Annotated in this window: 115 protein-coding genes, 1 pseudogene and 1 riboswitch (1 of these 117 running past the window's edge); of the genes and pseudogenes, 19 read left to right on the top strand and 97 right to left on the bottom strand. The window is 37.8% G+C overall.

Translation table 11 applies throughout. From position 1 onward, the window contains the following. From CEF19_RS17925 to CEF19_RS17905, 5 genes are all read right to left on the bottom strand, one after another. Window positions 1-869, bottom strand: the 5' portion of a protein-coding gene (locus tag CEF19_RS17925) for a sugar phosphate isomerase/epimerase family protein (protein WP_100407327.1). Its footprint begins 70 nt before the window's first position; the window shows 869 of its 939 coding nt (coding positions 1-869); it begins with the start codon at window positions 867-869; its stop codon lies off the left edge, out of view. A gap of 73 nt (window positions 870-942) precedes the next feature. Next, window positions 943-2,574, bottom strand: coding sequence for an extracellular solute-binding protein (locus tag CEF19_RS17920; RefSeq protein WP_100407326.1), 1,632 nt, complete (start codon window positions 2,572-2,574; stop codon window positions 943-945). Between the two features lie 99 nt (window positions 2,575-2,673). Next, entirely contained in the window at window positions 2,674-3,546 is an 873-nt protein-coding gene (locus tag CEF19_RS17915; RefSeq protein ID WP_100407325.1) for a carbohydrate ABC transporter permease, read from the bottom strand. Between the two features lie 25 nt (window positions 3,547-3,571). Beyond that, window positions 3,572-4,540 carry an ABC transporter permease gene (locus tag CEF19_RS17910; RefSeq protein WP_100407324.1) on the bottom strand — a complete coding sequence of 323 codons (969 nt, stop codon included), beginning with the start codon at window positions 4,538-4,540 and terminating at the stop codon, window positions 3,572-3,574. Between the two features lie 115 nt (window positions 4,541-4,655). Further along, window positions 4,656-6,392: a hypothetical protein gene (locus CEF19_RS17905; protein ID WP_100407323.1), complete on the bottom strand. Its 1,737-nt coding sequence runs from the start codon at window positions 6,390-6,392 to the stop codon at window positions 4,656-4,658. A 282-nt stretch (window positions 6,393-6,674) separates the two neighbouring features. Between CEF19_RS17905 and CEF19_RS17900 the strand changes: the two genes are divergently transcribed. Further along, the gene (locus CEF19_RS17900) at window positions 6,675-7,337 is read left to right on the top strand and encodes a YesL family protein (RefSeq protein ID WP_227522022.1); all 663 of its coding nucleotides are present in this window, start codon (window positions 6,675-6,677) and stop codon (window positions 7,335-7,337) included. A 482-nt stretch (window positions 7,338-7,819) separates the two neighbouring features. On the opposite strand, the gene CEF19_RS17895 is transcribed toward CEF19_RS17900, so the two are convergent. The 7 genes and pseudogenes from CEF19_RS17895 to CEF19_RS17865 form a co-directional block, all read right to left on the bottom strand. After that, window positions 7,820-8,875: a DUF3900 domain-containing protein gene (locus CEF19_RS17895; protein ID WP_100407322.1), complete on the bottom strand. Its 1,056-nt coding sequence runs from the start codon at window positions 8,873-8,875 to the stop codon at window positions 7,820-7,822. An 80-nt stretch (window positions 8,876-8,955) separates the two neighbouring features. Next, window positions 8,956-9,747 (bottom strand): SDR family oxidoreductase, encoded by a 792-nt coding sequence (locus tag CEF19_RS17890; RefSeq protein WP_100407321.1) that lies wholly within the window; start codon window positions 9,745-9,747, stop codon window positions 8,956-8,958. A gap of 89 nt (window positions 9,748-9,836) precedes the next feature. Continuing rightward, window positions 9,837-10,142 (bottom strand): Dabb family protein, encoded by a 306-nt coding sequence (locus CEF19_RS17885; RefSeq protein ID WP_157800997.1) that lies wholly within the window; start codon window positions 10,140-10,142, stop codon window positions 9,837-9,839. After that, the gene (locus CEF19_RS17880; RefSeq protein ID WP_100407319.1) at window positions 10,135-10,530 is read right to left on the bottom strand and encodes a VOC family protein; all 396 of its coding nucleotides are present in this window, start codon (window positions 10,528-10,530) and stop codon (window positions 10,135-10,137) included. The genes CEF19_RS17885 and CEF19_RS17880 overlap by 8 nt, the downstream gene beginning before the upstream one ends. A 323-nt stretch (window positions 10,531-10,853) precedes the next feature. Then, a pseudogene (locus CEF19_RS17875) lies at window positions 10,854-11,689 on the bottom strand (aldo/keto reductase). Between the two features lie 25 nt (window positions 11,690-11,714). After that, a complete protein-coding gene (locus CEF19_RS17870; RefSeq protein ID WP_100407318.1) occupies window positions 11,715-12,686 on the bottom strand; it encodes an aldo/keto reductase in 972 nt (323 codons plus the stop codon). 148 nt (window positions 12,687-12,834) lie between these two features. Then, on the bottom strand, window positions 12,835-13,731 hold the full coding sequence (locus CEF19_RS17865) for an AraC family transcriptional regulator (RefSeq protein ID WP_100407317.1): 897 nt from the start codon (window positions 13,729-13,731) through the stop codon (window positions 12,835-12,837). A gap of 143 nt (window positions 13,732-13,874) precedes the next feature. Here CEF19_RS17865 and CEF19_RS17860 point away from each other — a divergent pair, with 143 nt between their 5' ends. The 3 genes from CEF19_RS17860 to CEF19_RS17850 all read left to right on the top strand — a co-directional run bounded on the left by CEF19_RS17860 (window position 13,875) and on the right by CEF19_RS17850 (window position 16,846). After that, window positions 13,875-15,818, top strand: a complete 1,944-nt coding sequence (locus tag CEF19_RS17860) for a glycoside hydrolase family 127 protein (RefSeq protein ID WP_100407316.1) — start codon at window positions 13,875-13,877, stop codon at window positions 15,816-15,818. A gap of 127 nt (window positions 15,819-15,945) precedes the next feature. Then, window positions 15,946-16,590 carry a YesL family protein gene (locus tag CEF19_RS17855; RefSeq protein ID WP_100407315.1) on the top strand — a complete coding sequence of 215 codons (645 nt, stop codon included), beginning with the start codon at window positions 15,946-15,948 and terminating at the stop codon, window positions 16,588-16,590. A gap of 25 nt (window positions 16,591-16,615) precedes the next feature. Continuing rightward, window positions 16,616-16,846, top strand: coding sequence for a group-specific protein (locus CEF19_RS17850; protein WP_100407314.1), 231 nt, complete (start codon window positions 16,616-16,618; stop codon window positions 16,844-16,846). Window positions 16,847-16,885: 39 nt separating this feature from the next. Here the strand turns inward: CEF19_RS17850 and CEF19_RS17845 are convergent, their stop codons facing one another. The 17 genes from CEF19_RS17845 to CEF19_RS17765 form a co-directional block, all read right to left on the bottom strand. Further along, window positions 16,886-17,956 (bottom strand): branched-chain amino acid aminotransferase, encoded by a 1,071-nt coding sequence (locus tag CEF19_RS17845; RefSeq protein WP_100407313.1) that lies wholly within the window; start codon window positions 17,954-17,956, stop codon window positions 16,886-16,888. 123 nt (window positions 17,957-18,079) lie between these two features. Beyond that, the gene (locus CEF19_RS17840; RefSeq protein WP_100407312.1) at window positions 18,080-18,730 is read right to left on the bottom strand and encodes a rhamnogalacturonan acetylesterase; all 651 of its coding nucleotides are present in this window, start codon (window positions 18,728-18,730) and stop codon (window positions 18,080-18,082) included. Between the two features lie 165 nt (window positions 18,731-18,895). Next, window positions 18,896-19,138 carry a hypothetical protein gene (locus tag CEF19_RS17835; protein ID WP_100407311.1) on the bottom strand — a complete coding sequence of 81 codons (243 nt, stop codon included), beginning with the start codon at window positions 19,136-19,138 and terminating at the stop codon, window positions 18,896-18,898. An 87-nt stretch (window positions 19,139-19,225) separates the two neighbouring features. Continuing rightward, the gene (ppnP, locus tag CEF19_RS17830; RefSeq protein WP_100408365.1) at window positions 19,226-19,540 is read right to left on the bottom strand and encodes a pyrimidine/purine nucleoside phosphorylase; all 315 of its coding nucleotides are present in this window, start codon (window positions 19,538-19,540) and stop codon (window positions 19,226-19,228) included. Window positions 19,541-19,607: 67 nt separating this feature from the next. Further along, window positions 19,608-20,408 (bottom strand): ABC transporter ATP-binding protein, encoded by an 801-nt coding sequence (locus tag CEF19_RS17825; RefSeq protein WP_100407310.1) that lies wholly within the window; start codon window positions 20,406-20,408, stop codon window positions 19,608-19,610. 6 nt (window positions 20,409-20,414) lie between these two features. Then, on the bottom strand, window positions 20,415-20,975 hold the full coding sequence (locus CEF19_RS17820; protein ID WP_100407309.1) for an MFS transporter: 561 nt from the start codon (window positions 20,973-20,975) through the stop codon (window positions 20,415-20,417). Beyond that, window positions 20,976-22,409, bottom strand: a complete 1,434-nt coding sequence (locus CEF19_RS17815; protein ID WP_100407308.1) for an FAD-binding oxidoreductase — start codon at window positions 22,407-22,409, stop codon at window positions 20,976-20,978. It abuts the gene before it with no gap. Between the two features lie 210 nt (window positions 22,410-22,619). Further along, complete coding sequence (locus CEF19_RS17810; RefSeq protein ID WP_100407307.1) at window positions 22,620-23,318, bottom strand: hypothetical protein; 699 nt, start codon at window positions 23,316-23,318, stop codon at window positions 22,620-22,622. Between the two features lie 132 nt (window positions 23,319-23,450). Continuing rightward, window positions 23,451-24,611 carry a multiple monosaccharide ABC transporter permease gene (mmsB, locus tag CEF19_RS17805; protein WP_100407306.1) on the bottom strand — a complete coding sequence of 387 codons (1,161 nt, stop codon included), beginning with the start codon at window positions 24,609-24,611 and terminating at the stop codon, window positions 23,451-23,453. A 15-nt stretch (window positions 24,612-24,626) separates the two neighbouring features. Next, window positions 24,627-26,144, bottom strand: a complete 1,518-nt coding sequence (gene mmsA, locus CEF19_RS17800; RefSeq protein WP_100407305.1) for a multiple monosaccharide ABC transporter ATP-binding protein — start codon at window positions 26,142-26,144, stop codon at window positions 24,627-24,629. An 83-nt stretch (window positions 26,145-26,227) separates the two neighbouring features. Then, window positions 26,228-27,328, bottom strand: a complete 1,101-nt coding sequence (gene chvE / locus CEF19_RS17795) for a multiple monosaccharide ABC transporter substrate-binding protein (RefSeq protein ID WP_100407304.1) — start codon at window positions 27,326-27,328, stop codon at window positions 26,228-26,230. Window positions 27,329-27,637: 309 nt separating this feature from the next. Then, the gene (locus CEF19_RS17790; protein WP_100407303.1) at window positions 27,638-29,212 is read right to left on the bottom strand and encodes a response regulator; all 1,575 of its coding nucleotides are present in this window, start codon (window positions 29,210-29,212) and stop codon (window positions 27,638-27,640) included. Then, entirely contained in the window at window positions 29,205-30,650 is a 1,446-nt protein-coding gene (locus CEF19_RS17785) for a sensor histidine kinase (RefSeq protein WP_100407302.1), read from the bottom strand. The genes CEF19_RS17790 and CEF19_RS17785 overlap by 8 nt, the downstream gene beginning before the upstream one ends. A gap of 64 nt (window positions 30,651-30,714) precedes the next feature. After that, window positions 30,715-31,683, bottom strand: coding sequence for a sugar-binding protein (locus CEF19_RS17780; protein WP_157800996.1), 969 nt, complete (start codon window positions 31,681-31,683; stop codon window positions 30,715-30,717). A gap of 142 nt (window positions 31,684-31,825) precedes the next feature. Continuing rightward, the gene (locus tag CEF19_RS17775; protein ID WP_100407300.1) at window positions 31,826-32,446 is read right to left on the bottom strand and encodes a cyclase family protein; all 621 of its coding nucleotides are present in this window, start codon (window positions 32,444-32,446) and stop codon (window positions 31,826-31,828) included. Further along, entirely contained in the window at window positions 32,447-33,313 is an 867-nt protein-coding gene (locus tag CEF19_RS17770) for a gamma-glutamylcyclotransferase family protein (protein ID WP_198510313.1), read from the bottom strand. A 135-nt stretch (window positions 33,314-33,448) separates the two neighbouring features. Beyond that, complete coding sequence (locus CEF19_RS17765; protein ID WP_100407298.1) at window positions 33,449-35,224, bottom strand: SLC13 family permease; 1,776 nt, start codon at window positions 35,222-35,224, stop codon at window positions 33,449-33,451. 450 nt (window positions 35,225-35,674) lie between these two features. Here CEF19_RS17765 and pepF point away from each other — a divergent pair, with 450 nt between their 5' ends. Beyond that, complete coding sequence (gene pepF / locus CEF19_RS17760; protein WP_100407297.1) at window positions 35,675-37,462, top strand: oligoendopeptidase F; 1,788 nt, start codon at window positions 35,675-35,677, stop codon at window positions 37,460-37,462. Between the two features lie 94 nt (window positions 37,463-37,556). Here the strand turns inward: pepF and CEF19_RS17755 are convergent, their stop codons facing one another. The 7 genes from CEF19_RS17755 to CEF19_RS23270 all read right to left on the bottom strand — a co-directional run bounded on the left by CEF19_RS17755 (window position 37,557) and on the right by CEF19_RS23270 (window position 41,866). Further along, entirely contained in the window at window positions 37,557-38,021 is a 465-nt protein-coding gene (locus CEF19_RS17755; RefSeq protein WP_100407296.1) for a thioredoxin family protein, read from the bottom strand. Further along, window positions 38,021-38,449 (bottom strand): disulfide oxidoreductase, encoded by a 429-nt coding sequence (locus tag CEF19_RS17750; RefSeq protein WP_100407295.1) that lies wholly within the window; start codon window positions 38,447-38,449, stop codon window positions 38,021-38,023. The genes CEF19_RS17755 and CEF19_RS17750 overlap by 1 nt, the downstream gene beginning before the upstream one ends. A 233-nt stretch (window positions 38,450-38,682) precedes the next feature. Next, on the bottom strand, window positions 38,683-39,495 hold the full coding sequence (locus tag CEF19_RS17745; RefSeq protein WP_100407294.1) for a uroporphyrinogen-III synthase: 813 nt from the start codon (window positions 39,493-39,495) through the stop codon (window positions 38,683-38,685). An 89-nt stretch (window positions 39,496-39,584) separates the two neighbouring features. Continuing rightward, window positions 39,585-40,157: a TetR/AcrR family transcriptional regulator gene (locus CEF19_RS17740; RefSeq protein ID WP_100407293.1), complete on the bottom strand. Its 573-nt coding sequence runs from the start codon at window positions 40,155-40,157 to the stop codon at window positions 39,585-39,587. Continuing rightward, window positions 40,157-40,870, bottom strand: coding sequence for an MBL fold metallo-hydrolase (locus CEF19_RS17735; RefSeq protein ID WP_100407292.1), 714 nt, complete (start codon window positions 40,868-40,870; stop codon window positions 40,157-40,159). Before CEF19_RS17735 ends, CEF19_RS17740 begins: the two co-directional genes overlap by 1 nt. A gap of 131 nt (window positions 40,871-41,001) precedes the next feature. Next, window positions 41,002-41,667 (bottom strand): glycoside hydrolase domain-containing protein, encoded by a 666-nt coding sequence (locus tag CEF19_RS17730; RefSeq protein ID WP_157800995.1) that lies wholly within the window; start codon window positions 41,665-41,667, stop codon window positions 41,002-41,004. Next, the gene (locus tag CEF19_RS23270; RefSeq protein WP_157800994.1) at window positions 41,624-41,866 is read right to left on the bottom strand and encodes a hypothetical protein; all 243 of its coding nucleotides are present in this window, start codon (window positions 41,864-41,866) and stop codon (window positions 41,624-41,626) included. The genes CEF19_RS17730 and CEF19_RS23270 overlap by 44 nt, the downstream gene beginning before the upstream one ends. Window positions 41,867-41,995: 129 nt before the next feature. On the opposite strand from CEF19_RS23270, the gene CEF19_RS17725 reads away from it, so the two are divergent. After that, window positions 41,996-42,559, top strand: coding sequence for a lipoprotein (locus CEF19_RS17725; protein WP_100407290.1), 564 nt, complete (start codon window positions 41,996-41,998; stop codon window positions 42,557-42,559). Between the two features lie 79 nt (window positions 42,560-42,638). On the opposite strand, the gene CEF19_RS17720 is transcribed toward CEF19_RS17725, so the two are convergent. Beyond that, complete coding sequence (locus CEF19_RS17720) at window positions 42,639-43,337, bottom strand: YhcN/YlaJ family sporulation lipoprotein (RefSeq protein WP_100407289.1); 699 nt, start codon at window positions 43,335-43,337, stop codon at window positions 42,639-42,641. 306 nt (window positions 43,338-43,643) lie between these two features. Here CEF19_RS17720 and CEF19_RS17715 point away from each other — a divergent pair, with 306 nt between their 5' ends. Both CEF19_RS17715 and dapA read left to right on the top strand, forming a co-directional pair. After that, entirely contained in the window at window positions 43,644-43,805 is a 162-nt protein-coding gene (locus tag CEF19_RS17715; protein WP_100407288.1) for an aspartyl-phosphate phosphatase Spo0E family protein, read from the top strand. Between the two features lie 75 nt (window positions 43,806-43,880). Then, window positions 43,881-44,062, top strand: a riboswitch (Lysine riboswitch). 126 nt (window positions 44,063-44,188) lie between these two features. Beyond that, complete coding sequence (dapA, locus tag CEF19_RS17710; protein ID WP_100407287.1) at window positions 44,189-45,076, top strand: 4-hydroxy-tetrahydrodipicolinate synthase; 888 nt, start codon at window positions 44,189-44,191, stop codon at window positions 45,074-45,076. Between the two features lie 17 nt (window positions 45,077-45,093). Here the strand turns inward: dapA and CEF19_RS17705 are convergent, their stop codons facing one another. From CEF19_RS17705 to CEF19_RS17680, 6 genes are all read right to left on the bottom strand, one after another. Then, window positions 45,094-46,017: a DMT family transporter gene (locus CEF19_RS17705; protein WP_227522021.1), complete on the bottom strand. Its 924-nt coding sequence runs from the start codon at window positions 46,015-46,017 to the stop codon at window positions 45,094-45,096. Between the two features lie 164 nt (window positions 46,018-46,181). After that, window positions 46,182-47,378 (bottom strand): M24 family metallopeptidase, encoded by a 1,197-nt coding sequence (locus tag CEF19_RS17700; RefSeq protein ID WP_100407286.1) that lies wholly within the window; start codon window positions 47,376-47,378, stop codon window positions 46,182-46,184. Between the two features lie 33 nt (window positions 47,379-47,411). Beyond that, window positions 47,412-48,854, bottom strand: a complete 1,443-nt coding sequence (locus CEF19_RS17695; RefSeq protein WP_100407285.1) for an aldehyde dehydrogenase family protein — start codon at window positions 48,852-48,854, stop codon at window positions 47,412-47,414. 21 nt (window positions 48,855-48,875) lie between these two features. After that, window positions 48,876-49,919, bottom strand: coding sequence for a homoserine dehydrogenase (locus CEF19_RS17690; RefSeq protein WP_100407284.1), 1,044 nt, complete (start codon window positions 49,917-49,919; stop codon window positions 48,876-48,878). Window positions 49,920-49,923: 4 nt separating this feature from the next. Beyond that, complete coding sequence (locus CEF19_RS17685; RefSeq protein WP_100407283.1) at window positions 49,924-51,093, bottom strand: M20 metallopeptidase family protein; 1,170 nt, start codon at window positions 51,091-51,093, stop codon at window positions 49,924-49,926. Window positions 51,094-51,105: 12 nt separating this feature from the next. Then, window positions 51,106-52,290, bottom strand: coding sequence for a cystathionine gamma-synthase family protein (locus CEF19_RS17680; protein WP_100407282.1), 1,185 nt, complete (start codon window positions 52,288-52,290; stop codon window positions 51,106-51,108). Window positions 52,291-52,492: 202 nt separating this feature from the next. Between CEF19_RS17680 and CEF19_RS17675 the strand changes: the two genes are divergently transcribed. Further along, complete coding sequence (locus CEF19_RS17675) at window positions 52,493-54,169, top strand: PucR family transcriptional regulator (RefSeq protein ID WP_157800993.1); 1,677 nt, start codon at window positions 52,493-52,495, stop codon at window positions 54,167-54,169. A 259-nt stretch (window positions 54,170-54,428) separates the two neighbouring features. Here CEF19_RS17675 and kapB read toward each other — a convergent pair whose 3' ends face one another. The 7 genes from kapB to gltB all read right to left on the bottom strand — a co-directional run bounded on the left by kapB (window position 54,429) and on the right by gltB (window position 62,824). After that, window positions 54,429-54,803 carry a sporulation phosphorelay system protein KapB gene (kapB, locus tag CEF19_RS17670; RefSeq protein WP_100407280.1) on the bottom strand — a complete coding sequence of 125 codons (375 nt, stop codon included), beginning with the start codon at window positions 54,801-54,803 and terminating at the stop codon, window positions 54,429-54,431. A gap of 13 nt (window positions 54,804-54,816) precedes the next feature. After that, a complete protein-coding gene (locus CEF19_RS17665; RefSeq protein ID WP_100407279.1) occupies window positions 54,817-54,999 on the bottom strand; it encodes a hypothetical protein in 183 nt (60 codons plus the stop codon). Window positions 55,000-55,008: 9 nt separating this feature from the next. Next, a complete protein-coding gene (locus CEF19_RS17660) occupies window positions 55,009-55,260 on the bottom strand; it encodes a hypothetical protein (protein WP_100407278.1) in 252 nt (83 codons plus the stop codon). A gap of 101 nt (window positions 55,261-55,361) precedes the next feature. Continuing rightward, a complete protein-coding gene (locus CEF19_RS17655; protein WP_100407277.1) occupies window positions 55,362-55,739 on the bottom strand; it encodes a hypothetical protein in 378 nt (125 codons plus the stop codon). A 195-nt stretch (window positions 55,740-55,934) separates the two neighbouring features. After that, window positions 55,935-56,570 carry a YpjP family protein gene (locus CEF19_RS17650; protein WP_100407276.1) on the bottom strand — a complete coding sequence of 212 codons (636 nt, stop codon included), beginning with the start codon at window positions 56,568-56,570 and terminating at the stop codon, window positions 55,935-55,937. A gap of 99 nt (window positions 56,571-56,669) precedes the next feature. Continuing rightward, a complete protein-coding gene (locus tag CEF19_RS17645) occupies window positions 56,670-58,157 on the bottom strand; it encodes a glutamate synthase subunit beta (RefSeq protein WP_100407275.1) in 1,488 nt (495 codons plus the stop codon). Window positions 58,158-58,228: 71 nt separating this feature from the next. After that, entirely contained in the window at window positions 58,229-62,824 is a 4,596-nt protein-coding gene (gene gltB, locus CEF19_RS17640; RefSeq protein ID WP_100408363.1) for a glutamate synthase large subunit, read from the bottom strand. A gap of 775 nt (window positions 62,825-63,599) precedes the next feature. On the opposite strand from gltB, the gene CEF19_RS17635 reads away from it, so the two are divergent. The 3 genes from CEF19_RS17635 (at window position 63,600) to CEF19_RS17625 (ending at window position 66,640) form a co-directional block, all read left to right on the top strand. Further along, window positions 63,600-64,610 carry a toxic anion resistance protein gene (locus CEF19_RS17635; protein ID WP_100407274.1) on the top strand — a complete coding sequence of 337 codons (1,011 nt, stop codon included), beginning with the start codon at window positions 63,600-63,602 and terminating at the stop codon, window positions 64,608-64,610. Between the two features lie 26 nt (window positions 64,611-64,636). Then, window positions 64,637-65,533, top strand: coding sequence for a hypothetical protein (locus tag CEF19_RS17630; protein ID WP_100407273.1), 897 nt, complete (start codon window positions 64,637-64,639; stop codon window positions 65,531-65,533). A gap of 123 nt (window positions 65,534-65,656) precedes the next feature. Next, window positions 65,657-66,640, top strand: a complete 984-nt coding sequence (locus CEF19_RS17625; RefSeq protein ID WP_157800992.1) for a DUF2777 family protein — start codon at window positions 65,657-65,659, stop codon at window positions 66,638-66,640. Window positions 66,641-66,656: 16 nt separating this feature from the next. On the opposite strand, the gene CEF19_RS17620 is transcribed toward CEF19_RS17625, so the two are convergent. From CEF19_RS17620 to CEF19_RS17605, 4 genes are read right to left on the bottom strand one after another with little or no spacing between them, the layout of a single operon-like run. Next, entirely contained in the window at window positions 66,657-68,120 is a 1,464-nt protein-coding gene (locus CEF19_RS17620; protein ID WP_100407271.1) for a PH domain-containing protein, read from the bottom strand. Beyond that, window positions 68,113-68,589: a PH domain-containing protein gene (locus CEF19_RS17615; protein ID WP_100407270.1), complete on the bottom strand. Its 477-nt coding sequence runs from the start codon at window positions 68,587-68,589 to the stop codon at window positions 68,113-68,115. Before CEF19_RS17615 ends, CEF19_RS17620 begins: the two co-directional genes overlap by 8 nt. Before the next feature lie 27 nt (window positions 68,590-68,616). Further along, a complete protein-coding gene (locus CEF19_RS17610; protein ID WP_100407269.1) occupies window positions 68,617-68,829 on the bottom strand; it encodes a hypothetical protein in 213 nt (70 codons plus the stop codon). Between the two features lie 12 nt (window positions 68,830-68,841). After that, window positions 68,842-69,975 carry a conserved virulence factor C family protein gene (locus tag CEF19_RS17605; RefSeq protein ID WP_100407268.1) on the bottom strand — a complete coding sequence of 378 codons (1,134 nt, stop codon included), beginning with the start codon at window positions 69,973-69,975 and terminating at the stop codon, window positions 68,842-68,844. A 162-nt stretch (window positions 69,976-70,137) separates the two neighbouring features. On the opposite strand from CEF19_RS17605, the gene CEF19_RS17600 reads away from it, so the two are divergent. Then, window positions 70,138-70,860: a metallophosphoesterase family protein gene (locus CEF19_RS17600; RefSeq protein ID WP_100407267.1), complete on the top strand. Its 723-nt coding sequence runs from the start codon at window positions 70,138-70,140 to the stop codon at window positions 70,858-70,860. On the opposite strand, the gene CEF19_RS17595 is transcribed toward CEF19_RS17600, so the two are convergent. From CEF19_RS17595 to ilvA, 8 genes are all read right to left on the bottom strand, one after another. Further along, entirely contained in the window at window positions 70,857-71,270 is a 414-nt protein-coding gene (locus CEF19_RS17595) for a TlpA disulfide reductase family protein (RefSeq protein WP_100407266.1), read from the bottom strand. The two genes, CEF19_RS17600 and CEF19_RS17595, sit on opposite strands and share 4 nt — an antisense overlap. 53 nt (window positions 71,271-71,323) lie before the next feature. Then, window positions 71,324-71,761 carry a BrxA/BrxB family bacilliredoxin gene (locus CEF19_RS17590; RefSeq protein WP_100407265.1) on the bottom strand — a complete coding sequence of 146 codons (438 nt, stop codon included), beginning with the start codon at window positions 71,759-71,761 and terminating at the stop codon, window positions 71,324-71,326. A gap of 16 nt (window positions 71,762-71,777) precedes the next feature. Next, the gene (locus tag CEF19_RS17585; RefSeq protein ID WP_100407264.1) at window positions 71,778-72,122 is read right to left on the bottom strand and encodes a thioredoxin family protein; all 345 of its coding nucleotides are present in this window, start codon (window positions 72,120-72,122) and stop codon (window positions 71,778-71,780) included. A 129-nt stretch (window positions 72,123-72,251) separates the two neighbouring features. After that, window positions 72,252-72,512, bottom strand: coding sequence for a DUF2524 family protein (locus CEF19_RS17580; protein WP_157800991.1), 261 nt, complete (start codon window positions 72,510-72,512; stop codon window positions 72,252-72,254). 60 nt (window positions 72,513-72,572) lie between these two features. Continuing rightward, on the bottom strand, window positions 72,573-73,484 hold the full coding sequence (rnz, locus tag CEF19_RS17575) for a ribonuclease Z (protein WP_100407262.1): 912 nt from the start codon (window positions 73,482-73,484) through the stop codon (window positions 72,573-72,575). Between the two features lie 15 nt (window positions 73,485-73,499). Further along, window positions 73,500-74,024, bottom strand: a complete 525-nt coding sequence (locus CEF19_RS17570) for a type 1 glutamine amidotransferase domain-containing protein (protein ID WP_100407261.1) — start codon at window positions 74,022-74,024, stop codon at window positions 73,500-73,502. A 143-nt stretch (window positions 74,025-74,167) separates the two neighbouring features. Continuing rightward, the gene (locus CEF19_RS17565) at window positions 74,168-75,070 is read right to left on the bottom strand and encodes a chemotaxis protein (RefSeq protein WP_100407260.1); all 903 of its coding nucleotides are present in this window, start codon (window positions 75,068-75,070) and stop codon (window positions 74,168-74,170) included. 106 nt (window positions 75,071-75,176) lie between these two features. Next, entirely contained in the window at window positions 75,177-76,424 is a 1,248-nt protein-coding gene (gene ilvA / locus CEF19_RS17560; protein WP_198510312.1) for a threonine ammonia-lyase IlvA, read from the bottom strand. 314 nt (window positions 76,425-76,738) lie between these two features. On the opposite strand from ilvA, the gene CEF19_RS17555 reads away from it, so the two are divergent. After that, window positions 76,739-76,942, top strand: a complete 204-nt coding sequence (locus tag CEF19_RS17555; RefSeq protein WP_100407259.1) for a hypothetical protein — start codon at window positions 76,739-76,741, stop codon at window positions 76,940-76,942. A 57-nt stretch (window positions 76,943-76,999) separates the two neighbouring features. Here CEF19_RS17555 and CEF19_RS17550 read toward each other — a convergent pair whose 3' ends face one another. The 3 genes from CEF19_RS17550 to racA all read right to left on the bottom strand — a co-directional run bounded on the left by CEF19_RS17550 (window position 77,000) and on the right by racA (window position 79,084). Continuing rightward, window positions 77,000-77,830: a sulfurtransferase gene (locus tag CEF19_RS17550; RefSeq protein ID WP_100407258.1), complete on the bottom strand. Its 831-nt coding sequence runs from the start codon at window positions 77,828-77,830 to the stop codon at window positions 77,000-77,002. A gap of 25 nt (window positions 77,831-77,855) precedes the next feature. After that, on the bottom strand, window positions 77,856-78,230 hold the full coding sequence (locus CEF19_RS17545) for a YppE family protein (protein WP_100407257.1): 375 nt from the start codon (window positions 78,228-78,230) through the stop codon (window positions 77,856-77,858). Between the two features lie 326 nt (window positions 78,231-78,556). Continuing rightward, on the bottom strand, window positions 78,557-79,084 hold the full coding sequence (gene racA, locus CEF19_RS17540) for a chromosome-anchoring protein RacA (RefSeq protein WP_100407256.1): 528 nt from the start codon (window positions 79,082-79,084) through the stop codon (window positions 78,557-78,559). Between the two features lie 194 nt (window positions 79,085-79,278). On the opposite strand from racA, the gene CEF19_RS23995 reads away from it, so the two are divergent. Then, window positions 79,279-79,407 (top strand): hypothetical protein, encoded by a 129-nt coding sequence (locus tag CEF19_RS23995; protein WP_264755136.1) that lies wholly within the window; start codon window positions 79,279-79,281, stop codon window positions 79,405-79,407. A gap of 17 nt (window positions 79,408-79,424) precedes the next feature. On the opposite strand, the gene CEF19_RS17535 is transcribed toward CEF19_RS23995, so the two are convergent. Then, a complete protein-coding gene (locus tag CEF19_RS17535; protein WP_100407255.1) occupies window positions 79,425-80,399 on the bottom strand; it encodes a DUF2515 family protein in 975 nt (324 codons plus the stop codon). Window positions 80,400-80,566: 167 nt separating this feature from the next. Between CEF19_RS17535 and recU the strand changes: the two genes are divergently transcribed. Then, window positions 80,567-81,178: a Holliday junction resolvase RecU gene (gene recU / locus CEF19_RS17530; RefSeq protein WP_100407254.1), complete on the top strand. Its 612-nt coding sequence runs from the start codon at window positions 80,567-80,569 to the stop codon at window positions 81,176-81,178. 19 nt (window positions 81,179-81,197) lie between these two features. After that, window positions 81,198-83,852 carry a transglycosylase domain-containing protein gene (locus tag CEF19_RS17525; protein ID WP_100407253.1) on the top strand — a complete coding sequence of 885 codons (2,655 nt, stop codon included), beginning with the start codon at window positions 81,198-81,200 and terminating at the stop codon, window positions 83,850-83,852. 88 nt (window positions 83,853-83,940) lie between these two features. Here CEF19_RS17525 and CEF19_RS17520 read toward each other — a convergent pair whose 3' ends face one another. The 7 genes from CEF19_RS17520 to CEF19_RS17490 all read right to left on the bottom strand — a co-directional run bounded on the left by CEF19_RS17520 (window position 83,941) and on the right by CEF19_RS17490 (window position 91,606). Continuing rightward, window positions 83,941-87,519 carry a dynamin family protein gene (locus CEF19_RS17520; protein ID WP_100407252.1) on the bottom strand — a complete coding sequence of 1,193 codons (3,579 nt, stop codon included), beginning with the start codon at window positions 87,517-87,519 and terminating at the stop codon, window positions 83,941-83,943. 108 nt (window positions 87,520-87,627) lie between these two features. Then, entirely contained in the window at window positions 87,628-88,125 is a 498-nt protein-coding gene (locus tag CEF19_RS17515; RefSeq protein ID WP_100407251.1) for a YpoC family protein, read from the bottom strand. A gap of 5 nt (window positions 88,126-88,130) precedes the next feature. Further along, window positions 88,131-88,778, bottom strand: a complete 648-nt coding sequence (gene nth, locus CEF19_RS17510; RefSeq protein ID WP_100407250.1) for an endonuclease III — start codon at window positions 88,776-88,778, stop codon at window positions 88,131-88,133. A 13-nt stretch (window positions 88,779-88,791) separates the two neighbouring features. After that, entirely contained in the window at window positions 88,792-89,499 is a 708-nt protein-coding gene (locus CEF19_RS17505; protein WP_100407249.1) for a DnaD domain-containing protein, read from the bottom strand. A gap of 128 nt (window positions 89,500-89,627) precedes the next feature. Continuing rightward, on the bottom strand, window positions 89,628-90,812 hold the full coding sequence (locus tag CEF19_RS17500; protein WP_100407248.1) for a pyridoxal phosphate-dependent aminotransferase: 1,185 nt from the start codon (window positions 90,810-90,812) through the stop codon (window positions 89,628-89,630). Window positions 90,813-90,934: 122 nt separating this feature from the next. Next, entirely contained in the window at window positions 90,935-91,423 is a 489-nt protein-coding gene (locus CEF19_RS17495) for a cell wall elongation regulator TseB-like domain-containing protein (RefSeq protein WP_100407247.1), read from the bottom strand. 12 nt (window positions 91,424-91,435) lie between these two features. Further along, window positions 91,436-91,606 carry a YpmA family protein gene (locus tag CEF19_RS17490; RefSeq protein ID WP_100407246.1) on the bottom strand — a complete coding sequence of 57 codons (171 nt, stop codon included), beginning with the start codon at window positions 91,604-91,606 and terminating at the stop codon, window positions 91,436-91,438. A gap of 93 nt (window positions 91,607-91,699) precedes the next feature. Between CEF19_RS17490 and CEF19_RS23265 the strand changes: the two genes are divergently transcribed. Then, window positions 91,700-91,855 carry a hypothetical protein gene (locus CEF19_RS23265; protein WP_157800990.1) on the top strand — a complete coding sequence of 52 codons (156 nt, stop codon included), beginning with the start codon at window positions 91,700-91,702 and terminating at the stop codon, window positions 91,853-91,855. 73 nt (window positions 91,856-91,928) lie between these two features. Here the strand turns inward: CEF19_RS23265 and CEF19_RS17485 are convergent, their stop codons facing one another. From CEF19_RS17485 to CEF19_RS17420, 14 genes are all read right to left on the bottom strand, one after another. Beyond that, window positions 91,929-93,245: an amidohydrolase gene (locus CEF19_RS17485; RefSeq protein WP_100407245.1), complete on the bottom strand. Its 1,317-nt coding sequence runs from the start codon at window positions 93,243-93,245 to the stop codon at window positions 91,929-91,931. 26 nt (window positions 93,246-93,271) lie between these two features. Next, complete coding sequence (locus CEF19_RS17480; RefSeq protein ID WP_100407244.1) at window positions 93,272-94,111, bottom strand: ComEC/Rec2 family competence protein; 840 nt, start codon at window positions 94,109-94,111, stop codon at window positions 93,272-93,274. Window positions 94,112-94,188: 77 nt separating this feature from the next. Further along, the gene (gene dinG / locus CEF19_RS17475; RefSeq protein WP_100407243.1) at window positions 94,189-97,008 is read right to left on the bottom strand and encodes an ATP-dependent DNA helicase DinG; all 2,820 of its coding nucleotides are present in this window, start codon (window positions 97,006-97,008) and stop codon (window positions 94,189-94,191) included. A gap of 14 nt (window positions 97,009-97,022) precedes the next feature. Continuing rightward, a complete protein-coding gene (locus tag CEF19_RS17470; RefSeq protein WP_100407242.1) occupies window positions 97,023-98,009 on the bottom strand; it encodes a tetratricopeptide repeat protein in 987 nt (328 codons plus the stop codon). A 51-nt stretch (window positions 98,010-98,060) separates the two neighbouring features. Next, window positions 98,061-98,444 (bottom strand): aspartate 1-decarboxylase, encoded by a 384-nt coding sequence (panD, locus tag CEF19_RS17465; protein WP_100407241.1) that lies wholly within the window; start codon window positions 98,442-98,444, stop codon window positions 98,061-98,063. Between the two features lie 3 nt (window positions 98,445-98,447). After that, on the bottom strand, window positions 98,448-99,308 hold the full coding sequence (panC, locus tag CEF19_RS17460; RefSeq protein ID WP_100407240.1) for a pantoate--beta-alanine ligase: 861 nt from the start codon (window positions 99,306-99,308) through the stop codon (window positions 98,448-98,450). Next, window positions 99,305-100,144 (bottom strand): 3-methyl-2-oxobutanoate hydroxymethyltransferase, encoded by an 840-nt coding sequence (panB, locus tag CEF19_RS17455; protein ID WP_100407239.1) that lies wholly within the window; start codon window positions 100,142-100,144, stop codon window positions 99,305-99,307. The genes panC and panB overlap by 4 nt, the downstream gene beginning before the upstream one ends. Before the next feature lie 249 nt (window positions 100,145-100,393). Continuing rightward, on the bottom strand, window positions 100,394-101,371 hold the full coding sequence (locus CEF19_RS17450) for a biotin--[acetyl-CoA-carboxylase] ligase (RefSeq protein ID WP_100407238.1): 978 nt from the start codon (window positions 101,369-101,371) through the stop codon (window positions 100,394-100,396). Further along, entirely contained in the window at window positions 101,368-102,510 is a 1,143-nt protein-coding gene (locus CEF19_RS17445; RefSeq protein WP_100407237.1) for a CCA tRNA nucleotidyltransferase, read from the bottom strand. Before CEF19_RS17445 ends, CEF19_RS17450 begins: the two co-directional genes overlap by 4 nt. After that, window positions 102,507-103,667: an N-acetyl-alpha-D-glucosaminyl L-malate synthase BshA gene (gene bshA / locus CEF19_RS17440; protein WP_100407236.1), complete on the bottom strand. Its 1,161-nt coding sequence runs from the start codon at window positions 103,665-103,667 to the stop codon at window positions 102,507-102,509. The genes CEF19_RS17445 and bshA overlap by 4 nt, the downstream gene beginning before the upstream one ends. Window positions 103,668-103,679: 12 nt before the next feature. Next, window positions 103,680-104,381, bottom strand: a complete 702-nt coding sequence (gene bshB1, locus CEF19_RS17435; protein WP_100408361.1) for a bacillithiol biosynthesis deacetylase BshB1 — start codon at window positions 104,379-104,381, stop codon at window positions 103,680-103,682. Next, a complete protein-coding gene (locus tag CEF19_RS17430; protein ID WP_100407235.1) occupies window positions 104,368-104,775 on the bottom strand; it encodes a methylglyoxal synthase in 408 nt (135 codons plus the stop codon). The genes bshB1 and CEF19_RS17430 overlap by 14 nt, the downstream gene beginning before the upstream one ends. Before the next feature lie 12 nt (window positions 104,776-104,787). Continuing rightward, entirely contained in the window at window positions 104,788-105,588 is an 801-nt protein-coding gene (gene dapB, locus CEF19_RS17425) for a 4-hydroxy-tetrahydrodipicolinate reductase (protein WP_100407234.1), read from the bottom strand. Then, complete coding sequence (locus tag CEF19_RS17420; RefSeq protein WP_100407233.1) at window positions 105,581-105,925, bottom strand: nucleotide pyrophosphohydrolase; 345 nt, start codon at window positions 105,923-105,925, stop codon at window positions 105,581-105,583. The genes dapB and CEF19_RS17420 overlap by 8 nt, the downstream gene beginning before the upstream one ends. A 138-nt stretch (window positions 105,926-106,063) precedes the next feature. Here CEF19_RS17420 and CEF19_RS17415 point away from each other — a divergent pair, with 138 nt between their 5' ends. Further along, window positions 106,064-106,933 (top strand): YitT family protein, encoded by an 870-nt coding sequence (locus tag CEF19_RS17415; protein WP_100407232.1) that lies wholly within the window; start codon window positions 106,064-106,066, stop codon window positions 106,931-106,933. Between the two features lie 69 nt (window positions 106,934-107,002). Here CEF19_RS17415 and CEF19_RS17410 read toward each other — a convergent pair whose 3' ends face one another. The 10 genes from CEF19_RS17410 to CEF19_RS17365 form a co-directional block, all read right to left on the bottom strand. Then, window positions 107,003-107,680 carry a zinc metallopeptidase gene (locus CEF19_RS17410; protein ID WP_100407231.1) on the bottom strand — a complete coding sequence of 226 codons (678 nt, stop codon included), beginning with the start codon at window positions 107,678-107,680 and terminating at the stop codon, window positions 107,003-107,005. A 133-nt stretch (window positions 107,681-107,813) separates the two neighbouring features. Continuing rightward, window positions 107,814-108,605: a sporulation protein YpjB gene (gene ypjB, locus CEF19_RS17405; protein WP_100407230.1), complete on the bottom strand. Its 792-nt coding sequence runs from the start codon at window positions 108,603-108,605 to the stop codon at window positions 107,814-107,816. Between the two features lie 70 nt (window positions 108,606-108,675). Then, the gene (locus CEF19_RS17400; protein ID WP_100408360.1) at window positions 108,676-109,239 is read right to left on the bottom strand and encodes a DUF1405 domain-containing protein; all 564 of its coding nucleotides are present in this window, start codon (window positions 109,237-109,239) and stop codon (window positions 108,676-108,678) included. 241 nt (window positions 109,240-109,480) lie between these two features. Continuing rightward, window positions 109,481-110,263, bottom strand: coding sequence for a menaquinol-cytochrome c reductase cytochrome b/c subunit (locus tag CEF19_RS17395; RefSeq protein ID WP_100407229.1), 783 nt, complete (start codon window positions 110,261-110,263; stop codon window positions 109,481-109,483). A 46-nt stretch (window positions 110,264-110,309) separates the two neighbouring features. Beyond that, the gene (qcrB, locus tag CEF19_RS17390) at window positions 110,310-110,981 is read right to left on the bottom strand and encodes a menaquinol-cytochrome c reductase cytochrome b subunit (protein ID WP_100407228.1); all 672 of its coding nucleotides are present in this window, start codon (window positions 110,979-110,981) and stop codon (window positions 110,310-110,312) included. Between the two features lie 15 nt (window positions 110,982-110,996). Further along, window positions 110,997-111,497 (bottom strand): Rieske (2Fe-2S) protein, encoded by a 501-nt coding sequence (locus CEF19_RS17385; protein WP_100407227.1) that lies wholly within the window; start codon window positions 111,495-111,497, stop codon window positions 110,997-110,999. 144 nt (window positions 111,498-111,641) lie between these two features. Further along, on the bottom strand, window positions 111,642-112,103 hold the full coding sequence (locus CEF19_RS17380) for a YpiF family protein (RefSeq protein ID WP_100407226.1): 462 nt from the start codon (window positions 112,101-112,103) through the stop codon (window positions 111,642-111,644). An 89-nt stretch (window positions 112,104-112,192) separates the two neighbouring features. Further along, window positions 112,193-112,744 carry a ReoY family proteolytic degradation factor gene (locus tag CEF19_RS17375; protein WP_100407225.1) on the bottom strand — a complete coding sequence of 184 codons (552 nt, stop codon included), beginning with the start codon at window positions 112,742-112,744 and terminating at the stop codon, window positions 112,193-112,195. A gap of 100 nt (window positions 112,745-112,844) precedes the next feature. Next, complete coding sequence (locus CEF19_RS17370; RefSeq protein ID WP_100407224.1) at window positions 112,845-114,107, bottom strand: tetratricopeptide repeat protein; 1,263 nt, start codon at window positions 114,105-114,107, stop codon at window positions 112,845-112,847. A gap of 85 nt (window positions 114,108-114,192) precedes the next feature. Then, a complete protein-coding gene (locus CEF19_RS17365) occupies window positions 114,193-115,134 on the bottom strand; it encodes a hypothetical protein (protein ID WP_100407223.1) in 942 nt (313 codons plus the stop codon). Window positions 115,135-115,343 lie beyond the last annotated feature (209 nt).

Genomic DNA, 115,343 nt, shown 5'->3' with positions numbered 1-115,343 from the left:
GATTTTAACTCGTAAACTTTTATAGGCGCTGCTTGAATAATGTTAATAAAAGAATCGAAGGTCTGACTTTGGCTATGGATGTACGGGCACCAATGATCCGAGAGTTCAATGGTTTCATGGATATGTACTCCTAAAATTTTGTCTTTGACTAGCTTTAAGTCTTGTAAATTATCGTATAACCCCATTCGATCCATCATCATCGCGTGACCAATATCATACCAAAGATAAACAGGAGCGCCTTTTAGCTTGCTAATCATTTGATTCGCTTCCAAAAGAGTAGGAATTTGATAGCATCTTGAGCGTGTTTCTAACCCAATCCCCACGTTATACTGCTTACGAGCGATATATTCACAAACTTCTTCCAAACTTTCTTGTATCCTCTTTACGTAAAATTTGCTTTCATGCTCTCTTTTTTTGATCATCTCAGACCACAATTGTTGATATTCTACCGAGTTCCTTCCTTTCGATTGATAGATTTCTTTTAGGGTCTTGTCAATATTATAAGAAAACGGTACTTCTCCTGGGTGAACGACGACGCCTTTTGCTCCTAACTGCACAGCATGGTCTATTGTCTCCTTAAGTAATCTGACGGCCTTTTTTCTTTTTACTTCGTTTTCAAACCCTAACATAACAGAATCTGGGTCAAACTCTTTGTCATCATAAAATGGGAAGACATGATGAACACTTGAAATTTGAATCTCTTCGCTTTCAACCATAGGCAAAATCGATGCTAGCATTTCCTTTGTCACATGGTAGTTTAATTCAACTTGAGAAAAGCCAAGCTGTTTGATTTCCATAATCATTTCCCTGCCACTTGTGTGCCTTTTAATGTTCCAACATGTGGAAAAGGAAAACTCCTCTTTATTCATCAAGGTTATCTCCTCCTTTTGAGTAAAGAGAGCCTGAGATTAAGAAAATCTCAAGCTCTCTATTTGTATTTACTTAATTAATGGTGCTATACCATTCGTTTGCCTCATCTGTTACTTGCTCTCCACCTAAACTGTTCCATTTCTCGACGAATTCATCAAAATAATCCACTGGCTTATCACCGGTAATTATGGAAATATAGGCTTCATTTCTAATTTTCGTTAATTCAGCTCTATATTTAGACTCAGAAGGAAGAGCTGTGACTAATTGGTTCCGAACGGCTCCAACATCATAATCATGTTCGGCTGCCCATTCATTTCCTAATTCGCTTACGTCCCAAAGTGCAAAATCAATGGCAAATTTACTTGCACCAGAATCCTTAACATCCTCATATTCAGGTGTAGGAACTCGTTGACCTGGACCTTTCTCTGTCCACATTTCCCCTTCAATACCCCATAAAGCCTCGACATAATTTTCTTTCGTTGTCCCTGAGGTTTCATCTAGAATTTGTAGTATTTTTCCAAATTTATCTGGTTCTTGCTCTAATGGTGCTCCAAAAGCAATAATTTTACCAGCAATCATATTTGGAGCATATAATGCTTGTTCACCATTTGGCCCGACTGGCGGTGGTCCATGAACGAGAGATTTGGCTGCTTCAGGATTCACCTTTAACAGTTCAGCGTAATTTGAGCCACCTTTATCTTCAGGATGATCCGTTAATGGACCAGTCCAATGGTAGTATTGCCCATGCCCTGTAAATCCAATTTTCCCATTAATGAAAGCATGGGAATCTGCCCAATACCCACCCATGTTTTCTCCAGTAATAAATTCAGGATCAAGTACACCATCTTTATACCACTTGTTTAGAAGTGCTAAAGCTTCTTTGATTTCAGGCTGGACAGAACCATTCACAAGTTTGCCATCCCTTTCTTGCCAGAACCAATCTTGCCAATCATGTGCCCCGTAACCAGTAACATAACCAAAAGCACCAAATATGGCTGGAATTCCACTAAGGGATAATCCATACGTATCTTTTTTTCCATTTCCATCAGGATCTTCGTGAGCAATTTTGTACAATGCTTCTTCAAACTCTTCTAACGTTTCAGGAGTTTTTGTGATTCCTACATTTTCCAACCAATCACCACGCCATACGATCGTTGTCCGATACTTATAAACATCTCTCATTTCCGGAAGACCGTAAATCTTGTCGCCCACTTTCGCGTAATTTAACCAGTTTGGCTCAAGTTCTGTCGCTTTTTCATAAACATTAGGCATATATTCTTTAATTACCTCTTCATCAAAACCTAGTAATACTCCTTGGTCTACTAGTAGTGGTAAATTATTAATGGTAACCCCGTCAGCCATGTAATCAGGTATTTCACCGGCTGCAAATTTCAAATTTAATACTTCATGAATGTTTTGGTGGTCTAAATTCCACATATCAAATTTTACATTGAATTTATCTTGATAATGTTGAACGACTCTGCCTTCAGGACTAATTGGATCTGTGATGTACGGTGCCCAAGCCAGTTCATATTCCTTTCCTTCAATCGGTGCAAACCGCTCAATCGAATTCTCATCAACAGCAGGAGCATCACCGTTTGAATCAGTGTCACCTACAACCTCATCAGTTTTATTACATGCAACCATTAATAAAGATAAAATTACGAGTAAAGCAACGATGTAAACGCTTAATCTTTTAGTCATTACTAATCCCCCTTATTATCATTATTGAACTTCAGATGAAAGACATTTACAAGCCTTTTTTAAAAAGAAGCATCCCCCCCTTCAATGAAAACGTGTCTCCTATCCTTTTACTGAACCTAACAGCATTCCTTTCATAAAGTACTTTTGTAAAAATGGATAGATTAAGATAATTGGTATCGTCGTGACCATAATCGTGGCAGCTTTAATGGTTTCAGTATTAAGCTTGTTTTGGTCCTCAGGTAGAACGTTCGACATCACTTGCATTTGTCCATCAAGAACGATTCTTCTCATGACCATTTGAAGCACTTCTTTATTTGTATCTGTCATATAAATTAAACTATCAAACCAAGAGTTCCAATGGAAAACAGCATTCCAGAGACCTAACGTAGCTATTATGGGCATAGACAAAGGGATGATGACTTTCCATAAAATATAAATGTCATTGGCTCCATCAATTTTGGCAGACTCCTCCAATTCAATCGGTAGCGACTGTATAAAGTTTCTTGCTATAATTAACTGAAAAGGGTTTACTAAAACAGGTAAGATTAAAGCCCAAGACGTGTTCATTAGTCCTAAATCACGGACGAGTAAATAAGACGGAATCATCCCCCCTGAGAAAAACATCGTAAAGACGATAAACTTTGTCCAAAAACTTCGGTGTGGAAAATACTTTTTTGCTAAGACGTAAGCCGCTGCAATTGTAACAGCCACATTTAAAAATGTTCCTAAAACGGTTCGTTTCAATGAATTCCAGAAACCTATTAACACCTGGTCATAACCTAGTACTTGTTCATAGTTTACGAATGAAATTTTTTCAGGAATGATTCGTATTTGACTAAACGATACATCAGCTGGACTTAATGACATCGTGAGTAAATATAGAAACGGGTATATCGTTGTCACACATAGTACAATCATAAAAATGACATTAAATGAATCAAAGATAAATCCTGAGACAGATCGTTCCTTCATGATGGAAACCTCCCTTTCTTATCGATTACCAAAGACTGTTTTCATTTCCACTAATTTTACGGGCAATTATATTGGCCATAATAACCATTACTAACGAAATGATGTTTTTAAATAATCCAACTGCTGTCGCGAAACTGTATTGTAAATTTACAAGACCTTGACGGTACATGTACGTACTTGCAACATCCCCAACGCTATATACTGCTGGGTTATATAAGTTGAACACTTGATCAAAGTCGTCCATTATTAATTTACCAATCGAGAGAATTGCCATAATTGTAATAACTGGATACATGGAAGGTAACGTAATCGTCATCACTCTTTGGAACCGATTTGCTCCATCTACTCTTGCTGATTCATATAACTCTGGGTTAATGCCGGCTAATGCTGCCAAGTAAATAATCGTTCCCCAGCCTAAATCCTTCCATATATCAGTGGAGACTAACAACGATCTAAACCAGCTTGGATCAGCTAAAAAATAAATCGGCTCAAAACCAATCGCTTTTATGATAATGTTAATAGGGCCAATGGACGGGGATAAAAATTGCGTGAAAATCCCAGCAAGAATAACCCATGATACAAAGTGAGGAAAATAGGACACCGTTTGTACCACTCTTTTAAAAAGGACATGCCTAAGTTCGTTAAGTAATAAAGCAAAAATAATGGGTGCAGGAAACCCAAAACCAAATTTATACAAACTAATCAGAATGGTATTACGAAATACCTCCCAGAAGCTATCTAACTGGAACATATATCGAAAATGCTCCAATCCAACCCAAGCACTTCCAACAATTCCGTCCATAAATTTGTAATCTTTAAATGCGATTTGCAAACCATACATCGGACCATACTGGAAGATAGCAAAATAGAGAATAGCAGGTAAGAATAAAATAGTTAAATATTTGTACCGCCAATATTTATAGTACTCAGTTTTTTTGAATTTTTCGGCAAAAGAGCTTCTTACGGTCTTGCCTTTTTCATACTCTAGCTTCATCTTTCTTACCTCCCTTTGATCTTATGAAACCGCTTACCAAGAACGATACAAAGATCAGGTTATAATCACAATAAAAATAATTCACTATTGACTAAATGTGTAAATTTTTATACTTCTAATTTAGTGTTAGTTTGAAAGTCGTATCGATAGGCGTCATAAGATTCACCGATACGTGTTTACAATCAGGAGAATGATGATCTTTGTTAAGGACCTCAATCCAATGTTCATACGCTCCATTTGAAATTGTTATTGAATCGTTACCTGCGCTATATTTAAAAGTACCTCTTGTCAGAAAGAATTGGTCAGGGTTACTTCCAGCTTTTAAATGTTCACCTGAAAATTGCCCTTCTTTACCAAAAATAAATGTAACCTGTGTAAATATTTCCTCATGTTTATCTGAAGTTAAATGAATATCCCATGAACGTTCGCCTGGGAAAATATCCACCGTTAACAGATGTTTTTGCAAATGGGTAATCGGTCGATGGTGGTGCGGTAATAAATACCAAGGGGTTATGTTCTCCTCGACTTTCTCTAATTGAGATAAATATTCAGATGGAACTGGACCATGGTAGCCCTTTTCTAAAATCTTTTTTAAACGGTAGCCTCCTTGGATTTCTTTAAATTCATCAAAGTCGACAACGCCAGGTGAAAATGCTGTTGTAATCTTTGTTCCTAACAGCCTTACACTTCCATGACGCAAGGATAAAATTGATGGTGTGTTTGTCATGATCGTCGCACTCGTATTTTCCTTTTTGTATCGAACAATTGGTGAACCAAAGGCAAGGTGTGGCGAGCTGTGTAATATGTTCATATGGGACTGAGTGTTTTCTAGCTTTTGTAAATAAGTGTCCCGTGGGTGTGTTTCATTGATAATTTTCACATATTCATTCGGAATTTTTTTTCTCTCGATCGTCTCTTCCCTTATTAACGGAAATAGTAGATGACCAATCATCGCATTGTTATCAACGCTGCTAGGCTCAACTAGCTTTTCTAAAGCAAGGTCTGCCATATAAGCAAAGGTTCGGTTTTTATCGCAATGAGCCATTAACCGGTATATTAAATAGTAATTTGACAAGTTTGCCGTTGTCCCAAAATCCTGTCTCCCCGAATAATCTGTTACGACTTCCCCTGATGGATGAACAAGATATTGCATTAAATCAAGGTTTTTCCGTATAGGTTCCAGTAATTCAGGACGTTCTAAGTTTCTTGCGGCATGATAAAGCATTAGGTTACTTACCGCGTTATAAATTCCATTACTTCGCTCCGTCCACTCTCCGTCCGCTGTGTAGTCCAGTCCCTCAGCCAACCATTGCTCTGCCCTTATAAGCAATTCTTCATTAGAGAAGATTCGATATAAAAACGATAAAGCAGCAGTTATGACCCAGCGATGATTTGGTGTATGGCCCCCTCCCGTAAGTAAGGCGGGAATTGAGCGTTTGAGAAACAACCTTATATTTTCTCTAATATCTTTTAGTTGCTCCCATTCGTGCATATTTAAGACTTGGTAGACTTGAGACAACCCTACTACAACGAAGCCAGTGTCCGGAGGCGAATGGTAATTCGTTGCTCCTAATGAAATGGTTCCATCTGAATGCTGGTTATTCAGCATATAATCCGTGGCTCCACTTAACCTTTTTACTAACTCTTTATTATGGAAGTAGTTGGAGTCCGGGTTAACAATTGAGGCGACCCAGGCAGCGATAACTCTTGGGGTATTACCATGACTTGGTCTTGCAACCCCCATAATTGGGTCAATAATGCCTCCATAATATTTGCTTTTATTATCTTGCGACTGGTGTTCGAACATCTTAGCTGAAAAGGAATCGTTGATTTCAACCACTTTTTCGTACATAGTTACCTCCCTTGTACTGTTCCTTGAACATTTATGACTAAATGAATGAAGGAGTTTCCATAACCATAATACGGTTCTTGGAATCTAACAATAAAACAAATTCACAATCCTATAAAAATTCCTGTATAAGCGCTATCAATCTTTATCATCACTTTTAAAAAAGGGATTTTGACTATCAAAAATTACACTTTACGTTCGTGTACACTTTTTTTTATTGAACGCTTTGTTTGCCTAACTTATAATTACATAAATAATACCGTTATTATGGAAGGAGGAGTTTAAGTGGGAAACGGAGGTATTTATTTAAGTAAGCTTTATCGACTTTGCGAATGGATTACTAGGTTAGCTTATGTAAACCTCTTATGGATTACATTTTCACTATTTGGGGCGATTTTGTTTGGTTTTAGTCCTGCAACTGTTGCAATGTTTACGTTAATGAGGAAATGGGTGCAAGGGGAAACAGACATTCCTGTTTTCAAAACATTTTGGACAACGTATAAAACGGAGTTCTTAAAAAGTAATTTATTAGGAGGAGCACTGTTACTTATTGGTCTTGTCCTATTCATTGATTTACGATTTTTCCAATCCGGAACGACTACGTTTTCATTAGTATTTTCCTATATTGCCATTTTTCTATTCTTTCTTTTTCTTATCACTCTTCTCTTTGCCTATCCTGTATTTGTTCACTATAACTTATCAATTTTACAAATTATTAAAAATGCGTTCTTCCTTAGTATTTCTAATCCATTGTCGTTATTTCTGATGATTATAGGCATTACTACAATATATGTTGTGATGATGTACATTCCTGGACTCATTCCATTTTTCGGAGGGAGCCTACTCTCTTATGTATTAATGTGGTCTGCCCTTCAATCATTTCGCAAACTCGAAAAAGACTTAATGGATGATCGAAAATCAAACGTAGAATCGGATCCTATCTCTTAACAACAGGCCCACGTGGAAAAATTTGCGATATGAACATAAAGTCATGGCAAGAATATACCCTTATGGATCTCATTAATTTGATTATAATTAATGTCTTCAAGATTTACTACTTCACTACTCTATCATCTAAAAAGTCTTGAAAAGGAAATCTTAACAACATAAAAAGACTACTTCGTTAGAAAGGAAGTAGTCTATACTTTATATTTAATCTTAAAAGCCACCTTTTTAGATAGTATTTTCTAAAGACCTTTTGATATTCAGGTCAACTTGCAGGACTAGCTGTGCTCTATTCGATCTAAATAAAGTTCGTGTTCCAAAATTGTCAAAAAACCCCAACAGACAGCGAGAAACACCTGTAATAATTACAGGTGTTGGTCACAATAGTTTAAAGGAAACCTTATTTTACAGGCACTTGAGCTTTGTTTTGTGCCACACATTTGGTCACAAATCATCTATGTTGTCGCTTAAACTCCCCAACAACTTTACCTCCCAACCTTCCTCAACACTTCTTCCAAGCTCTCAGGCTTCAAAAACTCGACAGGAGAATGCCCTTTCTCGAAGTTCAAACTAAAGCCTTCCACAAGCAATACATACTTCCCATTCACCTTTGCAATGTGAATGTTTTCGCCGAAATCAGAAAGCAGTCCCTTTACTTGCACCTCATCTAATTTCAAGCTGAGACTAATCTCCGGGGCTTGCTCGACAAGATGTGCCGATGCTTCGACCACCTGCTCTGGTGTCCATTTCTCCTGCAGTTCACGTTTAGGCGTATTTGCCCAAGCTTCTATATACTCTTCTTCCTTCGCTCGCTCGGGACTCTCCTCTTGGTACGTCTCAGCGATGTGTTGTTGGGCAAACTGCACCACTTGGGTTCGCATGATTTCGGGCATCGATTGGTGGTATTCGACGAATTTTAGGAAGTCTTCGAAATAGCGAGCATGGGAGGATTGATGGAGTTTGAGCTCCCATTCTTCGACCATGCCTTCTTCCGGCATGTAGGGATATTGAATTGATTTCATATTACGGGTCGTAATTGCCATTTCAATATTGTGAATGAGTGTTTTTTCATCAGAAATCGAGGCTACCTTTTGTTCGAAATCGCATTTCAACACAAAAACAAACTTATCATCCATGTATTGTGTTAACTTCGCCCGAACAACGAGTAACACCCCTCCCCTAACAGCACTTGTATCAATATAAGCTCTTACTAATTCCTCACTACTTTTCCTAAACTCTTCCGTCACAGTCGCTTTACGGATTCGGTCGAAAAGATTATAGTTTGGATTTGACTTAAGTTCCTGACCGGGCTCAACCATAAATCTTCCGATTTTTGTTGGAACTTGCTCAGATTTAGGATTTCGTTCTACCTTACGTTTGGCTACTTTCATTAATTCGCCATCTAAAAATGACTTCAAAGCGCTATCTGTATACGTCTGTTCGTCTAACGTTTGAAAATGCGTAAATCGTTTATCCGTGTGTTCTCCTTGTCCTTCGACAGACACTACATAAAATGATAAAAACTCAATTGAAAAGTCCATGTATCTCACCTTTTATTATCTAGTTCTTTCTAACTTTCCTAGTATATCACTGATAGAGCAAAAGTGAACTTTCAATTGAATTAGTGTAATAATGATTCTGCTCCGTCGATGTAAATTTCGGTCCCTGTTATATGTGACGAAGCATCACTTGAGAGAAAACTTACTAAATCAGCAATTTGATGCTTTGTTCCAGGTCCATGTTCTAGAGGCTGTTCTCCCTCAGGAAAACGCACTGGAATTTCCACCTCTTTTACATTTGGAGAAAAATGAAGTGATTCTCCAATATTGGTTTCTATTGCCCCTGGACAGATGGCATTTACTCGAATGCTGTATCGTGCTAATTCCAAAGCTGCCATTTTCATAAATGCAATTTGCCCTGCTTTTGTTGTGCTATAAGCCGTAAAGCCAGCTTGAGAAAACATTCTATTTCCACTAACTGAGCTTGTAATAATAATACTCCCACCCTCTTTTTTCATATAAGGGATAACATATTTTACAGTTAAAAATGTACCTTTTAAGTTTATTGAAAGCGTTTTGTCCCAATCTTCGACTTTCAAGGATTCAATAGGAGACATCTCACCAGCAATTCCAGCATTAGCGAATAAAATATCTATCTGTCCCCAGTGCGATACCGTCTCGTTTATTGCGAGTTGAACTTGTTTTGCTATAGAAATATCACATCCTAGCACCAACGCTTCCCCACCACTCGTTTCAACCACTCTCTTTGTTTCTTGGATATTGTCTTTATTTACATCAAGTAGACTGATCTTAGCCCCTTCTCCGGCCAGTCGAATGGCAGTTGCTTGTCCCATTCCAGAACCAGCCCCTGTAACAACGGCAACTTTTCCTTCTAACGGTTTTGATTTATTCATAGTTATTCCTTTCATGAAGAATAATTTAGGCTTAGTTTAACTGGAATACCCGGTTTTACTCAAAAAAAAACTTCAGGTCTCCCTGAAGTTCATGAATGAATTGGATAATCAACAACGACTATGTTCTGGATATCCTCTTTAATCCGATTAACAAATTGTTGATGGATCGGATGAGTTTGGTAGTCACGAAGTGCATCTTCGTTCTCAAATGTTACCCTTAATCCGATTGAATAACCATGATGAAAATTAACTTCTTCAGTCACATTGACACCTGCGGATAAATTAACAATGCCTGGTATTGAATTCTCAAAAGCTAATAGGGTTTCTACTATTTCAAATTGGCTTTTTTCAGATACCACCTCTTTAAATTGAAAGCATACAATATGTTCAATCATCTTTTTTACCTGGCTCAAAGAACTCAATTCGTTCTTGATCAGGTCCATAGAAGAAAATATAATTTGAACCATTCGGAAGAGTACTGATGCTTTCATTAACAAACGTCACATTTAGTTCCTTTAGTCGTTCAATTTCAGTTTCTATGTCCTCTACCGTGAAAGCAATATGATGGACTCGCCCTTCCTCAGCAAACGATCCATCCTTTATTCCAACTAACTCAACCACCGTTTCTTGTGCGTTCGCAAATCCTAAAAAGCCAAGAGTAACCCCGTTCTCCAAATCTAGTCTATCGAAAACATCTAATCCAATAACGTCTTTGTAAAAAGCAATTGACGTTTCAATATCTGCCACCATAATGCCAACATGTTCAATTTTTTGCACAGCCATTCTTTCACATCCTTTTAAAAATTAAATTTTAATTTTACCATTCTTTCATTTTTACCACTTTATCCCAATTAGTACAACCGTTCCCTACCTTATTCAGAAGGAACAAAATGGAAGGCCGCTGAAAAAGTCCCTTTTAGCAGATTCGAGGAAGCAGCAATGGCTCCGATCGTCGCGCGCCCGCTATGAGAAACCCGCTCATAACGGACTTAAAAGAAGGCGACGTCTGTACTCATTGCTTAAAGGCCATTGAAAAAAGGTGAAAATCATACCTTTTTCAGTGGCCTTCAAAATGTTCAGGGCTTTTTCTGACCATTTTCATACTATTATGCACGATTAAATTCATCTGGATCTGGACCAATCCGTTTATCTTGATTCAAGGCATCAATTTGTTCGATGTCATTTTCTGTTAAGGTGAAGTCAAAGATATCTGCATTTTCAGCAATACGATGCGCTTTAACCGATTTAGGAATCGTGACAACCTCATTTTGATAATCCCAACGCAAAATAACTTGGGCTGTTGATTTATTGTACTTTTTAGCGATTTCAACTAGCGTCGGATCCTCGAGAAGCCCCCCTGCATTAATGGCGACCATGCTTCTAACTGAATTTGATTCTCTTTACAGAATGCATGAAGCTCTTTTTGTGTTAAACGTGGATGGTACTCAACTTGATTAACCATCGGCTTAATTTCACAATCGCTCATTAGGTCCTCAAGGTGATGGATTTTAAAATTACTTACCCCAATCGCCCGAATTTTTCCATCATTATAAAGCTTCTCAAATGCCTTCCATGTATTCTTATATTCATTTTTACTAGGGACTGGCCAATGAATCAAATATAAATCAAGATATTCTAAACCTAATTTCTTCATACTCTCTTCAAATGCAGCTAATGTAGTATCATAACCTTGCTCAGAATTCCACAGTTTTGTTGTTATGAAAAGATCCTCTCGTGGAATCCCCGATTCTGCAATTGCTTGACCTACTCCTTCTTCATTCCCATATATCGCAGCTGTATCAATGCTTCGATAGCCAAATTCTAGAGCAGCTTTAACTGAAGCCACAACTGCTTCGCCTTCTTCAACCTGGAATACCCCAAGTCCTACTCTCGGCATAGTCACTCCATTGTTTAGTGTTACACAGTTTGTTAAATCACCCATTATGTCTCACTCCTAATTTTTTTATTTAAGGTAAATAGAAATTACGTATCCAACGATGCTCTTTTAACTTTTCCACATATTCGGCTGAAAGTCCTTTACCATCACCAATTTGACAATTGCTTTTTACGTTTCGAATCGAACGCATTCCTGGAATGACAGTTGAAACAGCGGGGTGACTTAATACAAACCTTAAAGCCGTTTCTGGCATATCCTCCATACGAATGTTTAAGTCTGAGGTGATATTTTCGATTCGTTTAGCTAATTCAAGCTTACGATCACCTTTAAAATAATTATTTCTAAAATCTCCATCTGCAAAATTTGTTTCAGACGTGATTTGACCGGTTAGCCCTCCTTCATCTAAAGCAACACGAACAATTACACCCACATTATGCTTTTGACATAAAGGGAAAAGCTTGTCTGCAGGACGTTGTTCGAAAATATTATAAATCACTTGTACGCTATCCACGAGACCTGACTCAATTAATTTAAGTGCATTTTCCGGTTGATGGTCATTTACCGAAATACCAAAATACTTAATCTTCCCCTGTCTTTTCAATAAAGCTATAGCCTCTAGCCATTCCCCTTGATTGACCCATTCATCTGACCATACATGGAATTGCTGAAGGTCAATTGTATCCACTCCTAGGTTTTTTAGACTTAATTCAGTCGACGAAATAATATGTTCAGCAGGGTATGTATCTTCTACCTTAACACCCTCACGCGCTGGCCATTGAAGATTTTTAGGAGGAATTTTCGTTGCCACATGAATAGTCTCCGAACGTTCCTTTAAAACGCTTCCAATTAGTCGTTCACTATGTCCCTCCCCATAAGCTAGTGCCGTATCAATAAAATTCAATCCTAAATCAACCGCCGTATGTAAAGCTGTTAATGATTCCTTATCATTAGCTCCAATCCAGTTTGATTTTCCGATGCCCCAAGCACCATAACCAATTTCAGAAAGCTCTAGTTTCGTTTTCCCAAGTGAACGCTTGTTCATATTAAGCCTCCTTCATAATATAAAACCTTACATTTGTCATTATAATAGGTAATCATATACATGAAAAGTAGTGAACTTTTATAAAATAAATTACAAAAAAGTGACTTAGTTTCATTTTTATAGTAACTATAGTCAGTCGATTATGAGTTCAATCATTATTTAAATACGTACGAAAATAGGCCTTTCGATACTCTGATGGTGTCAGCTTTTCATACGATTTAAATAATCTCATAAAATATTTTTCATCTATGATTCCCACTGCATTTGAAATATCTTTCACTGATTGTTCAGTCCTTGTTAGAAGATCCTTGGCTTTAGAAATCTTAATTAAATGGATATATTCTTGCAGATTCATTCCAGTCCCTTGTTTAAACATTCTAGATAAATAATCTCGATTATACTTAAAATGTTCGGCGATTGTCATCACAGAAATATCGTTCATGGCAGCATTGATTCTCGTCCATTCTAAAATGGAAGAAATAACGTTTTCTTTTTTTGATTTATCATGATCAACATAGAGGTCTGATAGTGTTTGTTCTGATAATTCAATTAAGAGAGTTGTCATTAAATAGTCAACACCATTTTTATTCGTAAAGAACGAGTTGTCGACATCGAGCAATTGGTTCGCCAAAATTGATAACCTTTCCATTTTCTTTGGTTTTGAGCTTAGGGGAAGATACATCTTACTTTCCCGTCCTGCTGTATAGGGCGTCGTTTTCAATCGAAGGATCTCTTTGTTTAACGTATGGTTATTAATAAATTCTGTTTCTTCTTGGAGTTTAAAATGAAACCAGTAAAATGACGTTCCAGGCAGACATTCTTTATATCCACCATGGCGAACATCTGGTAAAACGAGTAGGACGTCTCCTCTATTCACCTCATACTCAATTCCTTCTTGATAAATATATAAAGTCTTACTCACTCCGATAATTAGTTCGAAACTGTCAATTTCTCGTTCTGCATGAGTCCATATTGAGGTTGAAATAAACTGACCACCATATAAATATCGAACGGGTGTTGTTGTTGTTGTTGTTATATATTTCACAAGCTCATCCTCCTCTTACATTTATTATAATTTATTAGTCAAGAAAATCCACCTAATGTATCTACCCAACTACCGACATACCCCTCGCTTAATGTTATGATTTACGGGTAGTTACAACTTGAATTTAAGGGAGGAATCTAATAGTGAAAGCGCATACACAGAAACGTAAGCCATCTGTTAAAATTAATGATTGGTTTTGGAATAAACGGATTGAAGTAATTAACGAGGAAGTGATTCCTTACCAATGGAAGGCATTAAATGATGAGCTTCCTAATACTGATCCAAGTCATGCAATTGAAAACTTTAAAATAGCTTCGGGTGAAACCAAGGGTGAATACTACGGGATGGTTTTTCAAGATAGTGATGTTGCTAAATGGCTTGAAGCTGTTGCTTATAGTCTTGAAAACAAGGCAAATCCCGAATTAGAAAAGCTTGCTGATTCCGTGATTGAGCTAATAGGACGCGCGCAGCAAAGTGATGGATATTTAAATACGTATTACACGATCAAAGAACCAGATAAGCGCTGGACGAACCTTCGTGATAATCATGAACTGTATTGCGCTGGACATTTAATCGAAGCTGCTGTTGCTTACTACGAGGCAACCGGAAAAAGACAATTTTTAGAGATCATGAGCCGGTATGCTGACTATATTGGGAGTGTATTCGGAACTGAAGAAGGTAAAATACCTGGTTATCCTGGTCATCAGGAAATAGAATTAGCTCTCGTACGGCTCTATCAAACTACGGGTAAAGAAAACTATTTAAAACTTAGTCAATACTTTATTGACCAACGTGGCACTGATCCTAATTATTTCCGAGTTGAAGCTGAGAAACGAGGCGACACTGAACCATTTTGGTGGAATGACGACCTTGGCTATCATCAAGCTCATCTTCCAGTTAGACAACAAACAAAAGCAGTTGGCCATGCTGTTCGCGCCGTATATATGTATACTGCAATGGCTGATTTAGCAGCAGAAACTGGAGATCCAGCACTCATTGATGCTTGTGAAACACTTTGGAACAACGTCACTCGCCAGCAAATGTATATTACAGCAGGTATTGGCCCGAGTGAATTTGGTGAAGCTTTTTCCTTTGATTATGACTTACCAAATGATACAGCTTATACAGAGACTTGTGCATCAATCGGTCTTGTCTTTTGGGCAAACCGCATGCAAAGACTCCAAAAGAAGGCTGAGTATGCAGATGTCATTGAACGTGCCTTGTATAATGGGACGATTAGTGGGATGGATTTAGATGGAAAGAAATTCTTCTATGTTAACCCCTTAGAGGTTACACCTGAAGTTGCTGAGCGCCGTCATGACTATCGTCACGTTAAACCAGTAAGACAAAAATGGTTCAAATGTGCATGCTGCCCTCCGAATATTGCTCGACTTGTTGCTTCATTAAATCATTATATTTATGCTCAAGAAAATAACGAACTTTATGTTCACTTATATATCGGAAGTAACGGCTCCTTTTCAATCGATGGTCAAGCTGTTTCCATTCAGCAAACAACGAACTATCCTTGGGATGGCACCGTTGATTTGACGGTCACACCTGATGAATCAAAAGAATTTACGATTGCCCTTCGCATCCCTGGTTGGGCTAGAGAAGCTTTTGTTTCTGTTAATGGGGAGAAAGTGAACATCGATATTCTTAATAAAGATGGATATGTATATATAAAACGCATTTGGCAGAAAAACGATACCATTCAACTCGTGTTGCCGATGGCGATTGAACGAATACAAACAAATCCAAAGGTAAGAGAGAATGCTGGAAAAATTGCTCTTGTGCGTGGTCCTATCGTCTATTGCTTAGAAGAAGTAGATAACGGAAAGGATCTTCAGTTGCTTTCTATCCCAACACATGCCTCTCTCTCAACAACATTCGAACCAAATCTGTTAGATGGAGTGACGGTCATTAACGGAGAAGCTGTACGAATGAATGAGGATAACTGGAAGGATGTACTGTATCGACCATGGACAGATTCCTCGTCCAAGGTCACCTTTAAAGCGATTCCTTATTTTGCATGGTGTAACCGTGAGCCTGGGGAGATGAGAGTTTGGTTGAATGAGACAAAGGAGTAGCTATAATATCAGCATCCAGGTGTCCAATTTGGGGCACCTTCTTCTGCTTAAAATGAGATGAATGATGGCAAACAATCCTATTTATTAGTATAATGTTAACATCGGAGTTTATTAGGAGGACAAAATTATGCAAATGGGTGGACTCATGGGAGGATTTTATAAAATCTCCGAATGGATCATGAGATTGGCGTATATCAACATTTTATGGATTTTATTTTCACTTCTTGGTCTTATTCTCTTTGGCGTATGGCCAGCAACCGCTGCAATGTTTGCGATTGTTAGAAAATGGATTATGGGGGAGCATGATATTCCCGTGTTTAAAACATTTTGGGGATACTATAAATCCGACTTTATTCGCATAAATCTACTAGGTTTATCACTTGCTATCATTGGCTATATTTTATACATTGATATTAAGTTTTTACAGGCCGCAGTAGATAGTTGGATAGGGGCACTTTATTTACCTGTATTAATTATGACTTTCTTCTATTATTTAATGCTGCTTTATGTTATCCCAGTTTATGTACATTATGATATTAAGCTATTTCAAGTTATTAAAAACTCCTTTTTAATTATGATTATGAATCCGTTAGCAAATGTCGCGTTGATTGTTAGTTGTTTAATGATTTACTTCTTAATGATTTCTTTCCCAGGTTTAATTATTTTTTTCGGGGCAAGCAGCCTAGCCTTCGTCATTATGTGGTCTACACAAATTGCTTTTAATAAAATTCAGAAAAAACGTGAAGCACAAAAAGAAGCGACGGAAGAGTAACAGCAAATTGAAGGGAGCTCGTTTTATGACAGAATGTAAATTAAATCATAGTGAAGATGATGTGGCAGCCAAATTAGTCGAACAATCGGATTATTTACCTTTGGATATACAGGAAGCTTTTCGAACATTCTTGAGTAATACACCTTCTCAACCAGAGTTGAATATAGCTTTTCATTTATTAAAAAAGTATGATTTGGCTACCATTGATGAGCGAAAAGAGCGACATCCAAAAATGTATGAATTACTTAATACGTAAAAAAAGCAAACGCTTCATGTTTCAGAAGCGTTTGCTTTTTTAGATATCAACGGTCCAATTCATATCATCGGGGATGAGACCCGTTTGAATGCCAGTTAACGTATCATACAATTTCTTTGATAAATCACCCGTTTTTTTCTCGTTAATAATCATCTGATGATGTTGCCAATTCATCTCACCAATCGGTGAAATTACAGCTGCAGTTCCTGTTCCAAATGCCTCTTCCAATTGTCCTGCTTGAGACGCTTTGTATAATTCCTCCATTGAAATCTTTCTTTCTATACAAGGAATACCCCATTTTCGTAATAACTCAATTATCGATTTTCTTGTAATACCTTCTAGGATACTACCATTAAGTTCAGGAGTAACAATTTCCCCATTAATTTTAAAGAAAACATTCATACTTCCGACTTCTTCGATATATTTCTTCTCTACCCCATCAAGCCATAGTACTTGAGCATACCCTTTACTTGTTGCACGTTCTTGAGCTTTATAGGCTGCTGAGTAATTTCCGGCCGTTTTAGCCGTCCCTGTTCCGCCTTTAACTGCTCTTGTATACTCATCTTCAACAAAAATTCCTACTGGATGAATACCTTCTGCGTAATAGGAACCAACAGGTGAAAGGATAATCATAAATGTGTATAGATTTGATGGGGCGACACTAAGATTTGGTTCTGTCGCTACTATAAAGGGACGTATGTATAAAGAGGTACCCTCTTTACGTGGGATCCATTCCTTTTCTAATTCAATTAGCTTTTTTAAATAAGAAAGTACTTGTTCTTCATCAATTGCGGGGATACTTAAGCGTTGACTAGACTGATTTAAACGGAGAAGATTTTGGGTTGGTCTAAATAATTTCACACGACCATCTTGCGTACGATATGCCTTCAACCCCTCAAAAACAGTTTGTCCATAATGGAAGATCATCGCCGCAGGATCTAAAGTAATCGGTTGATATGGTGTAATTCGTGGATCCATCCACCCTTTTCCTGCTACATAATTCATGGTAAACATATGATCTGTAAACTGTTTCCCAAACTGTAAGTTATCAGCACTCGGTTTCTCTTTTGGCTTTTGACTGGTTACAATCCTTAGTTTCGTTTCACTCATCTCTAGCTCTCCTTTTGTCTTTCTGCTTGCTTTAATTTTATTATAGAGGTTGTATAAAAACAACTTCTAGATTGATACGACAATCCAAACATAAATAAAACACTGGGGTTACTTGGTTATCTTCTATTTAACAAACGTAGAAAGACGATTGTCTAATTCTTTCATCCCTTTTGAAACTAGTTTAGCAACATGGTCTGCACCTTTTTTCGTGAAATGTGTTATATCTTCGCCCTTAACTGAAATCATAAATAACTCAAGGGCGTGGTCATAACCAATTGTAGAATAATAGTCAAGACTCATTGCCATCAAATCAATTAATTGAATGCTCTCTTCTAATGCCACTTCCTTCATAGCCATACAATAATCCTGAAAATCATTCACGAATTGACCATCTTTATAATGAAGTCTTCCTACTGGTGTTATAAGAATGGGAATCGCTTGTCTTTGCTTTGCCCCGTCAATATACATCTTTAAATACTCTTTATAGGTTGTAAATGGTTCTGTGTAACGTTCAGGTCTAGAGGGCGTTGCATCATTATGTCCCATCTGCAACAATAAATAGTCGTTTTCATTCAGTAATTGAAGTAGATTATTTAAACGGTCTTCTTTAACAAACGTTTTTGAGCTACGTCCCCCAATGGCATGGTTAAAGAACTTTATATCCTCACTAAAGTATTTTTCGATAAATTGCCCCCAACCAGCTTGAGGATCATCACTCTTGTATGTTTGCATCGTAGAATCACCTGCTAAAAAAACGTTTACATATTTACTCATCGCTCACTTCTCCTTATCATCATAATCGATACTATTACTAGTACTTACCACTAAACAACTAAACTCGCTAGTTCTTTTTAATAGTTAATTAAATTTCTTGTTTACGATCACTATCAGCAGGCACATCTATCTATATACAGTAAAAAAAGAGGGGTAGCCCTCCTCTCATTTTACCGTTTTATGAATAAATGAACGAACCTCTGTCTTATCTTTAATGAATTCTTCACTATAGACGGTTTTTGTTTGCGGATCAAATACAACAGCCTTAAATGTTTCGTCTTTGTCATTATAGCTAAGCTCTACTGCATCACCAAATTCTTCAGGCGGACGAAGCAAATCAAATATTTCAGAGTCTGCCGTGCCATCTTTTACATTGTTAATCTTTTGAATAATTTCTTCGTTTGTCATCTAATTCTCCTTTTCCAATTATTATACTACAATTCATATTCTCCTCAAAAAAAAAGACCTTATGCATTAGACATAAGGTCTCGGAACTTATTCAGTTAGATACGAACAACAATAGTCCACAACTGAATGAACTTTTAATTGAAATGATTCTTCAGCTGGGACATAAAAAGTTCCTTTACCATTTATTGTTTCCCAGTCTTTTCCTGCTAATTTATACTCAAGGTGACCTGCAAGAATTTCCATTTCTTCTTTTACATCAGTTGAAAATTCATAATCTCCAGGGAGCATGATTCCTAACGTCTTTTTTGTTCCATCTTCAAATAAAACCGCACGACTTGTTACTTTTCCATCAAAGTAGATATTTGCTTGTTTTAAAAGGGTTACGTTCTCAAATTGTGACATCATTCATTGTCCTCTCCTATGTAATCTTCATTAATTTATCACAGCTTTAGAAGATAAACAATAAGTTTTAACTATTCTCACTTCTTATCTGGAGCCACGGTCTATCCCCTTCCCACTTTACTGTTAATGGAACTTGAAAGGTTTGCTGAAGCAGAATGTCTGATAAAGTTTCTTTTTTACATCCAGCTTTTATCAAAAATCCATCACGTAATAACAGCGCATGAGAAATCGCAGGTACGACTTCTTCGATATGATGCGTGACGTAGATAAGAGTAGGGCCTTCTTTGGTTGAAGCTAGTTCTTGAATCGTCTCAAGTAATTGTTCACGTGCAAACACATCTAAGCCGTTACATGGTTCATCTAAGATAAGCAGTTTGGGTTCTGCCATTAAAGCACGAGCTATGATCACTCTTCTTTTTTCCCCTTGTGATAAATGAATATATCGTTGATGTACCAAGTGATTAATTTTTAATTGTTTCAGAAGACTATACGCTTTTTCTTCATCATCTATTGTTGTTTGTTCATAAAGACCTACTGAAGCATACTTCCCGCTCATGACAACGTCAAGTGCTCGATCATACGTTCTCGATAAAAATCGTTCATCTAATGAAGCGCTAACCCAACCAATTTTTTTGCGGATCTCATGAATATTAACTTGGCCAAATATTTCGCCTAGTACTTGAACCCTGCCTTTTGTTGGCCAAAGATAGCCCGTTACCATTTGTAATAATGAAGTTTTTCCAGAGCCATTTAATCCTAAGACCACCCAATGTTCTCCTTTGTTTACTTGCCATGTTACTTGATTAAGTATCGTATTTTCTTCAGGTTGCCAGACGATATTGTCTAATGATATAACCGATTTATTCATTTTTAATTAATCCTTTCGAATGTCCGTATTTCTCCACTTTAATAAAACCCAACCACTACCTACATAGAGGACAGAACTGCAATAAAAGATTAATTCAATTGTAAAGAAATCCGCTAGAAATCCTCCAATCATAATTGCAACCGCTGAAAAAATGGATGTCCAAAAGTGATAGTTCCCTATTTTCGGGCCTCTATCCCCGCCATCTGTTAAATTTGCGACCACTGTCTTTTCTCCGTGTTTTTGAAGGGCACCCAACAACCCTAAAATGAGTTGGATGAGATAAACATGTTCAATAAGAACAAGGTTCGGTATGAATAAAAGGACAAGGGCCATCCCCCAGGAATGGGCAATGAGAAAGCTTTGTCCTTCAAATTTCTTTGACCAACGACCTATAATCGGATGGAACAAAGCAGAACTAAGTGCAAACAATCCATATGCAAATCCAAACTGGGAGTAGCTTGAACCAACGTTATTTAAAAATAAGATGTAAAAAGGGAAGATTAAACTACTTGCAAAAAAAATTATGCTTTGAGTGACGGTTAACGATACAAAATGCTTCGCTTTCATCTATTTATACCTTTCATAAAAGAAATTAACAAACTGGTCGTTCGGATCATATCTATGTTTTTGCTTAAAAAACTCATTCGTTCGTGGATATGCTTCTAGCATTTGTTCTTTAGTAGGATAGAGCATATACGGTAAGTAATAGCTTCCTCCATAGGAAAGTGTTATATCCACCATTTTTCGTATGACACGTTCAGTCTCTTTTTGTTGCTCTTGGCTAAACCCTTGATTGATTAAAAGAACAAGTGCGAAGCTATCCTCCTTGGCATAAGACAGAACCGCTTCATCATTTTTCGATACGTAGCGAATCGTGATATTCACTAGATTTAATTCTTCCTTCTCTAAAAGCTTTCTTAAATCATCGATATATTCTGTAAAATGATTAATTGGTATAAAGTATTCTTGAAGAACATCCGTGTTTTTATCATTCTCGTACTCAAGGAATTTAGATTCAGAACGCATGACGTTGTTTCTCGTCATATATGTACCATCTTGTTTTTCAAAATACGTTTTCTGTGTATCCCAGAACCAATTTCTCCCCCATTCATAGTTTCTGGCTAACCCAAGAGAAAATTTCGTTACTGCCGTATATTGTTCTTTCTTAAGTTCGTTAATCTCTTCCAAACCTGTCTTATCCGTAAGATAATAATTAGTCACATACATGTCTTCTAAAAAATAATTCGATGCTGTCGATATTCGCGCAAGATGCATATGTACATCTGGATTTAAGAGAACTTGTTCTTTAAAGTAATCAGTATACTCACTATAATTTAGCGCTTTCGTGTCCATGCGATATACTTCATCCTCTGTTAAATCCAGTTCCACTTCAAGAATGACCCCAAATAACCCATAACCGCCAATGACCAGTGAAAAAAGTTCCTCGTTTTCCTCTCTACTTACCTCGATAATCATTCCGTTAGCAGTCAGCAACTTAAATGCTTTTACAGTATCAATGAGAGATCCAAAGCGTATATCTCTTCCATGAGCATTCGCACTTATTGATCCACCTACTGTAAAGATATTTTGTGATTGCATAATTTTTATAGCAAGTCCATATGGGTTAATATGTGTTTGAATATCGTTCCAAGTGGCTCCACTTTGTACCGTTATCGTTTGCTGTTTAGGATCAAACGAAAGAATTTTATTGTAGGTTGTCATATCCAATACGATAGCGTCATGATAGTACGTATGGCCGCCCATACTATGCCGAGTTCCGGCTATTGAAATCGGCAAGTTCTTCTCCTGCGCTTCTTGAATGACTTCAGTAAGACTTTCTTCATTAAAATGGATAAGTTTTTTTATTTTTACGGGCATAAGTCTACTAACATCCGTCATAACGCTAGCATCTCTAGATGATTCTTGGTCTTTAGTTACGAAAAAAGCAAATAAAGCTATATATATAACTAAAAAGATTATCAAGTATAGCCGATTCTTCATCCAATTCTTCCTTTCAAGTTAACTACTATATCCTTTACATTATACGAATTTCTCAATTCTTGCAAAATTGTTTTTTATTCACATATACTTAAACTAATAATTCGGATAGTGAAGATGTGCTTGAATGCTAGCAGATGCATGTGAATTTATATTATGAAAAGAAGGAGCCTCAACTTGAGACTCCTTTTTTTCATAATATAAAATTTTGATTTAAATTGTCCATTCATCGTGAATGAGTCCAACTAGATACCATTGACCGTTAGTTTCCTCCATGACAACGCGAAGACTTCTCCAATCCATTCCTTCATACTGTTCCTCGAAACCTGGAAAATGATATTCCACGATCATGGCTTCAGGATAAACCTGCTGGCTATTATCGAGAGTATTTCCTTGTCCTAAACGTTCATTAATTGCTATTTCTTCCGCGTCAATATAATCAACATCATAGACAAATTCGTCATAATACTCTTTAAAAGTTAGTTCAATTGGGTCTCCTGTACCATCAAACGCTCCCCAATTATACACCGAATTATCTTCCCATCTCTCGACAATTTCATTTTTCAAAAAGACTTGATCTGAATTTTCGTCAACATAGCCATATGGTGTAAAGCGAACACCTTTTTCTGGATGAACCTTCTCTGCTAAGCTCTGTATATCCTTGTCATGAAGAAACTTAACTATTTGGTCTGCAGCTTCCTCTATCGTTAACCTCTCATTGGCTTCTTCATCTTCATTTTCATTATCTTGTTCCGGCTTTTCTGGAAGCTTGGTTTCCTCTTCATTTGGATTATTTGGTTCTATAATGTTTGGTTCACTTACGTCTGGCTCAGGTTCGACGGGGGCAGATGAATTCGTACATCCTAATAAGAAGATTCCTGATACAACTAAAACAATTAACATATTTTTCATGAATTAGCCTCCTTCATCTTTTACTCAGTATAACAAATACTTTTTTTAGTAGCTACATAGACCTTGTCAAGTAATTTTCAAACTTTAACCCTTAAAAAAAACCGAGCAATATTTGCTCGGTCCAAACCACTATTAAGATTTCCTTTTGTTCATAATATCAAATGCTACAGCGGCAAGAAGAACTAAACCTTTAATCGCTTGTTGCCAGTCAATACCTAGACCCATAATCGACATCCCGTTATTCATTACACCCATAACGAGTCCCCCGACAACCGCACCACCAACAGAACCAACACCACCGTATGCAGACGCTCCACCGATAAATACGGCAGCAATTGCATCAAGCTCGAATAGTGTACCTGCACGAGGAGTAGCCGCGTTTAAACGAGCTGCGAAAATTAAACCGGAAAGAGCTGATAACATCCCCATGTTAACAAACACACCGAATGTTACTTTTTTCGTTTTCACACCGGATAAACTTGCTGCTTTTAAGTTTCCACCTACAGCATAAATGTGACGACCAACAATTGTCTTCTTCATTACAAAGACGTAAATCGCTATTAAAACGGCTAAAATAATTAGAATATACGGAATACCACGATAAGTTGCTAAAACATACGTAAACAAATTAACGATAAGAAGAATACCAACAATTTTCGTGTAAAATAAACCGGTTGGTAGTACATCAAAATTATACTTTAAAAGATTATTACGATTCTTAAAATCTAATACGACCAACACCAGAGAAACGATAATACCTATAATTATTGTTAAAATGTGTAAATTTTCGCCTCCAAATGGATCTGCAATAAATCCATTACTAATGCGTTGGAACTCTTGTGGAAATGGAGAAAGTGATTGACCTTTTAATATAACAAACGTCAAACCTCTAAATAATAGCATCCCTGCTAATGTTACAATAAAAGCTGGAATTCCAAAATACGCCACCCAATATCCTTGCCAAGCTCCAATTAATGCTCCAATTAGTAAACAAATGATGACAGCTAGCCATGCATTCATTTGCATATTTACCATAAGAATACCCGATACGGCACCGACAAAGGCTGCAATCGATCCGACAGACAAGTCAATATGTCCTGTGATAATTATAAGTACCATACCAATAGCCAAAACTAAAATATAACTATTTTGGAGGATTAAGTTCGTAATATTAATTGGTTTTAATAACACACCATCGGTAATAAATTGAAACAATAGAACGATTAATACTAATGCAATAATCATGCTATACTGTCTCATATTATTTTTTAGAAGATCTTTTAAAGCGTTCATCTTTCTACCTCCCACTTACTTTTTAGTCATAAACTTCATTAACGCTTCCTGTGTTGCAGCTTCCTTGCCAACTTCTCCTGTTATTTCACCTTCATTCATAACGTAAATTCGGTCACACATTCCGATAACCTCAGGTAATTCAGATGAAATGATTAAAACTCCCTTACCTTGCTCTGCAAGTTGATTAATAATTGTATAAATTTCAAACTTCGCTCCGACATCAATACCACGAGTTGGCTCATCTAAAATTAAGATATCAGGTTCTGTAAACATCCATTTACTTAAAACAACTTTTTGCTGATTTCCCCCACTTAGATTTCCAACCGTTTGTGACACACTTGGCGTTTTTATGTTCATTTTTTTACGGTAATCCTCAGCATGGACAAACTCTTCATTCTCGTTAACAACAGCGGTTTTTGTAATTCTATCAAGATTTGCAAGGGTAATGTTTTGCTTAATATCATCCATTAAAATTAGACCATATTCTTTTCTATCCTCACTTACATAGGCAATTCCTTCTTTAATTGCTTTATTAACATCAGAAAGGTTTAAGAGTTTTCCATCTTTAAATACTTCTCCTGTTATTTTCTTTCCGTAAGATTTCCCGAAAATACTCATCGCAAGTTCTGTTCTGCCTGCACCCATTAGACCTGCAATTCCAACAATTTCCCCTTTTCGGATATTTAGATTTACATTTTTTACAACTTGCCGATCACTTTGAAGTGGATGAAATACGTTCCAATTTTTTACTTCAAAAAATGTCTCGCCAATTTTCGGATCGCGCTCGGGGTAACGGTTCGTCAAACTACGTCCAACCATTCCTTTAATAATACGGTCTTCAGTTATTTCAGAAGCGGCTAATGTTTCTATCGATTGCCCATCACGAATAATCGTAACTGAATTGGCTATTTTTTTAATTTCGTTTAATTTATGAGAGATAATGATAGCAGACATCCCTTGGCTTCTTAATTCTATGAGGAGATTCAATAAATTCTCACTATCATTTTCATTAAGAGCTGCCGTTGGCTCATCTAAAATAAGTAATTTTACATTTTTAGACAATGCTTTTGCAATTTCTACTAATTGCTGTTTCCCAACCCCGATGTCTTTAATTAACGTATCTGGTGACTCACTTAATCCAACTTTATCTAATAATTGTTTCGTTTTAACTTTCGTTTGGTTCCAATCGATAACACCTTTTTTTGCTTGTTCATTTCCTAAAAAAATATTTTCCGCGATGGAAAGTTCTGGAATGAGTGCTAGTTCCTGATGAATAATAACGATCCCTAAATTTTCACTTTGTTTAATATCCTTAAATTCACAGATCTTTTCTTCAAATAAGATATCACCCTCATATGTTCCATAAGGATAAACACCACTTAATACCTTCATTAATGTTGATTTACCTGCACCATTTTCCCCGCAGAGCGCATGGATTTCTCCTTTAATTACTTTTAAACTAACGTTATCAAGTGCCTTAACTCCAGGGAATTCCTTGGTGATATTTTTCATTTCTAAAATAATTGATTGCATTTACCTCACCACGCCCTCATAGGTTAATAAAATAATTTAGTGGCAGGATTCTGCCACTAAATTATTTAACTTATTTGTTTTAATTATTGAACTTCTTCAGCAGTATAGTAGCCAGCTTCAATAATAACTTCTTCGTAGTTACTAGCATCTACACGAACTGGTTCAAGAAGGAATGAAGGAACTACTTTTACACCATTATCGTATGTTTCAGTATCGTTCACTTCTGGTTCTTCACCATTAAGTACTGCGTCAGCCATCTCAACTGCTTTCTTTGCTAATTCACGTGTATCTTTAAATACCGTCATTGTTTGTTCACCAGCAGCAATTGATTTAACAGAAGCCAATTCAGCATCTTGACCAGTTACAACTGGAAGTTCTGAGTAACCAATGTTTTTAAGTGCAGCAATAATACCAATACTGATTCCATCATATGGAGACAAAATTGCATCAACTTCATCATCTGTATAGTATGTGCTAAGTAGGTTATCCATTCTTGCTTGAGCAAGTGCCGGATCCCAACGTAATGTTGAAACTGTATCCATACCAGCTTGACCACTCTTAACTACTAGCTTACCTTCATCAATGAATGGTTGTAACACAGACATTGCACCATCATAGAAGAAATATGCATTGTTATCGTCCGGTGAGCCACCAAATAATTCAATATTGAATGGACCTTCAGCATTTTCTAAATCTAAGTATTCAGCAATATATGAACCTTGAAGTACTCCTACTTCGAAGTTATCAAATGTCGCATAGTAAGAAATATTTTCAGTACCTTTGATTAAACGGTCATACGAGATAACTTGAACATCTGCCGCGGCAGCGTTTTCAAGAACATTTGTTAACGCTTCTCCATCAATTGCAGCAACTACTAATACATCTACACCTTGAGTAATCATGTTCTCAATTTGGGACACTTGGTTTTCAACAACATCCTCAGCATATTGAAGAACTGTTTTGTAGCCTAATTCTTCAAATTCTTTAACCATGTTATTTCCATCATGTACCCATCTCTCAGAAGATTGTGTCGGCATCGCAATTCCGACAAAGCCAGCTTCTCCGCTTCCTGCATCTCCGCCTGTGTCTCCACCTGCGTCCTCGCCGCCTTCATTTCCGCCGCCACAAGCAGCCATTACGAATAAAATCATTAGTGAAAGTAAAATTCCTGCTATCTTTTTCACTTAACTTCCCCCTTTTTTATGTTGGTATCGCTTACAAGAATTAGTATAGGCTACTTTTCACCTATTTAGTCAGCCTACTTTCTATAAGAAATTACGTCTTTCTTCACTTCTTCGTTCTTTTTTTTGTAAACGATATCATTATTTTATCTTTATAGCACTTTTTTAATCGTTATAGCATTTAATCATTTAACTTTATTCATTTAATTAAGGAAGTTGAGCGAAAATAAAAGCTGAGCGAATAACGCTCAACTCAATAAACTATCAGAAAACTACTTTTATATCTCTAATAGGTAAAACAACCTATTAAAATCACAAGACGTCTTGGCGATATTCACTCGGAGAAACACCTGTTACCTTTTTGAATACTCGACTAAAATAGTTCGGGTCCTTATACCCTACTGCATAACAAATCTCTTTAACATTTCTTTCTTTTAAACGCATCAACTCTTTCGCTCGTTTAACGCGAAGCTCTGTTACATAATCAATGAAAGATTGGCCTGTGCGTACTTTAAATACTTTACTAAAGTAATGTGGACTAAGTTGAATTACTTCTGCCACGTCCTCAAGCGTAATTGGCTTTTCATAATGCTCTGCGATGTAGTTTTTTGCAATAACCATTACGTCCTTATTTTGTGAATAATACATTGAATGAATATAGGCAGTCAACCTCAGCATCTCTTCGTACGTAGCTTCTTGTAATTTTAATAAGGAGGTTGCTTGCAGATAATGTTGGCTCGATTGTAATGTATGCTCTGTTTCAATCGTTTGTCGACTTAGTACAATAAAAAACTCAGCTAACTTTGTTTTCATTTCATCTACTGACCCTTCACAGAAGGTAGTAATTGCCTCGAAATATAGAGTGTAGTTCCTTGAAACATCATCAATTAGCCCTGCTGTTATCGTCTCTAGCAATTGTTTTTCGAGTTTATAAGGATATGCGGCGTCACTCCCTTCACGTACTTGTTGACTATAAAAAATACATGAAAAAGGACGGGCAGATGTTGTTAAAGCATGCAAAGCTTCATGGTAAGATTGGACGAACTTTTCAATCTCATTGTAATTAGTTCCAATTCCAATAGAAATCGAAACGTTTGGAAAACGGCGACTAAACTTCTCGATCAATTCCTTCCCACATGACACCGCACGACTACGAATAGAAAATTTGTCAGCACGCTCGTCTTCTTTCAATTGAATTAGTACTGGGAGGCGATTTATACGACTCGGTCCCGTTAAACTCTTCCAAAAATAGTGATTCAAATGTGCTTGCAAAAAAGAACTATATTGATTTATTTCATGAGACTCAAATGAATGACCTTCCTTCTGAAATTCAAACACCATAACAAAGCTCTCTTTCTCGAGCCTACTTTCCCAATCATCATCAAATTCAGCCATTTCATTTTCATCCATGTCGCCCATTAAAAGTGACGTAATTACTTTAGACTGAACAATCGATAGGGCTCTTCGGTAATTGTCTTTTAATAATAATTCTTCATTTCGTTTACTTCGCTCAAGAGTAATTTCTTGAATAACCTGTTCAATTGAAGAAATTACCTCTTCTTTAGTACTAGGTTTCAAAAGATATTCTTTCACACCGATTTTCATAACCTGTCGAGCATATTCAAATGTATCGAATGCAGAAACCATTATAAACTGAGTTGCTTGATTCCTTTTTTTTATTTCCTGTGTTGCTTCTATTCCATTTATACCAGGCATTTTTATGTCCATAAAAACAATATCAGGTCTGAATTCCTCTGCTTTAATAATTGCAGTACGACCATTTTCAGCTTCTTCTATTTCAACGTTTGAAGGGAAATGTTCACTGATGATTTTTCGAAGCCAATGTCTTTCAATCATTTCATCATCGACTAGTAAGATCTTATACATTCGCTTCCTCCTCTTCTATCGTAATAGGTAATTTCAACTCAATCATTGTACCTTCTCCTTTTATTGAGTGGATTCTCAGAATATCGTCATGTTGATAGAACATCTGCAATCTTCTAATAACATTATTTAAGCCAATCCCAGTTGAATGCCCTGATGATTTGACTAGACGTTCTGTCGGGTTCGCCATTAAGATCCGACTAACGGCTTCATCCATGCCAATTCCATTATCTTTAATTCTTAAGTAAAATGTATTATCTTTCATAAATCCTTCAATTTCAATTTTACCTTCTTGTTCATATGGTTCAATCCCATGAATAAACGCATTTTCCACAAGTGGTTGAAGCGTTAAAATAGGTATTTTTTGTAATAAACAGTTTTCATCTACTTGAATTGTAAAATCAACCCGATTATCAAATCGTGCTTTCTGAATAAAAAAATATTCCTTTACAATATTAATTTCATCAGCAAGCGTAACGGGTTTATCAATTTGACTTAAATTATAACGTAGGAGTTTAGCAATCGAGGTAATCAGCATGTAAATCCGTTCTGATCCCTCAATATAAGCCGTTTTCGCAATAGTGTTCAGTGTATTAAATAAAAAGTGAGGGTTGATTTGACTTTGTAAACTTTTTAACTCCATCTCTTTAATTAGCTTTTCTTGCTCTGATTTGTCTTTAATTTGCCGAACGAGATAATGAAGGTCTTTCCTCATTTGGTTAAATGTTTTTGTTAAAAACCCAAGCTCGTCCTTCCTTCCAGAATGAATATCTAAACCTTCTAAATTTCCACTAGCAATTTCCCTTGCAGCTCCTGTTAAGCGGTGAATCGGTTTGGTAATATCATTACTAAATATAAAAGCAAATAATAGTCCCATTAGAAAGGTACCTGAGAACATCGCTATTCCCATGGACTCCATGTACGCGTTTCGTTTATTCATTGCATCATAAAACGACTGGAATTCTGTAAGTTCATTATTTAAAAGCATCAAGGTTTCTTCTTGGATAAAGCCATGAAGCTTGAGAGCTTCTCTTTGCTTTACAGAATATGTCTCGATGTCATCATTTAAAAACGTTGATATAGCGAGGTCGCTTTCCTCAATTAGGCTTTCTAGCATATTTTGATAATTATTAACCGATACCGAATTTGATTGGTTCAACAACTCCGTTTCCAAATTTTTTTGTAACGATAGTAGTTGATCCCTTCGCACATTATATTCTTTTAAGTCCTCAATCGCTTTTTTATTTAAATAGACGTTCATCGCCTCATAAGATTCATTTGTTTTTTGGGATACATCATTTAATAGAAAAAACCGGTTTAGAATATGGTCATATTGTTCGACCGTTTGTTTATGATTGTAAAATAAAAAAATAGACAAACTATTCAAAATAACGAATAAAGCAATGAAAAACAACATAAGTTTTGTTTTTATTTTATACATTCTACATCTTCCTAACCTGTTTCTTCATATTATATTGTTCCTGTTAACTCTCTCGCTATTTTTCCTATTCTATATCCTCTTTTTGAATAAATTCAGTATCTGTATAATATTCTGATTCTACGTCTTTACCGTTAATGATATCAAGTAATAGTACAACGGCCTGATGACCCATATCATAAGGCTGTTGCCGAAGTATTGAATGAATAATTCCTTTTTGTAAATAATTTATTGTTTCTTCAAGGTCATCAAAAGCATAGACCTTTATTGGGGTAGCTGGTTTGACTCGCTCAAGCGTATCAGAAATTCCTATGCCGTCCAATGCACTTGTCCCATACAGAACATTAATTTGGGGAAAATCACGTAATATCTGAAATGTTTTTTCTGCTCCTTGAATTTTACTTAGATTTGAGCTTTCAATTGCGAGAATCTCAACTCTAGGAATAGGCTCTACCGCATCGACGAAGCCCTTCACTCTTAATTTATGCTGATTAGCGATTGTACTTCCTGTAACAATTCCAACTTTAATAGGTCCTGTAGTCTCCAACAACAGAGCTTGTCCCACTTTGTATCCTGCTTCATAATTATTCGTTCCGACATATGACATTCGATTACTATTTTCTGAGTCTGTATCCACTGTTATTAAAGGAATTCCTTTACTTAAGGCTTTATCAATAACTGGTTTGAATTCCTTATCTGTTAAACCTTGCGTCATTATACCGTCGACTTTCGAAGCGATTGCTTTTTCAATTAATTTAATATGCTCATCAATATTTGTTTGCTTTGGTCCTGCATATTCTATGAGTACGTCATGAGGAGCTGCCGCATCCTGAGCTCCTTTAATCAAGTCTTTGAAATATGGGTTCTCTTTCTCTTCTACAATTAATACAAAGTGATAGGATGGTTCTTTAGAAGGAGGAACCGTATCAATCGTCACATCATATTGAAGCGCTTTCACGAAGAAGTGGTACATAAAGCTTATTGAAATACAGACTCCGATTACTAGTAGTATATGAATGATATAATTTTGCCTCAATGTACCACCTCCATGACCAACGGTTAACTTAATTATTTTAGCATATATTTTCATTACTGAATAATAGTTGATTCCTAATTAATTTTACCACGAGAAACTTAGACCTTCTCACTTTTATAAGCAAATGGAGCGTTTTGCCGGTTCAAGGCATAAATTGATCGATTAAAAAAGCACGAGCGGGGGCTGCCTCTGTTCCAATTAGCTTAAGTGGGGCGCAGACTAAAAGATATTCTTTTGCTTCCACTTCTTTTAGGTCTAACCCTTCAAGAATAATAATATCCTTTGTGAATAATGTTTTATGGGTCGGATGATTATTTTGACTTCTTTCAATTCCTAATGTATCAATACCTACGCCGCTTATTCCTTTTTCACTTAGATACTTTGCTCCATCCTCAGCTAAAAAAATGAAATTGTCATTGGTTGTCATCCCCAGTGAATTTTGAGTTTTTAATAGCAGAAAATCTCCTTTTTCGATTTCAGCTCCTCTCAAATCATCAGAAGATATTCGATCACGTGCTTTTGTGACATCGATTACCTTGCAAGGACGGACAAGTTTTTCTAATTCAATCGTTTCGACTGTTTTACCTTGCTTGAGCATATGCAGTGGTGCATCAATATGTGTACACGTATGAATATTCATTTTAAGATTGGTATCTGTAATATAGTCATTTGTTTTTGTTTGAATAACTGGCTGATTTGCTTCATTCCCCATATATGTTGGCATTCCCTCATAAATGGTGACACTAATATCAATAATTTTCATTTAATATTCCCCCTTTTCTAATATAGCAATATGTCTTTCTAATAGATCATAATAGTTATCGCTTAAGAATTCTTTACCGCCTCTAAGGATTTCTTTCTTAAAATCTTCAGAGGGAGCAGTCTCCTTTTGCTTATCTACGACGACGAAGGTTACCGCTTCAATCATTTGTTTACTCTTTAACTCAAGCCAGACAAACGTAGGGCGATACACATTTCTTGAAACTCCTTCTTCCTCGTAAAGATACATTAATGTTTGCCTGTCAATCAGATACACTTTCCCCTCAACATTACCGCCTTCTTCAACGATATCGGCTTTTCCTCCCTCGTTTGTCGGTAACGTAAATCGCAGTGTATAACCTTGAAGTGTCCCTCTCCCCATAATAAATTGGAAGAATGGGTGGACATTTGCTTCTTTAAAGCGAGTATGATCCATACTAGAACCATACGCAAAATAATAAATGGGACGTTCCGAGTTTGTTAAGATATATTCTTTCCAGTCACCGCTTTTAATACAATTGGATGGAGATATACACTGTTTTCCTTCTATATAAACAAACGCTTTCAAAGATCCTTGATTCGTATATACTGTCTGTTCCACTCGTTCATATAAGTTATCAGGACGATTAGGGTGATAATCTTCAAGCTCGTCAATTTGAGACAGTTCCTCCTTAGAAACTTGATAAATCTCACCATATACTCTACTAGACTCTTTTTTCCTTATTATAGGATATCCCGCGCCTGTATCATGCAGTTCGCCTTTTACCCAACATTGCTGTAACTTTTGATTCGCCTGCTTCAAGAACGAATGATTTATTTCTCCTCTTCTCAATGTTCCATATACAAACAGTGTAATGTTTTTTTGTGACATCGTCTTTCCTCCATTTTTTACTCTTCTGTAAATCATAAACATGTTTACTATGATTATCTAGTATATCTAAGAAAAATAAGAAGGTTTTTGTGAATAAAAAAAAGATGGCGTAGGTTTGAACCCTATCCCATCTTTTTAAAGCCAAACAAAATATGCAATGATGACAGTTACAATTAAATAGAGAATATTTAGAGGTATACCCACCTTCATATAGTCAGAAAAACGATAACCACCAGGCCCATAGACAATTAGGTTCGTTTGATACCCTATTGGTGTTGCAAAACTTGCAGAGGCAGCTAATGTAATTGCAACGAAAAATGCCATTGGATCAATCCCTAACTGAGATGATACCGCTAGTGAAATGGGGAACATCAGTACAACCGCTGCATTATTTGTAATAATCTCAGTGAAAATGGTTGTTATCAAATAGATAGCAATTAAAATCCCAACTACTCCTATACCACCAGTAACACTGACAAGCTTCTCTGCAATAAGAGCAGCAGCGCCACTTTGATCAAGAGCAACTCCAATTCCGATTGCACTGGCAATTAACAAGAGAACATTAAACTGAACATATTTTCTGACGCTCTCAAACGAAATTGTTTTGGTCAGAAATAAGACGAGTACAGCTAATGTCGCAGCTTTGAACATACTTAAAACTTCAAAAGTTGCAAGAAGAATCATCGCTACTAGCGTGACAATCGCTATAAAAGATTTCTTCGAATCGACAACCTCAGCATCTTTAACAGCATTTAACAAGTAAAAATCTTTTGCACTTGCCCATCGACTTTCAAAATCTTTCCCAGCAAGAATTAGTAAAGTATCTCCCGGCTCTAAAACAATGTCTCCAACTTTACTATTAATCCGTTGTTGGTTACGGTGAACGGCAATGACTCCACCACCGTACTTTACGCGAAATTCACTTTGCTTTATTGATTTATTAACTAAATTAGACTGATGAGAGACAACGGCTTCTAATAATACTTGTGTTCCATTTTTTAAATCATCTAACTGCACCCTCGAACCCGTTTCAACCTTTAAGCCCTTCATATTTTGAAGCTCAACAATTGTTGAAATTAAACCAGTAAATACTAACCGATCTCCTGCTTTAATTTTATGATAAGAGTTAACTGGTGCTATTCGCTCTCCATCTTTACGAATGATGCTAATTAAATACAATCCTGTTAAGCTTCTTAATCCAGCTACTTCAATTGTCTTTCCGATTACAGGTGAATTCTCTTCAACCACTAATTCGGATAAATACTCTTTTGTATTTTCCTGAAACATAGTATCAGATGATTTCCTGTCAGGAAGAAGCTTATAACCGATTGTACTCATATATAGAGTCCCTATTAGGGCGGCCGGAACACCAACGATAGCTAATTGAAACATTGAATACCCCGTCATCCCAGTATCAATCATTAGGCCATGGATTAATAAGTTTGTAGATGTTCCAATTAATGTAATTGTTCCACCAAAAATAGTAGCATACGATAAAGGGATTAAAAATTTTGAAGGAGCAATCCCTCTTTCCTTACACCAGTCCCGGACAATAGGCGTAAACATCACAACAATTGGTGTATTATTTAAAAACGCTGATAAACCAGAAATCGGTAACATCATTTTCATTAACGTGGTTCGTGGGTTTTTACCCGTTCCTAATGCTTTTCTAACGATTTGCGTTAGAAGACCACTTTGTTGAACAGAACCTGCAACAATGAATAGAAGCGCCACTGTAAGCATTCCCTCATTTGAGAAACCTTTGACTGCATCTGCGGGGGAGAGCACTCCTAATAGTAATAATGAAGCTAATGCACAAAAAACGATAAAATCAGGACGTGAAACTTCCTTCATTAAACAAATCAACATAACGACAACCACAGTTAGCACAATCATAATATCCAAAGACATGTTGCTATCCCCACTTCTTAATTCATAGTAATTTGATATGTTTTGTAGTAATTTAGATTAGTATAGATTATCCCAATCTTTTTGTCTACGAAAAGTTATAAACTTTTCTAATCTTAAAATAAGAAAACTTAATGATAGCATTAAGTAGATATTTAGATATAATTGCTTCAATTTTCGATATGATACTAATTATCGTGTTCAAAACTTCCATGTACTACATGCAACAAGGAATGAAAACTATTGCTCGAATGAGATCACGTCGGGGCAGCCCCTTACCGTAGATAGCATTGCCGCAAGCGGTCTGGATGCTCTGCTCGCTGATCGCTAAAACTAGCTTCAAAACATTTGCCGGCTTTGCTTATTGTTTCGTGTTTGTGTTTTTTTTTATTCAGATACTTGTGATACAATGGCACACAAGTAGAATATGGTAAACGTAAAGGAGTGGTTCCAATGACAAGCTATACTTCGCGAAAAGATGTACCTGATTATGAAAAATGGGATTTAACTGATATTTATTCCTCAGAAGATTTATGGAAAGCTGATTTTCTCAAAGTTGAAGACCTTGCAAAAGATTTGAAAACATTTGATGGTGCAATTACAGACGCACAATCATTACTTGACTTTTTAACTAAACAAGAAGAACTTGGGTTTATTTTCTCAAAAGTATTCGTATATGCACGTCTCCAAGTTGATTTAGACACGCGAGAATCGTCCTCACAAGAATTGGTTGATAAAGCAACACAGCTAAGTGTAAAGGTGAGTTCAAGTACCTCCTTCTTCACACCGTTTCTTTTAAGTCTTAAAGAAGAGACATTAAAGAGCTACATAGCGGAAATAAAAGAACTAGCTTATTTCGAAGATGACTTGTTCGAAACATACCGTTACAAAGCTCATATTCTCAGTAAGGAAAAAGAAGAGCTCTTATCTGAACTAGGCGAGACGTTATCTTCTCCAAGTAAAACGTTCGGTATGATGAACAATGCGGATATTCAATTTGGTGAGGTAACCAATGATAAAGGTGAGAAGGTTCAGCTTACAAGAGGCATGTATTCTAAGCTAATTGAAGATAAAAACCGAGGTAAAAGACAGGAGGCTTATAAGGCCTATTATAAGCCTTATGTTCAACTAAACCATTCTATCGCTTCGACCCTCTCTTCAGCGATTAAAACAAATGTTACACTTTCAACGATACGGGGTTACTCTTCCGCTTTGGAAAAGTCACTGTTCGGAGATCTTGTCCCAGGTGAAGTCTATGATAATTTGATTGAAACGACGAAGAAACATATCGCTCCCCTTCATCGCTACTCAGAAATCCGAAAAGATGTGCTTGGCTTAGATGATTTAAGACAGTATGATTTGAATGTACCACTCGTACAGGAAAGTAAAGAAGAAATTCCCTATGAAAAAGCATACGACATTATGTTAAATGCATTATCTCCTCTTGGGACCGACTATATCGACATACTTCGTACCTTTAAAGAAAAACGCTATATCGACGTGCGAGAAACACCTGGAAAGCGTTCTGGGGCTTATAATATGGGCTTATATGGGGTCCATCCTTTTGTGTTACTGAATCATCAAGATGATTTAGACAGTCTGTTCACCCTTGTACATGAGATGGGGCATGCGATGCATAGCTACTATTCAAACAAATATCAACCACAAATAACGGCCGGCTATACGATTTTTGTTGCTGAAGTTGCTTCAACTGTTAACGAAGTTCTCCTAATAAATTATTTATTAAATAATGAAACGGACGCTAAGAAGAAGAAGCATTTACTCAACCATTTCATTGATATGTTTCGAGGTACTTTTTTTACTCAAATCATGTTTGCTGAATTTGAAAAACGGACACATGAAATGGCTCAACAGCAACAACCACTTAATGCTTCTTCGTTTAATGAGCTTTATGGGGAGCTTTTTAGAAGCTATCAAGGAGATGTTGTTACCTTTGATGATGAAGTAAAATATGGATGGTCTCGAATCCCACACTTCTACAGACCTTTCTATGTTTATAAATATGCTACTGGCTTTGCTGCTGCAATCCAAATTGCTGATAAACTCCTTTCTGGGGAAAAAGAAGGCACAGAGGCGTATCTGACTTTTTTAAAGAGTGGAAGTTCAGACTATCCACTTGAATTACTAAAGAAGGCAGGTGTTGATTTAAGTAATCCTGACCCAATTGAGCATGCGTTGTCCTATTTTGGAGAATTACTTAGTGAATTTGAAAAACTTTAATATTCTGGCGTGATTTCATGAAAATAGTTATAAAGACAAGCGAAAGGGTGTTCCTGAAGGTCTATCGCCTTCGTTCCGGAACACCCTTTCGTTATTACTCATATTGTTGAAAAAACTCCTTAAACTCCTCGTCTGTTGCAGCGCCAACAATTCTGTCAACTTCTTTTCCATCCTTAAAGTGAATAACTGTCGGTGTGCTTGTCACTTGGTAATCATTCCATCCCTCTTCAAACTCCTTGAGGTTATACTGTTTAAGATCAATTCCTATTTCATCTACAATTGGGACTAGCCTTGGCGTAGTTTCCTTACAGAATGGACAAGTCGAGCTATAAAAGTAAACCGTAAGCTCTTCCCCACTTGCTAGTCTCTCACTTAACTCATCAGGTAGAATGACATTTTGATAGTTAGCATCATTCATTAATTCAGCAGTGGATGGATGAATGGACTTCTTCCCAAATGGATTACCTTCAGCCTTTTTGGTTTGTGAAATATTAGTTACAACAGCCAGACTAATAAATAGAATAATGACAATTGATCCGTAAAGAATTAATTTTTTCATCATGCTTCCTCCTTTTTTATCTTAAATACAAGTAGACTACAAATAAATATAAATAGAAAAGCTGTTCCTGCTAAAAACGGTATGGTGATGAAGCCTAACCAATTTATGTATTGTCCTGTGCATGGAACTCTACCACAAGCAGGAGCAGTCTCTGACAAAAACGAAAGATTTTGTAAAGCATAATGATAGGTTGATAGAAGAAAACCTACTAAAGAAAAAACCAACGAATATAGTGCTACTTTTGCATCTTTTTGGATAATTCCTATTAATATAACAATCACCAATGGATACATTAAGATTCGCTGATACCAGCATAACGTACACGGTTCGAACATTCTAATCTGAGAAAAATATAGAGACCCTAGTGTTGCTATAAGTGATGTTAGCCAGGCAAAAACGAGGAGATTCTCGATTTTTTTATTATTCATGCTCCTACCCTCTACTTTCAAAAATTTAAAAGTACAATTTATTATACATGAGAGGAAGATGTTACTGTATTGACAATTTCGTGAAACTCATTTAAAGTTTCAATGTTTTTCTCTTGGATATATACTCTGTAAATTTCCATTTCTTCAGTACGTGAAATTATTATATTCTTTTTCAGGACATAAAAAGTAAGCTTTTTATGTCCGCTTTTTTAAAATTATTAAGTCTAAACATGTTATTTAAATTTGCTATAAAATCTCGCTGCTTCGACAATCATGGCACCCATCCGTTCAATAACTGGTGCAATGACACGATCGACGCCCTCTTCCTTTAATGCCTCTGTCGTCACTTTCCCAACTGAAACTGCCAAAACCTCATCTTGAAATTTCCTTAATAGATTTTCAGTCATGTTGTTCGCTCTCGCAAATTCAAACAGTGAACGCACCTGTATTGCTGTCGTGAAACAAATCGTATCAACTTCTGTGTTTAGTATTTCATGACACAATGTTTTTACCGTTTCCTTATCAGGAGCGATGTGTTGGTAAGGTAGAATTTCTATCACTTCTGCTCCTTGTTCTTTAAGGAACATTGTTAACTTGGGCACCGTTACACCATGGAGTTGGACTACGACACGTTTCCCCGAAAAATCATAGTTTCTCAATGTATGAATTAATCCTTGTGTCGTACCGTCTATATCCACAGCTTTGGGTCTCACACCTAGTTTCTTTAAAGCACCATTCGTTTTATACCCTCTAGAAGCTACATTCGCATGTTGAATCAATTCAATAAAACGCTCTTTCATATTTAACTTTTCACTCAACTCTATTAAAGTTTCTAGTCCAACGCCGGTAGTGAAAATTATCCAGTCTGTTCCACTTTCAACTATCGTTTTGAACTCAGGTTCAATTTGTTTATCTGCTAGATAAACCGTACCTTGAAGTGGTCTGAGCACAGGAATTCCACCTTGCTTTTCGATAATTTTACTAATTTCCTCCGTTTTTCTTGCCCCTGCAATAACCACTCTTTTTCCAGTTAATCCTATTCCCATAAAACCACCCCTTTTTTAAAATGACTCTAAGCACATTCTATTTAAACTTTCATATAGTTATTTATTATAGTTGAATTTAAGAATAGAAGCTAATTCCCTTTATAAAAATTTAGACCGTTTATAAAGACACTGACTAAGTTTGTAAAACTTTTTTCCAAAGAATAAGGTAAACCAAACCCACCATTTTTCTCAAGGGAAGCAAATCCATGCAAGAGACTTCTAAAACCCCGAACAGCATGAATACATTCATCTTCATCTAGTTCAAAAGGTTGAAATAGCCTGATGGTTAGTTCAATAAGTGCAAGGCTTGCTTGTTCGATAGCCTTAACCCTTGTATCTGGAGCTAAGGTTAATTCATAAACTCCTGGATGATGATGCGCAAATAAGAGATAGGCGCTAGCTACAGAATGAATTGCTTCTTCCCCACACCGTTTTGTAGATGCTTTTTCCAATCTTTGATGTAATTCATTTAGTCCAAATAATGCAATCGTATTGCGCAGTTCAGCCAGACCTTCAATATGATTATAGAGTGAGGGGGATTTTACTCCGAGCTTTTTTGCAAGATTCGCAATGGTAACAGCTTCAACTCCGTCTGAATTCGCTATGTCAATAGCAGCTGTTACTATTAGTGATTTATCTAACCCTTTTCTTTTGGATGCCATTAGCTCTCACCTTTCAGACTTTTATATCCTTTTTTAATTGCTACTTCCAAAATTCCTTTTGGTTCTTTGACCATGCGCCCATGCCCACACGCAATAACTTTGGGATTTAATTGTTCAATCATTTTCGCACTACGAAGCGCATCCTGTTTATTCCACGTTGCAAGTGCAGGAAAAGGAAAGAAAGGCTGCATTGTGCCAGATACAGCAAACCCTCCCTTTGACTGAAATGCATCACCGACTATCACAATGCTATGCCTAATATCATGAAAAGACATTGAACCTGGTGTGTGTCCTGGCGTTGATATAGCTAAAAGAGAACCAATTTGGTCTCCATCCTTTATAAAGTAATCAGGGTTAGTTACGATATTCTTCGCTATACCTCCCCTAATTTTTTTCTTCTCATTTGCTTCTAATGAAATATCACCCTTTAATAGTTTTGCATCCCTCTTTGAAATATAAACCTTAGCTTCAGGTAAAGCTTTCTTTAACCCATCCAATGCGCCTACATGATCCGCATGACCATGTGTTAGTACAATTCGAGTAATGGACTTTTTCAGTGATCCGGCTGCTCGTAAAATTGCAGTTGTACAATAAGGAAGCGCCGCATCAACTAATGTTAATTCATTCTGCTCTTCAACTAAATAACAGTTTACAGGAAATACTTTGGGCATAAATGCTAACTGGTATATCGAATCTTCCTTTATTATCTTCATTGATGCACCCTCCTATTTGATTTAAACTAATACCATTAGTTTAAATTTAACTAATGGTATTAGTTTTGTCAAATAAATGTTTAATAGACTGCTTTGTGAAAATAGCAGTCTTTAAAAGTCATTTTATCAAGTTATTCTGGCCTCCAGACGTACTCTAAAAATGATTCTTCAAAGAGAATCGTATCTATATTACAAGTCTCCGCATCGATACCGTACTGCCACACAATTTGCTTATTTTCTTTTGGTCCATCTGGATTAAATTCAGGTGCATTGCCTTCTGTCGTTATCCCCTTTTGAGGCTGATTGGTCCACACAATCATTTGCTCTCCCAATTCCGGATTTTTAGTTACAGCACTATCATAGGCAGACCGAACGTCTCCTTCGATCGAAAAATAACCATATATTGCCGGTTTATATTGTGAAGGAGAAATAGTATCGTACCACCCTAAAATAAACTCAGCATCAATAGGATATTCAGGTTCAACATTTGCAAATAATGCTACGCCCTCAGGCACATTAATTTCTTTGGCATATTGGAGTGCGAGTTCAGCTTCTGCCACACCTTTATCATATGTTGTTCCTTCTGTAAAATGATTGTAAATAACTAAAAATGAAATCCCCTTCTCGTGCAATAACTGGACCTCATCGGGAGTTAATCCGAAAGATACACCTTCTTTATTTTCTAAATACCTTCCCCAAACAGCCGGATCTCCAAATTCCTTTTGAACACATGATAATAATTCACTAGTTGTTCTACTTGCCGAATCTACTCCCCCAAAGAATATCTTGATTAACATCCTCATTTCCGTTTGAAGTTTCTGTTCCTCCCTCATTCTCTTCAACTTCTTCTGGTGATACGTCGTACTCCTCCATTACGTCCTCTGTATCAATATTAAGGACATTTTCTATTAGTGATTGCCCATCTTGAAAAACAAACAGAAAAAAACTTGCCAGCGCAATAAGGTAAAAGAATCCTAAAATGATATACTGGCGCACATTTCCGCCTCCTATCAGTGTTGAATTCTCTTTATCTTATTGGTGAGGGTATTAAAGGGTGTGGGCAACCTTCACTAGTTTGTATAGCTTTTCCTTACTTTGCTCATACTAGCGTCAGAGGTGAGGAAATTGAAAAAAATAACGAATAATCTCTTAGCTTTTTCAGCAGTACTTATGCTATCAGCTTGTGGTGCGGATTCGGAAGCCGAAATTGTAATGGACGCACAAATAGAACAGCAATCGACCAAGCCTTATCATGGGGTCGCAAGTAACACCGACCAGAATGATGTGGATATTCATCTTCAATCTGCAGTGGTTGTTTATGCAGATAATGCTGGCTATTATCTGCGGCAGACGATTAATCATTTAGAAAGTATTGCACCTTTGTTTGAGGACGACACATTAGGTGAACATGAAGTAAAAGCAATACAACGAGTTATTATTTATATAAAAGAAAAGAGCGTTGATTTTATGGCACAAGAGAGACCAATGGAGTTTGATGGCTTTCACAATATCAACCTAAGCCTGTTAACAGAAATTGATGCTCTCGAAAGGGTACTTGATAATATGGAAACACCTATAAGCCCTCTCCAAATTCAAAATGCACGTGTCTATTATGAAAACTCTGTTATTTCTCATCAACAGCTTGAAATGGAATACCAATCTTTAGCAGAAGAACTAGGCTTTTATTAACTTTTTTATACAAAAAGGGGGTCTGTCATAAGATTTTGACCTTATGGCACACCCTCTTTTATGTTTTGAAACAGTCCTTTTATTTGCTATTGGTTTCAAATATATCAACTATTTCAGCGATGGTTCCTCCGAATGGATTGTGTCCGATATCTACATGGTGCTCTAAGGCCTTCATTCGATTAATTAACCGTCGATTTGTTGTAATACGTACACGATTAATATGAACGATATTATTCACTTCTTTTTTAACCGAACGATAAAGCTTCTTTCGGTCACCTTCATTCGATTCAACTCCAATAACATAAATCTCCCCATCAGAGACAACATGGACGTCATGCACATGCTCGAGTAATTTTAATTTTCTCTCTATCTCAGTTGCTATATCTTGAACCGGCTGATTAGTAAATCTATTGCTTTGATTGCTTTTTAAGTATGGTTCATCACTCTGTATTTGTTTATCCCTTAATATACCTGGCTTATGACTAGTAATCCGTGATCCTTGTCGGTTAATACCTTGATGATTTAAATTTAGATTCCTTTTCTCTACCGAGAAATTCCCTTCACCAAGTGAGGACTGCGTGGGATCTGTAAGTCCTTTCGGTGATGAATCAGGAACCATTAAATCTGTAAGTGGGCCTTCCCAAGCTCTTGCCTGTAATACACCATATCCACTAAAACCTTGAGTTCGGTCTGAATTAGCACCCATAGGTTGCTTTTGCTCAACAATACAACCAGCTAAACATAGAAGAAGAAACATACAACCTATTCCCTTTTTCATTTTCAGCCTCCTTTGTTTTTAGTGTGCGTCTGATAACCTGTTCTAAACAGTCTTTTTCAAGGTAATGTTTTCAAAAAAAATTCCACTTTCCTTCTTAAAATCCTATATATCACTTGAATTATTTGTCGTATTTATTCTATTTTTACCTATTGCTGACTAATTTAGTTGAATGTCTTTTCAATTGTTCGGTTTTGGCTATAATAACTATAGTAGATATGATGAATTCTTCAAGTACACCCCATAAACCGACACAAATAACTGTTCCTCTCTATCCTTTCTATATCCTTGAACTTTGGAGTGTAAAATATGTTACTTACAAAAATTGAAATAAAACGAATACAAATGCTACGTTTAGCCAAGAAATATGGTATGTCTTCACAAAAAACGGTTCAATGTAGTCAAGAACTAGATATGCTCTTAAATCTCGTCCAAATTAAACAAACACAATTAAATAAAAGAAACTCTTGATAAACCATTGCAATCAATCCAATCTTTTGTTAAGGTAGACACACATAAATGTATAATCTTTACTTCAAAACTTGAAGTGAGGGTAGAGGTGCAAATGCCATTAGTAAGTTCGTGGAGGAGTATGAGCTCTTTTGAAGCGTCCTAAAAGGGGGATTTGCCGAAACTAAAGACTAACTCATATACCTTTAGTTGGGACTGTGACTTAATAAGTGCAGGACTGTCATATAGCATTAGCTATATGGGGGGCTATCTTACGCATTGGGATGATTGTGTGTACACAACATTGCCAAGCAACAATGAGTCCCTTCATTGTTGTTTTTTTGTGGTTAACCCGAAAATAGCCCACTACAGATTAAAATTAGATGAATTGAGGGTGAAGAATTATGAATTTCGGACGAATTGTGACAGCAATGGTGACACCTTTCGATCAACATGGACAAGTCGACGTGGAGGCAACAAAGAAATTAGTTTATCATCTTATCGCAAATGGAACAGATGCTTTAGTCGTTGCAGGAACGACAGGAGAATCTCCTACGCTTACCACATCAGAGAAACTACTATTATTTAAAACAACTGTCGAAGCTGCAAACGGGAAAATTCCTGTTATTGCTGGAACGGGTTCAAATAATACTCAAGCCTCTATTGAGCTTACAAAGCAAGCAGAAGAGATTGGTGTAGACGGAATTATGCTCGTAACACCTTATTATAATAAACCTTCTCAAGAAGGAATGTATCAACATTTCAAGGTCATTGCAGACTCTACAAAGTTACCAGTAATGCTTTATAATATTCCTGGCCGTTCCTCTGTAAACCTTAGTGTTGAGACGACTTTGCGCTTAACAGAAATACCTAATATTGTTGCAATTAAAGAAGCAAGTGGTGACCTCGATGCAATGGCTTCCATTATTGAGAAGTCTCCAGAGAGCTTTTCACTTTACAGTGGAGATGACAGTTTGGCATTACCAGTTTTATCCATCGGTGGAATTGGCGTTGTTTCTGTGGCCTCTCACGTTGTTGGAAATGAAATGCAACAGATGGTACGTAATTACCTTGGAGGACAAATTCAAGCAGCAGCAATGCAACACCGTCAATTGTTACCGATTATGAAAGCCTTATTTACCGCTCCAAACCCAACACCTGTAAAAGCAGCTCTTGAAATGAAAGGGATTGAAGCTGGTTTGGTTAGACTACCTCTTGTGCCCTTAACATTGGAACAACAACAACAACTTCAATCAGTCATTCAACCTTCAGTTAATTATTTTGTAAGCTAAAAAGCATGTAGCCTTTGCTACATGCTTTTTCCTTGCAATGACACTGGCTTTATCCAGGTTCTTTCAACGAAGCCTGTGCCAAATAAAACACCAGCCACAATAAAAAAGAAACTAATTAATTGAAACCAGTAAACGCGTTCTCCTAAAAAAATGGCTGCACTTATCAATCCAAAAAATGGCACAAAATTATTGAAAATGGCTGCTTGACCAGCTCCAATCCTTTCAATTGCATAATTTAGAGCAAATTGACCTCCTGCAGTAGCTAGGATTGATGAAACAAAAAAAATGATATAAATCGATAACGGTGCTGACGTCATTTCAGACATTCCACTTGGCTCAAGAATGAGACTGATAAAAAGCAAAGATAATGAGCCAATGACTAACATCATCCCTGTTACTTGTTTTGAGGAAAGTGTCTTCGTTGCTTTTTTAATATAAATAAAGCTTAAAGCCTGGGCAAACATTGCAATAAATATATATATTTCACCTTTATGTATCGAAAAGGACCCAGAACCTCCCTGTATTAACAAAACTCCCAGAAATGCTAAAGCAACGCCAAATAAACGCCATTTTGTAAGCTTATCGCCCAACAAAAGTACTGCTAATATCGAAGTTGTTAGAGGAACTAAGGCTAAAATTAAGACCGTATTTGAGGCGTTAATAAGTGTTAAACCTTGGGCAAGGAAATAATGATGTATAACTACACCAAATAACGCTCCAAGTAGTAAATAAATCCATTCTGCCTTGACTAATGACGTAAATGACTTATTAAGTAGAACAATAACAACGATAGTTATTCCTGCTAACATAATTCGAAATGACGTCATTGTTGCTGGTGGTAGTGCCTCTACCAATACTTTCAACATCACGACGTTAACTCCCCATATGGCCATCGCCGAAACAGCAAGAACATAAACCCAAACATGCGATTGTTCTTTCAATTTAATTCCTTCTTTCTATTTTCTTCTCTCATTAGTTTATCATTGAAACGTTATTTCAGGGGCGGCTTCATTACAAAAAGCCGGGAAAAATGCCCGGCTACGATTACCTTTTTAACCCCAGAAACCCCATTTGATTTAGGGCTTCAACTTTTTCTATAGCTTTCTTAAGAGCTTAGTTCATCAATGACATCAAATCTCGGCTTTTCGAATAATGCTCTTGGAAAGTTTGTAAATGTTTCTATTCCTTTTTCTGTGACTTGAATAGATTCCGTTATCTCAACCCCATAGTCTTCATACCAAATTCCTGGCATTAAATGAAACGTCATGTTTGGTCTTAGTATTGTCTTATTCCCTTCTCGGAAGCTTACCGTATGCTCTCCCCAATCGGGCGGAAAACTAAGTCCAATAGAATAACCGAGTCGAGACTTTTTATGATGTCCATATTTTGCAATTGTTTGACTCCATTTTCTTTCTACATCTTCCGCTGCTATTCCTGGACGGATGATTGCTAACGTTTCTTCAATTCCTTCTTCCACAACTTTGGCTAACTCCTTGACTTTATATGGAGCCTTACCTATCGACATTGTTCGAGCCATCGGTGTATGATAACGTCTATAGGCTCCAGCAATTTCTAATGTTAAAAAATCTCCTTCTTTATACGGTGCGTCAGTCCAAGTTAAATGGGGACATGACGTATTACCATTTGCAGGCATCATTGGAACAATAGAGGTGTAATCACCACCATACTCTTTCGTACCTTTAATTTGCGCATGATATATTGCTGCCGCTACATCGTTTTCACGTATTCCCACGTTTGCTTCTTTAAAAGCGGCCTCCATTGCTTTTTCAACAATAATACCTGCTCGTTTCATATATTCGATTTCGTTGTCCGATTTAATAATTCGTACCCAATTAACAAGGCTTGACGCATCTTTAATAATTGCATTTGGAAGTCCTATTAAAAGATGCTGATAGCATTTAGCCGTAAAATAATGCGCATCCATTTCAACCCCAATTCGCCTTTGTGCTTGACCAATCTCAGTTAAAATGTTCGCAATAAAGTCCATTGGATGACGTTCACTCGATTGGACATAATAGTCAGGGTAGGAAATAATATGCTGCTCATCAAGCCATGTTGTTTTGGCCACTCCTGTTGCATCCATTTGTCTACCAATCCATATCGGTTGTGCATCTTCTAGAGTTACCACCATCATTTGGACAACGTAAAAACTCCACGCTGAGTAATTTGTTAGGTAATACATATTTGATGGATTTGAAATTAATAACACATCGACACCAAGTTCGACCATTCTTTTTTTTGTTTCATGTAATCGCGTCCGATATTCAGCTAACGGAAACATGTTCTCACCCTCTTTCTATTAGCATAAAATGTTCTAGCTATTATTGCTTAATTGAATCGCGACGACCTTTTGTTCTGTCATTTCCTCTATTGCAAAACGAACTCCTTCACGACCTAGACCGGAACGCTTCACTCCACCAAATGGCATAGCATCAATTCGAACATCACAATCATTTACAATGACTCCACCGACTTCAAGCTGCCCAATCGCTTCGAATGCACTATCAAGATTCGACGTGAAGATTCCCGCTTGTAAACCGTACTGAACATTATTGGCAGATTCAATCCCTTCTGAGAGAGTTTTTATTGGTTCAATCATTACAACTGGACCAAACACTTCCTCATTTGCAATCTTAGAAGTTTTAGGTACGCGAATAAGTACAGTTGGCTCAATGAATGTTCCAATCCTATTTCCGCCCGTTAAAATTTCTGCCCCTTCTAAAGTAGCTTCCTTAATCCACTGCTCAACTCGTTCTGCTTCCTTTGTCGAAATCATCGGGCCAATATCTGTTGTTTCTAATGATTTATTGCCAAGCTTAAGGTGACTAGATTGTTCAACAAACTTCTTTAAAAACATTGGATAAATTTGCTCTTGTACATAAATTCGTTGAACACTTAAACAATTTTGGCCAGCTACACCAAAAGCCCCCGCTACGGTTGATTGTACAGCTAACTCTACATTTGCATCATTTAGGATGATAGCCGGTGTGTTAGAGCCGAGCTCCATCGCAACTTTTTTTACGCCTGCTTTTTTGATGATGCTTTTTCCTGTTTCATAGCCTCCCGTAAAGGAAATCAAACGAACATCCTTGTGCTCTACTAATGGATCACATATTTCATGACCAAATCCAGTAATAACGGAAAGAATTTTGTCTGGTAATCCGGCATGTTCAAATGCTTCTGCTAAGCGAATAGCACTTAAAGGGGTCAACGTTGCAGGTTTTACGATAACCGCATTTCCTGACGCAATGGCTGGGCCTATTTTATGAGCAACAAGATTCAGTGGGTCATTAAAGGGAGTAATCGCTGCAACGACACCAATTGGAAAGCGATAGACATATCCTATTCTACGTTCATGTCCTTGCATTTGTGAAAAAGGTATTGTCTCTCCTTCGATACGTCTTGCCTCCTCCGCGCTTAATCTTAAGGTTTCAACACACCGATTGACTTCTTTCCTAGCTTCTCGAATCGTTTTACTGCCTTCTTGTGATATTGTCTTCGCATATAGTTCATGATTTCCTTCAATCCAGTTCGCCGCATTATGAAGAATTCTCATTCGTTCGTGTATAGGGAGTTTTGCAGAAATTTTTGCTCCTTCTTTTGCTCTTGCAATCGCTAGATAGACATCCTCTACTGAAGCAGCAGGAACGGTTGCAATTATTTCACCAGTTCCTGGATTATAAACGGAAATTGTTTTTCCTCTTTCTTCCCAACTTCCACCAATAAGCATGCTTTCCTTAACGATTTGCTTGCTCATTACCGCTCCCCCCTCTTACGTCTAAATTTGACCTCTTTCTAATTGAATTAAGTCTATTAGTACAGCAAACCCTGTTTCTTTTATACCTGCTCCAGCACCGACAAGTGTAATGGGACCTGATAAATCACATTCATACGTGATGGCATTTGTTGCACCGCCTACACCCGCAAGTGGGTCAGATAAATCTAATTTTTCTGGTTGAACAGACGCTCGAATCTGTCCACCATTCTGTTCAATTTTCCCTAGAAGCTTCCACCGCTTTCCTTCTGCCTTTGCTTCCGATATTTGTTCAAGCGTAATTTCAGAAATTCCTTGCCTTTTAATCTCATCACGTTGTAAAGGAATTCCTAAAACAACCTCTGCTAAGATGAGCACTTTATACATAACATCATAACCTTCAACATCGCTCGTTGGATCTGCTTCTGCATATCCTAATTCCTGCGCCTCTTTAAGTGCCTCTTCATAACTCAGTCCCCCATCTTCCATTTTTGTTAGCATATAGTTCGTTGTTCCATTTAAAATTCCTTTTATCGATGTAATTTCATTCCCTACGAGCGCAGCGAGAGGCATTCGCAGTGCAGGAGTTCCGCTCATTACAGCACCTTCAAACAACCATCTAACACCTTTTCTTCGCGCATGATCTGCTAGATTATTATACAAGAGCGCAACTGGCCCTTTGTTTGTCATGACCACATTTTTGCCTACATCAAAAGCTAGTTGACAATGCGATATTGCAGGCTGTCCTGTTTTGACATCGGTGAACGTCATTTCAACAATAGTTTTTGCATTTGTCCGTCCAATCGTCTCCTCACTAGACCAGCCTCTAACTAATCCTGGCTCCTCCGGGTAATCATCTAGCTTTCCTGTTTGATCTATTGTCTCCATCACTTTATCTAGGTTTAACCCTTCTGAATGATGAAGAGATCCTTTGTACAAATCTGAAATGGATACGACTTCAAAATCACATCCGTATAATTCCTTTAATTGTTCATGTTTCTCTCTTAATATTTGGACAAAACCTTGGCCGACTCCTCCAAATCCTAGTAATGCTAGTTTATGAGTCATTGTATTACCCTCCTTTAGCAATTGAAGTTAACACTGCTTGAACAAGAATCCCCGTCCCGATTTCAAGAATAGTCTCATCAAAATCAAAAATTGGTTGGTGAAGACAAGCATTTAATCCCTCTTTTTTTGCTCCAAGAAAACACATTGCACCAGGGACTTTTCTAGTCATGTAACTGAAATCTTCGCCACCCATACCATAACGTTCATTTAATACAATAGTACTTGGATAAGCCTTCTGAATTGATTCACGTAAAATGGTTGTTGCTGTCATATCGTTGTATAGGGCAGGCTCACCTCTATGAACGGTAAACTCAACTTCTCCTCCTAATGTTGTGACAATCTGTAACGTTGTCCGCAACTCGTTTTCAAGCTTGATTCTAGCCTCATCGGTATACGTTCGCATCGTTCCTTTAATGGTTACACAATCAGGTATCACATTCGTTTGTGCACCGCCTTGAATCATCCCAAGACTTAACACCGCAGGCTCTAATGGAGATACTCGCCTATTCGTCAAGCTATAAAGAGTGGGCAAAGTCATTGCCGTTAACCAAATAGGGTCAATCGTTTGATTCGGGTATGCTCCGTGCCCACCTGTTCCTCGAATGTCGATCGAAAACGTATCGACATTCGCCATCGCAAGACCTTCACATAATTTGATTGTGCCAATTGGTTGCTCTGGATCAATGTGAAGGGCGTAGATAGCGTCAACATCATCAAGAACACCTGCATTAATTAAATATTGCGCTCCTGTTTTTCCTTCCTCGTTTTCCGTTTCCTCGGCAGGTTGAAAAATGAACTTCACCTTCCCTTTTAATGGCATTTGCTTATGCAAAAGAGAAAGCTGCTTTGCGGCCCCGAGTAACATCGCCGCATGACCGTCATGGCCACAAGCATGCATGACGTTTGGAGAACAAGACTTATAATCATGTAATGCATGTTCTTGAATCGGTAACGCATCAATATCTGCTCTTAAAGCAATGACTGGACCAACTTTGTCTCCAACAGTAGCTACCACTCCTGTCGGTAAACCAATCCTATTTCGACCATGTACAATATCAACAGACATTTTTTTCAATTCTTCAATCAAATAGTTTGTCGTTTCAACTTCATGAAAGCTTAACTCAGGATGATGGTGTAGATGACGTCTCCACCGCGACAGCTCTCTTCCAATCATGCTAACACCCCACTACTTAATAGCATCTAAAGCTTGAGCTAAATCAGCAAGTAAGTCATTTGAATCTTCAATTCCAGCAGAGTAGCGAACAAGGCCTTCAGGAATCCCTAATGCTTTTCGCTCTTCTGGTGTATTCTCGACATGACTTGTTGTTCGTGCGGGGCCAACTGTTGTTTCAACTGATCCCAGGTTTGCAGCACGGTGAGCATACTCAAGTTTCGGTAAAAATTGACGCACGGCATCAAGCTCTCCTTTTAACGCAAAACTTAACATTCCCCCAAAGCCTCGCATTTGTCGCTTCGCCACATCATGATGGTGATGTGTAGGAAGTCCAGGGTAAAATACTCGATCGACCTTTTCATGTTTTTCAAGAAATTGAGCAACCTTCATCGCGTTTTCCTGTTGTTTATCAATCCGTAGTTTTAATGTTTTCATCCCTCTTAGTAACAAATAAGCTGCCATTGGATCCAGTGTTGCCCCGTTAATTTCTCGGTAATGATACATTGCATTAACGAGATGCTTTTCACCACAGACAACGCCACCTAAGGCATCTGCATGACCACCAAGAAACTTTGTTGCACTATGAATGACAAGATCTGCTCCTTGATTAAGTGGATTCTGATTAATTGGTGTAGCAAACGTATTATCAACGAAAACAAGAGCATTTACTTCTTTCGCAACTTTTGCAATTCGTGCAATATCCGTTATTTTCACGGTTGGATTCGTAGGTGTTTCAAGATAAACAAGCTTACACCCTTTTTTTATTTCTCTTTCCATTGCTTCATGGTTCCCGGTTTCAATTAATGAAACATCTATATTTAATTTAGGAAGAAACTCTGAGAATATTTTATTCGTTCCGCCATAGGTATCTTTAATCGACACTATTCTATCTCCAGGTTTTAAGACGGTTAGTAACGCATTTGAAATAGCAGCCATTCCAGTTGAGAAACTAGTCGATGCTTCAGCCCCTTCAAGTTCTCTCACCTTATCCTCAAATGCTTGAACTGTTGGATTTGTATTCCTACCGTATATATGACCTTTACGTTTACCTATTGCTACCTCATACCATTCATCAATATCGTCGTACCCAAATGCTACACTGTGCACAACAGGTACTTGAGTTGCACCATGGGCTAAATACTCTTTTTCTCCTGACCATACGGCCTTTGTCGCCTGTTCAATCTTCTTGTTTGTCATGTTGCCACCCCTTTCTATGTCTTACTTCTATCGTACGCAAACAATCCTGCACATTCATTCACCATTTTGTATGAAAATTTTAAAGGCTTAATGTGCAATTTTTACAAATGTTCTGAATAGTGTTGCTCTAAAAATAGATAACCTATAAAATAGATGTAACTGGACATCTAAAAAGTCAATCCTTTCCAAAGGAGGCGGTTTGGTGATTCTAACTGTAGCCGACATCAAAAATCTCGATATTTTAAAGGATGCCAGGATCCATACTGGTCAATTGGAATTGAATCATTGCCCCGTTGAATGGGTATCGGTAATTGAAACACCTGTCGAACAATTCGTACGAAAAAATGAACTAGTTCTCTCCACTGCTGTTGGGTGCGCATCGGATACAGATTTAGAATGCTTTATAAGAGATGTTATCGAGTCAGGTGCAGCTGCACTTGCAATTGCTACAGGAAAGTTCATCAAAACAATCCCCCCCTCAGTTATCAACATTGCAGAAAAACAGGGCTTTATATTATTCGAATTAGACTGGCATATTCGTTTTTCAGATATAATTCAAACAGTTTTAGAAAAAATTGAAAAGATAAAAAGAGAACACTTTGAAAAAATGGAAAATGTTCGAAAAACTCTTTTAGATTTCATATTAACGGGGAAAACTTTAGAACATGTTTGTCAATACGTTTCTGAATCGGTAAGAGGACCCATCATCATTTCTGATAAACGAGGACTTATTCGAGGAAGTTCAAAGCAAGTCCCTCCACTTTTGGAAGCTAGCTGGATTGAATATTTTCACATTCAACTTGAGCGGGACGGAATCTATCGAAATCTCTCCCAAACAAAACAGTGGGTACGTTATGGAAATTCTTACGCTCTCCAGTTATTTATTCATTCAGCTGGTTCAGTACAAGGATATTTAATTGTTGGCGGCTTTGGAGAAGAACCTTTACATGAAGAAGAATACGTGGAATGGATTATGTTACTAGAGCATGTTACAACAGCAGTTGCACTCTTCTTTTTACATGAACATGCTGCAAGCGAAACGGAATGGCGCTTACGTGATGACTTTGTTTGGGCACTAGCAAAAGGAGACATTCATTCATGGGAAACGATTCTTTCGCGATCTAAATCTCTCGGATATCAACTTAATCTTCCCTATGTAGGTCTAATTGCATCACCTGAAAACCTTTCAGAGTTATTTGAAAGTCAAAAAGAAAATCGGATGTCTAAGGACCATTGGTTAAATAATCTAATCCGCTGTTTAGAAGAAGAAGCTGAAAATATAGCAAATGGTTTAGCTTTAAAAACGATGGTAACCTTTCAACAAAACGAGCTAATCATTTTTCTTGAGGTCCTTCATAATCAGTCCACGGAAACCGCCTTATTCTATGTAACCTCTTTAGAAAAAAGGCTTAGCCTTCTCTTCCCTACATTACTCATTTCATGGGGGATTGGAAAACAATTTGGTTACAACATATTTCAAGATACTTATCAGGAAGCCAAACGTGCCTTAGATATCGGTCGAAAGAGAAATAGGGTTGGAATTGAGGCAGAGGGGCCTTATTTGTTTGCTGATACAAAAATGGATCGAGTCCTAGAAAGTATCGCAGAGATCGATGAGCTAAAAGAGCTATCGGAAACGTTATTAGTCTCACTTCTTCATTACTCAAAAGAACGAAAAATTGACTTGCTCTATACCTTCAGAACGTATCACAAAAATAAAAGCAATGTTAGTCAAACAGCTAGAGAGTTAAATTTACATCGACAATCATTACTTTATCGACTTCGTAAAATCGAAACATTAACAGGCTGCAATCTTGATAATCCAGATGATGTTTTCTTATTGGACTTAAGTGCTAGGCTCTGGTCCTACCGAATTTAAAAAAAGCTGCAAAGACCCCATGCATGGCGCGCCTGCGATCGGAAACCTCTTTATAGAAACAAAGGCCACTGAAAAAGGTAAGATTTTCACCTTTTTCAATGGCCTTTAAGCAATGAGCGGAACCGTTGCTTTATCTTAAACTTGCTATGAATGGTTTCTCGTAACCAACGCGCAACATGTGGCTCCATTGCTTCTTCCTCGAATCCGCTAAAAGGGACTTTTTCAGTGGCGTCGCAAAACAAACTTATTGAGTAGCCTCTTAAAAGTTATATTCTTTTCTTACCTCTTCTAGTTTTTTCATACTTAATTTAGCCCAAGCTGAATTTTCTTTAGCGAGGTCATTATATTGTTTCATCCATGCTTGCTCAAGGGAGAGTTTGTAATCTACTACTTCTCCTTCATATCCTTTCATAGAGGAAAGAGGTACCCAGGCCTTTTCGAACTGTGCTAATGCTTTTCTTTCATGAAATAGAGGAACATCGGTCATCTTGGGTTGATGTAAATCACCCTGTGTAGGATGTTTAAGAACTGCTACAATCTTTACTAACGCCCGCTGCTGATCTTCTTGACTTTCTATTAGTTCTGCAAGATAAACTCCTGTTTTATACATCGCTCGAACGAGCTGTGCTGTCATGTCGACACCTCCTTTACATACTAAGCGAAAACATTCCAATTATGTAGATGATAATGCAAATGAAGCCGATAGTAAAACTCCATTTTGCCCGTGTTTTATTGTTTTTCATTAAGCTATACACACCAATGCCACCGAACAATCCAGTAATAAGAAAAAAGAAAAAAAGAATAAGAACAAAGATAATTTCTTGCTGCATTATTTCCTCCTACAAACCCGGCACTAGCCATGTGAAAATTTTCCATGAGAAATCTGAAATCGGTATAAGATACTCTTGTGAGAGTTGATTTAATGTTCTTGATTCAGATAATCCATCAATCACAGTAAATGATAAAGTAATTAAGATAACGATTATTGTAATTGCTAAAATAATAGCTAGTAAAGTAACATAGCTCAAGATTACTCTCACTGTCCATTTTAACCAAGCAGGACGTGACTTTTGTACTTGTTCAGCCTCCAAAAAAATACCCTCCCATCATTTGAATGGATTTCTTCATACACCTATCGTACCAAAAAATCGTTCAGATATGGGAGGGAATTCCAAATAAAAAGTTGAATTTCTTACTCGATTTTTATTTTTTCTAAAATTCCATCAATAGGTACACCATCTGCAGTGGAAATGTCACTAAAATCATAATTTCTCAAATCTACCTTTGAAGAAATCTGCGGAAGAAATTCTTCTAATATAGTTGCTGCTTCTTCCTTAATTTGTTCATTAGCTATTTGTGTTACCTCATCGATTTTATATTGCTCATCTTTAATCGATTCCGGGAACGGCACAGCTCTTTCACTTTCCATTACCTGTATGTCATCGTTTGTTATACTTCCTGTAGCAAACTCAGGCTGTGAATGAGATTGTCCTAATTTAAGAATCACAACCACCCAAACGGTAATAAACATTAAAACTGCAAAACTTACAAGCGTAATTTGTCTCGCCATGGTTCTCCTCCAATATTTAGTCTCTATAATACTTATACATGACTATTAGGACTATATTATCACGATTAAATTTATTTGTCAGCGTCCTTTCGACAAAAAGTGACTATTATCATAAATAATTTTCCCAACCTAAAAAAGCGCCTCAAGGCTATTAACCTGTGAGACGCTCTTCTACTATTCAAATAAGAATTTGATTTATGCCATCCAACGTGGCGGCATATCTTTACCCCAATATATCGATCCTAAATTATGATGTTTTTCATAATTATCAACATATGTGTGATAATGAAAATTAAACCAATAGCCTTGTTTAGGTGGTTGATCTCTTCGCACATGAAAGCGAATTAAATCATTTCCACTTTCTTCATTGTAAAGGTGAAATATCTTTTCCCCTAATCCTGAAGCAGGATGAGTAGATAGCTTGATTTGCTTCCACTCTTCAGATGTTAATCCAGCCGTTGTTTCAGTGACAACTTGCTTTAAACGAGGTAAAATCTCTTCTTCAAAAGAAGTCGAAATTTTCGAAGAGATCGTAGGTCCAAATTTTATCTTTCCTTGCTCAAAAGCATAATGCAACACATAATCTGTATAGACATCAACAGAAGAAACATGACGGTGAATATATTGTTCCGTACTTGACGGTAACACTGCGTGAAATAAATCATAGCTATCTTCATTTACCTTGTAAATTAGTGGCTTTTCACTACTATCACCTTGCAGCTTAGCAGGAGCCTGTGCCTGAACATCTTTCATATATTCATTTGAGGCAAAAAAACTAAGTGTAAGGAGCGCAGATGAAATGAGAAGTCCACGCTTCATCAATGGCATCATAATCCATACGCCCTTTCATAGGTCCATTTCTAATATTTACATTTTCTCATGAAACCTATGAAAATACCATTACATTACGTTTACATTCATATTAATAATTTATGGTAGATTTGACGCACCCATTAAGAAGCGGTCACATTCTCTAGCTGCCTCTCGTCCCTCATTGATAGCCCAAACAACTAGACTTTGTCCACGACGATTATCTCCAGCCGCAAACACACCTTCAACATTTGTTGCATAATTGCCATATTCAGCTTTAATATTTGAACGCTTGTCTGTTTCAAGCGCCATTTCTTCAATAATTCGCTCTTCTGGTCCTGTGAAACCAACCGCTAAAAGAATTAACTCAGCCGGCCATACTTTTTCTGTTCCAGGAATTGGGGTACGAACCTTCGTTCCATCTTCCTTAATCGTTGTTTCAACATCAATCGTATGAAGTTCTTTAACATTACCATGATCATCACCAACAAACTTTGTTGTGCTAAGTTGATACGCACGAGGATCAGAACCATATACAGCTTTCGCTTCTTTATGAGCGTCTTCCATTTGATAAACAATTGGAAACATTGGCCATGGATTCGTATCTAAACGCTCTTCAGATTTCGGTCGATTGATATCAAATTGCGTGATTGATTTTGCACCATGACGGACAGATGTCGTAATACAATCCGCACCTGTATCACCACCACCAATAACGATGATATTTTTGCCTTCAGCAGAAATATAATTACCATCAGCATGCTCAGAGTTTAATAAGCTCTTTGTATTAGCAGTTAAGAAGTCCATTGCAAAATGAATTCCCTTTAATTCTCTGCCTTCTACTTGAACATCACGAGGCTTCGTGGCACCAGTAGCTAAAATAACAGAATCAAAATCACTTTTCAATTTAGAAACGGGATAATCTTTACCAATCTCCGTGTTTGTCACAAATTGAATGCCTTCTTCTTTTAAAATTGTTAAGCGACGTTCAACAATATGGTTTGCTAACTTCACATCAGGAATCCCGTATGTGAGCAATCCACCAATTCGGTCCTCTCGCTCAAATACAGTGACCGTGTGTCCTGCCTTGTTTAACTGAGCTGCTGCAGCTAATCCAGCTGGGCCAGATCCAACTACCGCTACTTTTTTACCTGTTCTTTTCTTAGGAGGATTTGCAACAATCCAACCTTCTTGAAAGCCGCGTTCCACAATGTGATACTCCAAGCTTTTAATAGTTACAGGGTTATCACTAATTGCAACTGTACAGGAACCTTCACACGGAGCAGGACAAACACGCCCTGTAAATTCCGGGAAATTATTTGTCTTATGAAGACGTTCCAACGCTTCTTTCCATTTACCTCTATAAACTAGATCGTTCCATTCTGGAATTAAATTATAGACTGGGCATCCAATTTCACCAGATCCAGCCATTGTTGTACCTGTTTGACAAAACGGCACACCACAATCCATACAACGCGCACCCTGTTGACGTAACGCAGGCTCAGGCATGAGAATCGTAAATTCTTGCCAGCTCTTTGTACGTTCGAACGGATCGCGCTTTGTAGGGTTTTCTCGTTTATATTCCATAAATCCTGTTGGTTTCCCCATCGCACACACTCCAAACTGCCATCTATTTTTGCGAAAAAAATGGAAGGGGACGCAACTTGCGTCCCTTCTTATTATTTTCCGCTAACACGTGATTTATCATTCTTGTTTTCATCGAAAGCAACCATAACCGCATCAACACCAGAAAGACCTTCTTGCTTTACTCGCTCAATTGCTTCAAGCATACGCTTGTAGTCCTTAGGAATGACTTTCACAAAACGAGGTAACATCTCAGTCCAATTACTGAGTATTTGTTTAGCAAGTTCACTTCCTGAATAATCAGCATGGTTTTCAATCATTTTCTTTAATGCTAGAACATCATCTTGCTCAGTTACACTTTCAAGAAGAACCATTTCTTTGTTGCACTTAGCATCAAAGTCTTTATTCACATCTAAAACATAAGCTACTCCACCCGACATACCGGCAGCAAAGTTCTTACCAACCGCACCTAAGTTTACAACAACTCCACCAGTCATATACTCAAGTCCATGGTCACCAACTCCTTCAACGACAACCCGTACACCAGAGTTACGAACAGCAAATCGTTCCCCTGCAATTCCACGAATATACGCTTCGCCGCTAGTTGCGCCATAGAAAGTTGTATTCCCAAGAATGATGTTTTCTTCAGCCTTGAACGATGATTTTGCAGGAGGATAAACAATGATTTTACCACCAGATAACCCTTTTCCAGTGTAATCATTCGCATCACCTTCTAGACGAATGGTAATACCCTTTGGAACAAAAGCACCTAAACTTTGTCCCGCTGAACCTTTGAGCTCAATGGTAATCGTATCATCAGGAAGCCCTTCTGCACCGTAGCGTTTACTTACTTCACTACCTACAATCGTTCCTACAACTCGGTTAATATTCTTTACTTCAGTAACAACATGAACCTTTTCACCCTTTTCAAGAGCTTCTTGACTTGCTCCTAAAAGGACACGAGAATCCAAGGATAACTCTAATTGATGATCCTGCTGTTTTGTGCAAAAATTCCGCTCATAATTGCCAGGATTCGGTTGATAAAGTAAGCTCGAGAGATCTACTCGCTTTGCTTTTTCATTATCAATCGCTTCATTCATTTCAAGAACATCCGTACGACCAATAAGCTCATCCATTGTGCGGAATCCTAATTCAGCCATAAGTTCACGAATTTCTTCTGCAATAAATGTCATGAAGTTCACAATATGATCCGCTTCACCCATGAACTTTTTGCGTAATTCAGGATTTTGTGTCGCAATCCCAACAGGGCATGTATCTAAGTGACAAACACGCATGATAATACATCCTAAAACAACAAGCGGAGCCGTAGAAAATGCATATTCCTCAGCACCTAGAAGTGCAGCAATAACAACATCTCTTCCCGTCATCAACTTACCGTCTGTTTCAAGCGTGACACGGTCACGTAAATTATTCATTAATAAAGTTTGATGTGTTTCAGCTAGACCGATTTCCCAAGGTAAGCCTGTATTCTTAATACTCGTTCTTGCAGCGGCCCCTGTTCCACCATCATATCCACTAATAATTATTCCATCAGCACGTCCCTTTGCTACACCGGCAGCAATCGTCCCAACACCAGTACCTGCAACGAGTTTAACACTTACTTTTGCTGAAGGATTTGCATTCTTCAAATCATGGATTAGCTCAGCTAAATCCTCGATCGAATAAATATCATGATGTGGTGGTGGTGAGATTAATCCTACACCAGGTGTAGAACCACGAACTTCGGCTACCCAAGGATAAACCTTGTTTCCAGGTAATTGTCCACCTTCTCCTGGCTTCGCCCCTTGTGCTACCTTGATTTGGATTTCATCAGCATTAACAAGATAATGACTTGTCACACCAAAACGTCCCGACGCAACTTGCTTAATTGAACTACGGCGAAGATCTCCATTCTCATCTGGTGTAAAACGTGCTGCATTTTCTCCACCTTCACCTGTATTACTTTTACCACCAAGGCGGTTCATCGCAATAGCAAGTGTTTCATGAGCTTCCTGAGATATTGAACCGAATGACATTGCTCCTGTACGGAAACGTTTTACGATGCTCTTAACAGGCTCTACTTCATCAATCGAAATAGCTTCTCGACTATCTTTAAATTTCAATAGCCCGCGAAGTGTGGTTTGTTCCTTCGTTTGTTCATCAATCGCAGATGAATATTTCTTAAATAAATCATATTTATTGGCGCGACAAGCGTTTTGTAGCATATGGATAGTATGAGGGTTATATTGATGTGGATCGCCATTACGACGCCATTGTAAATCATCCCCAGGATCCAAAGCTTTATCAACACCCTCTAATTCAGAGAATGCTCGCTCGTGTCTCATCATAACTTCCTTCATAATGATATCTAAATCAATACCACCAATACGAGAAGTCGTCCATGTAAAGTACTTATCAATAACAGACTCATGTATTCCAACTGCTTCAAAAATTTGAGCACCACGGTAACTTTGGATCGTTGAAATACCCATCTTTGATAGAACCTTCATAATTCCCTTTGAAGCTGCTTTAATATATTTATTAATAGCTTCTACATAAGAAACATCTTCTAAAAGACCATCTTGAATTAGTCCATCGATCGAATCAAAGACAAGATAAGGGTTAATTCCCTCCGCACCATAGCCAAGTAATACCGCATGATGATGTACTTCTCTCGGTTCACCAGACTCAAGTAAAATACTTACTTTTGTACGAGTGCCCTGACGAATCAAGTGGTGATGCAAACCAGAAACCGCTAGTAAAGCCGGAATAGCAGCGTTATTCGCATCTACACCACGATCACTTAAAATGAGTAATACCTGACCAGATTCAATTGCTTCATCAGCTTGAGTAAATAACGTATTTAATGCAGTTTCTAGACGATTATCTTCCCCTTTTGCAGGGAATAAGATAGGTAAAGTAATTGCACTAAACCCGTCCATTTTGTTATGGCGTAATTTAGCTAACTCTTCGTTATCCAATATCGGATACGGTAAGTGAATATGACGACAGCTAAGTGGTTCAGGGTTTAACAGATTTCGTTCCGCACCCACAGTTGTCCCAAGAGACGTAACGACTTCTTCACGAATCGCATCGATTGGCGGATTCGTAACTTGAGCAAATAATTGCTTAAAATAGCTATATAACAATTGTGGTCGTTTTGAAAGCACAGCTAATGGCGAGTCATATCCCATTGAACCAATTGGATCGACCCCTGAAGTAACCATCGGTTGAATAACTTTTGAAAGTTCCTCATACGTATAACCAAATGCTAATTGACGAGTTTCTAGTTTCGAAAACTCTGTATTCTCCACTTTAGATGTTTCTAGTACATCTTCTAATTGAGTAAGATGCTCACTTACCCATTCTTCATATGGATGCTCGTTTGCAATTTGGTTTTTAATTTCCTCATCAGGAATAATTCTTCCTTCAACTGTATCAACGAGCAACATATGACCTGGGTGAAGACGCTCTTTATAAAGAACATTTTCGGGATCGATATCAAGCACACCGACTTCTGAAGACATTAAAATATAATCATCTTTTGTCACATAATAACGAGCCGGTCGGAGTCCATTACGATCCAAACAGGCACCAATTTGCTTTCCATCTGTGAAGGCAATCGCCGTCGGTCCATCCCATGGCTCCATTAATGTGCTATGGAATTGATAAAATGCTTTCTTTTCAGGACTCATTTTATCATCATTTTGCCAAGGTTCTGGAACCATCATCATTGCAGAGTGAGCAAGTGTTCGACCTGATAACGACAAAAACTCAAGTGTGTTATCAAACATCGATGAATCACTACCAGATTGGTCAACAACAGGATGAATTTTCTCTAAATCCTCACCAAACATGTCTGACTCAAATTGTGCTTCACGTGCATGCATCCAATTAACGTTTCCTTGAACCGTGTTAATTTCACCATTATGAATCATATAACGATTCGGGTGAGCTCGTTCCCAGCTTGGGAATGTATTCGTACTAAAACGAGAGTGAACAAGAGCAATAGCTGTCTCGAAATCTTTATCCGATATATCAAGATAGAATTGATGTACTTGCTCAGTCGTTAACATCCCTTTGTAAACAATCGTTCTGCTTGACAAGCTTGTAAAGTAGAACGAGTCATCTGCAGAGATTAGCTTGGCAGTTTCAATTTCTGCACGTTTACGTACGACATATAATTTCCGTTCAAATTGAAGTTCATTTTTAAAATTCTCACTACGTTTAAAAAACAGTTGTCGAATAAAGGGCATTGCTGTTTTTGCCGCATTGCCAAGCATAGTGTCATCTGTTGGAACTGTACGCCAGCCTAAGAACTCTATGTTCTCTTCTTTAGCAATCTCTTCTACTTTTTGTTCACAGCTTGCTCGTACTTGTTCATTCTGTGGCAAAAACAGCATCCCAACTCCGTATTGTCCTTCTTCAGGAAGAGTGATACCATCTGCCAAACATACTTTTGTAAAGAAACGATGTGGGATTTGCAAAAGTATTCCAGCACCATCCCCAGTGTTCACTTCATCACCTTGACCACCACGGTGTTCGAGGTTTCTCAAAATATGGAGCGCATCCTCAACTACTTGATGCGATTTCTTACCTTTCATATGTGCTAAAAAGCCGATACCGCAATTGTCATGCTCGAATTGCGGGTTGTATAGGCCTTGTTTCTTCGGGTATCCAGCGTACCGCATTGGCATCAACCTTTCTCCAAAAATAAATTCGATCAACTCTCCCCAAAAAGTTTCTGAGCTAATATACAGGATCATATCATTTTTCTGACACTTCGGCAAATAAAAATTTTACATAAATAAAATATGGAAGCGCTTTCTATCTTGGCTTTTAACAATTTTCACAAACTTTACTTAATTATATCTCAGGCCTAATAATGCATAATTTCTTTATGTATACGTATAAAAATGCATTAAGTTTATTGGATTAAAGTTCCTTTAAAAAAATCGACAAAAAACTCTTCTTTCCAACACTTCATGACGATAGCCACTAGTTTTGTCTATATTATATGTTTTGTGCTCTGAGGTTAATCATTGCAACCTCTTGTCAGTAAGGATCCCCTTGTATAATTTAATTATAATTAATAAACCTCACGATATTTTTTATTCTTATTACTAAATGATTTAACTTAGCTAACTCTCTCCTAGTTTCTTCATTAAAATTACGTACAATTGTTTCTACCGCATATCGACTACGATCACTCTCAATAAAAACAGTAGTAAATATACGTAAATCCTCTCACCTTCTATCATTATTATTTATGAAGATTCACCTCAGGATATAGGCCAAGTTCTCCGTCTTAAGGCGGAGAACGTATGATGGTTTTAGTCAACCTAGAGAATGATTGTTTTAGTACGGCTTATCCGTCATAATAAAAAGAGACAAAATCCTACAATAATTGAATACTCTTGAAACGAAATTAGCTGTATTCTCGTATAGAAATGAGGAGGGATAACGATGAACAAAGAGATAAAACCTCAGACAACCGAAATAATTAAAGAATTTAAACAACATGAAGATATTGATACACTGTTAGAAACTTTAAACGGACTTGGTGAAGAAGAACAACGTCAAGCAGGAGAAACATTAGAAGGATTGAAACGTCCTGTAAAAGAGATGATGAATGACCAATCGAATAAGTTGCCGAACCAACTTCACCAATTAAAAGAAACGGTCAGCGAACTAGAACCTGACTATTTAAAGGACGGTCAATTAAAGAAATGGGTTAATAAACTATTACGGAAAAGTCCAATAGAACAATACGCTAGAAAATATCAGACGATTGAAGCGCAAGTAGATCAAATCATTGAAGGACTACTAAGTGGTAAGGATAAGCTCCAAGAAGATACTGTAATGCTTCAACAGTTAAAAGGCGTTGCTCGAGAACGAATAAGCAGACTAAATGAACAAATTCAAGTCGGGAATGAACTGCATGAGATGCTGGAGTCCGAAATGACTTCTGAGCGGTGGGCCGACAATCCAAATGCTTTAAAAAAGGGTCAACAAAAAGTTATATCTCGTGTAAAAAACATGTCTCAAGCAGTTATGGTTCTTCAACAATCATTAGCTTCGGTCGATTTGATTATTGAAAATAACGAAAAACTTGAGGAAGCTATCTTTAATGCGATCACAATGACCAAAAATATTATTACAGTCACAGCCTCGATCCAATTAGCATTAAACAACCAGCAAAAAGTTATCAAGGCCGTACGAAGTGTAAATGAAGCAACTGAATCAATGCTCCTATCAAACTCAGAACTTTTAAAGCAAAATACAGAGCAAACGCTAAAAACATTAGAAGAACCAGCGATTGCCATTGAAGCGTTTCGGCAAGCGTATCAGAATGTATTCGACGCTATCGAGTTAACCGAGCAATCGAATGAACGTATCGTCACAAGTGGAAAACAATTTATTACAGAATTAAACACCCTAAACCAAGAAATGGAAACAAAATTACTTGGAAAGTAACCGTGCATCAATAAGGAGACGTTTCTATGAATATGCTTGCAAATACCTTACTTGAAATGTTTACACCTGCTCATCGTCGACCTGTTGATGAGCATCTCCTTCGAGATGAAGCAACAAGATTACTTATTTCGAATACAGAACAATTACTAAATGTGATGATTGAAAAAGCAAATGGTCAGAATAAAAAACTGACCTTTAAACGAAAGCATAAAAACTGGCGACTTAAAATAAAAGCTAGTCAAAAGTTTATTAAAGTTATCATGAATGATTCGAAACATTCCACAGCTCCCATTCATAAAAGAATGACGATTGTGTGTTACCGAAAATACATTAAATCAAAACAAGGTGTTGGCTTTTGTAAAGAAGCAACGATTCAGTATATAAAAGACGGACGTGCCCATGTTCGTTCAATTAAAGAGTCGACAACATTTCATGGGGTTTTCTTTCGTATACATCGTTTAGATGAGGCTCTTATTCACGGGGGACCTCCCCTTCAAACACACACGAATTATTCAGCATCATTTCAAGGAACATTGACAGAAGATGTCCGAATATTACTTGATGAAACAAAACGTTATCTAGAAAGCATTAATGTTTTTTCGCTTGACCCTTTAATTGAAAGCCGACTTAAGCGAATAGCAGACCAAGCTAGTAAACTTGAGGTCGATTTTCAATTATTAGATTTTGAAGAAAAGCACACTGTTCGGAGGATGCTAAGGGAAGATATCCCTCATTTAATGAATGCATTTCTATCCCTATCGTTAAAACATCAACTAGAACAAAAAGAAGAAGTCTTTGTAACCTTGTCAAAGATGGAATTAACTCTCATTGACTATCAAGAACAGCTTGAAAAGTCAAGAATAGAACGGATAAATCACCTCCTCAGACTACAAGCAATACGATATGAACGCGAGAAAAACTAAACGTATTATAGTCTTTTTATTATGATAACTTGCTAAATCCTTAAGCACTTGTCTATAATGTTAAGTAATAATGACTCGAATGCACGTATCCTACTATTCGAGAATGAAAAAGTGAGGGTTTCCATGGATCGAAAACAAGCACAAAATGTAATAGGTCAACTCATCCTTCTTGATGAAGGATCTGAAGGTAGATATATAGGAGAACTTCTTGAGGTCGTTACTGAACCTCGTAAACCTTGGCGAGGAAAAGTGAAAATCAAAGCGCTTCAATCTTTTCCAGACTCGTTGCGCGAAGAGGATCGTGTTGTAATACGTGATCCCCTTTACTTAGAAAATCAGCTTGTTGAGTGCTCTGGATCGAAATTAACTCCTTATGAATCAGAAGAATGCCCGTCGTATTCAGCTTCCCTTCTCGTTTCTGTTGACAGACGGACTCAGCAACTGCATGACCAAACCAAAAAAGGTAATGATGAAATTAAGGCTCTCCACTCCTTCTTATATAAGAAAGGATTAGGAGAAGAGACTCCTATCGTCGAAAATGAAAGTGATACCAACTACATTGAATATACATTTCATCGAAAAAAAGGTCGCTATTACTTGGTTGATAAGCACGGAGAGCAGCTTGATTTAAAAGAATGCCCATTTGAATTCATATGGGAAATTGGTTTAGAAAAACAAACTGGTTACTATATCGGGGACGGTTCATTTGAGACAGAGAATGGTCAACGTTTCTCTCCGAATGAAAATGATGTTTTATTTATTGATAAAAAGCAGTTTGATCCTTACTTTATCTTACGTAATGAATTAGAACCCACTGCCCTAGAATCATTAGAAAAAAGTTTAACGACTCATCAATTGACTCATGACGATTTAACTCACTGTCATAATTCATTGCTTAGCCAACTTCTTTATTCAGAAGGTCGTTCATCGTTTAAAGGAGTCAATTTTTTAACCTTTAAAGGAAAACAAGGGATGGTCATGGTCCAGCATCATTATGATAGAACATTGGTCGAGGAAGCAAATGATGAAATTTATGACCGATTTGAATTTACAACCGAGTTTGGTAAGCGTTCAATCGTAACCTATACAAATGAATTTTCAAAATAAAGAAGCATGACAGAACTCATAAAGTTCTGTCATGCTTCTTTTTAAATGAATACCACTGTAAAAGCTCCTCAACACGTTTACTATCAAGATCCCTAACACGAAAAGACTTTCCCACAATACTTGATAGTATTGAGATTTGAAAGCTTGCTAGATGCCGCCTTCGTTGAAAAAAAGATTCTTGTAGTTCAGCAGCTTGAATTTTCCTTTTTGGAGCGATTACAGTTACTTGGCTTAGTTTTCGGTAACGGAGCCAGACAAAATCTTCCGTCCAGGCCGATCCAGCATCACGAAATTGCATTAGAGCTAATCCACCCATTAATCCGATAAGAATAACTCCCAAAAAACCATACGACGAAAAGAAGTAAATAGCCAAACCTGTTACAAGAACAGGAACAATAAGATTTCTTATTAGAAAACGAAGTAAAGCTCGTTGCGGAGCCTTTACCATTGTTGCTTCAAGCTGATAATGAGGTAAAAAAGTTCGAAATATTTGCAGTAATTCACGTTCATGAACTAACGGGATAAGAACGGTAGAAAGCTGCTCTTCGTTCGAACCTCCACCCGCACTTTCTACATATACGGACGTATACCCAAAGGGTTGCCTGAAAATATTACGTACTAGACGAACTGCAGTAATTTTTCCTTCTTGCAACGTTAATTGCCTCTGTTCAATGAGGCCTCTTGTGACGACAAGTTCTTCCCCGTTTTTTTCTATCGCAAACGAACCATATTTAAGCATTGTTCCCAACATAGAAACAAGCCATGCAATAATTAATATCATCAGAACAAGTGCCAGCAGGAAGGAAAAACCACTTCCTGTAACCAATCCAATTGTACGCTCATAAATACGTTCAGGTATTAATTGCTCAATTTGACTAAATAAAGCAGCAACAGCAGATATAGTTAAACCAATACCACTTGATGTCATTGCCGCAATAAAAAGACGTTTATTTCCTAGCTTCCATTTCACTTCTGTCCGAGGAGAAGAGGCTTCTTGAAATAAGTAGTCTTCAACATCTGACTTTCCCTCATTGTTTTTTTTAAAGAGCAACGTGGCTCGTATAATTTCAGCCTCCCGACGCGAGACCGCAATTAGATTTATTTCTGGTTCTGTCCCGCCACCAGCAGTCTCTATTTTGACCATAACTAGACCAAATAGACGTTGGAACAATCCCGCTGTTATATCGATACTTTGGACTCGTTGCTGTTGAATATAACGCTTTTTTTTAATAAAAACACCTTTTTGTACATATAAATCGCCATTGTTAATTCGGTAGCGAAATGTCAGCCAATTTGCTATGCCATATAAAAAGGTAAACAGTAAGATAATAAGCCAAACATATTCAAAACGGAAAAAACTACCTGAGTTATTTGTTCCTCCCAAAAAAAGACTAATAAGAATAGGGAAAATCAAATCCCGTAACCCCTTTAGAAATGTGACGAAAATTGCAGCAACATGGAGACGTTTTAATTCATTCATCTTCAGCCACCGACGCCAATGCAGCGATTCGATCACGGAGTTCATCTGCAATTTCAAGAGTCAGAGAAGGTATTTTATGTACAGTGGCAGCCGTTGAAATAGAGACAGCTGCCAGTTTATACCTGCGGAGTAGTGGTCCTTGCTCTGTATCAACATGTTGCACGCGCGTCATCGGAATTAGTGTTCGTTTAACAATAAAAACTCCATGCTGCAAATCTATTTCTTGTTCCAACACATCGTAACGCCAATGTCGCCAACGTAGACTAGGTAAAATAAAAACAGTCATGATTACAAGTAAGAGATATAATCCAATTAATGTCCATAAAATCCAATAAGGAAATGAAAAAAAATAAAGCAATACACCATATCCTATTGGAAGTAGTGCAAAAAGTAAGCTTTCAAAGAACGCTTGAAGCCGCCAAGCAGGTAGAGCTTTTACAGATATTTGTTGTGAGGGTAATGAGCGCAATACGCTTCCTCCTTACCGATCCTTCTATTATTCTTCCTCATCTTTCACATATTCAATTTTAACACCAAACTCTTTCAACAAAGAAAGGATGTCATCATTTAATTCTTTATCATAGACTAGACCAATTGATTCGACGAGCTCTAACTCCTCTAAATAACCCTTCTCAGCATCTTTAACTATCTCCAGAATATCCTTCATGTCACGTTTTTTTAATTCATCTAAAATATCTTGCTTTGTCACCCTAGGTTCCCCCTATTCATTTGAAGACATTGTGTCCGTCATCTGCTTCCATACTGAACCCTTTGCTTCTTCTCCACCCTCAATTCGTTCAAGCGCCATTTTCACTTGCATCGCCACTTCAAATTCTGGGTCTGCTTCGGCTTGTCGAAGCGCCTGGATAGCGGATTCATCTCCTACTTCGTATAAGAACATTGCGGCTCTCCATCTAACTAGCTTATTTTTATCGTGTAATGCGTCAACCATAGCAGGTATAGCTGAAGGATCACCAATATCCGATAAGCAATCCCCAGCTGTTCGCCGTACAGTCACAGAAGAGTCTTTTAATGCTTTGTAAAGCAATGGCAGGACAATAGGCTTCTCAATTATTCCTAAATAGACCGTAGCCAAACGACGAATGGAAGCTTTCTCGTCTTCTAGTGCTTTTTCGAGAACCGGCAAGTCTTCTTCTTTGGGGTCCATTCTATCTAATGCTGCGTAACGCTCGCGCCAATCATCCTTCTCAAGCATGTCTAGAGTTACTTTGATAAAATGTTGAGATGCAGTGTTTTCTTTCACCTTCTCTACCCCATTCGCAGCAGCCACTAGATTTGATAAACGGTCTGCAGAATACGAAGCAGATAATTCATCGACAACCTCTTTTCCAACATCATCTAACTCTCCATATCTTACCCCATGATCGACCCACTTCCGTTCCATCACAACATTATCACTCGGCTTTTGAGACTTAGCTATCGCCTCAGTAAATCTTTCTGGGAGTCCTTCGCGTCGTTCTTCGTCACCATCTGAAAGTTTTATCTGCATCGGAATTCCTTTGAATACCTGGATCTGAACTTGCACCTCACCAAAGCTCTCAGTTGGAGCATTATCTACGACCGATTGTTCCTCCTCACTCTCACCGAAGACACCACGCACTTTAGGTAAAATGATCTTCCAGTCAACTTTCGGATGGCGATCAATCGCTAAAAAGTCCGCAACATGATAGACACTTCTTACTCCTTCAATTTCAAACAATTGCTTAATATATTCAGGAGCTTCTTCTTTATTCTTAGCATTATAACTATTGCGTGTACTCTGCCCTAAGCTTTCGCTTAACGTTAATTTCATCGTATTAGGACTAGGCGTTGGTTCAATTGATAAAATATTCATATATAGTCCCCCTTAGTATTCATTATGATCTTACCATACGTCATAAAGCAGTGCCAATCATTGCTATTTTTAGATAAGGTAAAAAAATCCGGTCTTCACGTTTTCTTGTTTGATGATTTTCCTATATAATATAAACATAGACCTAAAAGGAGGTATTTCTACATGCGATTTGCTTTTTTATCTGATATCCATGGAAATGCAACAGCACTTGAAGCCGTTTTACACGACATTACCAAGCAAAAAGTCGATAAAATTTATGTACTTGGGGACCTTTGTTTCCGTGGTCCAGAGCCTAAACGTACATTAGATTTAGTTCGTAATCTTAATGCAAAAGTCATTAAAGGTAATGCGGATGAATGGGTGGTTCGCGGTATTCAACCAGGCGAAGTACCTGAAAAAGCTTTGGAAATGATGAATCTTGAAAGAGAGTGGACATATAAACGTCTCACACAAGATGACATTGAGTATTTAGAAAACCTACCAAGTGAACTAGTGATTGAAGACGGTTTAGATTTAGTCATTCATGCGTTCCACGCCACACCAGATAGCCTTTTTGATATTGTCTTACCAGATGACACGAAAAAAATTGAAGACGTTATTATGCAAAAGGACGACGCGGATCTTTATATTTCTGGTCATACACATCTACCATTTATTCGCTCACTCCATGGGAAAAATGTTGCAAACACAGGCAGTGTGGGTTTACCGTTTGATGGACATCCTTTAGCGTCTTATCTCATCGTTGAAATTGAAGAAGGTAGTCATCGTCTGCACCTTAACCGAGTGCCATACAACCGAGAGCATGTAGTAGAACTTTATAAGCAAAGCGGCTATCCTAATTTTGAAATGATGGGAACCATTGTCTTTTACGGCGTACGTCCTTAAAGTATCGTGGACAAACCCTTCATAATATCCATAAAGGATGATTTATCATGAAATGTAGCGACAATTTCATGGTGTTCATTCAAAAGAACTGTTGTTGGAACACCCATACAACGATAAGAATCATAGGTTTTCGTTCCTTCATCACATAATATTGGAAAGGTGAACTGATGCTCTCTAACAAATTCTTTAATGTCACCATCTCGTTCGCGACCGGTGACATTAATCGTAATCATCTTGATTTCGTCAGTTGTAGCCGTTTCAAAAAGTGCTTGTTTTTGTAAGAGGTCTTTTTGAGAGTCTGGACACCAAGAAGTCCAAAATGTAATCATTACCTTCTTATTTTCAAAGCTCTCTAAAGACCAACGTTGATTTGATTGAAGTTCGGGTAACGTAAAAGTTGGTGCCTTCAATTAAAACACTCCTTTCTGAAGTAGAAAGGCCCCTCTCGGAGGGGCCTTTCTTGTTAATTTGCACAATGCTCATTATAAGCATGCGCTAAATTTCGAATAATTGATTCAGGTGTTTGGCCCTCTATTTGTTCACGAGGAATAAAGTGGATAACCTCTTTTCCTTTAAATAACACCATAGATGGTGATGACGGTGGGTACTCAGGAAAATAAGAACGCATTTGAGCCGTTGCTTCTTTATCTTGACCTGCAAACACCGTCACAATATGGTCAGGTGTATTCGTATGGACAAGGGATGTCACTGCAGCAGGACGGGCAATACCAGCTGCACATCCACAGACAGAGTTAATCATAACTAGCGTAGTCCCCTCGGCTTGTTCCATATAGTGATCTACTTCTTCAGCTGTCGTTAATTCTTGAAATCCGGCCTCTGTTAATTCCGATCTCATTGGTAACACAACTTGACGCATGTATTCTTCGTAATGCATTGACATACTATACATTCCCCTTTCAAATAGAGCGATTCATGTGAAGATTAGCAAGTGCAGCATAAGGTTTCATCATCTCGTGAAGATGACCAATGGAATGAAATGCATAGCGCCTTTCCACTCCTAAACCCTTTTGAAAAACGAGCAAGCAAGGTACACTTTTTATTCTCCAGTCTTGCGCAAACGAAGGTGCATGATTAATGTTTAGCTTGTATATAGGCAAAGAAGGATAGGACGCTTCGATGACTTCAAGCATATTTCCAGCTAATCTACATGTCCCACAAAGCGGTGAATATACAAAAAGAACCGTTAGTGCTTCTCTTTTGTCCAATTTTTCTTGCAAAATTATACTATTAACCTCATTCATGATACGTCCCTCACTTATTCTTTCTTCTTCCTTATTGTAGCAAAAAAGAGTGGACTTCGCATCTAAAAGAGCTTTATCTATTTAAATGTAAAAAAGCGAAGGTTCAACGTCGAACCATCGCTTAATCAACTATTGTTTCAGGATCATATGATTTTGAAGCTGGCGAATCTGTTGTTGGGTTCGGGTAAGCTCATATCGTTGTTCTGGAGTTGCCGCATGAATAAGCGCGTCTAGTTCATCGCTAATCTCCTCAAGCTGAAGCTGTGCATGTGAATATTCAGAAGGATCACCAGGTTGGACACGATGCGCGTCATCCAATGCTTTCTGAGCAACCTCCAATGTTTCTTCCGCTTTTTGTAAAAACTCCTTTAATTGCGTGCGTTCAGTCATCACCATTCCCCCTCATAAGAATGGTCTTACTTTGCGTAGTCATCCATCATTTTATACAAATCAAATGGAATAAATCATCTGATCGTAAGCAATAATTGTATTTGTAAAAGTACGACGAGCTTCTTCCTCAATTTCCTGTTCTTGACCCGCGTATCTTGAACTAATATGAGTTAAAATAAGTAATTCAACCTCTGCCTTATTAGCGATTTCAGCTGCTTGTCTTACTGTAGAGTGCCCATACTGCCTAGCGTGACTTGCTTTCTCATGTCGAAAGGTTGCTTCGTGGATAAGCACGTCAGCTCCTTTGGCAAAATCAATCATTTTCTCAAGCGGACGAGTATCTCCTCCAACAATGATAGTTCGGCCTAATTTCGCTGGCCCTACGAAGTCCTTACCCTCTACCACTTGACCATCATCTAAAGTAAGAACCTTACCCTCTTTTAGCTGTTGATAAATTGGACCTGGCATAACACCCATTTTTTTTAAGGCCTCAACATTTAAAGTGCCAGGTTTATCCAATTCCCTAATTTTAAAAGCGTAACTTGGCATTCCGTGATCCAATTCAATTACTTCCACCTCTAATTCATCCGTTTGAAACCGAAATCCCTCCTCAATTTCAATAATTTGTAGCGGAAAACGAAGGTGGGTATTTGAAACTTGAAGGGATGAATAAACAAACGCTTCTAAGCCCTTTGGACCGTAGAGGATAAGTGGGGTCTCGGAACCTTGAAACGACCTACTCCCTAGCACCCCTGGTAATCCAAAAATATGATCTCCATGAAGGTGACTTATAAAAATTCGTTCGATTTTTGCTAATGTTATCGGAGAATGTAATAACTGATGCTGTGTTGCTTCTCCACAGTCGAAGAGCCATTGCATGCCTTTTTGCTGCAGAAAGCGAATCGCAAGAGCACTAACATTCCGCTGTAGAGCCGGCACACCTGATCCTGTTCCTAAAAAATGAAATTCCATGATTGCTCCTTCTACCTAGCTATTTGCTAATATATCTGCAAATGTTTTTACATAAGGAGGTAAATCCGGTGGCCGTCTGCTCGAAATAAGATGACCATCTACAACAACGGCTTCATCAACCCATGTTGCACCAGCGTTCTCCATGTCATCACGAATACCAGGTGTACTTGTTACTTTTCGTCCATTTAAAATTTTGGCAGAGATTAAAACCCATCCCGCATGACAAATTTGACCAATTGGTTTTTTATGTTCATCCATATGTTTAACGAACGCGATCACTTCAGGATATCTTCTTAATTTATCTGGAGCCCAACCACCTGGAACAAGGAGAGCATCATAATCTTCTACGCTAATATCGGCGTACGCATATTCTGATGTAGCAGGTACACCATATTTGCCTTTATACACTTCATTTGCTTTCTCCCCGACCAAATGAACCGCAGCCCCCTCTTCGCGCAAACGTAAAATAGGATACCAAAGCTCCAAATCTTCGAATTCATGGTCAATAATTGCAATGATTTTCTTATCCTTCAATCTCATCTCAAATTCCTCCTCTATAAGCCATTTCTGCTATTTAGTATACCATGTCCACTCATTTTGAGAAAATGACGCAGTTGTATAAGCACTAGAAGGTTAGAGGAAAGGGACAATGAGAGCGATCCTCTCATTGTCCCTTTCACTTATTACGATAATTTATCAATAATTTCAATTAACTTGACAATTTCAGGCTTACTTACTTGCGCATCAGCCCCGACATTTTTTCCTTTATAAAACAAATCATCTGATATAAGTGAAGAAAAAATTACAACTGGAATACTTTGTAACTCCTCATCTAGTTTTATTCGCTTTGTTAAATGGTGCCCATCCATCTTTGGCATTTCTAAATCCGTTATAATGAGTTGAACCTCTTCTTTTACTTTATCTCCCTGCTTAAGAAATTCAAGATATTCCCACGCTTCTTTTCCGTTTTCAAAAAACGTAAGATGATTATAACCAGCTTCAGATAATGTATCGTGTAGAAGCTTCCTCAGCATACTTGAATCCTCGGCGATCACAATTCGTTTGTTGCTTCGTTCTCTTTTCCCAAGTGCCTTAACTTGATTGATGTTCATCCCTTTTTCAGGACTAATATCGTAAATAATCTTCTCGAAATCCAACAGAAGAATCATTTGCTCGTCCAATTTAACGACACCCGTTGTTACAGACTGGAGACCTTGTGCTAAATCAGACGGCTTTTCAATCTGCTCCCATGAAATTCTGTGAATTCTTGAAACAGAATTTACGCGAAATGCAACTTTCATCTGATTGAGCTCTGAAACAATCAATTTATCCTCAACAAGAGTACTCGAAGGCGGAAAACCTAATACTTTACTTAAATTTACGACAGTCAAAATTTCATCACGAAGTCGAATGATTCCTTCCACATGATCATGACTGTTTGGCATTTCAACCATTGGAGGAGATTGAATGATTTCACGGACTTTCATAACATTTATCCCAAAAAGCCCTGAACCAATCACAAAAACGATAACCTCTAACTCGTTCGTACCGCTTTCGAGTAAAATTCCTTTTTTATCCTCACTCACCCTATGGTCCTCCTCTAATCGGCAATAGGCCGTCTCTATATTCTTTCTTCGCTAACCCGCTTTGCTATCCTAAAAAAAGCTCGTTCAACCTGAACGAGCAATAAATTTAAATTAATAAATTAAATAGACTTTCATTTTTATTAATTTCATGATACCCAAAACCTTTTTTATTGAGTCGATCAATTAATTGATGATAATCTTGATCGCATTTTAATTCAATTCCAATTAAAACTGGTCCATTTCCTTTATTATTCTTCTTCGTATATTCAAATCGATTTATATCGTCGTCTGGACCTAATACGTCAGAGATAAATTCTCGTAATGCTCCAGCACGTTGAGGAAATTGAATAATGAAGTAATGCTGCAATCCTTCATAAATTAACGACCGGTCCTGCATTTCCTGCATTCGACCAATATCGTTATTTCCTCCGCTAACAATACAAACAACCGTCTTTCCTTTGATTTCCTCTTTATAGAAGTCTAATGCTGAGATTGGCATAGCCCCCGCAGGCTCAGCGACAATGGCATTTTTATTGTAGAGTTCTAATATCGTTGTACAAATTTTCCCTTCAGGTACTAGAACGACATCATCAAGAAGATTTTGACATATCTCAAAAGTCAATTCTCCAACTTTCTTGACTGCGGCTCCATCAACAAATTTATCAATGGTTTCAAGCTCAATAACTCTCCCTTGATTTAAAGATTCCTTCATTGCAGGAGCTCCTGCAGGTTCACAACCAATAAGCTTTGTTTTTGGACTAATACTCTTTATGTACGTACCAACTCCACTTATTAAACCTCCCCCACCAATTGAAGAGAAAAGGTAATCAATACTTTCATCGATATCATTCATAATTTCAAGTCCAACGGTTCCCTGCCCAGCAATAATTTTCTCTTGGTCAAACGGATGAATAAACGCCATTTGATGCTCATTACAATATTTCATCGCTTCTCTAAACGAGTCGTCGAATGTATCACCTGAGAGAATGACTTCTGCATATTCTTTACCAAAAAACCTCACTTGGTCAACTTTTTGACGAGGTGTAGTGGATGGCATAAATATTTTTCCGGGTAATTTCAAAGCTTGACAGGAATAAGCTACCCCTTGAGCATGGTTTCCTGCACTCGCACATACCACCCCATTTTTAATTTCTTCTGATGGTAAACTTGCTATCTGGTGATATGCACCGCGAATTTTAAATGAACGTACAACTTGAAGGTCTTCTCTTTTTAAATAAACATTGCATTCATAACGCTCCGATAATGCTTGATTTCTTTGTAGAGGTGTATGCGTAACAACGTCTTTTAACCGTTGATTAGCAATGATAATATCTTCTAAATGTATTTGTGCCATTGTACTTAATCCTTTCATCATGAAAATCATGCTTTTCTAACGTACTGAACAATAGATTTATCTTATCATATTGCACACCTTTTGCGAACCCCTGACCCTACACGTTCAACGTTTCAAACAAACACTCTACCTTGCTTAACATGCCTAGGATTCCATCACCTATTATATTAGCAAGCAGATTAAATTAAATATGCTCATTTTGTGGCATATTTGTTTCCTTTATTGATTATTTATAGGACGAACTCTATAATGAAAAGGATAGAAAACTGTGTAAAACTAAAAGGTTTGTTTTTACGTTACGAGGAGGGTCGAAAATGCTTAAAAAGTTATCTGTTCTAGCGGCTTGTCTGCTTACATTTTTCGTAGTACCATTTCAGGTAGCTCTTGCTGCTGCCGGGGGTGCTGCTGAAGAGGCTGCTCATGCAGAACCATCAACTCTACTAGTCACACTTCTAACAATTATGTCATTCGGTACGCTTATTGTTATGATTTTTTATTCTTTCCGCGATAATGGCTAGCTACAATACAAAAAAGCACGGATTATTTATTCAGTCCGTGTTTTTTTGTATTTAGATTCACTTATCCTTTACACATTCAATCTCGGAGTCCTCATAGCTAATCCAATCACTCCAACTACCGCTATACAATCTCACTCGTTCAAACCCTAAATTTTTTAAGGCTAAGATATTAGGACAAGCTGTTACACCCGACCCACAGTAAACAATTAGTTCATCTTTAGGTGAGAAAGTAGCAAATTGTTGCATATTTTCAACTGCTTTCCAACGTCCATTTTCCATTAGTACTTCTTTCCAAAAAATGTTTTTAGCACCTGGGATATGCCCAGCTATGCGATCGATTGGTTCAATTTCTCCTGCATATCGTGCCGGCTCTCTAGAATCAATAAGGATGGATGTATCTGTACGTTCAAGTACCATTTCTCGAGTTGCGAGTAACTCTTCACAAATATTAGCCTTAAATATTTTCTTATCAAATGAAGGGATGACAGGTGTAACATTTGAATTTTTCTCAACCCAAGACGAAAAACCACCATTTAGTACATAAACATTGTCATGACCCATATATTGTAGAAGCCACCATAGCCTTGAAGCAAATGGACCGCCTTCATCATCATAAGCAACAACTGTGACTTTATTATCAATTCCATATTGACCTAATTTCACTGATAAGGTTTCTATACTTGGTAATGGATGACGACCTCCGTGCTCCATCACAGGACCGGATAAATCTTTTTCTAAATCTAGATAGACTGCTCCGGGTATATGAGCCTGCTCATAACGAAGTTCGCCGTTCTCAGGATCTCCCAGAGAGAAACGACAGTCGATAATTCGTACCTGTTGGTTGTCTATATTTCTCCCAAGCCAATCAATGTCTACAATTGAATTCATTTTTTACCTCTCCTGTTCTTAACATCTATTTCGTATTCAATGCGTTTAGTACCTGCTGCAATACATATTCGACCGATTTAAACGTTTCATGTTGACGCTTCAAACCTGTATCAGCGTAAAACGACTTTATTGCAACAATTTCTAAATTTTCTTCGGTTTGATTTAATTGAATAGGATGAAGGTGAAGAGGTCTGTTCTCCTGAACAAACCGAATCGCTAAAGGAAGCCATTCTGTTTTGATATGTGTCACCTTATCGACAAACGGCTTAACCCTTCCGTAAAAATCGACCTCATAGCCTTCTTTTTTGACGAAATTTATATAATAGTGTTCTGCTTCTTGGTTTAAGTCTAACAACTGTTCTGTTAAAACTTTTAATTTTTCATACTCCATTTGATTCATCTCATCAACCTCCATTTCCATCTTACCAAAACCTTTTGATACGGTCGATTAAAAGGGCCCTGAAAAAGGGTGCTTTTCCTATCTCAGGGCCCTCTTAGTAATGCGCCGATCCATTGTCCGGTTTTGAAAAGCCTTGCTATGAGTGGTTTTCTTATAGCAAGGCGCGCAACGAGTGAAGCCCTTACTGCTTCCTCGAAATGCGTTCAAAGGTTTTTTCAGCGACCTCGAAAATCGTACCTTTTTTCAGTGGCCTGTGGTATTCACCTTTCTTAGTAGGCTTTTAAGCAATCACAAAAGCGCACCCTATATTCGAGTGCGCTATCTATTTAAAATGAAAACATTTGCATAAGCGAACGACGTTTTTTCTTGACCTCACCGCCTGCAACGAGAGGCAAATGGTCACTAAGATTAAATGTTGACTGAGGTACTTTGTTTTCAATATTTCCTAAGCGTTTTTCCAATTTCTGTAGGTTTTGATACATTTCTTCTAACTCGGCGCGATGTTTAAGTAGTTGATAGCTTACGACCTCATCTGCTTTACGTGATAATTGATGTTCAAGATCGGTTACCCTGGTGATGACTTCTCCTAATTTTTGGTCATACTTTCTTGTATCCACCATCGTAGGATCAGCTTGATTTGCTATCCCCTGAAATTCTGTAAGATCAACTTCTCTCATTCTTTTCCCTTCTTGCAATTGCTTTTGAATAGAAAGTAAAGCTTTAATTTGTTGTTGAGAAAAATATTGATAGCCATATTCATCCACTTGACATTGTATACCGAAATAAGTCGTCCATCTTTTAATTGTCGTTGGATTTATGCCAAGTTCATTTGAATTTTGTGAAGATTTCATCATTCATCCCTCCAATAATTTTTCTTATAAATCTTTAATTCGATTTGTAACATTAAGTCCCTCCACGTTTGACAAAACTAGAAGGGTTTCGTCAAAGAAAGTCCTATTTTGCTCATTTTTATTTTTCGAATCATCACATGTAAACACACATCTATAGACATACTATGTTTGAAAAGTCATGAAGGAGGGAACAGATTTTGAATAAAAAACGGAAGAATAATCAACCAACTCCAGCTCAAAAAGAAGAAATAAACAATGAAAAGACATTGGTCGATGGCTATGTTGGTGATAAAAAGAACGCTGGTCCAAACCGCCCCGCTGAGTGATAAATAAGAAAACCACTTCACTTTGAAGTGGTTTTCTTCATACTAAGCCAAGCTTTTACTTTAACTGAATAGTACAATTCTAATTGTTTTAAACGTAACCACTCAGTTCTTTCATTAGGAATGTCGCATTCGATTGGATTAAATAAATGCTTGAGATTGCCTTTAGCATGTATTAACCAATCCTCCGATAAATAGTGATCATGCTCAAATATCGGAAGTGTTAATCTGAGCATCGGACTTGTATTTTTCGTTTTCCAATTTAAAAATCGGGCATAATCGTTTCGCGATCCTGTGGGTTCAACCTTTTTATGAAAGTCAATGAATTGTTCAAATAGAGTCGGATTAAACAGCAAAGCGGCTAACTTTTTGCCTAACCAGATTCTCTTTGACACATCGCGAAATTTACGAACATAATATCCGTATAGCTCTCCCCTTCTAGTTGGAAACAAAACATAACTAAAATGAGCGTGTTCTTCTAGAAAGTAACCAACTGTGTTAAACACTTTCGTTTGATAAAACGTATTTTCAATAACCGGTTTTTGAATAACATATTGTTCATTTATAATTTGAGCTGTACAAAGCCGAATTTCATCTCTTTTCTCCCAAAACATTCTCCATTCATATTCCATAAATTTAGAAACTCCTATTTCTGACAATAAATGAAAATAGGGTTTTCCCCTTTTTTTTGAATACTCATACAGAACAAGCTGTGGATAGGCATCGGCGAAAATTAACCAATTTGCACGTTCATATGTTGAAAAAATTACGGCTCTTTCTGTTTTTTCGACTAATTGTTGAAACCATTTACTCTCTAAATCCGTCATATTCCATCCAGCATTTCTTGAGACCATTCCAGCTAAAAGTGCCCATCTAATTTCTGGATGTTCAGTATAGAAATTCTCATAAAATATGGTACGTGAAATATTGTCCACATTACCTTTTTTTGTTTGCTTTAGTAAATGATTTATTAGATTTTGCTTTTGTTCTACCACAACTGCCCCACCTTTCACAAGAATCTACACGATTTTAACAAAAATCACATTACCCAACTCTTCCTTCTTTATGATAAGATAATGTGATGGAATCTATCCCTATATATGAAGGTTCTATATTAGTTCGTTCGTGCATACGATTTAATTTGGAAAGGATGGTGAGGACTATGACGATTCGATATCCGAATGGAAAACGCTATACATCTACTCAGCCTTCCGCTCCCAAAAAAAGCGCAAAACAACTGACGTATAGTAATCGGGGTATGACATTTGAGGAAGATATTAACCAAACGAACGAATATTATCTTCATCATGGCAAAGCGGTTATTCACAAAAAACCAACACCAGTACAAATTGTACAAGTAGATTACCCAACACGAAGTGCCGCTGTAATAAAAGAAGCCTATTTTAAACTTGCTTCAACCACTGACTATAACGGAATCATTCAAGGTCGTTACATCGACTTTGAAGCAAAGGAAACTAGAAATAAGCAATCATTCCCGTTAAAAAACTTTCATGAGCACCAAATTATTCATATGAAACAAGTTTTACATCAACAAGGCATTTGCTTTGTTTTACTAAGATTTTCTTTAACAGATGAAATTTTTCTTTTAGACGCGACCCACTTAGTCAATTATTATGAAAACCAAGATAAAAATAGAAAATCTATTCGTAAATCAGATATTGCAGAACTTGGACATCTGATTAAAATAGGCTACCATCCACGAATAGATTATTTGTCTGTTGTTATCGATGTTTATTTAAACAAACAGAGATGATTAGAAAGGAAGATATAGGATGTCAGATACAAATACAAGACAAGGACGTCGCAAAGCGCGGGGAGAAAAACAACAAAACGTGCGAAAAGGTAAATCTCCTTCCAAAACGGGATTGTTTAAGAAACTTGCCCTTATTTTTACGGCTTTAGTTATTATCCTTGTAATTGGTGGGGGAATCACTGTATTTTCAATGATACAAGGTGTTCCAGACCTCGATGAAGAAAAACTCACACTTTCACAAGCGGCACAAATATACGCGGATGACGATCAATTTGTTTCTCAATTAGATGCAACAGAAAGACGCGTTAATAAAAGCATTCAAGACATTCCTCAAGTCGTTGAGGATGCATTTATTGCGGTGGAGGATGTACGCTTTCGAAACCATTTTGGTATTGATATTAAACGATTATTTGGTGCTATAGCAGCAAATATTACTGACGGTTTCGGGGCAGAAGGTGCCAGTACAATTACACAGCAACTCGTAAAAAACTTGTTCCTGAATGATCAAAAGAAATTAACACGAAAAGTACAAGAGCAATATTTAGCAGTGAAGTTAGAGCAGAGGTATTCAAAGGACCAAATTTTAGAAATGTATTTAAATCAAATTTATCTCGGTTCTGGCGCATATGGTGTAGAGCTTGCATCTCAAACCTACTTCAGTAAGCCTGTTGAAGAATTGACGATTGAAGACGCAGCTCTTTTAGCTGGTATTCCTAGAAGACCTAGTTTCTATGACCCTACCAAAAATCCCGAAGCAGCAGAAAGCCGTCGGAACCTTGTTATATCGTTAATGGCTCAGCATGGGAAAATCACACAAGAAGAAGCGGAAAATGCAAAGAGTGTTCCACTTGAAGACCAATTAAATCAAACAGAGCGAGAATCTTATCCATATGAGGCTTTTTATAATCAAGTACTTCGTGAACTTGAAGAAATGGAAGGAATTACGGTAAATGATTTATACAATGCTGGCTTAAAAGTGTATACCACACTTGACGTTGATGCACAGGAACATACCGAAAATGTTCTTCATACAGATGAATATGTAAGTGGATTTCCTGAAAATGAGGATTTCCAAGCTGGTGTCACATTAATGGACACCAAAACGGGACAGATTAAAGCAATCGGAAGCGGACGAAAAGATACAGGTGTTCAACGTGGTTTTAATTACGCCACAGATATCCGAAAACAACCAGGTTCAACAATTAAACCGATTTTAGACTACGGACCAGCGATTGAGTACCTTCAGTGGTCAACCGGACATGTGATTAAAGATGAACCACATACGTACAATACTGGCGATACCATTCGGAACTTTGATCGTAGACACGAAGGTGCCATTTCAATGAGACGAGCTTTGGCTCGTTCACGAAATGTAACTGCGATTAAAGCACTTCAAGAAGTGGGGGTAGCCAAAGCCCAAAGCTTTGCTGAAGGGTTAGGAGTTCCAATTGAGTTACCAGAGGGACAATCTGCTATGCCAGAAGCTTATGGCTTAGGTGGTTTTGAAACGGGTATCTCAACCTTACATCTAGCAGGTGCGTATGCTGCATTCGGTAATAACGGGACATACACAAAACCTTATACCGTTCGTAAAATTGAATTTCCTGATGGACGTGTTATAAATACTACACCACAATCAACGATGGCAATGAGTGATTATACTGCTTATATGATTACAGACATGTTAAAATCGGTTGTGAATCCAGGCGGTACAGGAACAAATGCAAATATCCCTGGATTACAACTTGCTGGAAAAACAGGAACAACAAATTTTGATGAAAACATCAGTAAAAGTCATAATATTCCTAGCGGAGGTGTACCGGATAAGTGGTTTGCTGGTTATACAACCAATTATACAGCTGCGGTTTGGACCGGTTATACCAAAAACGCCCCTGACAATTATCTAAGTGGAAATAATGTCTTAGCACAGCATATATTTAAAGCCGTCATGCAAGAGGTTTCAAAGGATGCTGAGAATCAGGATTTCACGATGCCTAATTCTGTTGTTCGAGTTGGGGTAGAACGCTCAACAGGGTTGCTTCCAAGTGATTTTACTCCACAAAGTGAGATTGTCTATGAGTTATTTGTACGTGGAAATGAACCGACAAAAGTCTCAGAAGAGTTTATGGAAATTCCGTCTCCTACTGATCTCACTGCTGGTTTTGACGAAGATCGAAACCAAATTGTTGTGAGCTGGAATTATCCTGAGGAGTATCGTAATAATACTACATTCGAGATTCGCCTAACAACGAATGGTGAAAATTCACAAACTCTTGACCGCTCGAAGAATATGCAATATGTCTACCCAACACCTGAACTAGGTTCAACTTATCGATTTGAAGTATTGGCTATTTCTGATGACAATTCGAACGTAACAAGTGACCCTGTATCAGTTGAAGTTGTAATAGCCGAAGAGGAGGAGGAGGAGTTAGAACAAGAACAGGATAGGGAGCAGGATGGGGATGATAATGAGATTCCTGACCCGCTTGAGGAAATTATCCCTGAGGAAGATGAACCAACCCCTGATGACGATGAAGAAGAACAGCAACCAGGGTCTGAGGATACACCTGGAAATGGAAATGGAAACGGGAAACCTCAAGAAGAAGACCAAGAACCAAACAACGATGCAACTCTTGAACAACGAAGTTTAAATCTTTTTAGAGACGATGAATAAGAAAGCTGTATGCAGCTTTCCAATCAAGATTCTTATCTACTTAAAAAGGTAGGTGCCATATAACTTGGCACCTACCTTTTTTTTGCATTCACAGCTGTTGAATCTTCTTTTTTTCAATTTCCATTTGTTGCTGGTCTTTCGAATCCACTGCATCAAATCGTTCAATTTCTCTCTGTAATAAGTGAATAAGCTGTTCTTTCCCCCGTATCTCAAGGTTTTCGATAACTTTATAAATATGGTCTTTCAATTGCTGCTCAAGGATGAGGAGAACATCCCTTGTCTGTTCTGTTGCATCTTCAACCAAGGCTTCCTTTAACCGTTTTACATCGCCCTCTTCAAAAAATGATTTTAAGGATTTAAAGAATCCTACATATTCTTGATTATTCAAAGCAATGAATCGGTCAAAGCTAGGCTTTTCTAACGTCGTTGTTTCAGCTTCAAAGTTTGCTGAGTAAGCTGGAAGATCTCGTTGAACAGACCGCTCCATTTCATGAATCCACATCTCAGTTGCATCCTTAATCGCCTGCTCCACTCGAATTATCGTCGCATGAAGCTCTTGTTCCAAGAAATGCTCCCCTTCTGCACGCCATTCTTTAATTGCAGCCCCAAGCGATTGCTGCTGTGCCTTTTTACTAGCACCTTTTATCGTTGTTACATTGATTGCATCAATAAATCCATCATTTAATACAAACCGAATTCGCTCACGAAGATAAAGGAAAAGCTGACTTACTTCTTGAACACTATGGTTTCGGATAGATTTGGATTCCGATTCGTTTATGAAATCACTCCACTTTATTACTAATTCTTTAAGTTGTTGACGTTTTTCTTCCTTTTCACTTTCCTCACTTGAAATAAATTGAATCGCTTCTGCTAACTTTGATATATATCGTTTTGACTCTTGCTTCAGTAAATCAAAACTAAGCTGCTTTAATTCATGTATTGTTCGTTCGTAGAAGGCTTGCTCAAACGATGAGAACCAATTCGTTTGTCGTTTACCCGTTTGTTTTTCCAGCAGACCTTGTTTACTTGATAGATGATAAATCCGTGGTTGCTCTATTCCATTTGTAAGCAATTGGTCATAGATATGTTTTCTAACTCCATTCAACTCTTGTTCACTTCCTGCTAAATCTGCAGCGTTTAAAATAAAATAAAGCTTGTCATGACGGTAGCCTTCGTTCACTCTCGCCATTTGCTGTAAAAAATGTTGATCTGCTCTAGAAAAAGCGTGATTGTAGTAAGTCACATAAAAAATCGCATCAGACTCTCTCAGTTGTTTAAATGCAACATTTGTATGACGCCCATGAATTGAATTAACACCTGGTGTATCAACGAGAACAATTCCTTGTTTTGTTAAAGGACAATCATAATATAGAGTAATGTGATTAATTAAGCAAGCATACGACTCATTTGCTACTAACTCTGTTAACTCCTCACGATTAATCTCCCGTTTGGCTCCTAAATCCCACGTAGTGTTAGACAAACTATCTTTTAATGTAAGTAAGTATTCAGCGTATGTCTTTTGCCAGCTTGATACATACTGCTTCATCGTCGGCTTCCAACGAGGTAATGTTTCAAATGTTACATCTACATCTAATTGTTTGGCAACAGAGCGAATTTCATTTATTAGCATCTCTCTCGTCTTCACTTCAACAATCGCCGTATTATGAGCATGCTTTAGTTCGGACTTCTTTACAGTATTCACTGTAGCTGTCGTAGGGTGTGGTGATACCGGCAATACAGCCTCACCTAGTAAGGCATTTGCAAAACTTGATTTTCCGGCACTGAAAGCACCAAACAACGAAATCATAAACGATTGTTCTTTGTTTCTCTGAACACGTTTCATAAATTGTTGACGTTCTAAATGAAGCCAAGGCTCGTGCTGATATGTCTGGAGGATTTCATCGCACTTCTCTAACCATTCATCAGCCGTTTTTTCATCGTAATTACTTGAACGAACTTCCTCTTTAAGTTCCCAATTTGTATCAATCACACTTTCTTGAGGTAGCTGAACTTTTAAAAGTTGATTTTGTTGTTCTGTTGTTGGATAAGTTTTTTTAGAGGTCTCAGATAGCTTTCGCTCAAAGGCTCCTTGGTCTTTAAAACGTTCAGCTAAGTTCTCATAATCATGAATGGCTTCATTATAATTCACGTTAACTTTTTCTATCTCCTCGACAAACTCACTGATCTGTTGAAGCTCTTCAAGTTGTTTTTGTAAACGGTCTTGTTCTACAGACCAATGAGTCTCCATACCACGAGAAATAACTTCAAGTGCTGAGGTTGCTTTCTGCTTTAATTGTTTCACGATTTCAGCAGTGCGATCCTTTGTAAACGTAAAAACATAATCTCGGCTCATATGACCTGATACGACCGCTTCTTTAAAAAATTTTTCTGTTATGTTTACTTCAACCTGAGCAATCGCTTCATCAACTTCCATTGAGTTTGTTAAATGTTCACGATCAACTTTTTGGAAAGTCCGCTGAAAATGGAAAGCTAGTTGACTTTTCACTTTGTCCTCAGTCTCTTTTACAAGCTTTTCAAGACGTCTTGCCTGCTCTTCTTCGGTTTTCTTTTTTGTAAATAATAAGCCAACTTTAAACCCAGGTTGAACACTCTCGAGCCAGTTTCGGACCAGTTCGGTTGTCGTGTATGGAAAAATAGTCACGTTCTGAACAATATTATTCCATTCTTTTTGAAACGTTGCTTCTAAATGGTACTTTGCTTGTTTATTCTTTTGATAGGCTTCTTGAACAATGGTTCTTTTTTCAAGTTGCGCTTGATCAAATCCACTTTTCTGCAACTTTTCAACAATTGTCTCAATCTCTTCATCCTTCTCTTCCTCAAGCCTTGCGATAACACTTAAATAAAAGCTTTGCTGTAACCTTTGTTTTGAAAACGGAGAAAGCTGAGCGCCATGAAAGAAAATCGCCTTCATTTCCTTTTCAAAAACTGAGAACTTGTTTAATTGATGAGATTTGGATTTCATACTTGTATAATATAATTTCATCACATCAATACCCCATCTTGATAAACCTTGGCGAACAGATTCATCAAATGCCTCGAATGAAAGCTCACTCTCATCATGTTTATCGATTTGATTAATGACAATATACAATGGTTTTTTCTCATCAGATAATTGCTTCAAAAAATGTAAATTTGTTTCAGATTGAACATGGTTATAATCCATCACATAGACAATTAAGTCTGTACCATATAATGCTTCCAGGGTGACAGCTTGATGGGTAGGATCTGTTGAATCTACACCAGGGGTATCATAAATGACACTTTGCTCCCCTAGAAAAGGAAGTGGGGCATAGATGGTCATATCAGAAATATCTGTTCCATTCATTCCCCATTCTCTCACACGTTCCCAGGGAATTTCTCCTGTCCATTCGTTTGTGTCACCATCTTGACTGACAACTGATAATCCCAATTCACCATTTTTAATTCCGATAATATTCGCACTAGTCGGAATAGGACTAGTTGGTAATACTTCTGCACCAAGTAAACGGTTTAATATCGTTGATTTACCAGCAGAAAAATGTCCACAAAACGCAACTTGAAACACTTGTTCCTGTTGCTTTTCTTTTACAACTGAAAGTCTACTCTGCTCACTTTCAGTTAACGTTCCTATACCTTTCTCCACTACCTCATCTACTAACGTACTCACTTAATGTCCACCCCTTATTTTTATCTCTATTTAACCTTCGAAGCGATTTCACCCTTGTTAAAAAGAAAGACCAGTCTTTCTTTTTAACAAGGGAGCTAAGGCTCCTTATTATTTATTTTTTTCTAGTATTATTGCCTTAGCAAAAATCTTTTCTGCTTCACCCAGTAATGCTTTTAATTGGATAAAGCTTTGGTAACGATTGGGTCCCGACAAAAGAAACGACAGCCGATCTTGTATATTTACTGGTTTAAAATGTAAACGACTCGCTTCTTTGGCAACATGATATAGGGAAGGTACAGGCTGATTATTCGTCCAGAATAAAACATTCATTAATAATGCAATCATATGAAGCATTGGCTTCTTGGTGGCTTGTAAATTCCGTGCTCTGAAATATATACTAAGAAACATTTCTTGCTGTTTCCAAAGTTCAAACAAAATCGGCACATAATATTCTTTGTTTTGCCACGGCTGTAGGTTATTCGTTAACTCATAATAAAATAAATACTTTCTAATATTCTCCGAAAATGAGTTCTCTTCATTATCTTCAAGGAATGACTGCTGATAAAAAGGTGGGCATTGAAATGAAGGTGGAATTTGGACTTTCATAGAATTTAACTTACCTTCAATCTCTTTTTCCCTTCGCGACACATTGGCAGTAATGGACATGCCCCGCATTGCGGAGATTGAGCCTTACAATGATACCGCCCAAAAAAGATTAGTCGATGATGAGAAGCTGACCAAAGTTCTTCAGGAATTCGTCTCATCAAGGTTTCTTCTACCTCTTTCACATTATCCTTCCAACGACAAATACCAAGACGCTTACTTACCCTTTCAACGTGGGTATCTACAGCAATAGCTGGAACACCAAAGGCAACCGATGTCACAACATTAGCCGTTTTCCGACCTACACCTGCAAGTTTTACAAGCTCATCCCGTTCTTTAGGAATTTCACCTTGATAATTCTCAATCAGCGCCTGACAAAGTTTTTTAATGTTTTTTGCTTTACTTCTAAATAATCCTATGGAACGGATATCTTGTTCTAATTCTTCAAGTGGTACAACTAAAAAGTCTTCAGGCTTTTTATACTTTTCAAATAGAATGGGTGTCACTTTGTTAACAAGTGCATCCGTACATTGTGCAGAAAGTAAAACAGCAATGGTTAATTCAAAGGGGTTAGAATGTATTAATTCGCATTCCGCCTCCGGATACATTTCCGCGATAATAGCTAGTGCTTCATTTGTTTGCTTTTTCGTAAGCATTTAGGTACACCTCCTATTTAGATTGCTCAAGCCAACTAAAACTAGGAAAGGAATCATCTCGTTTGCGTTCAGTGTCTGGCTTTCTTTGTTGATTATATTTCCGGAATTTCTCCCCATGTGTTTTTGCTTGTACAAGTGTTTTAACACCATTACGCTTCCATTCAAACAAAATTCGATCGATATAGCGGAAATTTAATTTGCCTGAGACCACGGCTTCACGTAGAGCGCCAAGAATTAATTCTATAGAATGATGGTCTTGGTCAATCCACATCGACAATGTTTCACTTTCTATTGGTGATAAAGGTCGACAAAACTCTTGTTCAAATCGGCTATATAATTGACCCTCTAAATCGATTTTATCTGTTTCTTCAGATTCCTGTTTTTCCTCTTCTAAGAGCTGCAGCAGTTTCGACCAAAGCGGTTCAAGCGTATAAAATTCAAAAAGGATCCCATCTTCATCCCACTTTTTCTCAAGCGTCATGTATCCTTTTTTAACAAGTTTTCCTAGTAACTCAGCACATTCAGACATAGAATGCGTCATCCGTTCACTTAATCGTTCAGGTGTTGGAAATTGATTTCCTTGTTCGATAAAGGCTTGAACTTGAAGAAGAGCTACTAATTCATCTTCTTTTAAACCAATTTTTGCATAATGCTCTAATAATAATCTTGGAACAGACACATGTCCTTGGGCCATCCATCTGACTAATGATTTTTGCTTCATTTATAACACCTCTAACCGCTATTATAACACGTGTGACCTTCTTTGTTCCTTCCTTTTCTTCCCCGATTCTTACTCATTTTGCCCCAAAAAAAGAGTATCTGTTAAGAACAGATACTCCAGTCTAGGGATTATTTGGTTTTGCTTCGGATAAAACGTTCAATTCTTTCTAATGCTGATTCAAGCAAGTCGAGTGATGTAGCATAAGAGAGTCGGACATTTTCAGGTGCTCCAAAACCAGAACCTGGAACAAGGGCAACTTTTTCTTCCTCTAGAATCGCAGCTACCCATTCATCCACATCATTAAATCCCGTGATACGTGCAGCTTCACTTACATTTGGGAACAAATAGAATGCACCTTTAGGCTTTACGCAAGATACACCAGGTATAGCAATTAGCTTTTCATATACTTTATTCAGCCTTTCTTCAAACGCTTGGCGCATCGTTTCTACAGACCCGTCATCCTCAGTATAGGCAGCAATCGTTCCATATTGAGCATTTGTTGTTGGATTTGATGTACTATGGCTTGCAAGATTAGTCATTGCATTAATAACCTTCGCATCTCCAGCTGCATAACCAATTCTCCAACCTGTCATAGAATGAGATTTCGAAACACCATTAACGATAATGGTTTGTAGTTTTAACGCTTCTGAAAGCTCAGCAATGGACGTATGACTCGCACCATCATAAACAAGCTTCTCATAAATTTCATCGGAGACAATTAGTACATCATGCTTTATACAAACTTCACCTAGTTGCGCTAATTCTTCATTCGAATACATTGAACCTGTTGGGTTACTCGGGGAATTTAAAATAAATGCTTTTGTTTTATTTGTGATCACAGACTCTAATTGCTCTGCTGTTACTTTAAACTCATTACTTTCAAGCCCTTCTACATAAACAGGTTCGCCACCAGCTAGTTTAACTTGTTCTGGATAACTAACCCAGTATGGAGTTGGGATAATCACTTCATCCCCGTCATCAAGTAGAGCTTGGAATAATGTATAGAGAACATGCTTTGCTCCAGTACCAACCATAACCTCATTAGGTTTATAGGTAATTCCTTGATCCTTTTTAAATTTCTCGATTATCGCTTCTTTTAGTTTCGGTAAACCACCCGATGGAGTGTATTTCGTATGTCCTTCTTCCATAGACCGGATTGCCGCATCAATAATGTATTGTGGAGTATTAAAGTCGGGTTCTCCTGCTCCTAATCCGATTACATCATGTCCTTGCTCTTTTAACTCTTTCGCCTTTGCCGTGATCGCTAATGTTGTTGAAGGTGTTAAAGTCAATACTCGCTTCGCTAAATTCATTATGTATTCTTCCTCCCTTTCTTTCATACCTTTTACTATAGTTTGTCCACGTTCATCATTCAAGTACCATTTGTGTATAATTAATTTTTCCTTAAGGAATCTTATAAGTCTTTTAAAAAAAATTAAACATCATCCCTTTTAAGACTATAGCGCTTCATGAACGTTCCATCATCAAATGTTATGTAATAATAACCTTGCCGATTGGCTTCATCGACAAAGAGCACTTCATAGATGGGCAAGTTCCGTTCTACTCCTAAACGAACCGTTTGGATTGAATTCAAATTCACATCGTTTTTCACGATTTCCCGTGCTTCTTCTGGCGTTATTCCCTCACTCGCTTTTCTTGAAACCACTTCTTCAAAGTTTTGATTTAACCAAACAATGGTTTCTACGTTTTCTTCATTAAAACCATGTAGAACATAATACGATTCTGTTCCATGGTAATAAGTGATTGAATGAATGTCGTTTAGCAGGTTTTGATCAAACACATATTGCTGAGCTTGCTCATAGCCTTTTTCCAAGGGTTCCCTCATCACATAATAAGCAAGTGTGCCTAAACCAATACTAAGTAAAAAAAACATGATACAGCTAATAATTATCCATTTTTTCATAGGACCCCTCAATTATGTTCTATATATAGTAAATACCATTTTTTCGTCGTCCTTTTGATCAAGCGCCAAACCGAACATTAAATCTTTTTCTTTTAATGTTCGGTTTAATGAATCGACTATCTTATACAAATCATGCGATTTTTCAATTCGAACAGTTGATAAAACTTCCACTTTTGATTCCATTGTCTCTCCTCCAATAATTACTCACAAGTATTGTTAATTATAGTTGACCTCATTCTGGCTATACTATAAGTACGCCGGAAAGGGGGCGTCAAGATGAAAAGCTATCGTCCCGAAAAAACGACAGCATCATCCTTTCAACAGGATAAGCACCATATCGCCTTGTTGAAACGTAACGGACAAGATTGGGACCAATTATTTCCGTTATCAGTACGTCAAACCCAGTTCCCTAGTTATTTTGAGAAGCAATGAAACACGCATGGCTTAACAAACTACATTCCAACCCACACCTCTTATCCTGCACTCTGCCTAGTGCAGGATTTACTTAAGAATTCAAAGCCTTTATTCGCTGGTAGTGTGCATTTGCTTCAGAAATAATTCGCTCTTCATCAAGTGTTAATACCTGTCGATTTTTCATTAACGCATTTCCTTGAACGTAGACATCAGTCACATCATTTGATTTGCAGGCATAGACAAGATGAGACTCTACATGCTCTACTGGCTGCAGGTGTCCCTCTGTGGATTCTATGAATAGAAAGTCTGCTTGATAACCTTCTTTTATTTTACCGACTTTTTCAAAATGCAAAGCTTTTGCCCCGTTTGTCATTGCCAGCTCAAGCGCCATTTTCGCAGGGAGTGTTGTTGGACTCTGCTCGACACCTTTATGAATTAATGCAGCTACCCTCATTTCTTCAAACATATCTAAACTATTATTTGATGCGGAACTGTCCGTACCGAGAGAAACTGTAATTTCTTTGTCAAGCATTTGACTGACAGGAGCTATACCTGAGCCTAATTTTAAATTACTTTTTGGATTATGACTAATCATTGCTTTCGCTTCTTTTATTTTAGAAAGATGAGAATCGTTGAGATGGACGCCATGTGCAAACAACCACGAAACGCTGTGTAAAAGATTAGCTTGGTCCAAATGATCAAGTGGATGGAGGCCATGATGAAGTATATGGTCATCGACTTCTTTTTTTGTTTCGGCCAAGTGCATATGTACTGGTACATTTAAATGAATCGCTTCCTCGACTATCATTTCAATAAAACGAATTGGGCATGTATAGGGAGCATGCGGGGCAAGCATCGACTGAATTCTTCCATTTGCTTGCTTGTGCCAAGTTTTAGTGAATGTGGCCGCTTCTCTCAATTTTTCTTTCTGTTCCTCCACGGGGCAAAGACCGATCATCGACCGCATTAGTGTCGCCCTAATCCCGACTTCTTCAATGGTTTCAGCTAAGTCATCCATAAACAAGTGATACATTTCTAGAAATGTTGTTGTTCCTGATTTAATCATTTCTAGAAGAGCGAGATTTCGACCTGCTCGAACTGCTTCGCGATCTAGTTTCATTTCAAAAGGCCAAATTTTTTCTTGAAGCCACTGATGAAGGGGTAAATCATCTGCATGACCGCGTAATAATGTCATCCCTGCATGACCATGAGTATTAATCAGTCCAGGAAGCATCCACTTCCCTTTTGCATTAATTGATATTTCCGCTTCAATACGTAACTTTGAAGGGGGGTCACCTTCTTCCACTTTAGAAAAATGACCCTTTTCAATATAGGCATATCCTTTTTTTATCAATGGCCTATTTTCATCCATTGTTACAATCGTAACATCCTCACACAATAAAGACATCCTTTTCACTCCTCTCCCCTTAGATGTCAGTCCTTAAAATGAATCGTTATTAATTTATAGTCATTTGCATTTGCTTTAATTAATATCGTCCCATTCTGCCTTGTTTGATACGTGTCAATCCAAGTCTCCTGCATTCTCTCAAGAATTTGGGGATTTGGTTGACTATTCTCCTTCGCAAACAGAATTGCCACCTGTGGATCAATAATATCAAGAAATGATTGTGACATTTCTTTAGATAAACCGAACTCGGCAACTTTTAAAACATTTATTTTATTTAGAGATGGAAGCCACTTTTTTTCAAGATGTTCATTCGCTTCAGAAGCAATCAAAACATGATGACCTTTGAAGTTTATATCCATCGATAGATTTGGCGTTAATGTTTGAATGCCGGGTAATACTTCAACGAGCAAATTTGGTATAAGATTATCATGCCCTCCTTCTTCCCATCCACTGATTTCCACCCCTTCTTTATCAAATTCTTTTAATGCCATTTCCTTCCCTTCTGCTGGTACAATAACATTTCGAACATGAAACCTTTCGATAAGAGCATGAGTATTTCCTGCGTATTCATCTTCAAATCTTGGAAGAATAATCGTATCAATATGATTAATATGAAATTTCGTTAAACGCTTTTGTAATGCTTGAATCGAATCGTTTGAACCTGTCCCGACTAAAATTGAGTGTTCGGTTGTTTTGATAAGTGTCGCCTCACCATTTGGTATATCAAAAAATAGAAAAGCAATTTCTTCATCTTTTAGCTGCAAATTCAATTCAGCCTGTTCATTAGGTTCACTTTCTATAGCTTCAAATGCAAGCATGAATGGCAAGCTAAACAAGCATATGCATCCAAGAAGAATCGTCCGCACACTTATCCCTCCTCTCCTATACTTAAGTTAGTTTACGCCTTTTTTAACCTGGCTATAACGAGTATAGAAAGAGAAATCTAAGCATTGAAATCAACATATCGTTCTAAAAGAGTTTCTAGCTTTCCTTCATGAAGAGGAACGTCTGGTAATGAACGAATGAATTGCTTTCCATAACGTGTTGTCGTGATCCTCCGGTCGAAAACGTACACGCATCCTTTGTCGTGCGTTGTTCGAATTAATCGCCCAAATCCTTGCTTGAATCTGATGATTGCTTGAGGAAGTGAAACATCCATAAATGGGTTCCGTCCTTCCTCCTTTGCACGCTCAAGTTGTGCTTGCAATAGTGGTTGGTCTGGTGGTGAAAAAGGTAACCTCACTATAACCAAATGGCGGAGCTCCGCCCCAGGTAAGTCGACTCCCTCCCAAAAACTACTCGTTCCAAACAAAATTGCAAACTCTGCTTGCTTAAACATCTTCATCAGCTTTGCTCTGCTCCCACTAGTCATCCCTTGACCGATAAGCTGTAAAGTATCTGTATCATTTAAGTCCTTCACATGTTGGTACACCAGTTTTAGCATTTCGTAGGATGTGAAAAGGACAAGCATCTTTTCTTGGGTTACTTCAGCTATTCGCCAAATTTTTATCGCTACATCTGCAGCAAATTCGGCTTCTGTTACATCTTTTATGGCTGGAATATCCGTCGGAATTAATAATCGCGCTTGCTTTTTGTAGCAAAAAGGCGACGGAATCGTATAGGTCGAAGCACCGAAGTCTTCTAAACCGAGCTTTTTCTTTTGATATTCAAACGAACCATTTATCGATAACGTAGCGGAGGTAAGGACAACGCTTTTCTTTTTTGCGAAAAAATGATCGGCAAGGCGTTCAGCTACTTCAATCGGTTTACTGTAGAGAAACGTTGCATTCTTTGCCCCTCTTGGCTCAATTTCTATCCAATACACATAGTTCGGATCAGCTTCTAATAATAGCTCATAAACATGCTGTTCTTCTTCTACTAAAGCTTCAATTACACTGTCCACATCCGCAAGAAACCCTCGTTCTTTAAAGGTTAAATTGTCATCAATATCAGAAAATAATTTACTTATTTCTTTTATATGGTAATAACTTTCTTTCATCCCCATATGCACACGCATTGTACACTCTAAAATCGCTTGCCAATACGTGCCTTTTTCAGAGAAGCTTTCGTACCGGTATCTAATACGTCCTGTATCTGAAGCATCTGTTTTGCGTTTTTGGATAACATAGCGGTGGACCATTCGAAACAATTCATCAAGCTCTTCCTTTAGCTCGCTTAGCCTCTGCTCAACTTTAGTAAGCTTTAATCGCCCTAATAGCTTTTTATCATGTAATAGTTGATGAACATGCTCGAGCATTCCTTCCTCCCACGAGGTACCCAGGCGCTGTAATAAATATGAAAAGGTTAAATAATCGGCTTTCATTCCTAAATGTTCACTCGCTGTTTCTTCTAAATGATGAGCTTCATCTATGATCGCATGAGTATAATTTGGCAATAGTCGCTGATCGTGCACGAGATCTGTAAAAAGTAGAGCATGATTTGTAATAATAATATGTGCAGCCTGCGCTCGTCTTCTCGCACGATGATAGAAGCATCTCGAAAACCAAGGACTATATTTCCCTAAATCAGAAGATGCATCACTTTGGACTTCAAACCAAAAACTTTTCCCTCCTGAGGCCAGGTTAAGCTCTTCTACATCACCATGTTCCGTTTCAGTTAACCAAATTAATATTTGAGCTTTCGTTAACAAAATATCGTATGTATCTGTCTCAATGTTTTTAATTGATGTCTCAAATTTCCGTAAACATAAATAATGACTTCTTCCTTTTAAAAGAGCAACCCGCACGTTAAACGGAAGGATTTTTTTTAGGAGTGGTAAGTCTCGGTTCAGTAGTTGTTCTTGTAAAGGTATGGTCTGTGTACTGATGACAACGGGTTTCTTTTCCTCTACGGCATAATAGGCAGCTGGAATAAAATAAGCAAGTGATTTACCTGTCCCTGTTCCCGCCTCAATCATCATATGCTGGAATTGATGGAAGGCATCATCCACGTGATTCATCATTTCAATTTGACCAGACCTGGCCTCATAGTCAGAAAACGCATGAGACAACTTTCCATCCTCCGTAAATAATTCTTGTTGAGACTGGGAAAAAGGTTTGAAAGATGATGAGATTGCTTCTTTCGTTCCGGAGTCCTCTATCTTTTTTAAGGCCAATTGCCGATAACAATCAAATGCATCGTCGTCTTTTATTCCCTTAACAAGCTTATCATGAATAAACTGCTCTATAAGTATTTCTAATTGACTTCTCAGCCGCCTCGCAAACGGAATAAGTTGCTGCAACGTCAATAATGGGAGATTTGATAATTTATGTAAAAGCATTAAAAATAGATGTGCTGTTACTTCTGCATCACTATCAGCTTGATGAGGGCGATCATGAGAGAATCCTAAAAAATCAGCTAAATGCGTAAGTTTATAGCTCTCTTGTTCCGGCAACAACAACCGAGCCAGTTCTACTGTATCAAAAGACGAAACAGACACCGTATCATAGCCCTCTATCTCAAGCTGTCTTTGTAAAAAGGTTAAGTCAAATTGAACATTATGTGCGACAAAATTAGCCCCATCTATCATTGGGATGAGCATCGGGATAATATCATGGAACGTTGGAGCTTGAGTCACCATTTCATCTGTAATCCCAGTTAGTTCCTCAATAAAAGGGGGGATCGGTACTTCTGGATTAATGAAAGAAGAAAAACGTTCAACAATTTCACCTTCTTCTATAATGATTGCGCCTACCTGAATAATGCGGTCACCCTGAGCAGCAGAATGACCGGTTGTTTCTAAGTCGATAACGACATATTTCATACGTCCACCTCAATTTATCTCTCATCCTCTATTAGAGCAAAGGATTCATTCCATACCGATTCTAGCCAACTAATTGATTTTTTTACGTTCTCATTTTTTGGTTCCATTTTGATTAATTTATTAAATATTGCAAGCGCTTCGCTACGTTGGTCAAGTAATGCTAAGTTCCAAGCTAATCCGTGGAGCGTTTCGATATTTGAAAAACCTAATGCTTGAATACGCTTATAACAATGAATCGCTGCATAATGATGCCCATGCCATTCACATACGTAAGCTAACGCCTGTAAAGCGTATGGGGCTGTTAACAGCTGAAGACATTCCATCCACGTTAAAAAAGCATGTTCTTCTTCACCAAGCTTCCATTGACAACAGCCTAGAAAGAAATAAGCTTCTCCATCATCAGGAAATAAATCAATCGCTTCTTTAAAAAAAGCCTTGGCCAGATGAATTGATTTATTTAAATAATGACAGATTCCTAAATTATACACAACATCTTGGCTTGTTGTAAGAAGGTTTGCATGTTCAAACGAATCGATAGCCTCATCAAACTTTTCCGCTTGGACATGAAAACATCCTAAACCAATATAACTAAAGTGCTTTATCATCACTGCTTTTGTGGCTTGAATAAGGTACAAGAATAATTCGCGAGCCTGTTCATTTTTTCCCATGAATAAATATGAATAGGCGAGGTATAACAATCGTAGCTCTTCCTTCTCTCCACTTTCATGCTCCTTTGCTAAAATTGCCGCTGCATGTTCAAACATTTCTAATTGATAGTACGTCGTGCCGATGGAATGGTAAGATACTTGGAAGGTGCGCTCAGCAAGTTTGGTCTTTAATAAAGCAAGCTTCTCATCCATATCAGTCCATGCGTCTAACAACAATTCTGCTGCACTCTCTAGTTGTAAAAGTTGTTCTTGTTGTTCAGTATCTGAGAGCATGTTCCACGTTTGCTCGGTATACTCAAATAAAGAATCCCATGATTGAAGCCATTTATCCATAAAAAAACCCCCTGTTCGAAGTGTTTATCGAATAGAAGGTGAATATACAGTTTACAAAACGGTAGAAGCTGGTTCTGCCGCTAACATTTCAACGATTTGATTAGTTTCATCCATAATTGCCACCCTTGGTTTATGGTCCTTTGCTTTCTCTTGTGCAACAAGGGCATAGGATATCACAATAATTACGTCGCCCTCTTGCACAAGTCTTGCAGCAGCGCCATTTAAACAAAAGACTTTACTTCCACGGGGGCCTTTAATGACATACGTTTCAAGTCTTGCACCATTGTTATTATTTACAATTTGAACTTTTTCATTCTCGAGTATATCAACAGCATCCATAATATCTTCATCAATGGTTATACTACCAACATAGTTCAAATTTGCTTCAGTTACTCGTGCACGGTGAATTTTCGCTTTCATCATCGTTCGAAACATCCGTTAAACTCCTTTCTTTTGCACATTCAATAATAAATTATCAATGAGACGTGCGTGTTCATATCGATAAGCTAATGCAATAATGATTGTCCCTGTTAGTTCATTCACACGTTCTAAACGTGGGTAACTCAGTATATCAATATAATCTATCGCTCCGATCGGTTGTTCACTTAGTTGTTCGTAAAGGAATGTCATCCCCTCTGTACGTGTACAAAAGTGATTTTCAATATATGCTTTTGTTTTTTGTAAAGCTTGATACAATAAAGGCGCAGCTTGGCGTTCATCTACTGATAGATAGACGTTTCGTGAGCTTTTAGCTAATCCATCATCTTCTCGCACTGTCTCACATGCGACCACATCAATTGGCACATTAAAAGTCTCAACCATATTCATAATAATCGCCACTTGTTGGGCATCCTTTAACCCAAAATAGGCTCTATCTGGAAGGACAATTTGAAAAAGTTTCATGACGACAGTTGTTACTCCGTCGAAGTGACCGGGGCGGCTTGCTCCACAAAGAACATCAACCCCCTGCGTGACATGAATTGTCATCATCGGCTCTTTTGGGTACATTTCTGTGACCGTTGGATAAAACAGGACATCAACTCCTGCCTCACGAGCCAAACGCTCATCCCGTTTGAAGTCCCGAGGATAACGTTCGAAATCTTCATTCGGCCCAAACTGGAGTGGGTTCACAAATATACTAAGCACCACGATATCATTTGCTTCTCTAGCTTGTTTTATCAAACGAAGATGACCTTCATGCAAGAACCCCATCGTCGGAACAAAACCTACTGATTTATTCTTTTTTTTACAATCGTCGATTCGTTCTCTTAGTTCGTTAATCGTTTTAACAATGTTCATTCGTTTTTTCCCCCATAGAGACCATCGATAACATCTTCACTTAGACTAAAAGAATGCTCGGCTTCTGGGAAACGTTTTTCTTTTACTTCAGTCACATAGCTTTTCATTGCATTACGAATGGGGTCTGTTACATTCGTGTACGCCTTAACAAACTTTGGTACATGGACATTCCCATACCCAATAACATCGTGGTAAACAAGAACTTGACCATCAGTGTGCATCCCAGCACCAATTCCAATAACGGGGATTGCTAAACGACCGGCAATTAATGTACTTAATTGCTCGGGCACACACTCAAGGACAAGAGCGAATGCTCCTGCAGCTTCAATCGCTAAAGCATCTTCAATTAGTTGTTTCGCTTCAGTTAATTCCTTACCTTGTACATGGTAACCACCTAAAACACCCACTGATTGCGGGGTTAAGCCTAGATGCCCCATTACAGGTACACCAGCTTCCCTCAGCTGCTCAATCGTCTGAATAACAGCTTTAGCTCCTTCAAGCTTGACTGCATGAGCTCCTGCCTCCTGCATAAGCTTTCTAGCCTGAACAAGCGTCTCATCAAAGCTACCATGATAGGTTAAATACGGCATATCCGTCACAATAAACGTTGACGTGGCACCTCGTTTGACCGCTCTTGTATGGAGAACCATATCATCAATGGTGACTGGAATCGTTGAATCATATCCGAGTACGACCATTCCAAGCGAATCACCGACAAGGATCATATCCACACCGGCTTCTTCTACAATTTTTGCAGCAGGTGCATCATAGGCTGTCATCATCGCTATTTTTTCACATTTTTGCTTCATTCTTAAAAAGCTTGCTGTCGTTTTCATAACATACCTCCATTTCGGAGGGTTCATGTTTGAACGTATAAAAAAACCCCTCGTTCTATTAAAAGAAAGAAGGATTTTGCGTACTAAAACAACAAATCATCTTCATATGACTTGTTTTACGTTCTTTTATGAATCCCTCTGTCCTAGTCCTTCTTTGGGATCAAGGCAGATCCGTTTATTTACACTATACTGTTGGTGCAGTTCCGAGTGGGATACCGCCCTATATATGATGAGTATAACAGATTTTCATTACGTTTGCTTAGCAATTTCAATATCGGCAGAATAAATATGATGAATTGTTCCTTGTTCATCCTGAACTAGTAGGACCCCTTCATCGGTTATTCCTTGAGCATACCCATAAATAACTTGTTTTGGGGTCCTTGCATAAATATAAGTTCCTACGCTTACTGCATGAGCTTCCCATAATCCTCGAATCATTGAAAATCCATTTTCCAAATACTCGTCATAGAGCCATTCGAACTCTCCTAAAATAGCAGCAATTAGTCTTGAACGTTCAATTTGTTGACCTGTTTCAATTGAAAGTGATGTTGCAAGCCTTTGTATATCCGGTTCGAAATCGGTCGTTTGTTGATTAACATTTAGCCCGATACCAATAATAACCGAATGAACGTAGTCCGGGTCTGACTGCATTTCTGTTAATATCCCGACGATTTTTTTCCCATTAATTAAAACATCATTTGGCCATTTAATCTCACAATCAATACCCGTTATTTTCTTCACACCTCGAATAACTGCTACTGCAGAGAGTAGGGTTAATTGTGGTGTTTGCTGAGGGGAAAGCTTAGGACGTAAAATCAAACTCATTGAGATGCTTGTCCCACCCTTAGAATACCAAGAACGACCCAATCTCCCTCTCCCCGAAGTTTGCTCATTTGCAATAACAATATGTCCTTCTTCCATACCTTCTTGTGCGAGTTTATGTGCAATTATCTGTGTAGAGTCAATCGCATCATAATAAGAAATCGAACGACCGATTCTCTCAGTTTCAAGATGAATATTAACTTCGTGTGATTGAATACCATTTGCCTTTTTAATGATTCGGTATCCCTTCCTAGGTGCAGAATCTACCTCATATCCATCCTTGCGAAGCTCCTCTATATGCTTCCAAACAGCTGTTCTCGAGCACCCCAACTCAAGGCTAATTTTTTCACCTGAGACGAAGCCATCCTTATGTTGTAATAAAATTTTTAATAGCTTTTCCCTCACAACATCTCTCTCCTTTTTGCTAGCATGTCAAGGAGAGTTGCCTTCTCATTTAAACATTCTCCTTCAATTACCTTTCGTTCTGCCCATTCTAGTTCATCCTTTAACCAAGGACCCGGTGATTTTTTTAGTGTTGAAAGAAGATCTCTTCCTGTAATAGCAAGGTCTGATTTACTCTTCATCGGTAGTTCCTCCCATAATTGAAGAATCTTCTCGATCGATTCTTCGCTTTGGTGGAAAAGAACGCGAAGTGACTCAACATCAAATGCTGTTTCTAAGCCCGCTTGGTAAAGTAACCAAGAATTCCAATCCTTTGTCTGGCGAATTCGAAAAAATCGTAAACGTTCCCGAACATCATGCGTTAATTGGTTTGATAACGATAATCTCTTTAACGGACTGGCATCCATCCATCCCAAGCAATAACTTATCATCGACCATCGGAGTACAGATGACTTACTGTTCACACTACCGGTAGATTGAAGATCATGAATGTTTTGAGTAGTGAGTTCTAGTTTAATGAGTGACCGATACATCTCCGTATTAAGTAAGATTTGGAGTGCCTTATTTCGGTAGTGACCTGCTATTAACTTTTCGAACTCTTTGACGATTCGTTCAACAGCAACACCTTCCAATAAGGAGTGTTTCATGATTAATACATTCATTAAATTCTCTTCGATATGAAATCCAAGTTCACTAACGAAGCGCAAAGCTCTTAGCATCCTTAGCGGATCCTCCGTCATTCTTTCCAATGGGTCGACTGAACGGAGAATCCCTTCTTTTAAATCAACTTGTCCACCAATTTTGTCAATTATTTGTCCCGTCTCGTTTATTGCCAAGCTATTAATTGTAAAATCACGCTTTTTTAAATCTTCCTCTATTCCTATTCCTCTTTCAGAAGTCAGCTCAAATAAAAGACCCTTCCATTTTACGATAATCGTCTGATGTTGATTACTTAACCGGTACGTTTGAGTAAACAGCTCTGTGACATCTTCAGGTGAAGCAGATGTCACAATATCAACGTCAGCAATAGGGCGTCCGAGAATGTAATCACGGACTGCTCCTCCTACGACATAGGCTCTGAAGCCTCGCTCCGATAATAGCTTAAGGATAGGATTTGCTTGCTTAAATGCCTTTTGCCTCATTTCAACTCATTAACCTTAACCAGATTTGATTTGTGATCCACTAAACGTAAGTAGAGTTCTTCATACTGTTTAACGATAGACTCTGAATAAAACTTTGATGTTACTGTTTCAAGCCCTTTAGCCGCGAATGATTGGCGAAGCTCATCATTTTTCAGTAGGGCGACCGCACGCTCAGCAACACATTCAATATCACCAACATCACATAAATAGCCTGTCACTCCATCTTCTATAACTTCAGGCAGACCGCCAATATTAGAAGCAATCACAGGTACTTTACATGCCATAGCTTCAAGAGCAACCAAACCAAAGCTCTCTTTTTCGCTTAGGAGTAGCATTAAATCACTCATTGAAAGTAACTCCGCTATATGCTTTTGGTTTCCAAGCATAACGACACGATCTTCAAGGTCAAATTCTTTAACAAGTTGTCTAGCAATTGTTAGCTCTGGTCCGCTTCCAATCAATAAAAGTTTGGCTTTTACTTGCTTTGACATCAAGTGAAAACTCTTCACAACATCGGGAACCCGCTTAACAGGACGGAAGTTGGAAATGTGAATGACTACGCTTTCACCTTTTTCGATCCCGTAGTGGCTTTTCAAACAACCAATGTCATTTTTTACATATACTCTCTCGTCAATAAAGTTATAAATAGTTTCTATTCTTTTTTCAGTTTGGACTAATTCCTTCGTTTGATTGACGAGGTCATCCGACACCGCTGTGACCATATCCGATTGTTCAATCCCATATTTAATTAATTGACGCAATGACGGATCATTACTTAAAACCGTTATATCTGTGCCATGAAGGGTCGTGACAATCTTAAAATCATGTTCAGACATTTGTCTAGCTAAAATGGCACAAATAGCGTGAGGAAGGGCATAGTGAACATGAAGAATATCAAGCTTTTGTCGTTTTGCCACCTCGGCCATTTTACTAGCTAAAGTTAAATCATACGGGGGGTATTGAAACACAGAGTATTGATTGATTTCGACTTCATGATAAAAAATATTTGGATAGACGCGATCAAGTCGAAATGGCACACTCGAAGTTATAAAATGAACCTCATGCCCTCTTTCAGCAAGAAGCTTACCAAGCTCCGTTGCAATGACGCCTGACCCTCCGACTGTGGGATAACAGCTAATACCTATTCGTAATTTCATTGCTTTTACTTCCTATTCCATTAGAGATTTTAATAACAAAGGTTTAGTCACTTTAAATCCTTCCGCATAATGAACTCCTGCTTCTTTTGCAAACAGTCGCTCTCTTGCCTCTACCATATCAAGATATCCAGTTGTTAATGGAGTTACTACGGAATCATCTTTTAATACAAACTGACTTTCATAGGCTTGTAAAGCTCGTTCCTTCTTCGTAAAATGCTCGCTTATATCTATGAAAAAATCTGGCCGTTCATACCCATTAATAAAGAAATGAAATGTATCCTTTACGCGGTGATTATCAAGATTCTCCGTGCACTGATAGTTGCGAATCCCTGCATTAAAGACAGCTTCTTTCACAATTTTGCTACATTCGCCATGATCAGGATGCCGGTCTCCCCCATAAGGAGAAAACACAAGCTTAGGTCTGAATTTCCGGATAACTGCCACAATCTTACGTAAGTCTTCTTTTGAGAGATATTTTAACCCTCGATCAGGAAAGTCTAATTGTATGCGTTCCTTTATACCAAGAATGGCTCCTGCTTTTTTAGCTTCTTCCTGTCTTATCGCAACCGTTCCATTTGAAGAGAGTTCTGCAAACGTTAAATCACAAATACCTACTTTATAACCCATCTCACTATATTTAGCAAGGGTTCCCCCCATCCCGATTTCAACATCATCAGGATGGGCCCCAAATGCGAGTATATCAAGCTTGGTCATCATGAATTATTTCCCGCCATAAGAAATCGCCACGGTCTAATCCCTTTATTAAGATTTCAGCTGTACCCATATTAGTTGCTAATGGAACGTTTTGAACATCACATAAGCGTACAAGTGCCGAGACATCCGGTTCATGAGGCTGGGCTGTTAACGGATCACGGAAAAAGACAATTAAATCAAATTGATTCTCCGCAACAAGTGCACCAATTTGCTGGTCTCCCCCGAGAGGGCCGGATTTAAAACGAACGACAGATAACTTTGTTGATTCCATAATTCTAGTACCCGTTGTGCCCGTTCCGTAAAGTTCGTGCTTAGCAAGAATGTGTTCATACGCAACGACAAATTCCACCATTAAATCTTTTTTCTTATCATGAGCAATTAATGCGATTTTCAATTGAAGTTCCCCCTAATCAATGATGTTTTCTAATCCATATACTAACGTATCGATTTTTAAAACAGTTTCCACTGCAAGCCGAACTCCCGGCATAAATGATGCCCGATTTATGGAATCGTGACGAATCGTTAATGTTTGCCCCTCCCCACCAAAAATGACTTCTTGATGAGCCACAAGTCCAGGTAGGCGGACACTATGTATTTTCATACCTTCAAAATCAGCTCCACGCGCCCCAATAAGTTCCTCTTTTTCATTTGGGTGTCCTTGCTGCTTTGCTTCTCTCACTTCGGCTATAAGCTGTGCTGTCTTTATTGCTGTACCTGAAGGGGCATCAAGCTTTCTATCGTGATGTCGTTCGATAATTTCCACATCAGGCATATATTTTGCTGCCATTTGCGAAAACTTCATCATTAGAATCGCTCCAACCGCAAAATTTGGTGCGATAATAGCCCCTAATCCTTTTTCCTCAGCTTTGTTTCTTAATTCCTTAATATCCTGTTCAGAAAAACCCGTTGTACCAACAACTGGACGCACGCCATGCATAAAGGCAATTTCCATGTGTTTCTTTCCAAATGCTGGTGCTGTTAAATCAATTAAGACATCCACATCATGCTCCGAAAAACACCGATCCATATCTGTATAAACAGGAACTTGTAAATTTGGCATATCAGCTAAATCTGCTAATAGATTTCCGTCATTTTTTGAATCAATCACAGCTATTAATGTAAAGTTTTCGGTGGCTGCTACCATTTTTACTGCTTCTTTCCCCATATTCCCTCTTGGTCCAGCCACAACAATGTTGATATTACTCATGCTCTACACCCTCTTCTATTCTTGTCCAACGATTTTTATCGCGCGTTTCAAATTTATGCATAACTAAATTAAATGCTTCCTCTAAATCAATATCTAGTGAGTTTGCAAAACAAATGAGTACAAATAAAATATCACCCATTTCTTGCTCCATTGTTTGTGCTTCCTCGTTCGATTTTTTGGGTTTCTCTCCATAATAATGATTAACTTCTCTAGCAAGCTCTCCCACTTCCTCTGTCATTCGTGCTAACATCGCAAGCGGACTAAAATAGCCTACCTTAAATTGACCAATATACTGGTCAACTTCTATTTGCATATTCTTCATGGTTTTCTCGTTCATTTTTCCACCTCACTAACATCTTCTCTTCCATGTTAGCGAATGTTTGTGATTTTGACAAATTCTAAAAGAGCTGTTTGCTGAAAAAAGCTGGCTTCTATATAATAAATCTTGCATCCAATTATAGAAAGGAGACTTTTTATGAGAATACTTAAAGTTAAAAGTATTTTATTTATTATACTTGGGTCTGCGATTCTATCGTTTGGGTTGGTTTATTTTAACATGGAAAACAACTTAGCGGATGGTGGATTTACTGGAATAACCTTAATTTTATATTTTGTTTTCTCCATAAATCCGGCGATCTCCAATTTGATTTTAAATATACCGATGTTTTTCATCGGTTGGAAAATTCTTGGCCGTACGACATTTCTTTATACCCTAATCGGAACCATCAGCGTTTCCGTATTTCTTGAACTCTTTCAATCCTATCGTTTTTTAGAAATTCCCTTACGAGATGATATGACCTTAGCTGCTCTTTTTGCAGGAGTTTTTATTGGTGTTGGTCTTGGGATTGTCTTCCGGTACGGAGGAACAACTGGTGGCGTCGACATTATCGCGAAGCTCGGCTTTCGTTATTTAGGTTGGAGTATGGGAAAAACGATGTTCCTTTTCGATGCTCTTGTTATCGCTTCTTCTCTTATCTATCTTAATTACCGAGAGGCAATGTATACATTACTTGCTGTATTTATTGCGACCAGAGTGATTGACTTTATTCAACAAGGTGCATACTCGGCCAAAGCGGCTTTTATAATTTCTGACCATGTGTCTGAGATAGCAAAAACAATTTTATCGGAAATGGACAGGGGAGCAACCCTCTTAAAAGGTCAAGGAAGCTTTAGCGGTTCAGATAAGGAAATTCTATATTGTGTTGTCGGACGAAATGAATTAATTCGTTTAAAAAACTTGGTTGAAAGAATTGATCCGCACGCTTTTGTCACAGTCAATGATGTACATGATGTAATAGGTGAAGGCTTTACACTTGATGAAAACAAAAAACCGATACGCATATAGGCGTTTTAAATTTCATTAAACATGAAAGAAGAAGGACTAGATCGGAAACCGAACTAGTCCTTCTTCAAATTAATCGTCGCTATTCATACCAAGATACATAAGCACAAAGCGAAGCAATTCAAGTACAGCAACAACTGTTGCTGCTACATATGTTAATGCTGCAGCATTCAATACTCTTTTTACACCTGATTCTTCATCGTTACGAATCAACCCTGAACTGACCATTGCAGCACGGGCACGGTTAGAAGCATCAAACTCGACGGGAAGTGTAATAAATTGAAAGGCTACCGCACCACCCATTAAGATAATCCCTAAAAGTAGTGCACCTGACCATTGCATGAGCATCCCTGCAATAATGAAAATAAACGAGAAGTTTGACCCAAAACTCGCCACAGGTACTAAAGCATGACGAAAGCGTAGAAAAGCATATTCTTCAGCATCTTGTATCGCATGGCCAACTTCATGGGTTGCAACCGATATAGATGAAATCGATGTCCCATAATAATTATCCTCAGACAAACGTACAGCTTTGGCTCTCGGATCATAATGGTCAGATAATTTCCCTTTAACAGCTTCAATATTAATATTATACAATCCATTTTCGTCTAGCACTTTCCGAGCAGCTTGTGCCCCAGTCATTCCTGAGGATGCACCAACTTTTAGATACTTCGCATACGTTTTCTTCAAATACATCTGAATAAAAATTGGAACTGCGATAATTAAAGCGAAATAAACGAGAATATACATAACGGAACTCCTCCTGTAGTAAAGCAAACAACTAATGTATTTACTTAATTATTTTAAAAAATACATTAAGGAAAGTCAAACTGTCAATTATACTCTAGGAGTCAGATTAAAGAACTTTCACAAATTAGACACATTACTCCTTTAAACGAACTTTACCCTTTTCCGCTTTATACTTTCTATAGCCAACATAGGACAGTGAAAACACAATCATTCCACCAATTGTAAACATGACCCACAATAAGGAAGGATCTGCACTATCCTCCTTTACACGTTCATAAAGGTCTGCAAATTCGCTTACCATCAAGTCTAGATGCATCGTTACCTTCTCATTAGCGTTATTCTCCTTACTTAATCTTTCTAAGTAAGTAACTTGAGACTCAATCCTTTGAAGCTGTTGGGGTTCAATATCAATTAGTAAGGCAGGTCGAATCACTTGATAATGTCGGAGAAATTCATTTAATCGATGTGCAAAAGCCTGCCTATCGTTATCCTGAACGGCAGCTTTCATCGTGGTAAACGTTTGATTAATTGATTTCTCAGAATGTAACCATAATGGATGATGTTCGCTTGAAAGAGCATCAACAGCTAACCGAAAAGAAGTGACTTTATAGATACGCTCGTTTGTGGATTCATCTGCGGACGTGACCGCCGCCTCAGCTTGTTCAAAGGCAAGTGTGACCGTACGAAGCGCAGTCATCGTAATCCCTTGCTGTTGAAAATCCATTTCCATAAAGGATTTTGAAAAAAATTCAAGAAGTTGCTTCGCTTCTTCATATTTTTCCTGTTTAACAAGCTGAAGTATTTGATCTGACCTGTGATTTAACTCTTTCCATGTATGATTCATTGTTTCATGATGGTCCGCATAACTATTTGACGGAAAGCATAATAAAAATACACCGACGATGACGATGACAAAATAACGCATGTTTGTCCCTCCTTCTACTACTCTCATCCTATGAATGTGTGGACAAGAGTAGACCTAAAAAGGACAAGAATTACCCGTGAATTTCTAACTTATAAGATTTATTTTTTATCACTAAAAGATACACAACAAAAACCGAAAACACACTCAACCAGAAAGTAAAATAACCAACCTCACTAATATAAGGCATCAACGTCCGGGAAAGGCTTGGGTGCATCATATAGACATAGTCAATAATATCATTGTGGACCGTCCACAATGATACCAAAACTAGATGAATTGGACGAATTTTAAAGTACGGTGCATAGATAACTGCTTGAATGGCCATTCCAGCGTGGGAAGCAATTAACATATAATGTTGCCATTGTAAAGTAACTCCAGTCCAACCTGAGGCGAGATTCATGACAACTGCCCATATCCCATATTTTATAAGCGTAACAGCAGCTAGCGCTTCCATTAAAGGCCAACTTTTACCATAATAGAACGCTAGTAAAACAAATACAAAAAACAAACTTGCTGTCGGGCTATCAGGTACGAAAACGAGAAAAACACTCGGTGTATCTAGAAGTTGTGACTTATACCATATGTACCCGTATATTGTGCCAGGAATGTTAATAAGTAGCATAATCATAATCATCAATCTTGATCCAAAAATAGATAAAATTTTCGTACCCAAGCTGCCACTCCTTCACTTCTTTATCCTAGAATAATCTGCCGGAGCAGGTATACGTAGGTTTTAAAAAAAGTATCCCAAAAGGTTAATTATTGACCTTTTGGGATACCTTTGTAATGAGCGTTACCGCTACATCTATGAAAGCCCACTATGATGACAATCATAGTGGGCCAGTAGCATGCAAACCCATCACCTGTTTAATAGCTTATTCTTCAGGTTGTCCGTGAGCGGCAATGTACTCAGCTAGAATTTGAAGTTCTTCTTCTGTTCCTTCAAACATCCCTGGAGGCATTGCACCTTGACCATTCGTAACAATTTCAATTACTTCGTCAGGCGTTTTTTCTGTTTCTAGAAGTGAAGGACCCACTCCAGCAACACCTGTCATAGTATCACCATGACAGCCAATACAAGACGTTTGGGCTGAGAAAATCTCATACCCCTCTGCCTCTGTATTAATATCTGCTTCTTCGACAATCGCTCCTTGCTGGGCAGCTGCTTCCCAATCATGCTGGTCCACAGATTCCCAAGTTAGATAAATCGTAGCGATAAATGCAAGCATCATCAATCCGGTTGCAATTGGACGCTTTAATGGTCGACGTTCTTTACCAGTATCTAAGAATGGTGCAAGTAACAATGCACCAAATGCCAAACCTGGAATAACAACAGCACCAATAACATTAAAGTCACCCGAGGCATACGAATACTTTAATAATTGATACAAAAACAAGAAGTACCAGTCAGGCAATGGAATATAACCAGAGTCTGTCGGATCTGCCATACGTTCTAACGGGGCTGGATGTGCAACCGTTAAACAAAGGTAACCCATTAAGAATACAGCTCCAACCATCCATTCTTTCAAGAGGAAGTTTGGCCAGAACGCTTCTGTTTTTCCTGGATACTCAGAATAGTCTTTGGGGATATTGGGTTTTCGCTTGTTTGCCTTGACACGAGAGTCACCGACAAACTGCATCCCTTTACCACGTTCCATCTCGTTCCCTCCTTTTCGATTTTCTCTTATCGACAGTTACGTTTTTTTAAAGTGGACCAGAGATACCTTGCTTACGAATCATATAGAAGTGAGCTCCTAATAATCCGAGTAATGCTGCAGGTAAGAAGAAAACGTGAATTGCAAAGAAACGAGTAAGTGTCGTTGCACCAATAATTTCCCCACCAGCAAGCAATGTTTTCGCAAAGCCACCAATAATCGGAACACTCTCAGCAATTTGCAGCCCTACTACTGTTGCAAAATATGCTTTCATATCCCAAGGTAATAGATAGCCTGTGAAACCTAAACCAAGCATAACGAAGAAAATAAGTACTCCGACCACCCAGTTTAATTCACGTGGCTTTTTATAAGAACCCGTAAAAAACACACGCAATGTATGTAAGAACATCATTACGATAACCAAACTAGCTCCCCAGTGATGCATCCCACGTACAATGACACCGAAAGCTACTTCATTTTGCAAATAAGCAACTGATTGATAAGCGTTGATAATATCTGGTGCGTAGTACATTGTTAGAAACATTCCAGATAAAATTTGAATAACTGTTACGAAGAACGTAAGTCCTCCAAAACAATACACGAACGCAGAGAAGTGGTGAGCAGGGTTCACGTGCTCAGGAACTTCGTGGTCGGCAATATCCCGCCACATAGGCGTTATATCAAGACGCTCATCAACATAATCATAAATTTTTTGAAGCATCGATTACGCCCCTCCTTAAGTTCGTTGATTAATTTGACCTACATAAATTTTCCCATCTTCTTCCATTACATCATACACGTCAAGTGGACGTTGTGGAGGTGTTCCCTCAATGTTAATTCCATCCTTTGTAAACTGACCAAAGTGACATGGACAGAAGAATCGATCTGGATGTTCGGCGTTTGTTCCAAACGCAACCGTACAGCCAAGATGTGTACATTTTGGTGATAACGCAGTTACTTCGCCATCTTTAATAAAAATATACGCATCATGTTGAACTTCTGATTCGTACCAAGCATCAATTTGATCAAATTTGAAAGAGAATTTTTGAGGCTCTTCCGTTAAATCAGACTTTTCACATACATAAATAAAATCTGATTCTGCACCTGCTTTTAAAGCTGGATCCAGAGCAAAGCGTGCCATCGGCATCAGCATTCCCGCAGCCATAAAACCACCTACACCTGTAAGCGTGTACGTTAAAAATTGACGTCGCGAAACTTTGTGGTCTCTTTCGCTCACTATATTTCCCCCCTTACACAATAAGGTTTGCCCATTAATGTGGGCATAGATGAACACATAATATACTAGGACATTCCTATGATACTTTAATGGACATACAGTGTCAATTGTTTCAGAAGCTAAATCCGGTTCATTTAGCGGCTATTAACGATATTGCCACTTGTTTGTCAAAATCGGTACAAGTTGCTTTAATTGTTCATTCATCACTTCACGTTTATGACTCGCATCCATATGCTCTAGTGGGAGAGTAGGTAGCCAAATAAGGAGTTCATTAACCTGTGATTCAATCAACTTCCACTCTCCGTCTGATGTCATAAAAACCAGATGTTGCACTCCCCCATCAGTCAATTCCTTAGTCCAGCTTTGAAGTCGTTCTAACCGAGTCTCATTGGATTCCGACTTTAAATAAGTAAATGCCGGAAACAAAACGGCTCTTCCCTGAAACTGACGCTCCAATTCTGAAGCGATAATCGATATAAATTCCCCCATCGCCACCGTTGATTTCACTTGTTCTTTCCATGAAATTGGGATTAATGGAATAATAGCTGTATCAACATACTCTTTTTCTTTCAAATAGGTATCCATCTCCGCGGCTTGCCATCTCACATAAAACCCTCCCTTAACTTCTGCATTCTTTCATTTTATACAAAATAGGACTAGAATCCAAGTACTGGCCCACGAAAAAAACCCTCGAATTACCGAGAGTCTCCATCAAGTTTCTTCAGCTCTGTTACAAGTTGCGAAAATTTTTCCGCATTTCCTTCATCTAACACCTTGTCAATCTCAGCCAATAGCTGTTTACGTCTAAATATTGAAAGTGACACATTAAGAAATTTTTCTGCCATTCGTTCGTTTGCTTTGGTGATTTCTTCGTTCTCTGGTAAATAAGGATTGTTTTCTAAAACTGCTAAGTAAGGTGGATAAGCTTTGGAGCCGAGAAAATGCAATTCAATGTAAATGTCTTCTGTGTCATTTAAACGAATATCATGAAAAGCCTTCTCCGCATCTGTTGTAACATGATGAGCTTTATGAAATGAGAAAGGTAAATTCTCAACACCCTGCGCAGAAATTATAATTGCTTTAGGTGCGCACTCTGCATACTCCACAAAGTGGACTCGTTCCATTAACTCATCATCACTCATCAAATAATTTAACAACCATGCACATTCTCTTCTTTTCAATTCATACTGCTTTAAAAACCCTCGAAGAAAATCCTTTTTCTCCACTATTGGAATGATGTTACTCATACGTCATCCCTCCCTCGTGATAGTCCAAAACCATCTCTTACATTCATACTATAATGTTTCGGTTCATTTTGTGTTTTCCCTTTATTTTCCCGGAACTATTTTATATCCCAGAAGATAAATCAACTATTAATTCTTGAATATCCCCACGTTCTGGGTTGAGGTGTGCTAGTTTCTGAAAACACTCTAAAGCTTTTTTACGTTGTCCAAATTCTAATAGAAAATAACCATATTCCTCTAAAAAGTCAAAATCACTTGAAAAAGCATCTTCTACTTCTTGAAAGCGGATATATGCTTCTTCATAGGAGTCGGTTTCCTTAAGTGCCACTGCCTCAAACCAAGTTAATAATGGATCTTCTTCGCCGTAAGATTTCGTATGAGTGATGAGCTCAAGTAACTCAACAAATTGGTCATCATGCTTCAAATACGCGGCAAGGGTTTGAACTGCTTCCATATTTGATGGATTTAAAGCAATAACTTTCCGTAAAAATTGTTCGCCTTCTTGAGGTTGCTGTTGCTTAAAACTTAACTTCCCAGCTTGAATATAGAGTTGCTCATTGTATTCATCAACAGCCATTCCTTCATTTAATGTCTCCATTGCTTCCTCTATTCGATTTTCTGCTTCATATGCATTTGCCAAATACGGATACACACTTGTAAAATCTGGGTCGAGGGCCTTTAATGCCTCAAATTGTTCAATTGCTAGAACCATGTCTCTGACTTGATATGCCGTAAATCCATATCCAAAAATCGCATGTGGGTTTAAATGTTCATTCAATCCTTCTTTATAATAACGTAACGCCTCCTCAAATTGCCCGCTTGTACTGTAAGCTTCTGCAAGCTTTAATTCAACAGGAATATTTGGAAGTTCACCTTTGCCATGCAACGCTTTTTTTAGATGAGGAATACTTTTAAGATAATCTCCTCTTTCTAAGTAAAATTCCCCAAGACCGTAGGAAATAATCACTTCATCTGGAGCCTTTTGGGCAGCCTGTAACAGCTTCTGCTCTGCAACTTCGTCTAATGATTGCATTTGATATAAATCAGCTAAAAGTAATTGAGCCTGTAGAAAAGCAGGATCAGCTTCACTAATCTCAAGCAAAAGATCAATCGCTTCATCCTCTTGATCTAAATCAATCATTAACTCTGCTAAAAACGCGTATAAGCTACCTTCGTCAGGATAAAGCATCATTAACTCTTCAATGATTTTTTTTGCCTTTTCAATATGGCCAAGCTCATAATACGTTTCTGCGAGTGTATATTTCGTTTCATGACTTGCACTTTTCTCTGCTTGTTCTAAGGCTGCAAGCCCTTTATCAACATTGCCAGCTTCTATAGCCTCTATAGCTTTTTCGATTTGATTCATATTCTAAGTGCCTCCTAATAGGCTTTTTCTTCAAAAATATGATAAATGAAGAAACCATCACTCCTAGAGATGACGGTCTTTCGCTTTATAAGCCTGATGAATTATAATCATGGGCTTCGGTTATTGGTACAAAACGTCCTGGCTTTTTTACCTGAATATGATATCCAAAACCTGGTTTGAGAAAGTATTCATCATTTATTTTTAAATTTCTTCCGCGGAGCACAACAATATTTGGCTCCTCTTTATCATAATCAAGAAGAGAGTCTTCTTCAACCGAAAGTGCTTGAGAATCAAGATTTGTTTTTGCATAATCTAAATACAAAAGATAATCAACATCACTTCCTATTAACAATTCTCCTTTTATCGGGTAAAGTCCTGTTTTCTGAAGAAGGGATTTTGGCCAATTTCTATGAGGATCCGGAACTTCTCCCGTTGGAATTCGATACTTTTGACAAAACCAGTACCAGCTATGTGCGATCGCTTGACGCTCTCTTTTGTTCCCACCTATTATATCAAGAAGAAGAACGACTTGATAAGAGAGTAATGCTTGTGCTATATGAGTCCAAGGTACATCCTGTAGATTGTCTCCAGTACTAACTTGAATTTTCAAGACAGGAATTTTGTACTTCTGACAACTACGAATGACCGTTGGACGAAGGAGATGTAGAGACATTGATAATCCAATGACAAAATCAAGGGAGCTATTTGTCATGCGATGTTTTGCATTTTTAAGTTGTGTGAGAAGCTGCTTTTCATAGTTTACTTGATTAAACACTGCCACTGTTGTACAACCCTTTTTAAGAAGCTGTCGTTGTTGTTGTTGAAAAGCACTAAAATCCATTGAGAGTAATTCATTATCTATCATAATATTCCCACTATCTAACATAAATCCTTCTGCATTTAATCTTTGCTCTTTCCACTTATTAAGAGATTCATTTACATAATTTATTTTCTGATTAGATATTAAATAGGAGCGTGGAATAAGCTTACCTTTTTCAATTTTTTTCACTCGGTCTAGTAAGTACATGGCTTATCCTCCTTCAGTCTTTATAGACAAGCTATGACCACTATAAGAAAAAGAGAACAAACTTCTGAAAATTCATTCATTTTCTTTCGCTAATTTATTGACTTTTTTAATAGTTTGGCTATAATAAAAGTAGCGTATGGTTTCTCTCCACTCCTATCCATACTACATGTAGCTATTTAGCTAAACCTCAGATTGAAAACGCTTTCGTT

Source organism: Bacillus solitudinis (genome assembly GCF_002797395.1).
GTDB classification, from domain to species: Bacteria; Bacillota; Bacilli; order Bacillales; family Bacillaceae_D; genus Halalkalibacter_A; species Halalkalibacter_A solitudinis.
This window is presented reverse-complemented; position numbering and strand designations above follow the sequence as displayed.

Excerpts from the sequence above, each read along its gene's own strand:
- CEF19_RS17920 (WP_100407326.1), bottom strand. The coding sequence starts at position 2,574 with ATGACTAAAAGATTAAGCGTTTACATCGTTGCTTTACTCGTAATTTTA.
- CEF19_RS17915 (WP_100407325.1), bottom strand. The coding sequence starts at position 3,546 with ATGAAGGAACGATCTGTCTCAGGATTTATCTTTGATTCATTTAATGTC.
- CEF19_RS17910 (WP_100407324.1), bottom strand. The coding sequence starts at position 4,540 with ATGAAGCTAGAGTATGAAAAAGGCAAGACCGTAAGAAGCTCTTTTGCC.
- CEF19_RS17905 (WP_100407323.1), bottom strand. The coding sequence starts at position 6,392 with ATGTACGAAAAAGTGGTTGAAATCAACGATTCCTTTTCAGCTAAGATG.
- CEF19_RS17895 (WP_100407322.1), bottom strand. The coding sequence starts at position 8,875 with ATGGACTTTTCAATTGAGTTTTTATCATTTTATGTAGTGTCTGTCGAA.
- CEF19_RS17890 (WP_100407321.1), bottom strand. The coding sequence starts at position 9,747 with ATGAATAAATCAAAACCGTTAGAAGGAAAAGTTGCCGTTGTTACAGGG.
- CEF19_RS17885 (WP_157800997.1), bottom strand. The coding sequence starts at position 10,142 with ATGATTGAACATATTGTATGCTTTCAATTTAAAGAGGTGGTATCTGAA.
- CEF19_RS17880 (WP_100407319.1), bottom strand. The coding sequence starts at position 10,530 with ATGGCTGTGCAAAAAATTGAACATGTTGGCATTATGGTGGCAGATATT.
- CEF19_RS17870 (WP_100407318.1), bottom strand. The coding sequence starts at position 12,686 with ATGAACAAGCGTTCACTTGGGAAAACGAAACTAGAGCTTTCTGAAATT.
- CEF19_RS17855 (WP_100407315.1), top strand. The coding sequence starts at position 15,946 with ATGCAAATGGGTGGACTCATGGGAGGATTTTATAAAATCTCCGAATGG.
- CEF19_RS17850 (WP_100407314.1), top strand. The coding sequence starts at position 16,616 with ATGACAGAATGTAAATTAAATCATAGTGAAGATGATGTGGCAGCCAAA.
- CEF19_RS17845 (WP_100407313.1), bottom strand. The coding sequence starts at position 17,956 with ATGAGTGAAACGAAACTAAGGATTGTAACCAGTCAAAAGCCAAAAGAG.
- CEF19_RS17840 (WP_100407312.1), bottom strand. The coding sequence starts at position 18,730 with ATGAGTAAATATGTAAACGTTTTTTTAGCAGGTGATTCTACGATGCAA.
- CEF19_RS17835 (WP_100407311.1), bottom strand. The coding sequence starts at position 19,138 with ATGACAAACGAAGAAATTATTCAAAAGATTAACAATGTAAAAGATGGC.
- ppnP (WP_100408365.1), bottom strand. The coding sequence starts at position 19,540 with ATGTCACAATTTGAGAACGTAACCCTTTTAAAACAAGCAAATATCTAC.
- CEF19_RS17825 (WP_100407310.1), bottom strand. The coding sequence starts at position 20,408 with ATGAATAAATCGGTTATATCATTAGACAATATCGTCTGGCAACCTGAA.
- CEF19_RS17820 (WP_100407309.1), bottom strand. The coding sequence starts at position 20,975 with ATGAAAGCGAAGCATTTTGTATCGTTAACCGTCACTCAAAGCATAATT.
- CEF19_RS17815 (WP_100407308.1), bottom strand. The coding sequence starts at position 22,409 with ATGAAGAATCGGCTATACTTGATAATCTTTTTAGTTATATATATAGCT.
- CEF19_RS17810 (WP_100407307.1), bottom strand. The coding sequence starts at position 23,318 with ATGAAAAATATGTTAATTGTTTTAGTTGTATCAGGAATCTTCTTATTA.
- mmsB (WP_100407306.1), bottom strand. The coding sequence starts at position 24,611 with ATGAACGCTTTAAAAGATCTTCTAAAAAATAATATGAGACAGTATAGC.
- mmsA (WP_100407305.1), bottom strand. The coding sequence starts at position 26,144 with ATGCAATCAATTATTTTAGAAATGAAAAATATCACCAAGGAATTCCCT.
- CEF19_RS17790 (WP_100407303.1), bottom strand. The coding sequence starts at position 29,212 with ATGTATAAGATCTTACTAGTCGATGATGAAATGATTGAAAGACATTGG.
- CEF19_RS17785 (WP_100407302.1), bottom strand. The coding sequence starts at position 30,650 with ATGTATAAAATAAAAACAAAACTTATGTTGTTTTTCATTGCTTTATTC.
- CEF19_RS17775 (WP_100407300.1), bottom strand. The coding sequence starts at position 32,446 with ATGAAAATTATTGATATTAGTGTCACCATTTATGAGGGAATGCCAACA.
- CEF19_RS17770 (WP_198510313.1), bottom strand. The coding sequence starts at position 33,313 with ATGTCACAAAAAAACATTACACTGTTTGTATATGGAACATTGAGAAGA.
- CEF19_RS17765 (WP_100407298.1), bottom strand. The coding sequence starts at position 35,224 with ATGTCTTTGGATATTATGATTGTGCTAACTGTGGTTGTCGTTATGTTG.
- pepF (WP_100407297.1), top strand. The coding sequence starts at position 35,675 with ATGACAAGCTATACTTCGCGAAAAGATGTACCTGATTATGAAAAATGG.
- CEF19_RS17755 (WP_100407296.1), bottom strand. The coding sequence starts at position 38,021 with ATGAAAAAATTAATTCTTTACGGATCAATTGTCATTATTCTATTTATT.
- CEF19_RS17750 (WP_100407295.1), bottom strand. The coding sequence starts at position 38,449 with ATGAATAATAAAAAAATCGAGAATCTCCTCGTTTTTGCCTGGCTAACA.
- CEF19_RS17745 (WP_100407294.1), bottom strand. The coding sequence starts at position 39,495 with ATGGGAATAGGATTAACTGGAAAAAGAGTGGTTATTGCAGGGGCAAGA.
- CEF19_RS17740 (WP_100407293.1), bottom strand. The coding sequence starts at position 40,157 with ATGGCATCCAAAAGAAAAGGGTTAGATAAATCACTAATAGTAACAGCT.
- CEF19_RS17735 (WP_100407292.1), bottom strand. The coding sequence starts at position 40,870 with ATGAAGATAATAAAGGAAGATTCGATATACCAGTTAGCATTTATGCCC.
- CEF19_RS17730 (WP_157800995.1), bottom strand. The coding sequence starts at position 41,667 with ATGTTAATCAAGATATTCTTTGGGGGAGTAGATTCGGCAAGTAGAACA.
- CEF19_RS17720 (WP_100407289.1), bottom strand. The coding sequence starts at position 43,337 with ATGAAAAAGGGAATAGGTTGTATGTTTCTTCTTCTATGTTTAGCTGGT.
- CEF19_RS17715 (WP_100407288.1), top strand. The coding sequence starts at position 43,644 with ATGTTACTTACAAAAATTGAAATAAAACGAATACAAATGCTACGTTTA.
- dapA (WP_100407287.1), top strand. The coding sequence starts at position 44,189 with ATGAATTTCGGACGAATTGTGACAGCAATGGTGACACCTTTCGATCAA.
- CEF19_RS17700 (WP_100407286.1), bottom strand. The coding sequence starts at position 47,378 with ATGTTTCCGTTAGCTGAATATCGGACGCGATTACATGAAACAAAAAAA.
- CEF19_RS17695 (WP_100407285.1), bottom strand. The coding sequence starts at position 48,854 with ATGAGCAAGCAAATCGTTAAGGAAAGCATGCTTATTGGTGGAAGTTGG.
- CEF19_RS17690 (WP_100407284.1), bottom strand. The coding sequence starts at position 49,919 with ATGACTCATAAACTAGCATTACTAGGATTTGGAGGAGTCGGCCAAGGT.
- CEF19_RS17685 (WP_100407283.1), bottom strand. The coding sequence starts at position 51,093 with ATGATTGGAAGAGAGCTGTCGCGGTGGAGACGTCATCTACACCATCAT.
- CEF19_RS17680 (WP_100407282.1), bottom strand. The coding sequence starts at position 52,290 with ATGACAAACAAGAAGATTGAACAGGCGACAAAGGCCGTATGGTCAGGA.
- kapB (WP_100407280.1), bottom strand. The coding sequence starts at position 54,803 with ATGACAGCACAGCTCGTTCGAGCGATGTATAAAACAGGAGTTTATCTT.
- CEF19_RS17665 (WP_100407279.1), bottom strand. The coding sequence starts at position 54,999 with ATGCAGCAAGAAATTATCTTTGTTCTTATTCTTTTTTTCTTTTTTCTT.
- CEF19_RS17655 (WP_100407277.1), bottom strand. The coding sequence starts at position 55,739 with ATGGCGAGACAAATTACGCTTGTAAGTTTTGCAGTTTTAATGTTTATT.
- CEF19_RS17650 (WP_100407276.1), bottom strand. The coding sequence starts at position 56,570 with ATGATGCCATTGATGAAGCGTGGACTTCTCATTTCATCTGCGCTCCTT.
- CEF19_RS17645 (WP_100407275.1), bottom strand. The coding sequence starts at position 58,157 with ATGGGGAAACCAACAGGATTTATGGAATATAAACGAGAAAACCCTACA.
- gltB (WP_100408363.1), bottom strand. The coding sequence starts at position 62,824 with ATGCGGTACGCTGGATACCCGAAGAAACAAGGCCTATACAACCCGCAA.
- CEF19_RS17635 (WP_100407274.1), top strand. The coding sequence starts at position 63,600 with ATGAACAAAGAGATAAAACCTCAGACAACCGAAATAATTAAAGAATTT.
- CEF19_RS17630 (WP_100407273.1), top strand. The coding sequence starts at position 64,637 with ATGAATATGCTTGCAAATACCTTACTTGAAATGTTTACACCTGCTCAT.
- CEF19_RS17625 (WP_157800992.1), top strand. The coding sequence starts at position 65,657 with ATGGATCGAAAACAAGCACAAAATGTAATAGGTCAACTCATCCTTCTT.
- CEF19_RS17620 (WP_100407271.1), bottom strand. The coding sequence starts at position 68,120 with ATGAATGAATTAAAACGTCTCCATGTTGCTGCAATTTTCGTCACATTT.
- CEF19_RS17605 (WP_100407268.1), bottom strand. The coding sequence starts at position 69,975 with ATGAATATTTTATCAATTGAACCAACGCCTAGTCCTAATACGATGAAA.
- CEF19_RS17600 (WP_100407267.1), top strand. The coding sequence starts at position 70,138 with ATGCGATTTGCTTTTTTATCTGATATCCATGGAAATGCAACAGCACTT.
- CEF19_RS17590 (WP_100407265.1), bottom strand. The coding sequence starts at position 71,761 with ATGTCAATGCATTACGAAGAATACATGCGTCAAGTTGTGTTACCAATG.
- CEF19_RS17585 (WP_100407264.1), bottom strand. The coding sequence starts at position 72,122 with ATGAATGAGGTTAATAGTATAATTTTGCAAGAAAAATTGGACAAAAGA.
- CEF19_RS17580 (WP_157800991.1), bottom strand. The coding sequence starts at position 72,512 with ATGACTGAACGCACGCAATTAAAGGAGTTTTTACAAAAAGCGGAAGAA.
- rnz (WP_100407262.1), bottom strand. The coding sequence starts at position 73,484 with ATGGAATTTCATTTTTTAGGAACAGGATCAGGTGTGCCGGCTCTACAG.
- CEF19_RS17570 (WP_100407261.1), bottom strand. The coding sequence starts at position 74,024 with ATGAGATTGAAGGATAAGAAAATCATTGCAATTATTGACCATGAATTC.
- ilvA (WP_198510312.1), bottom strand. The coding sequence starts at position 76,424 with ATGGCACAAATACATTTAGAAGATATTATCATTGCTAATCAACGGTTA.
- CEF19_RS17555 (WP_100407259.1), top strand. The coding sequence starts at position 76,739 with ATGCTTAAAAAGTTATCTGTTCTAGCGGCTTGTCTGCTTACATTTTTC.
- CEF19_RS17550 (WP_100407258.1), bottom strand. The coding sequence starts at position 77,830 with ATGAATTCAATTGTAGACATTGATTGGCTTGGGAGAAATATAGACAAC.
- CEF19_RS17545 (WP_100407257.1), bottom strand. The coding sequence starts at position 78,230 with ATGAATCAAATGGAGTATGAAAAATTAAAAGTTTTAACAGAACAGTTG.
- racA (WP_100407256.1), bottom strand. The coding sequence starts at position 79,084 with ATGATGAAATCTTCACAAAATTCAAATGAACTTGGCATAAATCCAACG.
- recU (WP_100407254.1), top strand. The coding sequence starts at position 80,567 with ATGACGATTCGATATCCGAATGGAAAACGCTATACATCTACTCAGCCT.
- CEF19_RS17525 (WP_100407253.1), top strand. The coding sequence starts at position 81,198 with ATGTCAGATACAAATACAAGACAAGGACGTCGCAAAGCGCGGGGAGAA.
- CEF19_RS17515 (WP_100407251.1), bottom strand. The coding sequence starts at position 88,125 with ATGAAAGTCCAAATTCCACCTTCATTTCAATGCCCACCTTTTTATCAG.
- nth (WP_100407250.1), bottom strand. The coding sequence starts at position 88,778 with ATGCTTACGAAAAAGCAAACAAATGAAGCACTAGCTATTATCGCGGAA.
- CEF19_RS17505 (WP_100407249.1), bottom strand. The coding sequence starts at position 89,499 with ATGAAGCAAAAATCATTAGTCAGATGGATGGCCCAAGGACATGTGTCT.
- CEF19_RS17500 (WP_100407248.1), bottom strand. The coding sequence starts at position 90,812 with ATGAATTTAGCGAAGCGAGTATTGACTTTAACACCTTCAACAACATTA.
- CEF19_RS17495 (WP_100407247.1), bottom strand. The coding sequence starts at position 91,423 with ATGAAAAAATGGATAATTATTAGCTGTATCATGTTTTTTTTACTTAGT.
- CEF19_RS17490 (WP_100407246.1), bottom strand. The coding sequence starts at position 91,606 with ATGGAATCAAAAGTGGAAGTTTTATCAACTGTTCGAATTGAAAAATCG.
- CEF19_RS23265 (WP_157800990.1), top strand. The coding sequence starts at position 91,700 with ATGAAAAGCTATCGTCCCGAAAAAACGACAGCATCATCCTTTCAACAG.
- CEF19_RS17485 (WP_100407245.1), bottom strand. The coding sequence starts at position 93,245 with ATGTCTTTATTGTGTGAGGATGTTACGATTGTAACAATGGATGAAAAT.
- dinG (WP_100407243.1), bottom strand. The coding sequence starts at position 97,008 with ATGAAATATGTCGTTATCGACTTAGAAACAACCGGTCATTCTGCTGCT.
- CEF19_RS17470 (WP_100407242.1), bottom strand. The coding sequence starts at position 98,009 with ATGGATAAATGGCTTCAATCATGGGATTCTTTATTTGAGTATACCGAG.
- panD (WP_100407241.1), bottom strand. The coding sequence starts at position 98,444 with ATGTTTCGAACGATGATGAAAGCGAAAATTCACCGTGCACGAGTAACT.
- panC (WP_100407240.1), bottom strand. The coding sequence starts at position 99,308 with ATGAACATTGTTAAAACGATTAACGAACTAAGAGAACGAATCGACGAT.
- panB (WP_100407239.1), bottom strand. The coding sequence starts at position 100,144 with ATGAAAACGACAGCAAGCTTTTTAAGAATGAAGCAAAAATGTGAAAAA.
- CEF19_RS17445 (WP_100407237.1), bottom strand. The coding sequence starts at position 102,510 with ATGAGGCAAAAGGCATTTAAGCAAGCAAATCCTATCCTTAAGCTATTA.
- bshA (WP_100407236.1), bottom strand. The coding sequence starts at position 103,667 with ATGAAATTACGAATAGGTATTAGCTGTTATCCCACAGTCGGAGGGTCA.
- bshB1 (WP_100408361.1), bottom strand. The coding sequence starts at position 104,381 with ATGACCAAGCTTGATATACTCGCATTTGGGGCCCATCCTGATGATGTT.
- dapB (WP_100407234.1), bottom strand. The coding sequence starts at position 105,588 with ATGAGTAATATCAACATTGTTGTGGCTGGACCAAGAGGGAATATGGGG.
- CEF19_RS17420 (WP_100407233.1), bottom strand. The coding sequence starts at position 105,925 with ATGAACGAGAAAACCATGAAGAATATGCAAATAGAAGTTGACCAGTAT.
- CEF19_RS17415 (WP_100407232.1), top strand. The coding sequence starts at position 106,064 with ATGAGAATACTTAAAGTTAAAAGTATTTTATTTATTATACTTGGGTCT.
- CEF19_RS17410 (WP_100407231.1), bottom strand. The coding sequence starts at position 107,680 with ATGTATATTCTCGTTTATTTCGCTTTAATTATCGCAGTTCCAATTTTT.
- ypjB (WP_100407230.1), bottom strand. The coding sequence starts at position 108,605 with ATGCGTTATTTTGTCATCGTCATCGTCGGTGTATTTTTATTATGCTTT.
- CEF19_RS17400 (WP_100408360.1), bottom strand. The coding sequence starts at position 109,239 with ATGATTATGATTATGCTACTTATTAACATTCCTGGCACAATATACGGG.
- CEF19_RS17395 (WP_100407229.1), bottom strand. The coding sequence starts at position 110,263 with ATGGAACGTGGTAAAGGGATGCAGTTTGTCGGTGACTCTCGTGTCAAG.
- qcrB (WP_100407228.1), bottom strand. The coding sequence starts at position 110,981 with ATGCTTCAAAAAATTTATGATTATGTTGATGAGCGTCTTGATATAACG.
- CEF19_RS17375 (WP_100407225.1), bottom strand. The coding sequence starts at position 112,744 with ATGAGTAACATCATTCCAATAGTGGAGAAAAAGGATTTTCTTCGAGGG.
- CEF19_RS17370 (WP_100407224.1), bottom strand. The coding sequence starts at position 114,107 with ATGAATCAAATCGAAAAAGCTATAGAGGCTATAGAAGCTGGCAATGTT.
- CEF19_RS17365 (WP_100407223.1), bottom strand. The coding sequence starts at position 115,134 with ATGTACTTACTAGACCGAGTGAAAAAAATTGAAAAAGGTAAGCTTATT.